This is a genomic window from Paenibacillus sp. EKM301P (genome assembly GCF_011800295.1).
Taxonomy (GTDB): domain Bacteria; phylum Bacillota; class Bacilli; order Paenibacillales; family Paenibacillaceae; genus Paenibacillus; species Paenibacillus polymyxa.
Map to the genome: position 1 here is coordinate 115,343 of NZ_JAALFM010000006.1, position 115,343 is coordinate 230,685.

A 115,343-nucleotide genomic window follows, 5' to 3' on the forward strand; every position below is an offset into this window, starting at 1 on the left:
GAAGTCTTCAACATTTATTCCGCAAAGCTCAGCCACAGGTCCTGGGAATGGTCGCATATAGCATTGTCCGCTCGTGTTCTTATAGCCGGTACGCGCGCCAAAGAATATGGTCCCGCCTTGTTCAACATATTTTGTGAGAAGGTCAGCTGTTTCATCAGTCATGATTGCTGGATGCGGATACACAATTACCTTATACTTGGTCAAATCCTCCATGATGGTCTCCTTGCGGAGTGTAATAAGATCCGCTGGAATATGACGGTATTGAAGCTGTTTATACCAAGATCGCTGACTCTGCCACTGAAGAGGTCCATGCCATTTGTCAAACTCTCCATCCCAGATATTATCATAATCCTGCATGATGGCGATTTCGGCTTGGTATGTTGTACCCGCGATCAAGGAGCCGATCTTGGCAAATTCCTCACCGACTTGAGCTACTTCACGCACTCTGCGATTTGGTTGATTGTGATAGTCGTTAATTCCATGCCAATAAATTTCGGTGCCCATTGTCGCTGTCCGCCAACGAAAGTAGACTAGTAAATCGGTTCCGTGCAATACCGACTGATACGACCACAGCCGGATTTGTCCCGGTCTAGGCGAACCCATCTCAATCCGATCAACCCATCCCCCCGGCCCAGCCTGCTGCTCCATGATGCAGAAATTCGACGAAATAGATCGGACGTTAGACAAGTTCATACTCCATGCACGGTCTGCAAGCGGGTCTTCGTCACCCCCAGGAAATATCGTCGAAAATTGAGGATAGGAATCGTATGAAAAGAAATCTAGAAGCTTATCCGTTAACTCGTGACTATCCAGATGTCCAAAAGTTCCGTTAGTAGTGATCCAATGGTGTGGCGCAAGTTTCCGAATGATTTCCGCTTGAATCTTAGCAAAAGAAATCGCATTTGCAGATATAAAACGTTTCTCGTCCAACGCAAGATGTGGATTAGGTGAACTGTTGACCATCGTCCGTGTTAGATATATCTGTTCCCAATCGGTATAAGTCTGGCTCCAAAATATTGTCCCCCAAGCCTTATTCAAATTGTCGAGTGAGCCATACCGTCCCTTTAACCACTCCCTGAACGCAATATGGTCTGCTTTGGAATAAAACACATTCATCTCGCAGTTCAGTTCATTATCAATCTGCCAACCAATGACTGCGGGGTGATCTTTGTAAGCTTCAACCATATTCCTCACGATGATTGAGCAGAAATCTCTGTACTTCTCACTACTGTAGTTGTAGTGCCGCCGCATACCGTGCCTATATAACACGCCATCCATGTTTGCGTTCAATACCTCAGGATACTTGTGTGTTAACCAAGCTGGCGGCGTGGCAGTCGGTGTCCCTAAAATAACCTTTAATCCATATTTATGTGCCAAGTCCATTACCCTGTGAAAAAAACTGAAATCAAATCGGCCTTCTTCAGGCTCAAGCATCGCCCAGGAGAATTCTGCCATGCGAATAACCGATATGTTCATCTCCCGCATTCGACGGAAGTCATCTGCCCATAACTTCTCCGGCCAATGCTCTGGATAATAACAAACGCCTAGTGTCAATTCATCCATTTGGATTGATTTCCTCATTTAATCTACCTCCTCTTATTTCTTCATTTAACTAACAATTGTTTTTTTTGGATTGCTCTTGAATGCGCATATCTTTAGTCTGCACTGAAACTTGGTATTGGTCCTCCTTTTTTTCGATAGGCTATATTCTCTTCAAAAACTAGTTTAACAGCCTCTAATTTTAATTTCTCCAAATAGTTTTGATCGATTCCCAGTTTTCTCTACAAAAAATCCCTCTCCGGCAATAGACACAAATTTTGACCTCGATTTGATCAAGAGTTTGTACCGTTAAAACAAAAAAAGCCACAAAATAGCGACTTTTAATGTTCTCGTTCCTCGATAGTATTAGAGGTTAAATAGCTAAATGTGCCCTCAGTGTAGAACCTGCGTATTCGCTTCTGAACAAACCTCTTTCAACCAACTGCGGCATCAGTTTTTCAAAGAATATTTTCATAGATTCTTCTGAACCGCCCGGAAGAGCTATAAATCCGTCAATAGCCCCAGCCTCAAACCGCTGAATAATCTCGTTCAATACGTCATCAACCGTTCCAACGGAGACCCAATGTGCAGAACCAACGACCTCAGGTCTTGCCAATACCTCTTCCACTGTAGGCTCATACTTCGTAATATACCGGCGCAAAAGCTCAGCATGTGTCCGGCTGCGGACTGGCTGATTTGGATCGGGAAGCATATCGGCAGTTACGCAATGATCCAACTCAAAGCTGCTTAAATCAAGGCCAAGTACTGACTTGAGCGATGCATGTCTGCGCTCCACACTCAAATGAGCATGTGCAGACTTATGCAATTCATGCGCTTCCTCGCGAGTTTCAGCCAAGAAAAAATACAATCCTGGCAAAACTTTGATGGCGTTCGGATCGCTTCCATGTTCCTTGGCTCTTCTTCTCAGATCGGTTCGTAATTCCACGCCGGACTCAAGATCCGGCATCGCCGCAAAGATAGCATCCGCTATTGAAGAGGCAAAATTTCGCCCTGTATCTGACGCGCCTGCTTGAAATAAAGGAATGGACCCCGATGTATGGGCAGGCAAAGTAAGCGGCCCCCGGACACTGAAAAAATCACCTGAATGATGGATTGAAGTAACCTTATCCTTATCAGAAAAAATGCCTGACTCCCGATCAATCACAATTGCTTCGTTCGGGAAACTTTCCCAGAGCTTGCGAAACGACGTCAGTAAATTCCATGGCTTTCGCATATCTTTCTTGCGGTGAAGGCATAGGCGAATCACCGAAACTTTCTGCCCCTTCAATCGAAGTCACGATATTCCAGCCAGCACGTCCGTTGCTGAGCCAGTGTAACGACTGAAGCTGCCTTGCGACAACATACGGCGGATTGAACGTAGTGGAAATTGTTGTCACTAATCCAATTCGCTCGGTTTCACGAGCAATCGCCGCAAACATCATTGTAGGGTCAGGACTACCAAAATTAGCGGAATCGCCCAGCATCTGTGGGCTAACATACAGATAATCCGCCTTGAAAAGAAAATCGAGCTTTGCCTTCTCCGCCATTTTCGCCAAATCAATGTAATAGTCAATGGCCCCCATCTTTTCCACACCGCTGTCTGAGCGCCGCCAACCGTCTCCTTTCATCCATGTTGCAGATAAGGATAACCCAATACATAATTGTCTATTTGCAGCCAATACTATCAACCTTTCTCTATAGAAAAATAATGTTGCCCCTAGGAAATGTTCCGATCAGTGTATGCTCAAGTAGGCAAAGCCAACCGAGTTAACATCCAGGACGAATGCCTCTCCATAGCAACAAGCGCTCGGTGATCATAAAGTGACCTTTCAATTAATCAATAATGATTCTCATTATCAATTACAGTGTATCAAGAACTACAAAAATTGCAAATATACAAATTATGAATGTTATATGTATAAAGACAAAAGCCCTCGAACCTAGAGGGCTTTTGGGATAAATCAGCTATTCATTTGAGTCTAGTTTTGTTTCACTCATCTGCACCGATATTCACGGCCTTCCCTTTCACGCGGGGCTCCCCGTCGATATCCTCGGTTCCGATGATGGTGTTATCCGTTGATCCTGAATCGATCGCTGGTGACGAGGGCTGCAAATGGAAGTCGCCATTCGTGGCATTCACGAATTTAGGATCGACAAACAGAGAATGCGCATCGTTACCCGTTCCCGATTTGTACGTGGCGAATCCCGTATATTCTTTATCTTTCCAGGTCCAGTTGGCCCCCGAACTGCCACCAGGTGCAAAATATAAATTATAATCAACAACATTTCCAGAATTTTGGGTATATCCATTGTAGATCAACACATCAGTCGAACTCGCTACGAAAATATTGTTCTTAATCACGTTGTTTCGTGTATCATACTGAACTAAAAGCTGGCCGCTTCCATCGTCCAATGTATCGTTCTTGTACAGCGTATTGTTCACGATCTTGCTGTTTACCGTTGAGCCACGTTCGTCATCATAGCCGCCCATAGCAATGCCGGTCAATCGGTTGTTATATATCACGTTACTGCGGACCGTAATATTGCTGGTGGCTTTGCCGGCATGCTCGGAGGCTATTTCGACACCGATGTCATTGTTATAGCTGTAGTTCTGCTCAATAATGTTGTCCTTGCCCCCATCTACATAAATGCCGCCGGCCGAGTTGTCATCGCTCTTGTAGGATGGGTTATTTCGAACCGAATTATTGTACACTCGGTTGCCCTTTACCAACCCGTTTCGCACTTGATCGTAAGCAGTATTCGGTGCGGTTCCTTCAAAGCCGATCAGATCGATTCCTATGTTGTCGTTATCGTGAATGAGGTTGCTGGTCACTGCAAAGCCGTTCACATTACCGTTTAAAACAAGCGATTCGCTGGAGCCGAGCACGAGATTGTATAGTTCATTGCCGCTGATTGTAAGGTTGTGAATCGATGCAGGAGCTTTCGTGCCATAAACAGCGATGCCGTGAGCGTCCCGTCCCAGCCGGTCCTTTCCGGTTGGGGTGGCCGTGTTTTTGATGTCGTGGATTTTGTTATCGGACAGATTGATGAAGCTCCCTGCACCGTGAACGTAAATGCCTGTAGGCACTGCGTTCTTGGAAGCTGTGGTAAAATTGCGGATTTCAAACCCCTGGATGGTAACGTAATTGACATCGGCCAATTCGATTAACCCCTCGTTCCCGCTGACCGATAGGCCTGTTCCGTCAACAATGGCGGTTTCGTTGCCATAGCTTGCGAACACGATGGGGCCTTGCGAGGCGGAGCCAGAGCGGGTGATTTTCAGTTTCTCCTTGTAAACACCGCCTCGGACATAGACCTTGCTGCCTGGAGAGACTGTGTCAGCCGCATGCTGGAGCGTTTTCCACGGCGCGTCGCTTGTTCCCGCGTTGGAATCGCTACCAATTGTCGACACATAATATTCGGTACTAGCGGCAGAGGCGGCAGGAGTCAGTAGATTACCGATTGCAAGGCCCAACCCCAAGCTTAAACCTACAAGCAAAAATTTACCGAGTTTCTTCAAGAATTTTCAACTCCCATCCTAATTTAGCTTTCGTCAAATTAACGTTATCATCAGTTTACGGCTTCTTGCAAGCGAAGAACGTCCTCTACCGTCCGTCGGTAAGCTTTCCGTAAAAGGGCCGACAGTACCCCACACGCATTGGTGAATTGCAGTAATTTTTCGCTTTGACAAAGAAAACCTAATAAAAACACCCCTGAAAATATATGTATATTTTCAGGGGTGAATAGCTAACTTAATGCCTCCAATAACACTGACCACTGAAATAAAACATATTGGATGCCGCCTGTATGAAGGGCCTTTATGATCACACACCATGGGAAGACTGCCGATAAATTCATCGACAGCCCTTCTTTTCCAAGTAGTATACTCCTCAATCCTGTTCGCTGGACAATTCCTTGAGCGATTTGATTTTACCATGGGGATGCTGTTCTTGCTTTCGTGACTTCCATGCAGCTTCTTTCCTTCTCTTCTGGTGAGCCATAACAGATATCCTCCTTTGGAAATTGTGAATGTATACTACTTCCTTAAGTTGTCATTTCTCGTCTCTATTCATTCATAAAATTAAATTCGTTGGGTTTTGTTTTTAGTTAGCGGGCATCTCGTTAAAGAATGTGATGTCGTCTATCGGCAGCCGAGTTGTCTGATGACCCGGTTGTGCCGCTTTACCGAGTGCAATCAGCATGATTGGAATGTAGCGGTCTCTAATACCGAACGCTTGCTTAAGCTCGGCCGCATTATAGCCACCCATCGCGACCGTATCGTAGCCGTGAGCACGTGCAACCAGCATGAGCTGCTGGGATACAATACCACCATCGATATGAATGACTTTGTGAAGGCTTTCCTCTGGTAACGAAGCATACGTATGAATCGATCTTTCTACGAACGATTTAGCGGTATCTTCCGCTATATAGCCATGTTTTACTGCTTCGCCGAAAACTTCATCGAGCTTCTTATATCCTTCCGTATCACCAAGCACAACGATCACCGCTGCAGCCTCAGTAACCTGGGATTGATTATAGGCGATTGGCTGCAGTTTTGCTTTCAATTCCTCTGTTTCAATAACCAAGAAGCGCCAGGGCTGAACATTACTCGAAGAAGGTGCAAGCGACGCTTCTTTCAGAATATCCTTAATTTCCTCGTGAGATAGACGAACCGATTTGTCGTAATGACGCACAGAGCGGCGCTCGCGGATGACATCGGCGAACAAGGCGGAGCTCTGGCCAGTATGAGTTGAAGTTGACATTATGAATCCTCCTTTTAAATAAATACTGTTTTTTATTCAGCACAGTTAAATTCAGACTTTGCGGCTAGTCAGAGCTTGAATTCCTACTAAAACGAAGTACCTTGAAAAATCCAAAATATTTACGCTTCTGCGCACAGACATAACTGTGTTCATTATCACACAGATAACCTTAAAAATTAACGCTGCGCGCGGCTTGCATTTAACTGTGGTTTATATTGCACAGTATAAAATCTAAGCAAGCCGCTGTCAACCGTCTTTTTCCAGGTCCATCTAAAGCTTGGCTTCCAGTTGGTTGGCGAGATCTGCAATTGTGTACTTGCTTAATACTCCGCGTATGCTGTCGTCCATTTCTTGAGTAATATCCTCAAGCGTAGATTTCATACATTTACCGAGCGGATGCGTGCCAGCTGTCTCGGTAATACCGAAGGAAAGCCTGCTGCCTGAACGAAATACATCGTATACATCAACCAGTTGTATAGATTCTGCCGGTTTCCTAAGGTGGTACCCGCCGTCACGGCCTTCCCGGGTCCCGATAAACCCTTCCTTTGCGAGAACGGAAAGTATGCGGCGCAGCAAAGAAGGCTCCGACTGAAGATATTTGGCGAGTTCAATACTTGGACAAGCTATGCTTTTGTCTTCCTGCGACAATATAACAAGTGCTTGAACAGCCAGTCCAAACCACTTTGGGTGCTGAGTCGGCGTACAATACTCCTGCTTCAACCTTTACTCTCTCCTTCCAGCTTACTCATAAGTAGTATGAGTAAATTCTACCGAATTCCCTAATATGCTGCAATAGACGAGCTTACATCCAATATATATTTAAATATGATATTGACCTTTAAATGCGAAAATCTCATTAACAGCTTGGTGATACTCCACCAGTTTTTTGAAAAGATTCTCTCATATGTGCAACAGCTTTTTTGAATGGGAGGCTTAACACATGATCTGCGGCTTCACGCAATTGATTTGCAGTCAAGCTTTCCATTTGTAACTTAATACCTGCTCCCATATTGGCGACTTGTCCTGCGATGATCGGTTGATCCGCGCTTTGCGGGATTATAATCAGCGGAACCCCGTAATATAGACCTTCGTGGGTACTGTTCATTCCACCATGTGTAATAAATAATTTAGTGTGTTGCAAGATATCCGTTTGTGGTACATCATTTTTTACGATGAAGTTTTCAGGAACTTCCCCTAAATCGGAAACTTGGGTTCTATTCCCAATCGACATGACAACCGTATGATCCGTGTTCCCAAATGCCTCAATACAAAGCTTATAGAAGTCAATTGCTCGGTTAAAGACTGTACCCAATGAGATGTAAATTGGTTTTTTTTCCTTGATTGCAGTAAAATCGAAGCTTTCTTGCGTTAATCGTGAAGAGATGGATGGACCTACAAATTTATAAGTTTGGTCGAATGCTTCTCCATAAGGTTGAAACTCTCTTGTTGTATATACGATTGTAAGTGGTGCAGGATTACAAAACACTTCGTAAGGTGAATGGATCTCCACTCCATATTTCTCCTTTACCATTGCCGTCAGGTTTTGAAATTTATCATTTATAGGTTTAACTATATCTTTAGGGACATTAATGGAGAATTGTTCCATAATATGATTGAATGATTCTTTTGTCTGGGCGAAAGAAGTACAAGAATTGATTGCAGGAAGCTTAAGAATTTGAGCAAGTATACGTCCACACCCAAACATGGAATCATGGATGATATAATCAAAATGCTCTCCTTTGATCTGTTCGAGAACGCTTGGAATGATGATATCTGCCGTAAGTAAAAGACCGTTAATTCTTTCCAGCAAATAATCTCTTCCACCTGAGATAAAAGCTTTTATAAATTTTTGATCGTCAAATGTTCGTACTGAAGCTCCCGTCCTCTCGATACGCTCCCGAAAGGCTTCTATAGAAAAGTACACTACCTCTTCTCCGCGCGAAATAAGCTCCTGTACAACTCCAATGGTTGGATTGATATGTCCCTCTGATCCACCATTAATAAATAAAACACGCGCCATTTCAACCGCTCCTTAGTTCATTTTCTTCAGTAAAATTATCCGTTTCTGATTCTAACATGTTCTCTGAATTTCAGGGTGCTGCTTCTCTAATGAACATTGTAGCTGCTTTCTCAAGTTAATATACTTTCAATCGTCTCCGTCTCCATAACTTGTTTATTATTCTTTTAAGTTAGTAGGTTGTAAGACGACATTTGAATTGATTCGATGTATATTCTTACTCTGCAACAAAAAAAGCCGCCAAGTTGGCGGCTTTGCATACAGCAAAGACTTGTTTTCATGCTGGACACTGTTGGATAACGTTAAATACTCATGGTTTACTGGATGACTATTTGTTGGCTGAATCGCTATAAACCGTGCTTAATCTTGATGTCGCCCTAATACCATTAGGGCCTTCAATGATAATACGACCTTGTTCCGTAAGGCTGGATCCTTGCCAGTCAGTGGCCATATCCAGATAATCAAGACCCGGGCTGTTTCCTTTCCAAGACCATGCAAGATAACCTACGCCCTTTTGCTCAGCGTAACTCATAATGGTAGCCTCATCCACATCACCGCTTGTATGCTTAATACCAAATTCTCCAATCAGCAGAGCCAGGTTTTTATTCAGTACATTATCCATATTGCTCTTTACTGTGGCGGCATTTCCGCCGGCATATTCGTACATATGAATGGAGAACATCGTATTTTTAAGTGGATCTGCATCAAAGACTTCTGTTCCGTAGTCAAAAATAGATTGCGGGTACTGCCCCCATCCTGCACCGTCAACAATAATTGTATTTTTGATGCCAGCATTTCTGAGCTTAGGAATAACAGACTTATAACCTTGCGCCCAGCCTCCTCCATCCCAGGTTCCATACCATTCGTTCGCGATATTGAGGATGACGGTGCTTTCTTTCCCAATGAGTGCGCTTTTCATTTCAATCCAGTAATTAGCGATATTATCCAATACAGCAGCGCTGTCAGACCCTGTGCCATCATGGACTTCAAGAACAACGACCAATTTGTTTTGCTCTGATAATGTGATTAAATTTTGTATCGCTGACAGATCATCTTTCGTCCATTGCTGACCATCTGACAGTACGATTCTAATAGTATTCGCTTCCGTTTTCGCAATGGCAGGGATCGCTACAGACTCTTGTCCCTTATACCAGGTATAAGCGTGATTGATTCCCCTCATCACAAACGGATTTCCCTTGGCATCGTAGAGCGTTGTTCCGTTAATATAAAAACCTGTATTCTCAGTTGTAGAATTCGTCGTAACTTTTATGATATTACTTGCTGCTGAAATATTTCCTGCTGCATCCCTGGCTTTTACAGTGAAGCTGTATGCTGTATTAGCGGTAAGTCCCGTCACCGTATAACTTGTCGTGGTTGTTGAATCGACTAATGTTGTTCCATTATACACATCGTAGCTGGTAACATCTACATCGTCTGTTGATGCGGTCCATACAAGACTTACCGAAGTATTTGTTTTGGAGTAGCTTTTCAGATTTGTTGGTGCTGTTGGTGCCGTCGTATCAGGGGTTGAGTCAACAAGCGTAAACTTCCACTTCTGCTGATCATTTCCGTTATCCGTCCATTGCTGCACATTTGCCCCGTCATTAGTATAACCCCCGATTACATCCAGCGCTTTACCGCTAGATTGTACAAGCAGCTTATAATATCCATCGCCGACGTCAATCATTTTCCATTTTTGATTAGTTAAATCGCTGTCTGTCCATTGCTGTACACTAGCACCATCTTCTGAGGAGCCTCCGGCTACTGTTAATGCTTTACCGCTGGATTGTACAATCAATTTATAATATCCGTTGCCAACGTCAATGACTTTCCATCTCTGCCGAGCGCTGCCGCTGTCCGTCCACTGCTGCACCTTCGCTCCATCGGCAGTTGAGTCTCCTGCTTCCAGATTTTTGCCGCTATGCTGTGCCGTTAGTTTATATGTTTCACCTGAAACAATATTTGTGTTAGCTGTGGTGGTGGTAACATCAATCACATTGCTTGTATCTGACACGTTACCTGCGGCATCTCTAGCTTTCACGTAAAAGCTGTACGCCATGTTGGCTGTTAAGCCGGTAACGATGAAGGATGTCGACGCACTGGAACCTACGAGGTCTGATCCTTTGTAGATGTCGTAGCCTGAAACACCTACATTGTCTCTAGATTCCGTCCACTGCAAGCTTACTGTCGTATCCGATACAGAGGAACTAGCCAGGTTGGAGGGCGCTGTTGGAGGTGAGTTATCCTCCGGCTGGTCAGCTGAATGCACTTCAAATTCCCAAAGGGAATATCCGTAGCTGGTAGCTCTTTCAATGCCGCTCATTTTTACATATCTAGCGTCTGTTGCTTCGAAAGATATCTTATCGATTCCTCCATCTCCAGTCGTGGTGGAATAGACGGTAGTCCAATGATCATCATCCGTCGATGTCTGAACTTGGTAAGACTTCGCGTAAGCGGCTTCCCAGTTAAGCGTAACGCCATTGATTTTGGTGGTGCTACCGAGATCTACACTTATCCACTGCGGATTTGAATATTGTGAGGACCATCTAGTTAGCGGGTCACCGTCGATCGCAAAATCAGCCACTTTACTCGAATCTTCGACGGAGCTTGCGGTTGCCGATTGGGTAAGCCTAGTATTATCGGAAGCGCTCACATTTTTGATCGGCAACATACTCATAAGCAGTCCAAACAAAATCAAGCATGTTATGGTTTTTTTCATTCCCAAACCTCCTATTGAGCATAATAAACAGCTAATTGGTTACCCCTGCGTCTCATAGATTTCAATTCCAATCTCCATCCTTGAGGCATGGCAAAGTCTTCTCCTTTCCGTTCAAAATTGGGACAAAAACAAACGTGGAACAACCCTTAAGTAACCGCTTTCTTTTACAACTAAAAATTTATTCGCTTTAATAGATTTTCTGTATCATTCCCAGCGATGAAATTTTATCAAAGCGACCTAAAGCATATATATTTTTGTTTTCCAGTACTATGCCTTGATGATCAAAAAGTTTTAAAATCTGTTTTCCTAACTCCATGGTAGGGGTCCTAAAAATGCAAAACAAGACAACTTTCTCCCAATAGTTGTCTTGTTTAGTTTTGTTATATTTATATAGTTGTCGATTAAACTCGATATTCTCAGGGTGGTAATCTTGTTTACCAGAAATATAAATCGCTCCCCTTGAGCTTGAACATAGCTTCTATGAAAAAATAATCGCCATAAATGATGGATTGATGATGAGTAGTGGCATGGTATGAGGCAGAGCCGTTCTTGAGGATGCAGTCACAGCCAGTCGTCCAGTCGACATGTAGCGCCTGCAGCAGTTTTATCGCTGCTCGCAAATACATATCCTTCTCATGCAACCCTACCACTTTGGCAATCTCGATCAGACCACAGGCGGCAATGGCTGCAGCCGTCGAATCCTCAAGCGCCGGTTCTTTGGGCTGTCTGAAATCGACTGGAATAACCCCATTTTCAGGAATATTGGCGATAAAATAATGGGCAACCCTCTTGGCCGTATTCAGATACTCTTCTTTTTGCGTATGGTTATAGCTCATCATGAACCCATACAATGCCCAGCTTTGCCCCCGCGTCCATGAAGATCCTTCCTCGTACCCCTGTCCGCCATAGGTTTTTACCACTCCACCTACAAATGGATCCAATTCGACAATATGGTTGACGGACCCATCTGCTCTCACAAAAGTATTCATGGTCATGTCCGCATGCTTTACAGCAATCTGCCGAAAACGAGGATCGCCGGTTTCTTCGGAAGCCCAGTACAAGAGCGGAATGTTCAACATGCAGTCAATGATGGCCCAGCCTCTGGTATCTTCGCCTTCTAGGTCGTTCCAGGCTCGGATGAATTCCCCTGCCAGATTGTAGCGACCTGCAAGTAGGTTTGCCGCGTGCATTGCCCGTTTACGGGATACTGGATTCTGGGTGAGTTTAAAGTTAGCCACACTCGTGGGGAGCCACATGAAGCCTACATCATGATGCAGACCATAATAATTATGAAAGCAGGCATCCAGTTTCTGCTCAGAGATTTCAGCAACGTCCTTGTATCTCGGATTGCCTGTTGCATGATACATCTGCCACAGCATTCCCCCCCAGAATCCGTTGGTCCACCAATTTATTCCATCCGCTTCCGTATGGGTAGGATTGCAGACTGATCGGTCATCATGTTCACCATCGATTGTTGTATACGGGATTTTGTTTCTTGATTTTTCGCTGAGCCACTCCATTTTAGCGATGATTTGGTCTATGATCTCGTTAACCCAAACGGTTGTGCTATCTAAAGTAAGCATGAATTTCATCCCTTCTTTTTTCTCTAATATGAAGACAACCCCAGCCTGTCGCGAAAATAACCAAACGTGGGCTTAACCATTAATGAAAATAGACGTACCCCTCTATTTCTCTTTCTGCGGAGAAGTATGGTCTAAAAGACTTTCCAGAGGAAGATATTCAAAATAGTCAAACCAGGCCTCCTTGCTCTGCCTATCCAGATCTTGGACACAGATTCCGACAAAAGCTCCTGTAAATCCGAGTTTGCCTCCATATTCGTCTGACAGTGTGCCAAAGTCCTGTGGATTACATACGGCAGTCCACTCCTGCCCGTCAGGAGATGCATAGAATATCAAATCCCGTCCATGAATTACGGCTTTCAAATAGTATTGCTTCCAATCTACTACTGAAAGCTGCATTGTCGAAATCTCATCATATTTGCCTGCCTTAGATAGGATTACACCTAGCGTAACTCCACGGATTTCGTCGCCAGTCACTCGTAAATAGTAGTAATCTCCATCATCGTAGTAGCAAACCAAACCGGCCATTTCATAAAAGCTTTCCGGCTTAAATTCCATGCAGGTCTCCACCGAGCAATGGAAATGCTGGATTGGGCGGGCAACCATGCTTTGATCATGTAAAGACGCAAGCGATTCTCTTCCGCGTAAGCGCAAGAATCCGGGTCTGTCGGTCAGGCTTACCCATGAGGGATCGAATGGGACACGCAGACTTTGATACGCAAAGCCAATGTCCTCCCTGTCAAAGTGGTCTCTAGGTTCTTCTGCTGGAAAAGGATGGCTTGGCAGGTTCGGAGCTTCTGTCTCCAGAGCCGGTAATTTGCCGCCATGGCTCAGACGTAGCCAGCCATCTTCGGTCCATATACACTTCTGAATCGCTGTTTCCCTGCCGAGCGGATTCGTTAAAGAAGTGTCAGAAAAAGGCCTGGTACACAAATGGGCCATATACCACTCCCCGTGCTGCGTTTCGACCAGCGTCCCATGACCCGCCTGCTGCAATGGGTATGTTGGATCGTGCGCCGTGGTCATGAGCGGAAAATGGGGGTCAGTTTCATAAGGTCCGGTCAGATTGCGGCTGCGCGCAAGAGTTACCATGTGCTGAACCCCTGTTCCGCCCTCTGCGGTTAATAAATAATAGAACGCTCCCCGTTTATACAGCTGGGGTCCTTCTGTAACGCCTACTGGCGTGCCCTTATAAATTTCGTGTATTGGTCCAATCAGGGATTGAGACTTTGCATCATATTCCTGCATGATAATACCTGAAAAGTTGTTGTGATTTTTTCTGAAGTCCCAACGCATATTGAGCAGCCACTTGCGTCCGTCATCGTCATGGAACAGAAATGGATCAAAACCGCTGCCATTCAGTCTTACCGGTTGGCTCCAAGGACCCTCAATGCTTTTCGAACAAATGATATAGTTATGCAGATCCTTATACACTCTGCTGCGCGATTTTACATCCGTAAATAACAAATAAAATAAACCATCATCATAGGAAATTGCAGGCGCCCAGATTGATCCGGATGCGACATTGCCTCTTAAATTAACTTGAGAGGATTCTGTAAGAGCTCTGACTGTCAGCCTCCAATGAATCAAGTCCCGAGAATGGTGGATTTCCACACCAGGAAACCACTCAAAAGTAGAAGTAGCCATATAGTAGTCATCCCCGACTCGGATCAGAGAGGGGTCAGGATGAAAGCCAACCAGAACAGGGTTAACAATTTTGTTCATGTCTAAGGAGAACCTCCTGTAGAGTAATTTGTTAAATGGAAGGAAGAAGGATTTTTCATCCTTTTGTGGCCCCTGACGAAATTCCTTTAATGAAGAACTTTTGCATAAAAACGAATGCAATAAGCACAGGAACAACGGACAAGGCGGTTCCGGCGAAAATCATATCCCATCTTGACGAAAACTCCCCGATATATCGATAAATTTCTACAACCATCGTTTTGGGTTCACCGGATGGAAGTACTAGCATTGGCAAGAGAAAATCGTTCCAGATGCCAAGCCCGTTCAATACGACCATACTAGCCGTAACCGGACCTAACAACGGAAATACAATTCTCCAGAAAATAGTGTACCTGCTACAGCCGTCAATCTCTGCTGCTTCTTCAATTTCCTTAGGAATCCCTTTTACAAAGCTTGTGTAGAGCAAACATCCGAAGCCCACAGCGCCTGCGATATAAATAAAAATCGGTCCTGCTAGACTTCCGTAAAGACCAAGGATTTTAAGCTCTTTGAATAACGGAATCATGTAAGCCTGAAAAGGAATCATCATCCCGGCAAGAAAATAAAGGAACACGAAATGGGTCCATTTGGCGTTTCTTCTTTCAATCGCATACCCTGCCATCGGAATAATCAAGATTTGCATAACGATTGAAACAACGGTCAAGATGAAACTATTGACAATTGCTTTTGGGAACTCAGTCTCAGTCAACAAATATTTGAAATTGCCTAGATACAGTGAGGTCGGAAATGACAGAGCATCGCGCATAATTTCACCATTGCTTTTGAAGGCAGACATTAGGTTAAATAGAATCGGAAAAAAGAATACGACCGCTACTAGCAGAGTAACCACGAACAGGATCACTTCGCCTATTTTTTGGCGTGCTTGCATGCTCATATCAATACTGCACCTCCCTTTTTCGGAGAATTTTCACTTGAATAATGGTAATGATCAATATAATGACAAACAATACTATAGCAAGCGCAGTGCCGAAGCCCTGTCTCAATTCGCCAAAGCCTACCTTGTAAATAATGTAGGTCAACGTTTCAGTCGCAAAGCCTGGTCCCCCATCCGTCATAACAGCAATTTGATCGAATATTTTTAGTGCACTGATCATGGAAAGCACCATACATACGGTCATAGAGCCAGCAAGCAGCGGAAAGGTAATATAACGGAACTGCTGCCAGCCATTCGCTCCATCAATGCTTGCGGCTTCGGACAGGTCTGCTGGGATTCCCTGTAGCCCTGCCAGATAGATGATCATGTAATAACCAGCACCTTTCCAGACCGTGGACAGAATGATGGACAGCATTGCGTATTTGGGGTCTCCCAACCAATCGACAGCCCAGCTTCCAAGTCCGACTGTGTCTAGGATTTTATTTACAACGCCAAAATTATAATTAAGGATCATCGCCCATACGAAGCCCATAACGATCCCGCTAAGCAAAGTGGGAAAGTAAAAAATACTGCGAAATAAATTTTTGAACCACCTTATCCTATCAACCATCAGGGCCATGGCAATCGCTGCTATGTTTTCCAGAATGACTAGACTTATGGTCATGATGAGTGTGTTCTTAAGCGCATTATGAACCCGGGGACTATTCCATATCTCAACAAAATTTGCGAAGCCAATAAATCGGATATCCTCGCTTATTCCATTCCAAGAGGTAAAGCTGAGATAAACACTGCCAAGGGTAGGAACGATAACAAACAAGGTGTACAGTATCAATGATGGAAGTATAAATATTATGGCAAAGGGGTGCTGCTTTTTCTTTTTTAGGTGAGCTGTCGCTGTAGCAATGCGCCCTCCTGTTGATGCTGTGGGTGCTCTCATACAATCCATTCCTTCCTATAAAGAGGAACCACTTAGGAGCTGATTCCTCCAAAGGTTTTATTTCACATCGAATTCGCCTTCACCTGATTGTCATATTCTGTGTCCACCTGCTGCATATAAGTCTTGACATCTCCGTCGTTCACGACCATCTCCTGCAGCTTTTTGTAGAACCAGTTGCGGAACTGAGGCTGTATCAAGTTTTCTCCCCACCAGTTATTAATAGCCAAAGACTTTGTAACATTCGGGTCGTTCATCAGATCAAGAGCCACCTGCATGGCTTCCCCGGTCTTATACTTGACTTTCTCTTTCGTAGACGGAATTCCGTTAATGCTCGCAAGATACTGCGAATATTGCTCTGGCTCGAAGAAAAAACGAATAAATTTTTTGATCGCTTCTGTTTTCTCAGGGTCCTTGGCTACTTCAGCGGACAAGGACCATCCGGCAGGCGATGGAAGCCCTATAATATTCACTTTGCCGTTGCGGTCAGGCACCGCATAGAAGCCGTATTCAAAGTTCGGGTCAGCTTCTTCGATTTGTGAAAACATCCAGGTCCCAGAGTATAGTTGAGCGGCTTTGCCTGTAATCAGAAAGGAAGCCGTTTGATTGTCAGGAGTACTAAGCCAACCTTTATCCACATAATTTTTGAACAGTTCTTTATAATCCGTCATCGCCTGTACGACATTTTCATCCGTAAAGCTGACTTTCTTGGCTGTTTTCTTGGAATTCCAGTTTGGATCTTTTGAATACACATCATCAATAAGAAACTTGTTTACCCAAAATCCCATATGAAAAATGTCTTTTCCACCAACCACAAGCGGAGTCATTCCGGAAGCCTTCAATTTTTCTTGGATGGAAATGAACTCGTCATACGTTTTAGGAAGCTCAGTGATCCCTGCTTCCGCATATGCTTTTTTGCTGTAAATAATGCCTTGGGGTGCATTCATTGATAAAGGTGCATTCCACACTTTACCTTCTACTGCCGGAGGTGAATCTAGCAACTGCACTAAGTCTGAAGGCAGCTCAACGATTTTGCCCGCATCAGCAAAAACTTCTGTATCCCGCATCTCTACCAGATCAGGAAACTCGCCAACCGCATCCTTCGTTTTCAGCCAATCGAGGTAGGAGCTGCTGGAGTTTTCACTGTAATCCTTTACTTTAATATCAGGATTGGCCTTCATGAATCTTTGGATGGTATCGGCTATCGCTTTTTTAGCAGCCGGATCTCCTGAGGCATATCCAATGGTAAAGCTCACTTTATCTCCCTCATGATCAGACCTCGTTCCATTCGTATCGCTGTTGCTTCCACTACAAGCTCCCAAGAACATGGTCGTTGTAAGCACTAGTGCACTTAACGTAAATTTTGCCATTTTCAGCATAGCTACTGAAACCCCCTCTTTAATGTAATAAAAGCTGTTGAAAGCGGCTGTGTCACATAAGTAAGCGCTTTCGTTATTTAGAATAACATTGGCTGGTTTTTACTTGTATGAACTTTTTTAAGCCTCATATGGGGGGAATTTAAGAATGAAAAAAGAACGGACGAGTCATCCGCTCTTGATGCAGGCTTTACTTTTCAGGGATAGGGAAACAGAGCAGCACAGACGTTCCAATATTTTCATGACTGCTTACGGATAGCCCATATTGTTCTCCGTACATGGAACGTACTCGCTCGTGCACATTTTTTAAACCAACGGATCTGCTGAGAGCATCAGGCTTATTCAGGATTTCAGTTATACGCGCCAAAGTCGCTTTATCCATGCCTACACCATCATCGTAAATCGTTATCGCCAGATTTGTTTCCCACTTTTCCACAGTGATCGCGACAGTACCTCTTTTCTTCATTCGTAGCCCGTGCTGGATTGCGTTTTCTACGATTGGCTGCAAGGATAATTTTAAGATCGGCCAATCCATTTGAACATCCTGAGAAATATCACAGCGGAGTGTATATCTGTTCTCATAACGGACCGAAATAATATAGAAATAATCATGCAGGTGTTCAAGCTCTCTGGATAGAATTACACGGTCTTCACCGTAATCAATGACGTATTTCAATTGATTGGCCAAGGAGTGAATCATATCAGCGACCTCATCAGCCTCCTTATCCACTGCATTCATCCGTATAACTTCTAAAGTATTGTAGAGATAATGAGGTCTGATTTGGCTTTTTAGTGCATTCAGCTCAGTCTGTTTCTGCTTGATTTGAGCCACATAGGCCTCATCAATGTGTGCTTGAAGACGTTCGACCATCCGGTTAAAGCCTTGGGTCAATCTGCCCATTTCATCGTTGCTGTTCACTGGGAGGTTCATGTCCAATTTTCCAGATTCCACGACAGCCATTTGCTGTATCAGATTTTGGATGGGCGAAGCGAGACGGCGGGAGAACCAGGTACCCATAATAATCAGCACTAACGAGCAGATCAGAATCGCAATATACACGGTAGCCCTCGCGGAAAAAAGCTGATCAAACAACCCCTCGCGATGAATGCCAGCAATCAGCCTACCGTTTAGAAAGGGGATTTCCTCCTGCAACACAAGCATTTCATTTTTATTAGAATTCAATAATAATTTTTCATTCAACCTGGCATCTAAATGACCGAAGTAAATATCATCCTTGCCATCGATCAGTACCAGTTCATCTTGGTCTCCAAGGTAAAGCTCACTTAAAAACCGATTAAACATAGACTTATCGATATCCAGAAACAGCGTACCCACCACTTTATGTTCATGCTTGAGAGAGCCTGAAGTATCGATCAAATTTCGCGCTATAGTGAAAACGTCACGCCTTGCACCGGGAAAATATTGGTCCTGATGAGTTGGGAAGATAGCCACCTTCGAAGGCTGGCTGCTCATTTTCTCTCTCCACTGACGGAAAGGGAGGAATTCGCTTCTAAGCCCCCTATTCTCCCTTTCTTGGTAATAGATTTTCTCGTCGGCTTCCCGCACAAAATAAGCGCCTGTAATATAAGGGTCGCTATATAGTACGGTTTTCAAAAATGAGTCGATAGGAGTTGAATTAATCTGCTCTAGTTCATTGACATTATAGGTTTGGTTCCGACGTATATTTTCTGATAACCCTTCATAACGAACGTTATACATAAGCTTCGAAATATCATTGTACTGCTGGAAGGCAGAATTAATATTGTAGCTCATGTACATCACCATTTGCTGTAAGTTGCTGGTTGTATATCGCTCCACATAGCCTGAGAAAATCTGAACGGAAAAGAAACTAAGTGCGAATAAAGGAATAAGCCCAACCAAAATAAAAGAAGCAGAGAATTTAACGAATATACTTTTAGGTATCGGTATCCATGAACGCATGAAGGAGCACCTACTTCATTATGATTGTGGTTGGCGGAAGGATTGCCGATACTCTTGCGGCACCTTGCCGAACTTTTTCTTGAACATATCGCTGAAATGCCTCACATTGTTATATCCTACTTGCTCGGCAATTTCGTACACCATCAGATCACTCTCTATAAGCAGCTTGAGGGCATGTTTCATTCGCACATCAGTGACGTGGTTTTTAAAATTTTGGCCGGTATGCTTCTTGAAAAAGCTGCTAAAATAGTAAGAGTTCATATAAAAAAGAGCAGCCATGGACTCCAGCGTTATATTGCTTGCATAATGCTCTTCGATATAGGTCTTAATCTTGATAAGCAATGCACTTTCTTTTCTTGTCAGCTTGCTTGCAAGCTGCTGCAGCATTTCCGATAAAATCTCCTCAATAACATGAGCAACATCGGCGTAGGAAGGACAAGGCGCCAGTCTTTCCAGTAGGGCTCCTTGCTTGCTACTAATGTATTCCATTCCTCCCCCGATCTCTGTAAGCTCCTGATTGATGGTCAAGATAGAGTTGTAAACCCCCGAAATGGCCAAGTTCTTATTCTCCCCGGTTTGAATCCTGATCTGCTCAAGTAACTGCTCTATCAGTAGTTGAAGCTGTTCCTTCTGCTGGTTAATCAGCGCTTTGACCAAATCAGATTGAAGCTCTGTAATGGTTCTATTCTCTGGCTGGACCCTCGTGAGCTCGTCTCCATACCGAATGACTTGATTCATTCCTATAAAATAATTTATTTTAAGCGCTTTCAAAGCAGAGCGATAGGATTTCGTAGTTTCTTCAATCCTCGTTACACTGAGCCCTATGCCGCACGAAACGCTCAATTTTAAATAGCTGTTAATTTTATGGTGAAGGTCAGTGGCCAGTTGAAGGGGGTATTCTCTCTGTTCATGTTGGATTAGAAGTGCAAAGCCCCCTTCTTTCTGAACCAGCAATCCGTTGCCCGCGTTCAGTTCCTGATCTAATGTCTCTCTAATGATATTGGATAAGGCAAAGTTTACTAGATTGCGTTCCCGCTCCTCCCACTGTGAGCTGTTGGTATTCTCATCAATCTCCAGCACACACACGGTAGTCAATCGGCTTATCGCTATGGCTCCCATTTGTGTGAGTGCGGTGAGTGTCTTTTGTTCCCCATCCAACAACCCGTCAAGCAGCTGTTCTATTGTTGTCAAGCGATTCTTTTTTTCGTAATAAGTCAACATCTCTTTATTGCGCTCACCGTTGGATTCTTCCCGGAGGATTGAGGCTGCCTTTGCTATTACCTTTTCGAGCTGATTTTTATTTATAGGTTTTACCAGATAATCCAGCGCTCCTAACTGAATAGCTTGACGGGCATAGACGAATTCTTGAAAAGCGCTGATAAAAATAACTTTGGCATGGAATCCTTGTTCATTCAATTCTGAAATAATATCAATGCCGCTTCCACCTGGCATGCTAATATCGCTGATAATGAGGTGAGGTTCATGTATACGTATTAGATCGCGGAGTTCTTTCCCATCATTAGCTTCACCAACAATGGTAATCCCAAGCTCTTTCCAGGAAATCAGTTTTTTTAAGCCGCGTAATATGACAGGTTCATCGTCTGCAAGCAATAATTTAATAGTTTTCATGAATAAGTCCTCCTTGCTTGAGCTTATTACTTGTTTGTATGTTCTTAAACCCTATTTTTGTTTCATAAAATATCATGCGAATGAAAACATATAAATGAACTTATTGCATCTTTATGTGTGGTTTTTTTAACCAATTGTTTGAATATGCTGGCCTCTACTCCAGTTGTGGACTTCAGCCAATAGTTGCATGTGTTGTTGGAATTCACTAGTTTTTATGCATATTTCTCTAAAAAAAACAGCATACCTCTCCTTCTCCATTCTGCTATTGTGTTTCTTGAATAAACAGCAAAGGAGGAGATTTTCTGAACAGAATGTATAAACTATACCAAATGAGTATGTGGAGACGAATGACAGCCCTTTTTTCTGCCCTAATTTTTGCCGCCATATGTATACCTTGGTCGCCAGCATCTGCTTCGGTGTCTACAATGGAACTGCCGAAGGCAACCGATGCTGTAGAAATTATGGAAACAACCAACAACGGATTTCTGCATCCCGGGATCGGAGTAACCAAGGACATTCTTGAAAACATGCGGGCACAAATTATGGCGAAGCAGGAACCCTGGTATTCGTATTATAAGGCCATGTTGGTATCGTCAACCACCTCAAAGTCGATTACATCAAGCAACCAAAATCCTATGGAACCAACGAAACCGGCCAGTGATGCTTTTAACAGCCAGAGTTTTAACTCGCGATTTATATCCGATGGTTTGAAAGCGTATACACAAGCACTGCTATATTATATTTCAGGCGATGAAATCTACCGGGCTAATGCTATGCGCATTATTCGCATTTGGTCCCAAATGGACCCTGCGAAATACACCTATTTCACCGATGCTCACATTCATACTGGGATTCCGCTGAACCGGATGGTAACAGCCGCAGAGATATTGCGGTACTCCAGTTGCAAGACGGAATCCTTGAGGTGGACGGACCAGGATACGGCCAATTTCAGCAACAATCTCATTATTCCGGTTACGGAAACGTTTCTTCACGATAACAATCATTTCATGAACCAACACACTTATCCCCTGCTGGGAGCTATGGCAGGATATATTTTTACAGACAACACCGATAGATATGAAGAGGCTGTAGAATGGTTTACTGTGAACAAAACGGCAACAGATCAAGGAATTAACGGCTCAATTAAACAACTATTTCGTCTAGTTGACACCAATTCTGTAACGGGAGAGAAACTGGATAAACCGGTCATCCAGCACGTGGAAATGGGCAGGGACCAGGCTCACGGCGCGGGAGACATTACAAATGCAGCGATTATTTCCCGAATGCTTCTTGCCCAAGGTACAAAAATAGATCCGGTAAAAGGCACGGTCTCAAATGCTCCGAATGCGGTGGATATTTTTGATTTTCTGGATCACCGAATTCTGACGGCAGCCAATTATTTTTGGCAATACATGTTGGGATATGATACCCCTTGGACCCCAGTGGTTTATACCATGGATGCGAATGGTAACCCAATGGGCATCTATAGGACGATATCCGATTTTTATAGAGGTAGAATGAACACCGCCCAGTTTTGGGACATATACTACTATTATACTTACAGCAAAGGAGTCAATCTCTCAGAGAAGGCGCCGTACTTTTATGAAGCGTTTAGAAAACGTATCCCACCAAATTATTATTACAAAGGTACACTATCCAAAGCATGGGAGAGTCCAGACGGTGGCGGTGATTTCTGGTTGTATATTCCTCCGGCAGCCGTTTTGGAGGGGTCAAATAATGTCCCGAAGGAAATGACAAGTGATGCTGTAGTAGAAATTGAAGACCGATACACAGCTCTTGACAGCCGTTCGACAACCAAGCAGGAAGGTACAATTTCCTATGTGGAAATTACAGCAACGGACGAGGGCAGCACTATTGTACCTTTGAATCTTTCCTTCGGTCAGCGAACCTCCACCAAACTCATCGGCTTGAAAATCAGGACCCAAGGAATCGCAACTCTTGAACTAAGTAAAGAAAAAAACTCTGTTCCTTTCCATACGATTTCGCTGCCGGATACAAAAGGACAATGGAGATATGTCACCTTTGATATGTCCATCGACAGAGTTTCATATGCTCAGATGGATGAAAACTATAGTCTTATGTATATGAAGGTAAAGGGAAACGGTGCCCAGGTAGACCTGGATCACTTCCATGTCCTGGCGGGTAGCCAGTTGTCCGTTCCAGCGTTTGCCTCCGGATCATCCACACTGAACTTATTTATGTATACAGGCGGAACGATCAACGCAGATTTTTCGGCTACGGATTCGAGCGCTTCAGGTATCATTACCTATGAAATGGCAGATGGGCCTAAGGGCGCCATCTTGGATGCCCACACCGGCGCCTTCACTTGGACTCCTACGCAAATCGGAACAAGTTCTTTTACCATCGTGGCCAGCGACGGGACCTCATTAGCTACGAAACATGTAAAAATTGAGGTGACAGCTGACCGACCATCTGCTGTTACTGCAGCTACCACCGGATATAATTCGGCTGAGAATTATGTGTCAGCCTCCCTTGCGACTTACACAAATGCATATACAGACGTTATCAATCATATTGCAACGGATACAGATGCAGCGTTTTATGCCAAATTGCAAACCGTTCGTGAGGCAGTAGAAGGATTAGAGCTTCTAAATATCAATTTGCAGGATGGAAGCCTCAACTTTGTGAAGATGCTATCTACGTCTTCCTTCGGCAATTATTTATCAAGTCTCACGGATCATAATGACAACAGTTATGTCGCTTACGGATTGGCTTCGAATCAGTACCATACCCTTGACTTTGGAAGTAAGTTTAAAATCAATGCGCATGTTTTCGATGTCCAAGGCAGAAGAAGCTTTCCCGAGCGGATCTCCGGTCTTGCCGTGTTTGGCTCGAATGATGAGAAGAATTGGACCCGTTTGACGGATCAGCTCACTGTACGAACCGAAGAAAAGCAACGGCTTTACGTGAGGAATGAGTATAAAAACACCCCTTTCCGCTTTTTCAAGCTGGCGATAATCGAGCCGCAAAGTACGATGTTTGAGATCAGTGAATTGCGAATTTACGGTCAACGTCATGAATTTTAAGTAAAGTGCCCCACACCAAACAAACAATCCTCTACCTATTTGGTAGAGGATTGTTGCTTTCTTACGCTTCCTATTATGTATCTGTGCGCACATCATCCCAATCCTGTCCCATGTAACCAGTGAGCCATTTTAGCACACGATGACGTTCATACACTACACCATCATCCAGATTTCCAGGGGCTGGCTGTTTATGAATACGGCTATCCACACACATCCAGTCGTAACGACAGATTAAATCGGCTTCATCTAAAATTTCCTTGCTACTGCGCAGCCTTGAGCTTGACAGAAAAGCCTCAAATGAGTCAAATTGCTGCAACTTTGAAACAGACAATGGCACGTCGCAAATACCAGTTGGGTCACCTAGCTTCTCAAGATGGCCCAAAGCCCATAACAGAGTCCAAAAGCCTTCATAACGCCAGGAGAACTGGACACCCTCTGACTCATCGTCATACTCATTGGATAGGAACCTCTTCTCTTCTGGTGAAAAGAAACAGTCCGCGCCATACTGATCAGTCACTTGATTTATCATTCGATTCGTATCATCCATGCTTTCGCCCGCACCGATACACTCGCCTTTCAGGGCTACAATACACAAAGCAACGGCACGGCCAGCCACTTCCTTAAGGGAACGGATGCTGTCTGCGGCTTCATCTCCTAGCCTTCCTGGGATCGGCGGCATTTGCGTAAAGCCTTGATCGAGCAATATCTTTTCTGACTGCAGCTTTCGCTCCATCCCGGATTCGCTAATTTGATCCTCTCCGTACAAATAACTAACATGAGCAGTCACTGTATAATCTTCCACTTCCGAACGTCCATTCACATCTAGTAGCAGACTTCCGTCAGGTGCAAGCAAATCACCGCCACCCCGGAACATCAGTCCATCCAGCGAATTTATGATATCAAGTAATTCGGCAAAAAAGGCTTCAGATATATCCTCCTCAGTCTCCACACCAATCACCATATTCAGCGTACTCATTTTGATCAACAGCTTTTGCTGCAACTGTTCGTTTTCAGCAGGAATTTGACTAAAAAAGTTTATCATTCCGTTAAGCATGGAGGCAAACTCCTCCGGATTCGTTTTGCTGGTCATTATGTTAAATCCTTTGATCTTTCTACTAAACCAGCCCCGGCTTTTGACCTCAAACTTAGTTTTGCTTTCATTCACGTGTATCTTGTTGTTGGGATAAATCGACTTTAATAGTCTCTCAACCTGATCCAGATCAAAGGTTGAGCTGTAAAGCGCACAATTTCTCATGATGACCTCCTTATGAAAATACTACGAATAGCCGATGTTTGTTATGGGCACGATTCAACTAACTCTGCAAAATTCGATGCAGTAATGCCTCTCCCTCATTCTCAAACCTTCGGTGTTCCTTCAGAAATTCAGGAACATCTTGCAACCGGGAAGGTCTGTACCCAGGACCGCCACACCCACAGGAATGGTAAGAGTATCCGTTTCGATACAAAAGCTCTACCTTTTTCCACTGCTTGATATCCGTTTGCTTCGGAGCCTGAAAATCATGACCCATGTCATGCATGGGCGTCTGGCATTGCGGACAGACATGTACAAGCCGCTCATATTCATCCTTTGGCATCTCAAAGCGGGATGTTTGCTTATACACCTTCCTACAAGTAAAGCAGGCAAAGATATCTTTGTATGGACCGTACATTGCATATCTACACATATTTTCACCCTCTTCAAAAATTGAAATTGATCTGATATTTTTCTTGAATTATCAAGAATACATTCACAGCGCCACCGTATTAAGAATACAATGATGTCCAGCTGATGTTTCTTTTATATTAGAGCGAAATTACAGAACTAATCAAGCTATAAGGTCCGTTCTAGCGCATTACTCGCAGTAGTGATGTTATTTTTTATAGCATAAAAATCTTGTTCAAGGCTCGAAATGATTGTAGCATGATGTCTTGAAAGTTAACTAAGAAGACTCCTAAGCCGCAGTCAAATCGGGGCTGGAGCCTTCTTTTTTAAGTAATAAATAGTCAAAGCAGAATGTGCAAATCCCAGACCGACTTCTGGGACAGCCCTCCAGTCTTATAATTCTTGTATGCTGCAGGTCAGCTTCAGACTGATACTCGTTTACACATCTAATGTATACAAGGGCAGGTTTTCCGGTAAAGCCGACGGGCGCTGACAGGTGCTCTGCATCGTATAAAAGGTCTCTTGATCGGAAGAGTCATGGAACGCCCACATCGCTTCCAGCACATGGTAGGCCAGTTCCCCGCTAGCGCGGTGAGGCCGTCCGCTACGGAGAGCATAGGCCATATCGGCAACACCGATACCCCGTGTATTCTCCTTGTATCCCGGCAGCAGCGGTGCCTCTGTCCATTCTTGTTCGCCTAACAGTCTATAGCGAACTGGTCCTCCGAACGTGTTCGGGTCAGGCACCTGTAGCGTGCCATGCGTACCATACACCTCGATCGGTGGCAGAGTGCTTCCACCAAAGATGTCAAAGCTGGTAATCAGCGTACCGACAGCTCCTTGCTTGAAGCGCAACAATCCGGCTACATGGGTCGGAATATCGACCGGGATGGTCTGGCCTTTCTTTTTCTCGCTCGTAATCGTTCGCTGATCCATCGCCTTGCTGGTCATGCCCGAAATAGCAGTAATCGGTCCCAGCAGTTGTACCAGAGCCGTCAAGTAATAAGGGCCCATATCAAACATCGGCCCGCCGCCGACTGCATAATAAAATTCAGGATCGGGATGCCAATGTTCATGCCCACGGCTCATCATGAAAGCTGTAGCAGCTACTGGATTCCCAATGACACCGTCCTCAATCAGCTTCAATGATGTCTGTATACCGGAACCGAAGAAAGTTTCCGGTGCGCAGCCAACAAGTAGTCCTTTTTGACGAGCAAGATCCAAGACAGCCTGGCCCTGCTCACGGGTGACGGCAAGTGGCTTCTCCACATAGACATGCTTGCCAGCCGCAAGAGCTCTGAGACACACCTCGGCGTGAACGGCCGGTATGGTCAAATTAATGATAAGTTCGATCTGCGGGTCAGCTAAAATCTCATCTACTGTATATACGTTCGGAACGTTGAACGCTATCGCCTGCTCCTCTGCTCGACCTTGGTCCAGATCCGCTACTGCGAACAGCTCCAGAATGTCGAAACGATGGCAATTTTCCATGTAAATTCCGCTAATTTTACCACATCCGATAATGCCTACTTTCATTTTGTTCATGCTGGACTCCCTTCTCCTTGAGAAAAAATGGATAATGGCGTTCTTTTATTACATCGGATACCATCCTGTTCGCGCTACTGCTGCTGGTTGTCTGCCATACCCGTGTATGCCTCTGCCAGCAAGCTACCGTAGCTGGTCGCTGCCTGTTTGCCTGCCGCGGTCCACAGGAACCCGCTGCGCATCATCTCGGTCACTTGAGGTATATCTATAATATCTGCGTGATGACCTAGCGAATTGTAGAATACGCGTCCGCTTCCCCACCGCTTTGTCCATACAACAGGCATATCCACCGGCCCATTAGCCGAATGAGGTCCTGGTACGACCGGGAAGCGTGTGGTTGCCAGCACCTCAACTGCAGGGTCTACATGGAGGTAGTACTGCTCGCTTTTGACCTGAAAATCCTCAATATGGTCCAGCAGCGGGCTGGAGCCACGCTTTATGTTCACCATATACTCCACTCCATCATTACCGGGATGAGCAACCCATTGCCCGCCTGTCATGAACTGCCAGTCCACGTTGTTCCGAAAGGCATCACACATGCCACCGTGACAGCCTGCCAGACCTACACCGCTTTGAACCGCTGCTGAGACATTATTGACTAGTTCCTGCTCGATCTGGCCCATAGTCCACATTGGAATGATCAGGTCCAGGCCAAGCAGTTTCTCCGCATCCTGGTAGGCATCAAGGGTATTAGACACCTCCACCTCGAACTGTTCTTCCTTTAAAATGCGTTCAAAAATAGCCGCCACCTGCTCGGGCTCATGTCCGTTCCATCCACCCCATACAATCAGTGCCTTGCGCATCTATAATCCACTCACCTTTCGGAATGTGTTGTTATACTACATTTCTTCAATGGATACCCAGCGACGTTCCTTTATAGATCGTTCTACTGCTTCAAGCACAGCCTGACAAGCGACCCCGTCGTGGAAATTCGGCGAAGGTTGCCGTCCTTCGGAGATGGCACTCAACATCTCAAGCATCTCGTGGGTGAAGGTATGCTCAAATCCAATTGTATGTCCTGCAGGCCACCAGGCTTCGGAATATTTGTGTGCTGGATCGGTGGCGAGCACTCGGCGGAAGCCCTGAACGTCTTCCTCATCCTGTGTGAAATACACTTCCAGTTCATTCATCCGCTCAAAGTCAAACCGTACACTGCCTAGACTACCGTTGATTTCGAATGAATTTGTACTCCGATGTCCGGCAGCAAAGCGTGTGGCCTCGAAGCTGCCCAGCGCACCTCCAGCAAAGCGTGCTAGGAACAGCGTGGCATCATCGACCGTCACTTCTCTCATTGGTGCATTGGCCTCGGTACTCCTTTTGGAGCTCAATCCGCTCATCTCCATAGCCAGCGGACGCTGTTTGATGAACGTCTCGCTCATGCCGATAACTTCGTCGAACTCGCCGACCAGAAACCGAGCGAGATCAATCAGATGGGCGCCAAGGTCTCCATGAGAGCCAGAACCGGCCACTTCTTTTTGCAACCGCCATACCAGCGGAAAGGACGGGTCCATGATCCAGTCTTGAAGGAAAAACGCACGGAAATGATAGATTTTGCCTAGGCGACCGCTTTCGACGAGCTGCTTCGCCAGCTGGACAGCCGGAGAAAAGCGGTAGTTGAAGCCAATCATATGGTTGACTCCTGCTTTCTCTGCTGCCTGCAACATGTCACGGGAATCTGCCAGTGAAAGCGCAAGCGGCTTCTCACAAAACAGATGCTTGCCATGGAGGGCAGCCTCGATAACAATTTCCTTATGAGCATTACTCGGGGCGTTAATGTCAATGAGATCAATATCGTTACGTTTCACTAGATCACGCCAATCCGTAACACTCTCGGTCCAGCCGAACTGGCGGGCAGCCGCCTGAACCCCCTGCTCGTTACGTCCACAGATGACGGACATCTCTGGCTGCAGCGGGGCATCTGGGAAGAACATAGGTAGACTACGGTAAGCGTTGCTGTGAGCCTTGCCCATAAATTTGTAGCCAACCATTCCAATACGAAGACGATTAGACATGTCGTGATCCTCCTTATAGGTATGAGTTTCAACGAATTATTGATGAATGGTGTTATTGACGAATGGATGACGCCCTGATAATCAGCTCTGTGGACAGAAGTTCTCTTATTGAGTCGCACCCAGTCGCAGTCAGTTCCAGAGCCGGAATGTGGTCCTGAGAATCGGGTATAAGCTTCGAGGCTGCAAGCTCCCCCATCTCATAAAAAGGAACACGAACACTGCTTAGTGGGGGAACAGCCATCTCAGCCGCATCCGAATCGTCATAGCCCACAAATGCTGGGAACTGGTCAATTGCCAGTCCGCGCTCACGGAGACCCTGCATTACGCCGAGGGCCATCCGGTCGTTCGCCGCAAATACGGCATCAATATCATCTAATTTGTCTGCGATGGTAGCCGACGCTTCGAGCCCGCTTCGACGACTGTAATTGCCTTGCAGAATCAGCTCATAGTCATATTCAATACCGGCCTCCTGAAGCGCGATGAGATAACCCTTCAAGCGCTCCGTACTGTTGGAATAGATATCCGGACCGTTGAGAAAGGCTATCCGCTTGCACCCCTGCTCAATGAGATGACTAACGGCCGCTCGGCTTCCTTCTACATGGTCTGCATCCACTTCACAGAACGACTGCCCTTCGAAATGGTGATTCATGACACAGAACGGTCGCCCCTCTTGCTGAAGTCTCTTCAGAGCCTCCACCTCATCGTGGTCATCCCTTGCTCCAAGGATGATACAACTGTCGACCTTCTGCTGACGGAAAAGACTGCTGTAGTCCATCCGTTCCCCCGGTTTTCGGAATAATAGTAGTAGATCGAGCCCGCTGTCTCTGGCTTTATTGCCGATGCCGCTCAGCATCTCAGAGAAAAAATAAGCAGAGAACAGATGCGCCTTCGGGACATAAGGCATAACCACACCAAGATGGCCACTCTTGCTTCGGGCAAAGTTGCGGGCCAATGCACTGGGAACATATCCAAGTTGATTGGCAACGTCCAGGACCCTTTTCCGCGTATCTTCCTTAATAGGACCGGTCGCGTTCAATACTCGAGACACCGTCGCTTCAGACACGCCAGCGAGTTCTGCTACTTCCTTGCGCGAAACGATATTTCCCACCTCCAATCATTTTATGTACGCGCGTACATTTTCTCATGCTGCTATATCTCTGTCAATCCCGAAAAACGTGCCCTATGGATATATAAGCTTTTTTCTCCACAAATTCTCTCTAGGGCTTAAGCAGGCTGATCATTCCTACTCCTATCATCAGCACCGTAATTCCCACAAGTATAGCTATCCATTCCTGAGAACTTTTCTTTTCCTTAAATATTAAAATGCTACCGACACAAGCAATCGCAATGCTCGCTTGAGAGATCGGAAAACTAGCCGCCATGCCGATCAAACCGTTGGAAATAAATAGTGCTAGATTAGCAATGCTCCAAACCAATCCTGTAGACAAATTGCGAAGTACTGGAGAGAATCGCAGCCGATGTTTGCCTTTCAGATTCATGACTATGGCCGAGCATAACATCCCGAGCGATTGCGGCAGAATGATGGACAACCCAGATATATTAAAGTACTGATTGATAACTACATAACTGCTTAACGCTAACCCGGAGCAAAACAGCATCATGATAATTCCTAATCGCAAAGGCTTAGACAGCCCAGCAGACTTGCCCTGATAGCTGGTCAATAGAACTCCCGCCAAAATACATAGAAGAGAACCAACACCCATCCCATATTGGTAACCTGTTATCCATTCACCCAAGATAAGTGCAGCAAATAACGTCGTCCCTAACAACTGTAGACCGCAAATGACAGGAATGGCGATCGATACGCTTACTTTTTGGAAAGATCGAAACTGGAGCAATTGTCCAGCGGCCCAGAAAATACCGGATATAAAACTTATCCCAAAAGGAATCGGTGCTAATGAGGCTGGCTGAATGATATACAAGCACAGAGCAAACAACACAGCACCAATAACAGTACCTGTCAGCTGTTCTCGGGGACTGGCTTTAGTCATATACGCCAATATCGGCATGACTCCCCAGCCGACAGCTGGAATAAAAGCAGTTATAAAATCCACGTGCCGTTCTCCTCCCGCAAAAAGTATTTTTCCTACAATCGTTAAAAATACCATGCAGGAAAAAAACAACAATTTTACGATAGCAAAAAAAACCGCTTTCAAATACTAATAATATTTTTATAGATTTATATAGTAAAACCAAAGAAGTTGTTCCCTATATGTGCTTCTCCCACAATTATATAGAATCAGATCCAATATATTTTTAAGCTCTGAACTGGGATGTGTATCCAAATCCTGAAAATCATATTCTGGTCCATTCGCACCTTCCTCGTACTTTTCCCAACATAGAATCTATGTTTGTTAATTTATCACTATAGCATAAGTTAAGGATGACAAATAACAAGAAATAAGGTTGAACCTAACTATAAATCCCCTTTGGAAGATTCTTTGTTTTTCCCATAATACGCTTAAAAAAAGTAATGTATTTTCTATCCCTGGCTTTGTTATGCTGAGTTCAATAATAACGCTTTCAACAGGTCTGTTATATTTTGAAAGGAGCTATGTACATGGCTAGTATACAAGTTAACCCAAAGGAACGTACATTTCACTTAACGAACAAATACTGCAGTTATCTTTTCCGTGTCATGGAGAACGGGCAATTGGAGCATTTATATTATGGCAAAAAAATGGAGTACCTAGGTCAATATGACCGTTTTATTGAACGAAGCTACCGCTCTGTGTCTGTCGGTGAGTTTGATGGCGACTTGGTAACATCATTGGAAAGCATTAAGCAGGAATTTCCTTCTTCGGGAAGTGGAGACTTTAGAGAACCAGCAGTTGAGATCATGCAGGAGGATGGTTCTCATATAATGGAGTTCATATTTGACCGTTACGAGGTCATCACGGGGAAACCTAAAATCCCCCATCTCCCTGCTACGTTTTGTAAGGAAGCAGATGAAGCAGAGACACTCCTGATCACGCTGACCGATTCCCTTACAGGGGCGGTTGCCGTACTTGCTTACACCATCTTCAGTGAACTGCCTGTAATCACGAGATCCGTATCCATAACGAACTCCGGAAATAGTACTCTGAGAGTCAACCGTCTAATGAGCATGAGCCTCGATCTTCCTGACTCCGAATATGAATTTGTTCATTTGTCGGGGGCATGGGGTAGGGAACGACATGTGGAGCGTACACCACTCAGACCAGGTGTTCAGTCCATTGGGAGCACACGAGGAATTAGTAGTCATATTCACAATCCATTCATGGCGCTTGCCAAACCGGGGTCTCAGGAACACCAAGGAGAAGTATATGCAGTTAATCTCGTCTACAGTGGAAACTTTCTTGCCCAGGCGGAAGTGGACAGCTACTCAACTACCCGACTGAGCCTCGGTATTCATCCTGACAAATTCTGCTGGACTCTGAAGCCTGGAGAATGTTTTTATTCGCCCGAAGCAGTTATGGTCTACTCACAGAACGGTTTGAACGGAATGAGCCAGGCGTTCCATCGCCTATACAATAAACACTTAATTCGTAGTAGCTGGGCCGAACGGGAACGACCTGTATTAATCAATAACTGGGAGGGAACCTACTTTGATTTTACCGAGAAGAAAATAGTGGATATGGCTAAAAAAGCAAGTGAACTAGGGATTGAGCTCTTTGTCTTGGATGACGGTTGGTTCGGTCAAAGAAACAATGATACTTCCTCACTCGGTGACTGGTTTGAAAATCGTGAAAAGCTACCGAACGGAATCTCGAATTTGGCAAAGAAGATCAATGAGCTCGGTATGAAATTCGGTCTTTGGTTCGAGCCGGAAATGGTTAACTCCGACTCTCATATTATGAGGGAACATCCAGACTGGGTTGTGGGAACACCCGGGCGTAAACGCAAGCATGGACGGCATCAGTATGTTCTTGATTATTCCCAACCGCCTGTTGTGGATTACCTGTTTAAGTTAATGGATGACGTACTTTCTTCTGCTCACATCGAATATGTAAAATGGGATATGAATCGCTGCATTTCAGAAGCCTATTCATTATCTCTTGGCAAGGAAAGACAGGGCGAGTTTTTTCACCGTTACGTTCTAGGCGTATATGCTTTATATGAGAAGCTGATTACCAAATACCCTGAGATTTTGTTTGAGTCCTGTGCTTCCGGTGGGGGACGGTTTGATCCAGGGATGCTTTATTATGCTCCGCAAACATGGACGAGCGACGATAGCGAAGCTATTGAACGTCTTAAGATTCAGTATGGCACTTCCATGGCCTATCCGCTTAGCAGCATGGGTGCTCATGTGTCAACCATTCCGAACCACCAGGTAGGCAGAACTGCACCGCTACAAACCAGATCAAATGTCGCCTACTTCGGTGTATTCGGTTATGAACTTGATCCCTTGGCCTTGACCGAGGAAGAGTGCAGTATAATCAAAAAGCAAATACAATTGTATAAACGTCACCAACGATTAGTTACCCAGGGAACGTTTTATCGTCTGCTAAGTCCTTTTGAAAAAAATGAGACAGCTTGGATGACTATTGATGCAGAACGTGAGCATGCTCTCGTCGGCTGGTACCAGGTGCTCTCGCGCCCCAATGCAGCTTATTCAAGGCTAAAGCTCATCGGACTGGACGAAAAGGCAGTATATTTCGTGGAAGAACTGGACCGTCGTTTTACAGGCAGCGAGTTAATGAACATCGGACTTATACTCACCCCGCCTTATCAGGCTGACCAGGATTTTAATATTGCGGAGAAATGTGATTTTTCATCTCAATTATTCACTTTAACTAAAGAGACTTCCTCTTAAACATATCGTACCGGGTGAAATCATTTTCGTGTAAATTCGATGATTTTACCCGGTACAACTCTCTGAAAATAAGGGTTTCCTTCAATCCATACTGATAGCTACGAAAGACTTGAACAATTAAATCACAGACCTGTTCTTCTCTCCAACTCCTCTGTATATCTCGCGCCCATCAATGTGATTTGTGAAGCTGCGTTGCTAATGTTCCGCACATCTTCAGACGTAAGCTGAAGGGTCACGGCACCTAGATTTTCTTCCAAACGACTCAATTTCCGCGTGCCCGGAATCGGAACGATCCACGGCTTTTGGGCAAGCAGCCAGGCGAGTGCAACTTGGGCTGGTGTTGCCTTTAACTGCTCAGCCATCTCTTTAAGCAGGTCCACCAGCACCTGATTGGTCTCTAGCGCTTCTGAAGTAAAACGCGGAAGAATATTGCGCAAATCACCATGACTGAATGTCGTGTCTGCGTTAAAACTCCCCGTTAGGTAACCCTTGCCCAAAGGACTGAACGGAACGAAGCCAATGCCGAGCTCTTCAAGCGCAGGAAGGAGTTCCTCTTCTGGACGTCTCCACCACAGAGAATATTCACTCTGAATTGCAGTGAGCGACTGAACGGCGTGTGCTCGACGGATCGTCTGGACTCCTGCTTCAGATAATCCCCAGTGCTTCACCTTTCCTTCTCGGATCAGATCTTGCACGGCTCCCGCTACCTCTTCAATTGGCACATCTGGATCGACCCGGTGCTGATAATACAGATCGATGGCTTCAATCTTGAGACGTTTAAGCGATGCTTCGGCAACTTTCTTGATATGCTCAGGGCGACTGTTCATACCGAACTGCTTGCCATCCTGAATATGGAAGCCGAATTTCGTGGCAATCACGACTTGGTCGCGAACAGGAAGAAGCGCTTCGCCTAAAAGTTCCTCATTCGTATAAGGTCCGTATACTTCGGCGGTATCAAAGAAAGTTACGCCGCGCTCGACTGCTTCCCGAATGACTGAGATCATTTTCTTTGGATCAGAAGCTGGGCCATAACCGTAGCTCATTCCCATGCATCCAAGTCCCATCGCAGAAACTTCCAGACCGCTATTTCCCAATTTACGCTTTTGCATCATGAATTCCCCTTCCTTTAATACAATTTTATCTTTATCGAGCAAGTGAGTTGGTAATTATAGATGTTAATTATCTTTGTTTAGTTAATTGGCTTACGATTCTGTCAAGAGAACTATTATATAATTGTTTGAAACCTTCATGCTCTTCAAACTCTATTAATGTGATAAGCCTTTGAACCAATAAGTTCCTAAACCAACGATTCAAATGATTCATCTTCTCCCTCTGTTGAAAATTGTTCTTGTTAAATGCCGTTATCTTGAACCCACTTCCTATTCCGTTATCCACCTCCTTGCTTGATTCTGTGAGTTTAGTTTTATTATGCCAAACAGAAGAAGCAAAGCGTTATCTCATTTGTCTTAATTGATTGCCTGATCCTATCACCACTACTTTTGTTACAGGCAGTTGCGTTTTATAATGGAGCAAGACAAACTCGCAAGGAGGATTTGAATGTCGGCGAACATTCTTGAACAACAAAAAGAGCTCACCAGTTTGATCGAGCGTCACTCACTTCAAAATAGTTCGAGGGAAACAGCAATTCCTTCCCTTTTTTTCTATCAGCATTCCAGCAAAACCGAGCCTGTTTACCGGGTTTACAAACCTTCCTTTTGTTTTGTTGTTCAAGGTTTGAAAGAAATTTTGCTGGCACAGGAAAATTTCAAATATGGACCTTCCGATTATCTGATCGCGTCTATGCATCTGCCAGTGATCGGTCAAATTATAAAAGCTTCTCCAGGATCTCCTTACCTAAGTCTCAAGCTCGAATTTACCCATAATCAGATCCTTGAGGTACTGAACGATTCTAAAATCCAGGTCAAATTAAAAGAAAACGCCAAACGTGCCTTATTCGTCGGCCGAATGGAACCGTCTATTCAGGATGCTGTGCTTAGACTTGCCCGCCTGCTGGATACTCCAGAAGAAATCCCGTTTCTCGCCCCACTCTACACAAAAGAGATTCTGTACAGACTCCTTCAGGGCCCCTATGGAGCCGAATTGGCTCAGATTGCGGTCGAAGGAAGCAGCACCTATCGAATCCGGGAAGCTATCGACTATATTGTTCAACATTGGGATCAGTCTTTTCGGATCGAAGATCTTGCAGAGACCGCCAGTATGAGCATTTCCTCATTCCATCGGCATTTTAAAGAAGTAACCTCCATGAGCCCGATCCAGTTTCAGAAACAGCTGAGACTTCAGGAAGCCCGTCGTATCTTAATGGCTGAATCGGCGGATGCCGCGGATGTCGCTTACAGGATTGGTTACGAGAGTTCTTCCCAATTTAGCCGTGAATACTCTCGCATGTTCGGTGCTCCCCCAAGAGCGGACATCAAGCGATTGAGGGAAAAATACGACCAGGTCCTATGATTTGCTGGATAAGCTGATCGCCACACATATTGATGAACTCCGAAGATTGTGCAATGAATCGGCCCATTTGAGCTTTACAGAAGCCGAAATGATCTGGTTTGAATATTTTGAGGCTAATTATTTATTTTTCTCCACAATGCTGGTGAGTAAGGGCGCTCCTTACTTCCGCACTCAATTCCTTGAATTTATGATGGATGAACTTCGGGAAGAGGTCGACATGAATGAAGAGAGAAATCGAGGATTAAACAAAGAAGTAGTTGTCCGTTATGCAGCGTCCGCTGTAGTGGGGATCATGGAGTGGTGGTTTATGAACGAAAAACCTCTCCCACCGGACGAGATGGCCGAGCAAATTGGCATGCTTTTAGACCGGAAATTGTGAATCTGGGCGAAAAAAGAGTAGCAGACGTATCTATCTGCTACTCTCACATCCATGAGTCAGAAGCAGCTCAAGCGAGTTGCTTCTTCAATTTTAGGTACAAGTATTTTAAAGATTATGTTTATCAGGACCAAACACAAGATTCGCCGACTGTTTGGCCTCCTCAATGACATTCATAACCTTTTCGCTATGTTCAAGCATATCCGAGACCTTTTCCAAATCGTTGTCACGGATGATACGGTCGAATTCAACGAATTCGTCATACATACGATGCGAATGATCCTTCAGATCCACACGGATGGGCATTTCCTTATTAGGAGTGTATTCAAAATAATCGCATATATTAGCTGAACTCGCCATGTGTATATAGCCTTTATTGCCTTGAATGTTCACTGCATTGGGTGCCGTACTGTCTTTTGAACCTATGCAAACACACTTAAAATCGCCGTAATCAAGTAGCAGTATGCCTGAAGTATCAATTCCACGTTCCATGTTCGCCAAATATTCTACCTTCTTAGGGCTCCCGAAAAGGCCAACAACAAAATGAATATTGTATAAATTGATATCCATCAAGGCTCCGCCAGACATTTCTGGATTAAACGCAGGCTGGATTACTCCCGATTTAAAAGCCTCATACCGAGATGAATATTGAGAATAGTTGCATTCAACTATTTTAATCTCACCAAGCTTAGGCAGATACTCCTTCATGGAAAAATAATTTTTCAAATATTGATTCGTAATGGCTTCCACCAATACCAGTTTTCTTTGCTGAGCAATTTCTTTTAGCTCTAGAAATTCATGCAAATTGGATGTGAACGGCTTCTCACAAATGACATGTTTACCACTCAGTAATGCTTCTTTGGCATATGAATAATGAAGATGATTAGGCAACCCAATATAGACAGTATCAACGTCATTATTCATCAGGATTTTGCTGTAATCCGAATAAATCTGAGAGATTCCATATTTACGTTGCCAATCTAGTAATTTCTCCTCATGGCTAGGTCTAGAACAAATGGCCTTTAATAAGATAGTCGGGATTTCCTGAATAAAGCTCAATAGATCCCCTACAATCATTCCTGCTCCGACAATTCCCAATTTCATTCTAGTTACACTCCTCTATACCCTTCTCAAGTATTTCCATTGAAGTTATTGTTTCTTCATCTGTAATCGCTTTTTCTTTGCCGTGTATGATCGAATGATAGAGATCGTCATATACTCGGGCATAATCTCCTTTTTCAGAAACAACTTTTTCTTCATGGTACTCTCCATCGTCATCCAGGTACGTTAAAATGCCATAATGCTCAGGCTGGTCGATGCCGAAATCGGCGTGTCCCTTAGGCAGATAGTATAATTTAAGATGCTCCTCCTGACGATCCTTTGTCTGCTTTATAAAAACGCCTTTTTTGCCGTATACTACAAAACTCGGCCGCTCTTTTAAACGAAAAAAGCTGGATTTGATGGATACCTTGAGTGAAGAATAATAAAAATCCAGATCAAAATAATCATTCATTCTTCCAGAACCGAGCAATTGGCGCACATCGTAATGGATCGTGTCAGGCTTCCCAAAATAGGAAAGAACCTGGTCAATGGTATGAGCGCCATGTCCATAAAGGTAACTGTTATATTTGGAAAAATGAGAGGTGGAGTTGGGGGTTTCAGGGCGATAATAATCGAAATGCATTTCCACCTCCAGCAAATCACCGAGTTTTCCTGATTCAATAACCTTCTTTGTAGTGAGGAAATCCGAATCGTAACGTCTATTCTGATAGCACTGTATAATCAGATTTTTCTCCTTGGCATATTGGAAGATGGACACAGCTTCTTCTTTCGTTAACATAAAGGGTTTCTCGACAAGTACATTTTTTCCGTGGTCGAGTGCCATTTTCGCATAAGTGTAGTGAGATTCTACAGGTGTACAGACAACAATCAACTGAATTTCCTTATCGTTCATTAGAGAATCAAGATGATCCGTATACTGAACTCCTGGGGTTTTCTCCCACTCCCCTTTATCTGGATTACGCGCGTAGATCGTCTTTACGTTCAAATGATCTCTGGTCAATGAAAAAGGAAGATGATACCGATTGGTACTTTTGCCATTCCCAATATAACCGATAGTAAGCATATTAATTCCCCCTAGGCTCTTTTTCATTTATTATAGTAGAAGAAGGTCAATCGTAAAGAATTTGCCATCAAAATGGTACATTTAACCGAATATTTGTAAGCATGGCGGCTTGTTTTTAAACAAAATGTTTATTTGGTATCTTTTGTAAAACGTTAGTTCAATTGAACCGGGGGGAACCTGTTGAAAATACTGATGCAATTATCTGAAATGCAAAACTTTACACCAAACGAAAAAAGCATTGCTTCCTATATTTTGGTCCACAAGGAAGCGATTCTGCACTTAAATATTCAGGAGCTTGCCAAAGCTACGTATACTTCGCATTCCGCCATTAATCGATTAATTCACAAACTTGGGCTATCCGGCTTCAAGGAGTTTATAATAAAACTCGCTCGGGAATTTCAGCAAGATACCCAGAATATATCCAATGTTGACCCTAACTATCCATTCGGGATTGATGAAACCCCACTTCAAGTGGCGAAAGAAATTGCAGAATTAATGAAGGAAACGATTGAAAAAAACTTTACATTCATGGATGATAACTTGCTGTCACAAACGGCTCAGTTGCTGGATCAAGCGAACAGGATCTTTATATATGCGTTAGGCGATTCACAAATCCGAGCGAAAAGTTTTCAGAATAAATTAGTAAAAATCAACAAATACGTGGTTATAGCCACAGAGCTGTCTGAATGGGCTTATCATACGGCTAATCTAACTACAGAGGATTGCGCTATTTTCTTAACTTACCACGGTAAGTCACCGATTTTTTTAAAAGCAGCACGACATTTTACGCGTGAGAATATCCCTTTTATCACCATTACAGCTACCAATCAAAGTGAGTTGGCCAAACGAAGTAGTATATGTATCCAGGTGCCTAATGACGAAGTAAAGCATGCCAAGATTGGTACTTTTTCGTCGCAAATTGCCTTTGACTATGTATTAAACGTGATTTACTCCTGTATATATAAAATTGACTACTTGAAAAATATGCAAACCCTAACACAATCGTTGGAGAATTCGCATCTCAATGACATGATGAATGACGTGTAGAGGGATTAGCTTCTCTCTAACTGCAAAATAAGTGGCAACTTATAAGTATATATGGTTGTTTTTCGGCAAATAAGGTCTAGTTAGTATTATGCTAACTAGACCTTTGTTTTTTTATTGCTTGCTAGAATCTGCCATACTGGCGGCTTCTTATGCTTTTCAACTATTGTCCACATTAAAGGTCAATTTTCATCAATAGCGTTTCGAATATCGTAATCATCGATGTTAATATCCAAAGCCATCCCAAGTGCTAATCTTGCCAGTTGATCTCCAATGAAGGGACCCATGGTCAGCCCGGATGCTCCAAGCCCATTGGCAACGATAAGACCGTTCCAGCCAGGGACAGCTCCAAGTACCGGTAGAAAACCGGGGGTAAAAGGACGAAAACCGACTCTTACCTCCTGAAAAGTGCTATTTGCTAAATCAGGTGCTAACTCTAAACCTTTATTTAGGATTTCCTGCATCCCGCCTGCTGTTACTCTTGTATCGTAGCCTTCGATTTCATTCTCGTGAGTTGCCCCAATTACGATCTTCTGTTGATCAAACGCCAACAAGTATTGATCAGTAGGCGGCATGATTACAGGCCAGGTGCCGGTATCTTGTTTGACAGGAACCTGCAAATGCATAATCTGTGCCTTTTGAAAACTAACCTTAAAGCGAATGCCCAACGGCAGCATCAGTTGATTGGCCCATGCACCTGCACAAACAATGACTTCGTCAGATGAGAAGCTGCTTGCGCCGACCGTTACTCCGGTTACATGGTCGGAATCATACTGAAGCGCAGCATCCCCATGGATAAGGGTTGCCCCATTTCTTTGGGCTGATCGGATCAACGCATCACGCAGCGCTCGACCATCTATACGAGCGGCACCGCTAATATGAACAGAATGATAGTGATCTACTAATAAGGGAAAACGTTCATGGGTTTCCTTTTGATTTAGTTGCGTAATTTCGCCGATTTCTGGTGCATCTGTATGTCGTAAGCGTGCCCGTTCCTGCATTTTTTTAATTTTCTCCGAATCATCATGAATACTGAGAGCCCCGACTTGAGCATAGCCAGTTTCTGTTTCTCCCTCGCTTTTGAGTTCTTCAATCAACCCGGGGTAAAAACGTGCGCCTGCTTTGGCTAGCTGGTACCAAGCCTGATTGCGTCGCTGTGATAGCCAGGGACAGATAATGCCAGCAGCTGCATCTGTCGCCTGTCCTTTATCTTTGCGGTCTACAAGAATGACATCAGCGCCCATTTTTGCTAACTGGTATGCTGTCGATGCCCCCAGAATTCCTGCTCCGATTACGATAACCTTCTTCATGAATACATCCCTTTCCTAAATCACTGTATCCATTATAGCGAATACTGCATGAATGCATAAAGTTTGAAACATTAATATTTCAATCCTTATAAAGTTCTTAGAATTGATCTGTAAAGTAATTGTCAGAACGAATGAAAAGGATGAACTGATATGGATAACATTATTTTACAGACTAAAAATCTCTGCAAAACCTTCAGACGACAACAGGCGGTGAACAACGTCACATTGTCTATTCAGGAGAATTCCGTGTATGGTCTGCTCGGCCCGAATGGGGCAGGAAAATCAACTACTTTAAAAATGTTAACCGGTATGCTACGCCCCACGGCCGGTGAGATTTTATTTCAAGGAAAACCCTGGTCCCGAAAAGATCTGGCTCAGATCGGTGCACTGATCGAAGCTCCTCCCCTCTATGAGAATTTGACAGCTAGAGAGAACCTGAAGGTTCGCACAACGTTGCTTGGACTACCTGACTCGCGGATTGATGAAGTGCTGAACATTGTTGATTTGACCCATACCGGGAAAAAGCGCTCGGGCCAGTTCTCGATGGGCATGAAACAGCGGCTAGGCATTGCGATTGCTCTCCTCAATCATCCCAAGCTATTGATCTTAGATGAACCAACCAACGGACTAGACCCCATTGGTATTCAGGAGCAACGCGAGTTGATTCGCTCCTTCCCGAAGCAAGGAATTACCGTAATTCTTTCCAGTCATATCCTATCCGAAGTCGAACAAATCGTTGACCATGTTGGGATCATTGCTGGCGGCGTATTAGCTTATCAAGAGGCGGTCACTCCAGGACAAAACCTGGAATCGTTGTTCATGCAGATTGCACAGGAATACCGAAAGGGAGGTGAGTAGCATGCAGCAAAACATAGCAGCCGAACATTTAAAATTAAAGCGCACCTTCACGAAAAAGCTAGTCTGGCTGGCTCCCATCGTTACTCTTCTTCTATGTACCGGGCTCATGGGAGGACATATGTTCCAAAGCGCCAGCTACAACTGGTGGTATATCATGCTGCTACCAGGTGCTCTCACCTTAATGTGCTCAGGAGTCATCCAAAAGGATGGCAAGAAGCTGAAATACCGTGCTATCCTCGGCATGTCTGTGGATTTGGCCCAGGTATGGTACGGGAAAATCGGGGTTTGCGTAAGGCTCTTAATGGTTTCATCTATTATCCTATTTGTAGGGATAACTCTTGGCGGATTCGTATTCTCATCTTCCGTGACACTAGCAGGAAGCGTCGCTGCAACTCTGATACTTTTTGTTACCTTTTTGTGGCAAATTCCACTTTGCCTGTTCCTAACGGACCGAATAGGCATGTTTGCCACCCTAATCATCAACATGCTGGGCAATGTAGCCTGCACCATCTTGTTCGCAACGTCTTCTATATGGTGGGCGGTACCCTATGCTATTCCAGCTCGATTGATGTGCGCCGTCATTCAAGTGCTGCCTAATGGGCTTGCTATTCTTTCAGAAGATCCACTTTTGGATAGAGGCGTAATTGTGCCCGGCCTAGTGATCACCGTTGGTCTATTCATGATTCTGTCCGTCCTGACGGCCATGTCTTTCCGCAAGCGGGAGGCTAAGTAAGATGATATCCTTCTTCCGCAATCTGAAATCTGATGTGCTTAAACTTAGAAGGCAGCCCTTATTGCTGGTGCAGCTGCTTGTGCCACTCCTAGGCATAGCAATCTTTCTAGCCTATTATTCCTTTACTCCATACTCACCAATTTCGAAGGTAGACGGCTATTTGCAAGTCCTGGCTGTGGCTCTTCCTACCATGATTGGTATTGTATGCTCCATTGCTGTTGAGCAGGAGTCAGTCGCTGGAAATTTCCAACACCTCTTGACCTCGCCGGTGAAGCTGCTACCTTTTTTGAGCAAGCTTAGCCTGCTTCTGTGCTTGGGATTTGGTAGTGTGCTGCTTGCCTCAGGCGGCTTTGGAGCTGGTTATATATATCTGATGAAAGAGTCCCCGTATGGCTTGATGTTTTATGTGTTGGCTGCCTGCATTCTGTTTATGTCCAGTGTATTCCTTTATATTCTGCATTTTTTCATTAGCTTGAGATTCGGCAAAGGAGCTTCTATCGGTCTGGGCATCATGGAGAGTCTATTGTCTGCTTTGCTCCTTACAGGGCTGGGTGATCATAATTGGATATTCATCCCCCCTGCTTGGGCGGCCCGGTTCATCACGATCTGGGTACAATACGGCGTAAGCTCAGCAGATTCTATCCCTGAAACTATACAGCTTGATTTGGGAATCAGATATTGCGTAGTAGGGACCTTCGTCATCATGGTATTATTAGGGTTATGGATTGGTCGTTGGGAAGGACAAAACTCATCGGAGTAAAGATTAGAGTAAAGAAAGCAAAGGGAAGTGAATTAAGCATGGCAAACTTGTTGGCCGTTGATGATGAACCTGCCGTTTTGGCACTCCTTCAAAATATTTTGCAAAAAGATGGCCATGTTGTCACGGTGGTCTCCGCCTCCCCACAGGTTCTCACCATGCAGCTTGGAGCCTTTGACCTCATCCTGCTTGACGTAATGATGCCAAGCATGGACGGATTCACCCTCTGTCGGGAAATTCGCAGCAAGGTGGACTGTCCGATACTGTTCCTCACAGCAAAATCCATGGAGAACGATGTGATGTTGGGCCTTGGGGAAGGGGCTGACGATTATATTGTCAAGCCGTTTGGGGCTGGAGAGCTGCGCGCTCGAATCAACGCCCATCTCAGACGGGAGCATCGTGAACGACGAAATGTATTCTGCATCGGGGAAGTTCATTTTAATCTGTCTGGTAAGGAAATCACCGTTCAGAATGTTGTAATCCCGTTTACCAAAAGTGAATATGAAATATGTAAGTTTTTAGCTCTAAATTGGGGCCAGGTGTTCTCTAAAGAGCAGATTTATGAAGCCGTCTTTGGGTTTGATGGGGACAGCGATTCCGCTACCATTGTGGAGCATATCAAAAATATCCGGGCCAAGCTTGGCAAAGTAGAGGTTTCGCCAGTGGAGACAGTTTGGGGGATCGGGTACCGATGGAAGTAGCCAAAGTACAGCAAGCACGCAAGACAACCAAACTGCGAACCATTTTCCTGGGCTATTTAGTTATGTTCTGTATCGGGACAATTGCGCTCGCGCTGTTCCTGGTCCTCATCTTCTATGTCCTGATGTCTTGTGGAACCATTCTTCCCGCGAACTATGCTGAAAATCAAGTACGGGAGGATAAGGCAATCATTGAAGCTGGCAAGACCCTACAGCCGGATTCTCGGCAGAAACTATATAGATATGCGTTATTCACTTCGGAAGGCCGCCACATTGAGGGAAATCTTCCTGAAAAGCAGGCTCAAGCCGCTTGGAGTGTTACGCAGCAGAGCAATACTGCCTATCAATTTCCCTATAACTATGTAAAAGTTTCACATAATAATAAAGTTACTGTGATGCGCTACTCTGTCTCGGCACAGTTTGAACATCCTTTTCTACGTCAATATCTGCCGAACGCGGAATTGTCCTTTTTTGCCGTGTTTTGTATCGCCTTCCTGGGGGGAGGAGCCCTACTCGCTTCCTCCTTCGGACGAAAGCTGACACGCAAAATGAGTGGATTGCAGCAGGCTACAAAGCAAATTCAGGCACAGGATCTGGACTTCTCAATTCAGCTCAGTGGTGTGATGGAGATCGATCAGGTGCTCCATTCCATGGATAAAATGAAAGAAACGTTAAAGACTTCGCTTCAGAAGCAATGGAATCTCGAAAAATCACGCCGCGAGCAAATATCCGCGCTTGCGCACGATGTTAAAACACCGCTCACTATCGTTCGCGGAAACGTAGAGCTGCTGTCCGAAACCGATCAATCGGAAGAGCAAAAGAACTATACCGATTATATAGCGGAGAGCACCAGGCAAATGGAACAGTATATCAAAACTCTTATTGAAATTTCAAAAGCAGAAACAGTAGCCACCCTGCAGGCGGAAACGATAGATACGGACTACTATTTAACGAAGGTGAAAGATCAGGTAAAGGCCTTGGCTGCTGTCAAAAAAACATCCGTCGCATTTGCTGCATACAACCTCCCTAAGACGTTGTATGCAGACCCCGTTCTGCTTGAGCGAGCCATCATGAATGTTGCTTCTAATGCGGTAGATCAAGCACCAGAAAATAGCGAAATCCGGCTGACTGTAGAGTCTGTGGAAGAATGTATGCGGTTCAGCATCGTAGACGAAGGCCCGGGCTTCTCTCCTGAAGGCCTCAAACAAGCAGCGGAGCAATTTTATATGGGTGATTCGTCCAGAAGATTAAGTGGACATTACGGTATGGGCCTATATATAACAAAATCCATTGTGAACCTACATGGCGGACAGTTGATCATCGCCAACTCTACCCAGACAGGCGGCGGACAAGTAAGCATTGAGATACCATCGGTGCATTGATGACCTAATGTTAAAACCACCAAAATAAGTAGTAGCTATTAGGTTGGATCGATTTCCTAAGTTCCCCCCTCTTCCTCGTTTGTTATTGAAACGATATAAAACGCTACTGACATACGAAGGTCAGTAGCGTTTTATCATTTTGCCATCGGAATGAAAACACTCCTGGCACAGGCTATGGCGATTATTATAAGGTACGTGGTTATTGGATTACTGTATGTGTTGCTAAACGAATGTTGCTTTTTTACGGAAAACTGTAAAATAAAATATAGCAAATCCTATGATCCATATGCCCATAATCCAAAAAATAGAGCTGAACACACTTTGACTTTGTGCTTCTTGATCAAGTACGGATCCTAGAATAGACGTTCCGATAGCCCCCGCCATAAAGCTTCCCATCATATAGATACCCATACCAACTCCGGTTTGCTTGCCGCTTAATGTTCGAGAAATGGTGCTTGCCATTGTAATCTGAGCGAACGTTAACCCAGTATTCGCTAGAATTAAAATAATCGCAATAACTGCTGGAACCGCCTTTATAAAAATACCTAATATAAGATATGCTATCACTTGAAACAGGAAAGCCAACGAAAATACAAAGCGGTTGCCCTTTGCATCCGCGATTTTCCCACCTACCAGCCCAAGCAATGCAGCAATCAAAGCACCGGGAAACATTACGAGTCCTGTACTTACTGAAGATAAGTGATGCATTGAGCTTAGCACCTGCGGTATCAAATACGGAACACATAAATTAAGGGTAAGAACCATACAAGCGATAAACAACCCTATCGTATATCTTGTATTTTTAAAGAGTGTCGGTTCAATAAAGGGTTCACCTGTTTTGTTAATACGAATAATGAACAATACGAATATGAGGATTGTAGCCGCGAAATAGCTCCAGCTGTGACCAGTAATGGAGAGCAGCAGCAGCGTAATGGAAGCGGCAAGCAAAATACCTCCTATGAGATCAGCTTTTCCTTTTGAAGGTGCTTCATTGATTAAATACCTTCTAAAAAGAGGAATGGTAACAATTATTAAAAATGAGATTAAAAATAGGTAACGCCAGCTTGCAAATCCAATAACAAAACCAGCAATAATTGGACCTATTGCCGTCCCTAAAGCCATTCCGGCAGAAGTAATCCCCAAAGCTTTCCCACGATTTACGATTGATATATAGCGAATCGGGATCAACATGGATGAGGCCGGAACAACAGACGCCCCAATGGATTGGAATATTCTGCTCACAATAACCATCCAATAATTAGAAGAAAAAAAGCCGACTATAGATCCTAGCGCAAAGCAACATAATCCAAAGGTAATTAGGTTCTTCAACCTAAACATGTCCGCCAATTTTCCGTAAGCCACTGATCCAATAGCATAAATAATGATATATGCTGTTACAACCCAGCTTACTTGGGAAGAGGATAATTGAAATTCTTCGCGTAGTGAAGGTAGCGCGACATTAAACATGGTAGAATTCATCACTGAAATCACCATTGCAAATGCGAGTATCCAGATAATAGCATAGGACTCAGATTGTTTGGTGCGATTGTTAACTGACACTGCGTCCTCCCTACTTACGATCGAGCGGAGATTTAGCCACCACGTTCAGATCAAGTTCGTCGATAATAGCCATTACACGATCCATACGGAGCGGGCCTGGTTCTGTTGGAAAGGTGTATGTTTCGTGCGGTTCACCCAATGCCCGGAAGAAAGGTTCGAACAATCCAGACACCAACATACCTACGACTTTCGTATAATGAGAGTCCAGTCTATACGAATGAAGTGTTCCTGCAGGTACATGAAGAAAATCTCCAGGGAATAGTTTTACTTCTTCTCCGTTTGCCCACATCGTCATTTGTCCCTGCACACAGAAGAAAGTTTCTGTATGGTGGTTATGAAAATGTTCAACAATGGGGTCTCCTTTCGGGCCATCAGAAGCTACAAAAATGTATTCCCCGTTCGTATTTTCTTGAGTAGCTAGAATCCTGTGAAGCTGGTCTCCAGTGAGCAAACGGTCTCCCTCTCCATTTTCCAGAACATAAGGAGCTACGCGTCTTGGATTATGGCTTTCTTCAGGCGAGTTATACTCCCCCCATTGAACAGCATCTTGAAGGAATACAATGTCTGCTCTATTGGAAGCTTCCGTCAATTGATTCTCAGAATACGAATTCATCGCTGTGGTTGGATGTTCAAAGTAAGGATACGGCTCTCCTAAAAGCTCATATATTGCCGTGAGATTACCTTTAATCGAATAGGAAGCAAAGCGATTTCGATGCCCAGCCATTCGATACGCATGTGCGATTCCAGGAGGGATATGAACATAGTCTCCGGCAGTCAACAAATAGTTCACTCCATCGAGCATAAATTCAATTTTACCTTCCATTACATAGATAGATTCAAAAGCATCTTTATGTCTGTGTAGCGGAAAGGTCTCTCCTTTCCCACCTGAAATCGTCGTTAATTCGAGTACATCCCCAGTGCTTTTAAAATCGGCAATAACAGTAGCTACCTGTTGACCAAATACATACCTTCTTCCATCCCCGCTACGCAGCAAATATGGCTTTTTTTCTTCTGGAAGCTCTGTAGTTAAACTAACACTCATCATGTTATCCTCCTTTGTATTTATATTTAAAATTTTAATAGTTTCGATTTTTCACTTAAATGGTCATGAGCGACAGCTTATGGGCAATTACGACCTGTACCAATTGAATACATCTTAAAAATTGATATAATAAAATTTATGACTAAAAAATGGTGTGCTTTCTACCAACAAAGGAGGGGATCGCATTGGTTAGCGAAGAGGCATATTATCTAGACCATAATTTCACAAATGGGACTCCAATTTCTCTTTGTCCTATTCAAATAGAGGGAAATATTCAAAAACACGCTCATGATTTTTACGAAATATCTTATATCAAGGAAGGTATCGGCACACTAAAATTTTCTACACAAACGTTGCCCGTCTCCAAGGGAGATATTATTTTTATCCCTTATGGAAAAGAACATCTCTTTGTTCAGAGTAATACAACAGATCATACACCGCTTGAGGTTATGAACTGTCTTTTTGACAAGCAAATACTAACATTGCCCGGAGAGCCTGCTGATAGCCAAATTCAAGAGGATTTCTATCGTTTGGCTCTTCTTTTTCGGGAATGTACTGACTATATTCAAGTTCGAGAAAACGCAAAAGAATTTGCTAAAATTATGTACACTATTGAAATGGAGCAAAAATGTAAATCCACCGGATTTAGATATAAACTTTATTTATACTTAATCGATTTATTAGAACATATCAGCCATGCTATGCAACAAGTAGCTCATGTTTCCAAGCCAATCATAACCGATCCCATTCAGTATGCGATTGATGATATAACCAGAAATTATAAAAATCCGTTGTCTGTTGACCAAATTTGCAAGCAATTCTTAATTAGCTCACGGCAATTTCAACGCAAATTTAAACAAGCCAGCGGCATGACCTACACCAAAATGCTGCAGGATATTCGTATTCACGAGAGTTGTAGCTTACTATTAGATACTCATTGGAGCGTTCAAACGATCGCACTTGAAGTCGGTATTCATGATATGAAATATTTCTATCGAATCTTCAAGGAACGATGTGGATTAACCCCTCATGAATTTCGCTTTCATGCCTGTTCGAATATTCAGTAATGCGTAGATCTTATGGGCGTCTAAAAGCTCCCTTTTTCGCATGTTCATATACATTTCCTAACAAAAAGAGTTCTAAAGTTTTTACTTTAGAACTCTTTTTTCAGAAGTATTTATTTGGTAATCGTAATTTGTTTGGATGCAGTATTATAGTTTACCTGATAACCCGAAAGCTCGCTGATGACTCGTAATGGAACCAGCGTGTAGCCGTTAACAATAACTGGAGCAGTGATGCTCGTCGAATAATTTCGGGAGTTGTTTAACTCATATACAGCAAGTGTGGAATTCTTGACTTGAAGTACTATTTGTTTGCCGTCTGTAGGACGATTCAGAATGATCTTTTTGGTGCCTTTTTCATAATTTACATCGTAACCCACCCGTTCACTGATAAATCGTAACGGGACCATCGTTACGCCATTTATGATTTTCGGCGCCTGAGCTATCGTTGTAGCCCGACCATCCACATAAGCTGTTTTAGCTCCTGGTGTTAGGGTGAACGACGTTGAATAGGAAGCAACCGCACTGTTCGTGTAATTCGTCGTAGTGCCGGAAGTCGTTGTAGTTGAACTCGTCCCGGACGATGAACTGCCGGTACCTAATGCCCTATTACGAATAGCCTCTAATCGATCCAGCAGATCGCTTTTACGTGTACCGGTTGGCAGATCACTAATCGCATCTCTGGCAGAACGCCAGTCGGACGCATTTAGACTGTTCTCCGCAATCCGCATTAAATCTCTCGCTTTCTCATAGTTCGATGAACTAGAGGACGAAGAGTAGTAACCATCCGAATTCGTGCGTTCCGATATCTTTACACCACTAGATTCCCTTCCACTACTATTTACAGTTATGACCTTAATCTCATACCAGCGTCCTTCTCGTAAATCCGTAATTTTATAGGACTCTGAGGATGTAGTTCCCTTATAATCACCATCAACATAAATTTTCACCTTCTCTGCTCGACTCGGCATATCATAGGTGATTTTGATCCAGGTGTCGCTTTTACTATCGACTTCAAGATTGGACACTTCTGACGAATTGGAGGATGTACTGTCCGTTGTGGCAGTCAGTTTCACACCGGAAGACAACGCACCTGTGCTTCGCTTGGACTTTATTGTAAACGTGTATGTCTGGCTTGCCGATAGATTGTTAAATGTATAGGATGATCCTGTTGAATCAGTTACCAGCTGTCCATCCTTATACAGACTGACTGTACTAATTCCGCTAGGTCTTGTCCAGGAAACAGTAACGCTATAGTTATTAACTGATGTCACTGAAGCACCTGTCACTTCGGGCACAATATCGGTAGAAACTGAAGACGTTGTAACGGGAATACTAACTCCCTGAGATAAGTTTCCGGATTTGTCTATCGTTTTGACCGTTACATTGTAGGCTGTAGCAGCATTCAAGACATTAAACGTGTAAGACGTGCCTGTGGTTCTCTGAATTTCTGTACCATTTAAATAGATAATCGCTTGGCTTAAGTCAGTATCCTTAGGCAATATGTAATTGATGGTAAATCCATTATAACCTACATTCGTCGCTGTCAGCCCGCTTACTTCTCCTGGGGGTGTCTTATCTACAGGACCATCAACGGAAGCTGTTTTAGCCTGTATTGTTGTACCGAGAGATTCATTTCCACTCTTATTCACCGTTTTCACGCGAAAGGTATATGTCGTGTTCGGCTGTAAACCGCTCATCATATAAGAGTTACTTCGAATGTTATCTACATATACATCGTTAGTGACATTAACCACTTTTACATGATCAAAATTGATGTCCGACGGATTGATCCAAGACAAATTTACTTTTGTTGTTTCTGTAGGAACCGCAGTAAGACTGCTTACATCTGCTGGCGCAATATTCGAAGTAACCAGCTGGCTCGACATTACTTTTATCATTTGGTTAAGAGTGGTCTTCTGACCAGTTAACGAAGTCAATTTCGCGCCAGAAGTGAACGGCATTTGGCGCCCTTGAACGGTTGCTAATTTGGTATGTGATTGTGCACTATTCAAACCTGTCAGATTTGAGTTATGCCTTTCAGTCGGCAACGCGCTAGCCACTGCATCGGGTCCCAAAATGCCATATCCCGTATTCAAAATCAGTGTGGCCGTTGCGAACGGAGCCATCCATTGACGCAGACGTTTTTTATTCATATGCTATGCTCTCCTTGATACCAGTATGGAAATTTTATTTGTCAAAACGAATAAGTAAACGCACAAACCCTTCTGCTGCAATCCAGCTTTTAAAATATATACCATAACGTACAGACGTTCATTTAACTGTTATCGGAATTTCCATACCAAATGTTTAGACCTCATTTTTTTCTTACGTTAATCTAAACAACCCGGACGTTGTGACCCGAGTATCAAAGTAAATATTAAGAGTTAGCTGTAAATTTTCGATATATCGTAACTTTCTACCGTTTAATAACATTGCATTATAGGATATATTAAATTTTAAGTAACAGAAAAAGGAGGTCTATTATGTTCAAAAATGCTTTTAAAACGTTTGGTGCCATTGGTAATATTGAAGCGATTTCTTATTTGCTGCTTGTATGTATTGCCATGCCACTTAAATACGCAGCTGGAATGCCGCAAATGGTAAGCTGGGTGGGAATGATCCATGGGGTACTGTTTGTGGCTTATGTGGTTGCCACGTTAGTCATGTTGATATTGCGTAAAATTACGCTGCTGCAAGGGCTTGCAGCCTTGATTGCCTCGCTGTTGCCGTTCGGCCCCTTCATTTTCGATCGTAAGGTGCTTAAGAAAGCCGCAGCCCGCACCAATCATGCCAGCCCGATCAAAGCTACATAAACCTATACCAGGCCTAGGTCAACGCAGCCATGCGGTGTTCTCTTTACCACTTATATAGCAGAATATAAAAAAACAACCGATGGCTGTAAACCACTCGGTTGTTTTTTTATTCATGAATAATAATTATTAGTTCCTGACATTTTCCAAAAATTCATAATAGCCATCATTTGACGGATCATCCTGGTTATTACGTTTGAGATATCCTGCTATAGCTAGATAAGCAAAAAGTCCGAACATAGCAGCAGAAACAACTATATATACTTTAAAACCGAAAATCATTGAAAAGATGATCATAAAAATACCGATTGTAAGGGAGACGCCTAACTTTGACATTCTTTCATCCCTTTCTGTTATATTTATGTAATCACAACTAATCTCTCGGGTAATTTACACTCATGATATCCATAAAAGGAACTTTATCCGTTTCTCCATTGCTCTCTACATGAACCTTGCCTGTTCTCGGATCCATTTTAACGATTTGTCCGCGGGTTGCTTCTTCGCGTCCCCATACAGTCAATACAACTTCGGATTGCTCTTGTTGTGCTTCTACAAGCTGATTCCCGATTTCCTCAAGTACAAATTCATCCCGAGTAGGCCGTTTGGGTACCTTCGCTTTTGCCACTTGCATCACTCTTCCTTTCGCACAAAATCAAATTCATTCCATTTTACCATACTTTTCATCATTTGGTGCTGGTAATGTGAGTAAAATTACATCCCAGGATGCACCAAAAAGCCGAGTTCTCAAAAATGAAAACATCGACTCTCTAAAGTCGCTTGTTGGAGCTCATTAGGGGCGCTTGGAAACCGACCAGCTAAGTCATTTGACCAATTGTGGAATGTAATCCACGATGTTATAAATTGGAGCACTGCTCTGTTGCGTAACGGCCAAAATTAATGCACCTTCGAGCATTGAAATGATCAGTACCGCCAGGCTGTGTGCCTTTTCCTCATCCAAGCCCGATTCCTGAAGACGCTCCATATAAATGTGCTGCCAATCTGTAAACGTATTCACACAAGCATGACGTAGCGATTCGCTGATACAGGAAGTTTCCGCAGCAGCCCAGAAGCCAATCGGCATGAAGCTGTCAAAGCCGAGACGGTCTGCCTCCTCAGCTGTATGACGAATAAAATCCTGAATGGCTACTACAGGATTTTCGTTTCCGCTCAGTGCCTGTTTTAATTTTTGCTTAATAAACTCATTCCCTCTTCTTATGCACTCCAAAGCCAACTCTTCTTTACCATGTGGAAAATAATAATAAAGTGATCCCTTCGGCGATCCACTCTCCGCAAGAATCTGATTCAGTCCGGTCGCATGATACCCCTGGTGAAAAAAGAGTCTCGACGCCGTTTGTACGATATTCTCATATGATTCGGGTTTAGCAGCCATATACAGCATCCTTCATTATATAATATTTGAAACTTTTACTTTGACAAAAAAATAATAGCATGTTTATTATATATAGACCGATCGTTATAATTCAATACCCATTAATTTATTGGAGGAACAAAAACAACATGAGTACAATGAGTCAAACAAGTTCACCCTCTGAACCCAAGACGTTCAAGGTGCTACCTATTATGATTGCCCTGCTCCTTAGTGGCTTTATTGGAATGTTCAGTGAAACGGCACTTAACATTGCGTTGAATGATTTGATGCAGATTTTGCATATTACAACAGCAACAGCCCAATGGCTGACTACCGCTTATCTGCTGACACTTGGTATTTTGGTGCCTGTATCGGGATTGCTGCTTCAAACCTTTACTACAAGACAGCTGTTTGTGGCATCGTTGCTGTTCTCAATAGCTGGTTGTCTCGTTGCGGCGCTTGCCCCTACCTTTTCAGTGTTATTGATCGCACGCATTTTGCAGGCCATTGGTACAGCACTGTTATTGCCGTTAATGTTTAACACCATCTTAATTATCTTCCCTGCTGAAAAAAGAGGCGCGGCTATGGGAATTATCGGATTGGTTATTATGTTTGCACCTGCGGTAGGGCCTACTATTGCAGGGCTGGTGCTACAAAATTTATCTTGGCACTGGATCTTCTGGATCTCTCTTCCGTTCCTGGTACTCTCGCTGATCTGCGGTATTTTGTTTATGCAGAACGTCTCAGAACCGACCAAGCCCAAGATTGATCTTTTATCTATTATCCTATCTTCCATTGGTTTCGGCGGTGTCGTGTTTGGTTTCAGTAAATCCGGAGAAGGTGGCGAAGGCTGGACCAGCTTGGTTGTTTTGCTTCCTGTGATTGTCGGTGTGGTATCGTTGATTTTGTTCTCTGTACGACAGTTGAAAATGAAGGCACCTATGCTGAATTTGCGTGTATTTAAATATCCAATGTTTGTGATCGGCGTTATCATGGTGTTCTTATGTATGATGACGATCCTTTCTACGATGCTGATTCTTCCACTGTTCTTGCAAAAAGGGCTGGCCTTGTCCGCTCTAACAGCAGGTTTGGTGCTTCTGCCCGGTGGGATTATCAACGGTCTCTTGTCGCCTATTATGGGCTCCTTATTCGATAAATTCGGTCCCAAATGGCTTGTGATTCCAGGACTTGTAATCGTGGCTGCTGTGTTGTTTTTCCTGTCAGGCATTACAACGACATCCACGCTCGTACTCATTATTGTGCTTCATAGTTGCTTGATGATCGGTATTTCTATGATTATGATGCCAGCTCAAACAAACGGTCTAAACCAGCTCCCTATGGATCTATACCCAGACGGAACGGCTATTATGAGTACGCTCCAGCAAGTCGCTGGTGCAATCGGTACTGCCGTAGCGGTAAGTATTCTCTCCAAAGGCATGGACAGCTATTTGAGCCAATCCAGCATGCCTCAATCCGTAAATGAAATGGCTAAAGCCATGGTAGTCGGATCTCAGAATTCATTTTTCTTTGCAATGGTCATCAGCGTGATCGGTCTGATCCTTGCGTTTTTCATTCGCAGAGTTCATGTTGAACATGGCACTGCTAAAGCACCCATGCACTAATTAACCATTATTTTTATTCCAAACATAATACCTGAATAAATTTAAAGGCTGCTAACCATCTCATTTATGGTTAAGCAGCCTTTTATTACGAATCTAGATAGGTATTCATATAATTACATATTTACAAATCCTCCTCATTTGGTTACGATATGACTCACGGAGTAAAGCGTAAAAATTACGATTACTATTAAGGAGGACTCCCTGTTGTTTAAACGTTCATATTTCAAACTATTTATACCCGCGGTAATTGCGGTGATGATGACAGCCTGTGCTTCATCTCCATCAACTACATCCACATCCTCTACGGCACCACAAGATAAGAGTGTCACCTTATTGTTCAACGTGCAAAGCCCTTCTATTGATCCTCATACAGATATTAATTACACAGCCATTCGTGCTGGAGTAAATGAAACACTGATCAAAGTGAATAAGGATCTCAAGCTGGAAGCTTGGCTTGCAGAGAAATGGGATAGTAAGGACGGGCGACACTGGACCTTTAGCATCCGACCAGGCGTGAAATTCCATAGCGGGAAAGCCGTAGATGCCGCAGCTGTCAAAGCCTCTCTGGAAAGAGCGCTAAAGCTCAATCCATCGGTCAAAAATGCACTACATATCCGTGATATTCATGCAGAAGGGCAGATCTTGAGCATCACAACGGACAAGCCCTTCCCGGAATTTGTATCTGAGCTGGTTCATCCGAATACCGCAATTATGGACACCACAGCCACAGGTGACTTCCCATCGGGAACGGGGCCGTTCCAGGTTGCCAGTTTCCGTGCCGGAAGTGAACTGAATCTGGAGCACAACGAGCACTATTGGAACGGTGAAGTAAAGCTGAAACATGCCAAGTTCATGTTTAACGAAGACGCCAATGCACGTCAGCTTGCATTTCAAGCTAAAACAGCCGATATTGTGTACCGTCCGCCCATTGAAAGTCTGGAACTCTTGAAAGCTGATTCTACCGTTAAAGTTGACTCTCTCCCCAGCCTGCGGACGCACCAACTTATTTACAATATGAACAATCATGATCTGAAAAAAACAGCTGTGCGCAAAGCATTTGATCATCTGATCAACCGAGATGAGATTGCGAGCGGTATCATGTCTGGTCAGGGAACCCCTGCGCAAGGTCCGTTCTTGCCGGATTTTCCTTTTTCACCGGAATATATTACGAAAAAGTTTGATTTGAATGCGGCGCGAGAAGGCTTCAAAGAGGCTGGATATACAGTGCAGAACGGCAAAATTACGAATCCTGATGGCTCCCCCCTTCATTTTACATTGTTAACCTACCAGTCGAGAGCAGAACTCCCACTCATTTCGCAGCTAATTCAGGCTAACGCTAAGGAGCTTGGCATCACGATTGATATCCGTCAGGTTGATAATATTGATGAATATCTGGCCGCTCATCAGGATTGGGATTTGGCGACTTACAGTAACATTACAGCCCCGCGCGGCGATGCAAGCTACTTCCTGAATGCGGCCTATATGCCGGAGGGAGCATTGAATTACGGTCGTGTGCATATACCAGAACTCGAGCGTATGATTACACAACTGAACACAACTGTGAATGAGGAGCAGCGCAACAAGCTGGCGCTGAAGGCTGTCACGCTGATTGACCAAGAAAATCTGCAATCCTTTCTAGTTCATCCAAACAACGTAGTGGCCTATCGTAATTACGTACATAACTGGGTAACCAGCCAAAGTGAATACTATCTGCTGACCCAGGACTTGGATGTGAACTAGCATGTTTCAATCCATTGCCAAAAAGTTTCTGACGTTTATGTTGTTTTTTCTTATTCTTTCCTTTGTGAGCTTCTGTCTGCTTAAGCTTGTTCCGGGCGATCCCGTTCGGAGCATTCTTCGAGTAGATGATGTAGCTGTATCCAATCAGCAAATTGCAGATATGCGTAGCCAATTGGGGCTGGATCAGCCATTGCCTGTGCAATATGGTAAGTGGCTGGTTCAGTTGCTCCAGTTGGATTTTGGACAATCTTATTTAACCCATCGTCCAGTCTTGACAGAGTTTATAGAAAAGCTGCCTTATACACTCCTCCTGACTGGAGGCTCCCTGTTCATTATGCTGCTGATAGCTCTCCCGTTGGGCACATTGTCTGCGCTGTACCGTAACCGCTGGATTGACAGTGCCAGTCGTGTGTTTGCCTTAATTGGCTCCTCGATTCCCAGCTTTTGGTTAGGTCTTTTGTTTATCGAATGGTTTGCGGTTAAATTGCGTATTTTGCCGTCTATGGGAGACGGAACTATTTTCCATTTACTCCTCCCTTCTCTTACCCTCGGATTGGCAATGGCGGCTGTTTATGTACGAATGATTCGCGCAAGTCTGATTGAAAGCTCGGGGCAGGATTTTATCAAAGTAGCGCAAGCGCGTGGAATCAGTCCGGTTCGCATTTTTTTCAGACACATGTTCCGTCACAGCTTAGTTCCACTTATTACGGTGTTCAGCGAGAGCATTGGCAGCCTATTGGGAGGTACGGTGGTGATCGAAGTGCTATTCGCCTATCCGGGGCTTGGCAAATGGATTGTGGATGCAATTGCCGCGAGAGACTACCCCATTATACAGGGCTATACAATCTTTATGGCCGTATTCATTATATGTCTCAATATCTTGGTAGAGCTGTCCTACCGTTGGGTCAATCCTGAAATTGCTTTGAAGGAGAAACGTTTATCATGATAAAATCCGTACATGCGGAAAACAGGCAGTTCACCAGGGCACGATTGTCCAAAGCATGGATCGGATCACTTTCCATCCTGTTTATTCTTACAGCCATTACAGTCATACCCTTCTTAGCTCCGCAAGATCCGTATCATATCCAAATGGGAAGTCGACTTCAACCGATCAGCGCAATGCACTGGCTGGGAACCGATCATATGGGTAGAGATGTGCTGTCGAGAGTCATAGCAGGACTACGGACGACAGTCGGAACCAGTTTGTTGATTTTGATCGTTTCACTGGTTGTCGGGGTTCCCCTCGGTCTGCTGTCAGGATTTATTGGAGGCTGGGTGGATCGTGTATTTCAACGTGTAGTCGATGCCTTCATGACTTTGCCCGATTATATTTTTGCCATTGTGCTAAGCGGCCTGCTTGGACCAGGCTTAGGGAATCTTATATTTGCGGTGTCTGCAGTAAAATGGGTTGGTTATGCCCGCCTGGTGCGCAGTACCGTTCTGGCTGAAAAGCAAAAGGATTACATTTCGCTATCGATACTTGCGGGTACCTCCTCCCTGCGAATTGTCATGCGGCATATTCTCCCCCATGCCATTGGGAATGTACTGGTACTGGCTACGCTGGATATCGGCAAAATCATCTTAATGATCGCCTCTCTATCTTTTTTGGGCTTAGGTCCTCAGCCGCCCATTCCCGAATGGGGAACGATGTTGAATGAAGGGCGTGCATATTTTCAAATGGCACCCCATTTAATGCTTGGTCCCGGCATAGCTGTCGTACTCACCGTGCTACTGGCGAACGTGTTTGGAGACAAGCTACGCGACCGATATGATGTTAGAACCCGGTCAGAGGAGTGAACTATACATGCTGACTATTGAAGGCTTAACGATTCGGACAAAAGCAAAAACGATTGTAGAACAACTAGAACTTGCCATTCATCCGGGAGAATGGTGTGCTCTGGCAGGCGAAAGCGGCAGCGGTAAAAGCATGACTGCGTTCGCTATTGGCGGTCTCCTCCCCGCTTCTGTTAGCGCTGAAGGAATCATCATGTGGAATGACGAGAATTTGCTTGCCCTACCTGTTAAACAAAGACGTTCCTTGCTTGGCAGTGAAATATCTTACATTTTTCAAGATTATCACGGGGCTTTTACACCTTTTTTACGTGTGGGCAGCCAACTCGACGAGCTGATGTGTGCTCACGGCAAGCAAGACCGTAAAGCGCGTAAACAGCGTTGTATCGAGGTGCTTGAGCACGTACAGCTTCCCGCCGAACGTGTGTACCGCAGCTATCCATTCGAGCTCAGTGGCGGTCAATTGCAGCGAGCGGCTATTGCAGCTGCACTGCTTCTAAAGCCAAAGCTGCTTATTGCCGACGAGCCCACAACTGCGCTGGATACGCTGACTGCACACCGAGTACTCCAGCTCATTGATCAAATCCGGATGGAAACGGGAATTTCCGTCTTGTGGATTACTCACGATCTACGGCATGTACGGAAGTATGCGGATCGAATTGCAGTAATGCGTACAGGTGTTTTGGTTGAAGCTGGCCAAACGCAAGCGGTGCTAGACCATCCAGTCCATCCCTATACGCGTCGCTTGCTGGCGGCTATTCCGCCGCTGTCTCCAGGCGCTCCTTCGCGTTTGCCATGCAATAGCACTGATGAACAGCTTGCACCGGGAAGGAGCATATTACATGAATAATCAAGCCGCCTGCGCTCAGTGGCAAGACAGCTCTAATCCTGTTGTTACCGTCTCCGGTTTGACGAAGGCTTACACTGGGGGCAAAACTGTGCTGCACGATGTTACTCTGTCGGTCTTGCCCGGAGAATGTCTGGGTGTTGTCGGAGAAAGCGGCAGTGGGAAAAGCACACTCGCTCGCTGTATTTTGACATTGGACCCGTTTGAACAAGGTGAGCTTAGATTGGGCGGACAGTCCATTCGAGGATTAAAGCGAAGTGAATTAAAACGGATTCGCAGCAGACTGGGGGCGGTATTTCAACATCCATCCGCAGCTTTGAACCCCAGACTAACCATTCTGCAATCACTGCTGGAGCCATTGGATCAGCTCAAGTGCTATGTTCCTTCCTTTATGGCGGGTTTGCCCTCCGGACGTCGGAATATAGCAGAACAGCTGTTAGGTATGGTAAAGCTTCCGGCCAGCTATCTGGATAAGTTCCCACATCAGCTCAGTGGTGGGGAAAAGCAGCGTGTAACCATTGCACGTGCCATTAGCACAGAACCGGATTTTATCGTATTGGACGAGCCGACTGCAAGTTTGGATGTGACCACACAAGCCACGGTTTTGAATCTGCTTAAGGATTTGCAGGATGAGTTTGGACTGGCTTATCTGTTTATCTCGCATGATCTGGCGGCTGTGCACTTTATGAGTGATCGAATCATGGTTATGAAAGATGGCCGTGTGCTTGAGCATTTTTCCAAGGAATCATTATTTCATTCGGATCGGCATCCCTATACACAATCGTTACTGGAGGTTTTTTCAACATGCTGCCTTCCCACCGAGCCTATCTTGCTTTAGCAATCCCTTTAATTATTTCGACGATTACAACCCCGCTACTCGGTGCGGTGGATACAGCAGTAATCGGTCATTTAAGCCACTCTGCCTATTTAGGCGGCGTGGCAGTCGGTACTCTTATTTTCAATACTTTATATTGGCTGTTTGGCTTTCTGCGAGTCAGTACGTCAGCTTTCACAGCACAAGCCGCAGGGGCACAAAATAACGATCAAGGCATTGCTGCTCTCATGCGCCCACTTGCCATAGCTCTACTCATTAGTGCAGTATTTATTGTATTGCAAAAGCCCATTCTGCTAGCTTCTCTCCAGCTCATCCATCCAGCTCAGGATGTGGCAGAGCAAGCAGCAATTTATTTTAACATCCGTATTTGGGGAGCACCCCTTACATTAGTGAACTATGTGCTGCTCGGATGGCTGATGGGATTGTCCCGCGTGAAGGCTACACTATTTTTACAAATATCCATGAATGTGATTAATATGCTATTAGCTATTGTATTTACACAGATCATGCATTGGAATGTCGCTGGGGTTGCAAGCGCTACTCTGATTGCAGAAGCTCTTGCATGTGTATTGGGTCTTGTACTGGTGTTCCGTTCACCGATTTGGAGAGAATGGAAGCGCAGCGGACAGAGGAATTGGCGAGAATGGTTCGGTGCCTCAGAGTTAAAAAGTGTCATGGCGACGAACCTTGATCTCATGATTCGTACTGCCTGCCTGTTGACGATGTTTAATCTGTTTACGGCGCGCAGTGCGAGCTTTGGAACCGATCAATTGGCGGCAAATGCTATTTTGTTGCAGATCCATTACATTATGGCTTACTTTTTTGACGGGTTCGCCAACGCCAGTAGCATCATGACGGGACAGGCTCGTGGTGCCGGAGATCGTAAAATGCTGCAGAGAGTTATTCATTTATCCTGGTTCTGGACACTGGTTACCAGTGTAGTGACAGGAGGATTGTATCTTGCACTGAAAGAGCCGCTGATCTCGCTATTTACAGGGAATACTACAGTGATTAGCCTGACAGCTCCTTACAATGGGTGGCTGGTGGTCTTTCCCCTAGCAGCCGGGCTGGGACTGGTATTCTACGGTGTGTTTACAGGGATGACGGTAACGTATCCGATCCGTAATTCGATGCTGATTTCACTGGTCTGCTTTTTGATTGCTCTCTTCTGGTGCGTTCCTCATTATGGGAATCATGGACTTTGGTTATCCTTTATCATCTTTGCCCTGGGACGGTCACTGTTTCTGGTGGTTTACTTACCTCGGTTGAAGAGAATTTAGTAGCCCCTGCTTTACATGACTCTCAAAAACAAAGGATGTCCCCTCCACCATATATGTGGTGTGGGGACATCCTTTTATTATTTATTCATACGGCTTTCAGGTTAGGCGTTTGCCAATCCTTCTACTCGCCTTGTGGTACGGTCAAGCTCAGACCATCCGCTACACGACGCCCGTATTCAGGATCAGCTTTATAGAAATGACCGATCTGACGCAGTTTGATTTCATCACTTTCTACAGGCTTCATGGCATTTACAATGTTTCGGACCAGACGTGAGCGCTCCTCTTCACTCAGCAAGCGGTACAGGTCCCCTGGTTGTGTGTAGTGATCGTGATGATCGTAGGCTACACTTTGTGCCTCGCCAGACACTTCAAAAGGAGCAATTTTGTGAGCAGATGATTCTTTCGGTCCGCCGAGACTATTCGGCTCGTAATAGACAGATCCCCCGCCATTACCGTCACTGCGCAATGCACCATCGCGTTGATAGTTGTGAACTTCCGCATGCGGCCGGTTGATTGGCAACGCATTATGGTTTGCACCTACACGGTAGCGATGTGCGTCACCATAGGCAAACAGGCGTCCTTGCAGCATCTTATCCGGGGAAGCCTCAATACCAGGAACAAATGAACCTGGCGAGAATGTCGCCTGCTCTACCTCAGCAAAGTAGTTCTCAGGATTACGATTCAGCACCATGCGCCCTACCTCGATCAGCGGGTAATCCTTTTGAGACCATACTTTGGTCACATCAAATGGATCAAAACGGTACGTATCCGCATCTTCTATGGGCATAATCTGCACATAAAGTTTCCATGCTGGGAAATCGCCCTTTTTAATCGCATTAAACAAATCTTGTATATGATAATCCGGGTTTTCACCGGCAATTTTCGCAGCTAAATCCACATCGAGATTTTGTATACCTTGTTCTGTTTTAAAATGATATTTCACCCATACGGCCTGTCCCTCGGCGTTCACCCACTTGAACGTGTGGCTGCCAAAACCATGCATATGTCTAAGTGTAGCGGGAATACCGCGATCAGACATGAGAATACTTACCTGATGCAGCGATTCAGGAGACAAGGACCAGAAATCCCAGACCGCATTCGGGTTTTTCAAATGCGTTTGGGGGTGACGTTTTTGCGTATGAATAAAGTCAGGAAATTTAATGGCATCCCGAATAAAAAAGACAGGTGTATTATTGCCCACGAGATCATAGTTTCCTTCTTCTGTATAAAACTTTACCGCAAATCCACGTGGATCGCGTACAGTATCGGACGAGCCTAGCTCACCTGCCACAGTAGAAAAACGGATAAACATCGGTGTACGCTTACCCACTTCGGACAAAAAGCTTGCTTTTGTATATGAAGACAAATCATTAGTGACTTCAAAATATCCGTGTGCCCCCGCACCTTTGGCATGAACAACCCGTTCCGGCACACGCTCCCGGTTAAAATGCGCCAATTTTTCCAGCAGATGCACATCCTGAATTAGTACAGGCCCCCGTGAGCCTGCTGTAATCGAATTCTGATTATCTCCAACAGGAGCGCCCCAGCTTGTAGTCAGGTTCGTTGGTTGGTTACTCATAATTGAAATCACCTCTTGATTGAATTGGTTGACCTTGTGCCTTTCACTATAAATTGTGCACAAACAAAAATCAATACTTTTTTATAATAATTATAATTTAGGATTTAGAATTAGTTTAAAATCACAAATAAAAAAGCAAGCCCCTTAAGGCTTGCCGTAATATAGTGCTGTATTTATTTACAATAAAGTGACTTCAATTTCTATATTCTGAAATGATCGCATTGATCACTTCTTTAGGTTTTGCTATAGAGACTTTCAGACAATATTCATATAGAATTCATCATAAAATCATAATAAGAGCTGCTTTCTATCGAGAAAATCCAAAATATCCTGTACCGACTGCTTTACCTCCCGGCCTTCCGTAGATACGATTAAATCAGGTTCCAGCGGTACTTCATATGGAGCATCAATCCCTGTAAAATGTTGGATTTCTCCAGCTCTTGCTTTCTTGTACATGCCTTTTGGATCACGACGCTCGCATTCCTCTAGACTGCATCGGATATAAATCTCGTAACAGCCCTCCTGCTGTAAAATGTCCTTTACCATTTCACGATCCTCACGATAAGGCGAAATGGTGGCGCAAATCGTTAGAACACCCGCATGGGCCATTAGCTTGGACACTTCGGCTATACGACGAATATTTTCTTTGCGGTCAGCGGGCAGGAAACCCAAATTGCGATTCAAACCATGCCGAACATTATCCCCATCCAAAATAAATGTACGTATACCTCTTGCATATAACGCTTTTTCGAGTGTGGAGGATACCGTTGACTTTCCCGAGCCAGACAGCCCCGTAAACCAAAGCACCGGACTCTTATGTCCATTCAGAAGCTGTCGAGCTTGCTTATCCACTTCTGATACATGCCAGGTAATGTTGGAAGATGGGTTCATTCAGCACTCTCCTATTTCATCAGTATTAATGTTTAATCTGTCTCTAACATCAGGATAGAGCATTTTTAAAACTGTTTAAAGTACGCTGCTCTGTTTTGTGGTCCAATACCGCAAAGACAACCCGTTTAAACAGGAATCCATATCCTTCAGTTACAAGTACTTGCTTAAACCAACTGGCTACCTCCTCCGGCTTATTGCGGAATACTCCACAACCATAAGCACCAAGCACAAGATGTTCTACACCGTTTTGCATGGCCATTCCCAAAATGTAACGAATGCGCTCCAACATAACTTCTCCAATCCGATTGACCTGCTCTGGCTCCCGTTCATGCACGACTCCAGCATTCACAGCAGGCGCGGTCAGGAAATCGACTAGATACGGCTCTTCCAGCAATGTTCCCTGATCATCCCGAAATACAGGAACTTGAGGAGAATAAATCATATAATCTGAATAAAAACAGCTCCGCAGCTTCCGATTATGTTGGTACATTTCCTCCATTTGTGAAATACAAGGATACAGTGCTGACGAACGAGCCAAGCTTTCCTCTTGAGCCTGACTGCCTCCAAGGAATCCGCCCCCGGGGTTTTTGGCTGATGCAAAATTCAAACAAGCTACGTGTTCCCGCTTCTCCTCGACCTGGAGTCTATGTGCGGCCTGCAACGTACTTTCTCCCGTTACTTCCATCTTTTTAATGATCGCCTGTTCGACTACATCGGAAGAAGCTCCTAATATACTTTTTATTCTTTGCTCTGCATCTTGCTTTATCGCTACCAGTTGAGAAGGTCTATATAGCTTCGAGCCTGTGACCGCATTCCCTACCTCTTTTGCTATATTTACTTGTACCTGTTTGGTATTTGTATAATGCCCATTCTCTAAAATGGATAATGTTTCATGCGCCATATGTGACCTGGCATCCCGCTTACTTCGGGAATTCATTGTGTTTTTCATGGTGACTAATCCTCCTTTTGCAATAGATCTTCACGTAAATTCGTCAATATTTCCCCCAGCCAGTTCGTACCCCGCCATAGCTTCCGGTGCCGTATACGAGCATCATTTTCAGCTAAACCTACACCCCAAATGGTATCCGTAGGACTAGCCTCAACCAGAGTAGTTCCCTTCGTTTTAAGCAGGTGCTTGAGCAAATTCGTATTTTGGGTGAACTTGGCATAATTTCCGTCATACACAAATTGCTGGCAATTTGCTTCCCATAAGGATTGGTCAAATCCGCGCACACTGCGACCACGGGCTTTTTGCTCCCTTGGGGTAGGGGCTTGCATAATTTTCAGAGCTGCCTCTTCATCTCCGAAAAGCTGCGCTTTTTTTAGCATCATATATTGCTCAGCACAGTTAAACTCCAATCCATCTACGACAAATTCACAAGGGTACCATTGCGAAAATGGTGAATGACTGCGATAAAAAAATGTAAACTTCTCCATGACTAATCCTCATTTCTTCTTCCTTTTATGCTATATAAAACGTGACCGTGGCTTAAATCGGTATAGCTTGGACGGACGATGTCCGGCCGCCTTCCTGTATTCATTGGTTTCTTCCACGAGATCTGCTATTTTACGACGAAAAGCCGCGGCTAACAGCTCTTTACCTAAAATAATTTCATACACCTGTTGGAGTTCACTCAGTGTAAACAGAGCTGGCATCAGGTGAAACGCAATATCTGTGTATTCAATTTTGCTGCGTAGACGCTCAATACCGTACGCAATAATTTTGGCATGATCAAAAGCAATTCCCTGTGTCTCCAGCACTTCTCGCTTGATTTCTATGGTTTTCCCTTTAAGAATTTCAGTTACTTTCACTTTGGCTGTTAAAAGGATGTCCGCATGCTTCAATGTAATGTCAATGTTTTGCTCCCACGTATAACCTTCAGGTTGATTCGTCCGCGTCTCCTGAGCCACACTGTAATCCAGCTCAAACCATTGAGCATCTGCGGCATCATCTCCTGCCTGTACCTCCAAGGATTCATGGTCTACTAACGCCATGTAAGCGCAGCTGATCACCCGCATACGCGGATCACGTGCTACATCTCCCCAAGTGTACAGCTGCTCCATATAAATCTGATCCACATTGGTTTCAGTTTTAAGCTCACGGCGTGCAGCCTCTTCCAGGCTTTCATTCATGCCTACAAAACCGCCGGGCAACGCCCATTGCCCTATAAAAGGATGCTCTCCTCTTTGGATCAAGAGGAGCTGAAGTGTTTTCTCCGGTAGCTTACGGTAATTCTGCTGGAGCTGATCCATTACAGTAAATAGCAGCATATCTACCGTTACGGATGGACGCTCATATTGATTAGCATCATAAAGGGCCAAAAATTGCTCCTCCGTCAAGCCACTGTCGTTGTATTTCGATCTATCTGTCACTTGTGTCACCTACCTGCTCATATTTGGGACATCATCGCTTTTCCTTCAAAAGCAACGAATGCTCTATGTAAATTTTAATTTAAATCATTTGATAAAAACAAAATGTTAATATCAATACATTAATATATAATTAGCACTTCGTCAATAGGGTGTATAGACCTATTTTTGGTCATGTGATAGTACTATTAGACTGTTTACTGAATTTTACTTGTTGCTTATTGTCATATCATGTATGATGTTTTGGACAATATAGGAAACACAACATACTAAACACGTAAGGAGAAGATCCAATTGTCTAACCCGTCTAACCCGTTTAATCCGCAATACAATCAACAAGGAGCACCGTCCAGACCTGCCCCTGTTTACCCGCCACCTGTTTCATTCAAGGAGTGGATGATCAGCTTACTCCTGATGGCAATACCAGTAGTTGGAATTGTTATGCTGTTTGTGTGGGCTTTTAGCGGCTCGACAAATCCGAGCAAAGCGAACTACGCTAAAGCAGGCCTGCTATGGGCCGCTATTGTAATTGTTATCTATATCATTATGGCTGTTGCTCTATTGCCTGCGATCATAAGCTCATTAAATTCCAGCAGCTATTATTGATTTCTAGTACATAGCAAAATAACCTTCTGATGAATCCAATTGAATCATCAGAAGGTCTTTAAACTAAAACTGTCGACCCTGTCGGCAGTTTTTTTACTTCACCTTACTTCACTTTACTTGTACCAAAGGTCATCGGTTTCAAGCTCTTGTAGACTGTGCAAAAACGATCTTGAGTTATCGACATAAAGTTCGGTATCGATATAGTCAATGAGCATTCGACCATGATCCCGACGGGCTCGTCCTTATCTACACCTTTGACCCGCAAAGCATGTGCAAGCTGATTGGCCTGTTTGTTCAGATCAGCATATGTCAAGTGCTTGTCCCCAAGTACAACCGCCACATGGTCCGGTGTGCGCTCAACCTGCTCCTCAAACAACTGATGAATCGTTTTCTCCCGTGGGTAATCCGCTAACATACCATGTAACATGCTCAACTTCATCTCCTTCTCCTGTCAGCCATAATCCAGATATTACAATAGTTTGGGGATTTAACTGGAGAAAAAGAAATGACATCAGAGCTTGTTTTTCGACTGAACATTTCTTTAAAATAAGTATATAGCTACTTCTTGCTCTACAATAAATACCACAGATTGGTTACTCGACTGGAGGAAAAGAAATGACATCGGAGTGGCAGAGACTACAGACCAAACTGCCGGAATGGGTAGAACAAAGCCGTCATGAGTATATTCATGGCAAGGTAGCAGCGTATATTCCCGAACTGTCCAAGGCCCCGGCCGACGCGCTGGGTATTGTGGTCATGAACGGTGCGGGTGAGACCGTGGTAGCCGGAAATACGGAAATCCAGTTTACGATGCAAAGCATCTCAAAGGTATTTACGCTCATTCTGGCCTTGATGGATAATGGAGAGGACGTTGTCTTCTCTAAGGTAGGTATGGAGCCTACCGGAGACCGTTTTAATTCCATGCTAAAGCTAGAACTAGTCGAGCCGGGGATTCCATTTAACCCACTGATTAATGCCGGAGCAATCGCGGTCTCCTCTCTGATTCGCGGAAACAGTCCAGAAGAGAGATTTGCCCGTGTTCTTCAATTTTTCCGTCTGCTTACTCATAATGACACATTGGAATATGATCAGGATGTCTACGATTCAGAATCAGCCACAGGCCATTTGAACCGTTCCCTTGCTTATTTTCTAATGGAAAAGGGGATTTTAAGAGGTCATGTGGAGGATGTGCTTGACGTCTATTTCAGACATTGTGCTGTCAAATTAAACTGTACAGATTTAGCACGTATGGGACTCATACTAGCCTACAACGGCCGTGATCCGGTCACAGGTATACCTTTAATCCCCCGTCGCTATGTACAGATCGCCAAAACATTTATGACAACATGCGGTATGTATGACGCCTCTGGTGAATTTGCCATTCAAGTCGGACTCCCTGCCAAAAGCGGCGTATCTGGCAGTATAATGACGATGGTACCTGGACGATACGGCATCGGGTTAGTGGGGCCTTCATTGAATCGTATGGGCAACAGTACAGCGGGGGTACACTTGCTGGAGACAATGTCCCGCGATTTGGATTGGAGTTTGTTTTAGGATATAAAAAAGGGTATTCCCAGCCAGTACGGCTCATAGGAATACCCTTTTCTGTTACGTTCTTGCTATGTTAAATGGTTTGACCCTGAACCAATTTGATTTGAATACGGAACGGGTCAGCCACATACAAGGCCCCATCACGTTCTTGTAATCGATAACCTGCCGCAGTCAAACGAGCAGTAATGGCATCCAATTCTTGTTGGTCTGGAACATTCAGTTCAAAATAATCCAATCCAGCAGCCTGCTCGGGAGCTGGTGGCGCTCCTTCACCTGCCCATATATTTAAGCCCATATGGTGGTGGTAACCACCTGCGGAAACGAACAAGGCTGAAGATCCATATCGGCATGTAATGTCAAAGCCAAGCACATCGCAATAAAATTGCTGTGCTGTGAGCAAATTAGACACATGGAAGTGAACATGCCCAATTACCGTTCCCTGTGGCAGTCCCTGCCAAGGTAAGTTTTCAGAAATGGCAATCAGGTCTTCTGCATCCACAGGTCCAGTTCCCATCATGTAAAATCCATTTGCATCTTTTTTCCATTGATTACGAGGACGATCCGCATAGATTTCAATTCCGTTATTATCGGGATCATGGATGTATAATGCTTCACTTACATCATGGTCTCCCTGTCCGATTTCAATCTCATGAGCCAGCAGATTACGCAAAGACAAACCCAGAGCTATACGATCTGGTAGAAGAATAGCAAAGTGATACAATCCGGCTGCAGACTGGCGCGGCAGAATAACTGCATTTTCAATATAGTTAAGAATCAGTAGCGCATGCTTTCCGTCAACAGTCAATTCAGCGGTATCCGCTGTTTGACGTAGAAGCTGTAAACCAATGACCTCAGTGTAAAATTGAATAGAGCGCTCCAAGTTACTAACTTTTAATGAAACCTGCCCGATTTTAGTGTTGTCATGAATATGTGCTGTCATGAGATTTCCCTCTTTCTACATGGATTGGAGGACTAAGGCTTAATCAAATTTATTGTTCTGTTGACCCACGACGGCTGAACAAAGAATCCAGAGACCAGCGAGTTGTCGGCGCAAATACGAGATGAAGAGCTACCAGAATAAAAGCAATATCCAGCTCATAGCCAGCGCCTTGACCATTCCCCATCAACCCGCCGGACAATTTGGCCGTGAAAATAGCGCCGATCAATACAATAACTAAAAGTCCGGATACATAGCGAGTAAGCAATCCAAGAATTAATGCAATCCCGCCGACCAACTCAATCACCGCAACGACATAACCTAAAAATCCTGGGACACCAATGCTGGAAAACCAGCCTGCAACATTACCCAATCCCATTTGGAATTTAGCAATTCCGTGCGCCAAAAACAAAATTCCGAGCGCCACCCGCATAATTGTAGAAACATTTCTGCTTGCTGAACTCATCTTTATCTCTCCATTCTGTTTGTTTTAATACACTCATACAAGCGTATATGAATAATTAATTTATATTACTAATAATTTAGCCAAAAAAATAATGACGTCCGAATCTATACTGCAACACATAAGTATGAATTACACTCAAATTATTAGTAATAGTAATAATTATTTTGTAATGTGAATTTAGCATAAGAAACTATAGTCTGTCAACAAATTATTTGGTATGATGAATAATAAATTAGTATATATTATATTTCCCTAAAAGGAGGAACGCTCTATGGGTATAGGATGCAACATTCGTGCGGCTCGTAAACGTAAAAATTTATCCATCCAGCAAATCTGCGAACGAACCGGTCTATCTCAAGGATTTATGAGTCAAGTCGAAAATAATAAAACCTCCCCTTCCATCGCTACATTGGACAGCATCGCTAATGCGCTGAACGTACCTCTCGCTTTTCTGCTTCTTAAAGAAGAGGAACGGATGCAAGTGATTCGTAAGGACGAGCGTCGTAAAACATTGTATGGTAAAAACAAACTCCAGGTCGATCATTTGGGTGGTCAGGGTAATGTCAAAATGATGCTGGTGGACATGCCGCCAGGCTCATCTACAGAAGAAGAACATGCTCATGCAGGGGATGAGATTCATTTTATTTTGGAGGGTACGGTATACGTGGAGCAGGGTGAGGATTCAGCTACTCTGGAAGCAGGAGATTCCTTTAGCTGGAGAGCAGCCATCCCCCACTATGCCAAAAATGTTGGAGAAAACAACGCGCGTATTCTGATCTCCGTGTTTCTCGAAGCAGAAAATGACGCCTAAACAAGATTTGAGCATATCACAATATTCATTACCCATTTCATTGTAAAAAGCGTGTACCGGGAAGTTAAATTAACTTCAACGATACACGCTTTTTTGTAGTAGCTACTCTGCTAAACTTATCCCATCGCCTGCTGGGCATCTGTACGTGATTCCCACGGCAGCTTAAAGGTTTTCATGATCTGCTTGGCATTGGCTGGGAGCCCGCTTACCGGATCACCCGTCGTACCCAACAACTCTTCTTTTTTATCCGTAGTAATACGCCCATAATAAGTAGAGCTGCTGTCCCCCCATCCTGTAGTATACTCGTAGATCAGCGGCTTATTTAATTTCGGATAGGTTCCCCACTGATCTTTGGCTTTATTAGCCAAAAACAGCTCCAGTGGATCGTATTCCATCGTAAAGGTTTTATCAAAGGGAGCTCCCACATACCCTTGATAGGTAACAATCGGAAAACCGTCCTTCACTTCAACCAGACTCAGCACATCCCCGTTCACTGTAAAATACCGCAATGCTTCGCCTTGGGGGAACATATAGACACTGGACAGCAGCTCAGTGTTAGGACGATGTTCTTCTATATAAGGATGGACAGAACGTCTTTCTAAGTGGATTAATGCTTCACGTGCTGCCACGAGATCTCCCTCATATATTTGTTCTTTTAGTTTACCGTGAATCGGTGGCTGGATCTGAATCTGTGTATTTGTCTTCTCTAACGTATAACCTAAATCAAGCGATACATCTCTAAGAGGCACATATACGTCTTTACCTACAACCTCAAATGTAAGCTGCTGCTTGCTCTTACGTAATCGCTCCTTAAGAACTAAGGGTTCTGCCCACTTTTGCAGCGTGACCTGCTTTTTTTTAGCATCCCAATGGTAGCTTGCACCTACAGCTTCAGCCAAAGGTTTAAGCGGTACCATGAGCTTACCGTCAATCAATAGAGATTTGGTCTTGTTGTTTAAGGGTTGACCGGCTATAACAATATCTGTTAGTTGTGTTGATTGAGGTGCTGTGGTTCCCTGTTCAGCCGCTTCGACTTCTCCTTGGTGCATTGTTGTCAAGAGCAATGGTAGCATCAGCAAGGCGACAAACAATCGCTGAAATCCTGTTCGATCTAGCTTCATTATGAGTCTCCGTTCACTTAATAGACTTGTTCATTCCGGCTCTATTTCTTTTTGGCTGCGTCAATGTCTCCAGGTCTCATCCCTGCCCAGATGTTCGGAATACTGACGGTCTCTGGATGCTCAAATACGAGAAACGCAGTCGGCAAATATCGTTCTCCGTATTCAGAGGAAGGCTTGTTGACAATGGTGTTATCCTTGACGAGCACCGTTGATGAACCTCCATCCAAATTAGCACCGATAACCGCTCCATGCTTAAGTAAAATATTTTGCATATCATACAAGTTGGCACCTATGCTGTACCCAGGCTGGCGACCGTCGACGGTTACGAAAAGGATTGCCCCGTCTGCTCTCTGTCCCATCGCGGTACGGGGAGCAATGCCCCATCCCTCGCTTGCATTGCGAATCAGACCTTTTCCATTCACAATTAGGCGTGGTTGGAAAGTAACCGCTTCTTGCACATTCATTTTGGACAACTCGGACAACGAATAGTGACCGGCTATCATTTTTCCCTGTTTATCAATACCTACGATTTGAACAGAGGCATTTTTACCCATATCGTTGTAGTATATCTGGCCCTGAGAAATGACAACACCAATCGGTTTAAAGCCATTTCCGTTCCAGTTGGGATCAGCGAATCCACCGCCGTTTACACCAGCAACGGCCCCCAAACGCTCGACCATACTAGATACATGTTCTCCCCGGCCGACTTTAGCAGGAACCCCGAGCCTAATTTTAGTGGGGTCATGCACCGTCATAACATAGCCATGATAGTTACGACCCGATACCTCTTCCACTTCAACCAACGGCGTCTGTTGTACTTTAGTAGGTATCAGATCAGGCAGATTGATTGTATGTCTATCCTTTTCCTCTCCCATCTCTTCGAACCGGGCCGAATATTCAGCCACGCGCTTCTTCGCCTCTGCTTCGCCGATAAAATATTTCGCCCAGTGACGATGCTGAGTCGTAATCAGCGTATCCGCAGCCAAATAGCGCATCTCCTTGCCAGAAGGGGTTAAAAACAACCATGCACCGCCCCCAATTCCTGCTAACAGGAATACAATAAAAAGTCGCAACATAAAGCGACCAAATTTTCCTTTTCGTTTCTTTTTCTTATTTTTCTGCCTGCGAGCTGCTGCACGCTGTGGCAAGACTTCCGGTTTCATTCATCATCTCTCCTGTTTGGTGACTTCTATCGTATTTCTTCACTATTGCCCATCAAATGATCAGTAGCGATAGGCTGCGACATCTAACGACAATATCATAAACTAATTTTGTAGAATGATAGTGTCAATTTTTTAACAGATTCATCCACTCTTAAAAAGAATACAGCAAAAAGCCCTTCACATAAATGTGAAGGGCTGTAAATAGGGGGATATCCTATTTACGGAGCAGCCTCCGGTTCGAGTAGCATGAACAGCTCTTTCATCTGCTGGCGCTTAAGTTTGGGACTAAGCACATACAAAGTATCGCCCGGTTCAATCACAGTTGTACCTCTCGGGGCAATAATTTGCTCGTTCCGAATAATGGCTGTGAATAAGATGTCTTCAGGCAGCTGTATATCCTGAATCGCCTTGCCGGCTATCGACATCCCCTTTTGTACCTGAATGTGGTTGATTTCCGAAGTGGTTTTTCCCAAAGAAACTAATTCCAACAGTGAAGGCGACGATGTCTCGTTAGGGTCCATCAAGCCAAGCTTCACCGCTAGCCACGAGATCGTGGTACCTTGAATAATCGCAGAGGTGAGCACAACGAAAAATACGACATTAAAAAACAAAGGTCCTACATCCATTTCGTCCAGTAATGGATAAGTTGCTAGTACAATGGGTACCGCTCCCCGCAGTCCTGCCCAGGATAACAGTGTCTTCTCGCGAACAGAGTACCTGGAAAAAAGCAAGCTTAGGAACACACCTATTGGACGAGCCACCAGCATGAGGATGAAGGAGAGCGCCAAACTTTGCCACGCAATGCCCAGCAATTGATCGGGAAAGACCAATAGGCCGAGCAAGACAAACATCATAATTTGCACCATCCAGGCGAAGCCATTGTTAAAATGAATAATGGATCGCTTGTAGGTCAAGTCGGAATTTCCCAATACAATGGCCATGACATATACCGCCAGCAATCCGCTCGCCTCCAGTAACGATGCCGCCGCATACGTCAAGACTGCAAATGCCAATGCCATTACAGGATACAAACCGGATGAATCAAAATTCATTTTATTAATCGCATATACACCTAAGCGTCCGAGTACAAAACCAACGGCTAGACCAAAACCCATTTCCCATAAAAACAACAAGATATGTATCCAAATGGATTGCTCAGGGTGATGTATCAGTTCGATCAATGTTACTGTGAGAAATACAGCCATCGGGTCATTACTGCCGGATTCCGCTTCAAGCGTCGAGGTAATTCGCTTTTTGATGTTTTTACCTCCTAAAACGGAAAACACAGCTGCCGCATCTGTCGATCCGACAATAGCGCCAAACAGCATGGATTCCATCCAGCTTACGCCTAAAATAAACTTGGCGCACACGCCAATGACTACAGTCGTGATGATGACCCCTAACGTTGATAATGACAACGCAGGTCGAATTACTGGCTTAACATCTGTAAACTTTGTCTGCATCCCGCCTTCAAACAAGATTACAATGAGCGCGAGAATGCCCACCAGCTGTGTGATAAAGGCATTATCAAAATAAATAAACTGACTGAGCACCATGCCTACAGCAATAAACAAAACGAGCGCAGGCATACCGAAACGGCTGGAAAATTTGGTAGTCAGCACACCGACCAGCAGCAAGCCGGACAGCAAAAGCACAATCAAATTAATCACGGTTGTCTGTTCCATACGGCTTCTCCTATCTTGAAAATAAATGTTCATTTTTTCGCCTTCTAACTATATACCCTCAAATCACACAGAATACTAATCATAAGTAAAAAAATATATGAGAAAATCAAAAAATCCAGCTCATGGTCTGTGCTAAATTCCGCACTCCACAAGCTGGTTTGTACATTTTTTTAAAATTTCTCAAGCTGTACCCGTTCGTCGTGCTTAGGCTTTGGGCTGAATCATATGTGCTGGTACAACATATTGGTCGAACTGCTCTTCCGTCAGCAGTCCACTGCGGAGTGCCGCTTCCTTTAGAGACAGCCCTTCTGCATGTGCAAGTTTAGCGATTTTAGCAGCATTTTCATATCCAATATGTGGATTCAATGCTGTCACCAACATTAGTGAATTATTCAAATTGTGCTCAATCTTGGCGAGATCGGGCTCGATGCCAACGGCACAGTTGTCATTAAAAGCAATGATGGAATCGGCCAGTAGATGAACTGATTGCAAAAAGTTGTATATGATTACTGGCTTAAACACATTCAGTTCAAAATTACCTTGACTTGCTGCAAAGCCGATAGCTGCATCATTACCCATGACTTGCGTAACGACCATCGTCAGTGCTTCACTCTGGGTCGGATTTACCTTACCTGGCATAATGGAGCTACCCGGCTCGTTAGCAGGAATCGTGATTTCCCCCAAGCCGCTTCGCGGACCACTAGCCAGCCAGCGAACATCATTGGCGATTTTCATCAAATCCGCAGCTAGCGCTTTGATTGCTCCATGTACAGCCACCACTTCATCGTGACTGGTCAGCGCATGAAATTTATTAGGTGCAGAAGTGAACGTTTTGCCAGTGAAGCCGGAAATTTCCGCAGAGGTTCGGGAACCAAACTCTGGATGAGCATTAATTCCTGTGCCCACTGCTGTTCCGCCAATCGCCAGCTCCTTCATATATTGAACCATGTCGACGATCATCCGCTTGCTTTTATCCAGCATGGCATACCAGCCGCTAATTTCCTGACCCAGTGTAAGTGGTGTAGCATCCTGCAAATGGGTTCGACCAATTTTGATAATATCCTTGAACTGTTCTGACTTCTGTTGAAAAGTCTCTTTCAGCTTATCAATGGCAGGCAACAAACGGTCCTCGACGGCAATGACACCCGCTACATGAAGCGCTGTAGGAAACGTATCATTTGAGCTTTGCGACATATTCACATCGTCATTCGGATGCAGCTTCGCATCTTTTCCCTGTTTTTGTAACCATTCACTGCCCAGATGAGCAATCACTTCATTGACATTCATATTGGACTGCGTACCGCTCCCTGTCTGCCATACAACCAATGGGAAATGGTCATCCACTCGTCCAGCTAGAATTTCATCCGCTGCATAAATAATGGCATCCTGTTTTTCCTGAGATAGCTTACCCAACTTATAATTGCTGATCGCCGCACTTTTTTTGAGTACCGCGAACGCCTGAATGACCTCTAATGGCATTTTCTCCGAGCCAATCGGGAAATTTTCCTTACTGCGCTGTGTTTGCGCTCCCCACAAACGATCTGCCGGTACTTTGATTTCGCCCAACGTATCCTTTTCAATGCGGTAGTTCAACTCATTTCCTCCTCTTGGCCTATGTAATTCAGACAAAATATGGTGATCTTCTTTGCCTATTATACATTAAATTTCAAATGTTATCATATATTTTGCAAGCGCTTTTTTACGATAAGGTTAAGAGGAGATAGAAGAAAAAATTCAGCTATGAGCTTGATTACCAGCCTCAGCTAATCGTGATGTTGCTTTTGGCATGCACTTCTTTTCTGCCCAGTAGCTTGTTTAGTGCGTCGATATAAGCTTTAGCGCTAGCTTCCAAAATATCTGTACTAGTGCCTCTTCCCAGTGCTGTGTACTCACCTTGCCTCAAAATAGCGTGAACTTCCCCCAACGCATCTTTGCCATACGTTACAGACTGGATGGAGTAATCCTCCAACTCCACCACTTCACCACTAGCCTTGTCAATCGCATGAAAAATCGCATCTACAGAACCATTACCCATCGCAACTTCATCAATTGATGTGCCATCTTGCTTATTCAACCGTATAGAGGCGACTGGAACCGACTGATTACCATAGGACACCTGAATAGAATTTAGTGTGTAAATTTGAGGTGAGCCATTGCGGCTTTCATCCATCAGGACAAGTAAATCCTCATCCAACACCTGTTTTTTCTTATCTGCCAAGGCTTTGAATTTGCGAAATGCAGCCTGAAGTTGTTCCTCTGTCAAAACATCAAACCCCATGTCCGCCAGTTTTTCCTTAAACGCATGACTTCCCGAATGCTTGCCTAATACAAGTTTACTGGTCTTCAAACCAATGCGCTCAGGAGACACGATCTCATATGTTGTACGCTCCTTTAGCATTCCGTCCTGGTGTATACCGGACTCATGTGCAAATGCGTTGGCCCCAACAATGGCCTTGTTCCCCGGTACCGACATTCCAGTACGTTTGCTTACCAGTCGACTGGTAGCATATAGTTCCTCCAAAACCAGACTCGTTTGTGCACCATAGAGATCGGTTCTCGTGTCAAGGGCCAGTGCGACCTCCTCGATAGGTGTATTTCCGGCTCGCTCGCCAATACCATTAATGGTACCTTCAAATTGATCTACACCGTTACGGATAGCTGCCAGCGTATTAGCTGTTGCCATCCCAAGATCATCATGACAGTGTGTGCTAAGCTGTATTTTTTCAATACCTGGTACTTGTTGTTTTACGATTCTAAACATTTCTCCAAACTGATCTGGCGAGGCATAACCTACGGTATCCGGTAAATTGACGACGGTCGCTCCAGCGCGAATTGCCATATCTACAACTTCACAAATAAAGTCCAACTCGGTACGACTGGCATCCTCTGCCGAAAATTCTACCTTGCTGAAATACTTACGTCCATAACGAATGGCAGCAGCAGCGGTCTCTAATACCTTCGCTTTATCCATTCGTAGCTTATGCTGACGATGAATAGGTGAGGTAGCCAGGAACAAGTGAAGACAAGCGTCCTCCGCTCCCCGTAGAGCTTCTCTGACCGCATCTATATCCTGCTCTTTCGAGCGTGCAAAACCAACCAGTGTTGCTTGGGTGACCTGTTTGGCAATCTCCTGCATGCTGATGATCTCACCAGGTGAGGTTGCCGGAAAGCCGGTCTCAATCCGATCTACGCCTAATTTTTGAAGCTGAAGAGCGATTTCCACCTTTTCTGTGCTGGTTAAGCTAACTCCTGGTGATTGTTCTCCATCTCTTAACGTTGTGTCCAACACCCATATTTTGCGCATACAGATACCACCTTTGGTTTGATTTTAGGAGATGCTCAAAGTAGAAGGTTTATACATCGTTTTATTCATCCGATCATCTGATGTTTAGGATTAAAAAAATTAGGAACTTCCCATATGCTTTTGCAGCTCCAGCTTGGTGCCGTCCAAATGCTGAATACTATATAGCTCTGCAGCCTTACCATCCTGATCCAAAATCGCTTCATAAATTTTTTCATGCTGAAGTGTAAAATGATTTGGCATCGCCGGATCGGTAATCAGATTGCTCAGCGCCTTGCGAATAGCCTCTACAAAGCTGCGGTATACGTCCGTAAGCACCTTATTGCCTGTAGCTGCTGCAACAGCCAAGTGAAAAGTGATATCCGCATCCAAGTACCCATTCATATCTCCAGCGGTCAATGTCGCAGCTCGACGGTCCAGTGCCTCTCGCATCAAGCGTAAATCTTCGTCATTACGACGTAACGCAGCTAATCTGGCAATCTCCAGTTCCAGCACGCTCCGCACTTCATAAACTTCAATAATTTCAGCACGGCTTAGTCGGTAATCCAATGGTTCTTGAGAAGTCGTCGGTTGGCAGACAAAGGTCCCGTGTCCTTGCTTTTTCTCTAATAGACCGGCATGCACCAGTACGCTAACCGCCTCCCGAACTGTAGATCGCCCGACTCCAAATAGCTTCATAAGCTCGGGCTCGGTTGGAATCTTAGTGCCTACATTCCATTCACCAGCAGCAATTTTTCGTTGCAACTGCTCAGCCACTTCATCTGCAATTTGCTTGCGTTTAACAGCTTGAAAAGGCATCATTCCATGATTCATCTGATCATCTCCTGTTTAGTATCATACTATGACACATTGCTTTTCTGCAACCTTTTTCATAATCTTTCTTAGTGGTCTTGTAACTGCAGCCTTAGCAATCGAAAAAGCCTGCACCGTTCACCACGATGCAAGCTTATTTGGATAAAGAACATATTAAGATTTCGTTTTATTCGGAGTAACACAATACAGACGGCTGGTTGTTTCAAAAATATGTCCCGGAGCCAGTGCAATTAACCCGATGTCTTCCGCAGGCAAGTCTGATCGATTCGGTGCATTGATCATGTTCATTTGCGGTTCAGGACAGATGAATTCCTGGTTCGCTTTGTTGTTCCAGATCATCCAGTGCTTATAAGCAGTGCCTACATCGTATACAAGGGTAGCACCTGTCTTACTGTGTGTGAGTTCCATATAGTTACGTCCATTTTGCGGAGCCGCCGTATAATGATTATCCATAGAGGCAAAATAAGGGCTAACTCCTGTTGTCTTCATCAGTTCCTCTTCCGGGGATAAAGGTTGGAACTGTCCAGTGGCCAACAACCGATCTGTCAGCTCACGCCGCTCACCGATCGTAACCTTAATCTTGTAATCCTCAGGCGAGCTATCAGGTACAAACGGTACCCGAATGGCTGTGTGAAAGGCAAACAAGTTGGGAATCGGCTGATCCCCCTCGTTATGGATCACATAACGCTGATGCAGGCCAAATTCGTCAAGGCTGTACGTCAGCTTCATCGTAAAAGTGAAGGGTAGATAACGGAACATAGGATGCCCTTCCCTTACATGCTGATTCATTACCACATAACTACCTTGCTCCCCGGAACCGTAATCCTCAACCTCCCACCGAACGGTGTGTAAAAAGCCGTGCAAATGGTTATGGGTAGCCTCTTCATTAATTGGCAGCTCATATGTAACACCATTCCACAGGAATTTTCCATCCTCATATCGATTCGGAGGGTACAAGAAAGGAATTCCGTAAACGGATGGGCTTTGCTTAAAAACCTCTATGCTCTCAGCATCCGGCTCACGTAAAAAAGAATATCCCGTCTCATTGTCACGAAAAGAAATCAGATTTGCGCCGTTTCCTGGCAGGGCAACCGCTTCATATCGTCCAAATTTAAGACGAATCGCCGGTATTCCATAATAAAGATCACCAATTGCAGTATGCTGTTGTGTCATCAAAAATCCTCCTTGATGAAATGACGATGTTTAATGAAAGCGTTTAGCTTTTGGCTTGACTATACCATGTCCAGCAAAAAAATTCCACGTCCACGCAAAAAAACGATGCCCCGTAAGGCATCGTCCTTCACACATATTACACATAACGTCCCTGTTTGGGTACTGCCATGTGTTCAAAATTTCCAGCCAGCTTTTCCAACTGATCAGTCAGCTCGGTACCTTGCATGAAATGTCCATGCCCTGTAACTGCAATTGCAGGCTTTAAGCCGGCTAACATCTTCACTGACCGCTGTGCAGCTTGCCAATCTGTTGTAAAATACGCAGGCGGTCCGTGGATTTCTTTTTCCTGTAAAAGCACAGCCAAGGCCGATTCCTGCTTTACCGTGATAAAAGCGTCACCAGCCACCATTAAGCGTCTCCGCTCATGAAAAAGCGATACATGACCAGGCGTATGTCCTGGTGTATGCAGCCACTTCCAACCAGGGGCGCCGGGGACACTACCATCTTGGGGCAAGGAGGTGATGCGATCATCGAGATCTATAGCATCATTGGGGTACAAGAAGGAAATTCCCGACATCAAGCCTCCCCCCACACTAGGGTCAGGTTTTTGATAATCTTTCATTCCCGTTAAATAAGGTAATTCCAAAGGGTGTGCATAAACAGGTGTACCCCAATGCTGAACCAACTCAATAACCGAACCTACATGGTCAAAATGACCGTGAGTAAGCACAATAGCAACCGGAGGACCCGTAAACCGTTCCTCAGCTAGGCGTATAATCGAGTCTGTGAATCCTGCCATCCCCGTATCCACCAGCACCCAGGATCGGCTTCCCGGCTCTCCGATAAAACACACATTTACAAACAGCGTCCGTAAGCTCAGGAGATCGGGAGCAGCCTCTTCATTTGCCGTCATTCCTTCGGTGAACAGATGATTTGCCAAAGCTTCACCCTCCTATTCACATGGAATTTCCTGTTATACTCGACCTTTAGGCTTCCCCCATGTCAGCAGATTATGCGGACACTGCTAAATATAATCCGCTTGTCACGAAAATAGACCATGTTTACATTACTCGGGTAATTTACTCCATGCCGCATCCAGCAAATAGTCGAAAAGATCATCGTTCTCTTCAATCCAGCTATCCATCTGTAGCATCTCTTCCTCCAAGCGTGGCTCTCCTGCAAAATGGAGACTATAATCCCACTCCTTTCCCTTTTTACTGTGGAAGGTGATTTCATATATAGAACTCTGTCCGTCTACTCCGAATACCACTTGGCCTAAATAGGCACCGTTCTCATCTCTTGTCATTTGTGCCTGCTGAATATGTACTTCTTTCAATTCCTGAGAAGAATTTTGCTCTGTCATTTATTTATCCGCCCTTTCATTTTTCACTAAAAAGTACCAAAACTGATTTGTGAACCTTTTCGTTACATTGTACAATATATAAGCTATGTGTGGAATTTGCAAAAAAACTGTGCGAATTACCCTATTCTTATTTGAGGCTTTTTCGTGAAATGGAGGAAAGTTACATGTCAGATTTTCAACAAAAATTGCAGAAATATGCGGAATTAGCCGTTCGAGTGGGCGCCAATGTCCAACCAGGGCAGACACTTATCGTTCATGCGCCAATCTTGTCCGCCGAACTCGTACGACTTATCGTTAAATCAGCGTATACTGTCGGAGCCAAACTGGTAAAAGTAAAATGGAGTGATGAAACGGTTACCCGATTACAGTATGAACTAGCTCCTGATGAAACTTTTAATATCGCTCCCAAATGGTACGCAGCCGAAATGACTGAAGAAGTCGAAAATGGCGCTGCAGTGCTCCATGTCATTGCCGAGAATCCTGATTTGCTTCAAGGGATTCCGTCCAGCAGAATTACCGCTGCCCAGCGCGTGCGATCACATGAATTACGGCAATATCGTGAATACCAAATGGCTGACAAGTTCAGCTGGTCTCTGATTGCTTATCCTTCAGCAGAATGGGCAGCCAAAGTGTTCCCTGATCTGCCAGCTTCCGAGCAAATGGATAAACTGTGGGAAGCCATTTTCAGCACTGTACGTGTGGATCTGGACAACCCTGTGGAGGCGTGGAATGAGCATTTGAAAACCCTCTCTAGCAAAGCTGACATTTTAAACTCCAAACGCTATAAAAAGCTGCATTATCTGGCGCCAGGTACAGACCTCACTATCGAACTGGCAAAAGACCATCTATGGGTAGCAGCCGAAAGCGTCAACCAACAGGGGCATACTTTTGTAGCCAACATGCCTACTGAGGAAGTATTTACTGCCCCACTCAAAACGGGAGTAAACGGTAAAGTCAGCAGCACCAAGCCACTCAGCTACAGTGGTAATATCATCGACAACTTCTCATTGACCTTTGAAAATGGACGTATTGTCGACGTACAGGCCGAAACCGGTTTGGAGACTCTCCAGCATCTCGTAGAAATGGACGAAGGTTCACACTACCTGGGCGAGGTTGCGCTCGTGCCTCATAAGTCACCAATCTCTGATAAAAATATTTTATTCTACAATACATTGTTTGATGAAAATGCCTCTAACCATCTGGCTATCGGCAATGCTTATGCATTCAACCTTAAAGGTGGTAAGGATATGACTCAAGAGCAGTTGGCTGCCAACGGTCTGAACTCCAGTCTGACTCACGTCGACTTTATGATTGGTTCAGGTGAAATGGACATCAACGGCGTTACCGAAGACGGTACTGAGGAACCGATCTTCCGCAAAGGAAATTGGGCGATCTAACACGGCAAAAAAGGCTCTCAACGCTTCATGCGGGAGAGCCTTCTTGCTTCATCCTTTAGGCTGTATTACGTATATTTACAGTGTATTAATCCAATAATTCGCTGCAAGTCCAAATACGATTTGTACTACGCTGATGATGAAAAAGACAATAAAGCAGCTTACAACTCTTCGATTAATGGTTTGATGTAAGGATAAAGATGATTTCACATAAAACATGCTGCCTAATATCCCCAAGCACAGACCAAAGATGCCTGCAAATAGCCACCCTATAACCAAGCTGACCACGACAAAAGCCCAGCTCCAGCCCGGAACCTTACTTACTGGAACATAAGGTTGATTGGACCCAAGATATACACCGTCCACAGCTAAATCTGCTCTGTTGCCAATAACCACAACATTCACAGCTTTCTCCTTCAGTCTAATTGGAAAATCAATCAAGTTCAAAAATGCGTTCTGGCTTTTCACCTTCTGCTCGCTACCATTCACAATGATTTTTCCTCCGGTAAAGCCACGCTTGTACTCAATACTATATTGAATACCTTGGTCTTCTACATTCCATTTGGCCATCGCTAAACCCCTCTCAAATTTTAGATAATTTTCTAATTATGTACCATGAAAATCATACCATAAGCTGCAAGTTAAATAATGGAAAAAGGCCGCTTATCAGCGACCTTTGAATCTACTTATTTCGTATGCGATTAGTTTCTATGTCCAATTTTAGTCTTGTAGGCAACTGAATACTGATCAGCCGCTAAAATCGCATCCAGCACATCATCCGCTGTAACAGCAAATGGTAAATTGTGAGCGGTTTCGCCTTCTTTGGTAGCAGCCTGAGCTACTCGGTACAAATCCTCTCGGGAAGCTTCCTGCAGCTTAATGTCTTCCAGCGTAACCGGCAGATCGAGTTTTAGGTAAAAATCAATATACCGCTCCACCTCAGTTAAAGGTCTTTTTTCCAAGGCAAGCTGTACTAAGGTGCCAAAAGCTACTTTTTGGCCATGCGTCAGGTGATGAATGTCTCCTTCGAGTACGGTAAAACCATTGTGAATGGCATGTGCACCTGCCAAGCCGCCGCTTTCAAAGCCCAAACCGCTTAGCAATGTATTGGCTTCTACCACCGCTTCAAGCGCTGGTGTAACGACTTTGCGCTTCACAGATTCATAAGCTTGCAGTCCGTAATCGAAAAGAACCTCCTCGCACTTAGACGCAATGGCTTCTGCCGCCAAGGTTGGCAAGCCGCCAGCCATAGTTGTAGCACGAGCTTCAATGACTGCACGGGCTTCAATCCACGTTGCCATGGCATCCGCAATACCTGAGGAGAGGAACAAAGGCGGTGCCTGAGATATGACCTTCGTGTCAACCAGGATTAAGCTCGGATTTTTACTGAAAAAGGTATACGTATCAAATGCACCCTCATCCGTGTACAAAACAGATAGAGCACTGGTAGGGGCATCTGTAGAGGCGGTTGTTGGAACAATCACCACCGAGGAACCGAGTAGCTCATTAACGGCTTTGGCGGTATCCAGTGTTTTACCGCCACCTACACCAATGACAATATCGACCTGGCCGCTTCGTCCCTCATCAGCAATACGGTTTACTTCATTTTTGGATGCTTCTCCTTGAAACTCAACCTTTATAGCAGTGATATCAGCCTGCTCCAGACTTTTGACCACTCGATCGGCTGCAATCTCCCAAACCAGCTTGTCCGCAATAACCAAAGCCGTATGGCCTAAAGGCTTAACATATTCACCTGTTTTATCAATCACATTTTTTCCTTGCACATATTTACCTGGACTAATAAATACTTTTTCGCTCATCATTCAACTCTCCCTTCCATGTTTGTACAATCTCTATTATACGGCTGAAAGGGCACACATCTCAATTTCAAAGCCAAAATCTTCTATCATTTGATGATCAGCGGTAACTTCTTGGCCTGCTGTCGTTAAATAATCTCCTACAAAAATCGAATTTGCTGCATAAAGGGCTAGCGGTTGTAATGAGCGTAAATTCAATTCCCTTCCGCCTGCGACGCGTATTTCTTTGGATGGACAGATGAACCGAAACAGTGCCAACACCTTTAAAGCTTGGATCGGCGAGATCCGCTGTGCTTCTCCCAAAGGGGTTCCGGGAATTGGATTCAGGAAATTAATCGGAATAGAGTCGGCATCCAACTCTCGTAAGGCATAAGCCATTTGAACGATTTCCTCATTCGTCTCCCCCATACCGATAATAACGCCAGAGCATGGAGACATTCCGTGTGATTGAGCCATTTTCACAGTTTCGATGCGTTGGTCATATGTATGTGTGGTCGTAATCGAGGGATAGTTGGCTTTGCTTGTATTTAAATTATGATTGTAACGGTGTACCCCAGCATCTGCCAATCGCTGTGCTTGATCTCCCTTGAGAATCCCCAAGCAAGCGCAAATTTTGAGCGGCATGGTACGACTAATTTCTTGTACAGCATCAATCACCTGATCCAGCTCCCGATCTGTCGGACCTTTGCCGGAAGCTACAATGCAATATGTCCCCGCTTTTCGTGCTAGGGCTTCCCTTGCCCCAGCCAACAATGATTCCTTATCCAGCATACTATACTTGCTGACAGGTGCCGTAGAAACGATGGATTGTGAGCAATAACCACAATCCTCCGGGCACAGACCACTTTTGGCGTTCATGATCATATTGAGCTTTACTTTTTTTCCGTAAAAATGATGCCTTACCTGAAATGCAGCTTGCATAATCGGTAATATTTCCACATCGTCCGCTTCCAGTACCGCCGTGCCTTCTTCCAGCGTCAGATTGCTGAAATGTATCGCTTTTTCAGCTAATGAGTCCCAATTTAAAGCCTTATTGAATAAATTCATACTTCATCCTCCCTCATTTAGATGGTTATGTAAGCAGATGAGATTTTTACCGTAAGGAAATCCGCTTTATTGTCAACTTAATAATTATATATTAGGTTGACAATAACACAGATATCATATCAATTCACATCCTTTATGTAAAGAAGACAAATTAAAAAGCGACCCCACATCATTAAAGGTCGCTTTCCATATTTATTCCATTATGAGACTCCTGCTTCCTCCACGATGATAGGCTGTTTGATTAGCCGAATACGTGAAATCCGCTTGTTTTCAACTTCTTCTACAATGAACATACATCCTTCAAACACTACAGACTGACCTGGCTGTGGAGGGATAACCTCTACATGTGAGTAGAGCCAGCCCCCTACTGTATCATAATCCTCATGATCAAGATCTAGCCCGAAACGATCGTTCACTTCATCAATTAATAACATACCGTCAATGGAAAATTCCTCGTCATTAATCTGCTCACAACTCGGACGTTCTTGGTCGAACTCATCCTGAATTTCACCGACGATTTCTTCCATAATATCTTCCAATGTTACCATACCCGATGTGCCACCGTATTCATCAATCAAAATTGCAATTTGCGTCTTGCTACGCTGCATGCGTTTGAGCAGATCACTAATTTGCGTTGATTCAGGAACAGCAAGAATCGGGCGAATCATCGTACGGGTATCCAGCGTGTTCGCACGTAGAAGATCTTTAATATGGATAAAGCCGATAATATGGTCCTTATCTTCGGCGCAGATTGGATAACGGGTTCTCATGCTTTCCGTTGCAATCGCGAGATTTTCTTCTGTGGACTCATTACTGTATAAACAGATCATCTCCGTGCGCGGAATCATGATTTCCCTGGCGGTCGTGTCGGCAAAATCAAATATATTATCAACAAGCGCCAATTCCGTATTATCAATTAGTCCGCTCTTATTGCTTTCTTTCATCAGAATGCGTATTTCATCCCCCGTATGCGCGGAATCATCATACTCGGATACCGGCTCCAGACGGAACAAACGCAACAGGCTGTTCGCCATTCCATTCAACGCCCATATGAATGGATACATCAACTTGTAAAACCAAGTCATCAGCATGGCCGAATACAGGGTAATAGTCTCAGATTTACGAATAGCTATCGTTTTGGGTGCCAATTCACCCAACACAATATGCAGAATCGTAATGACAATAAATGCAATCACCACGGCAGTACCGTGTACGTATACCGCTCCCAAGCCAGCGGCAGTAAATATAGGCTCAATCAAATGTGCGATGGCCGGCTCTCCGATCCATCCCAGTCCCAACGATGCTAAGGTGATACCCAATTGGCAGGCAGACAAATAAGCGTCCAAATTGTGTATCATATTGGCGGCGTATACGGCCTTTTTATTGCCCGCCTCCACCAAGGTTTCGATACGGCTGCCCCTGACCTTCACCATGGCAAATTCCGCAGATACAAAAAATCCATTCAATAATACTAATGCAAAAACAATAATTAAGTTAAACATACTCGGTAAAGGGTCACTCAATATGCTCCCCATCAGCCGTCATTACGGCAGACAGGCGCACCTCCTTCGGATATTTTCATCATAGACAGAACGATAACACATCATAAGCAGCGTCAACTTCCCAACACATTCACCCCTTCCGGCTTCCATAAGCCATATTCCGCATAAATGTTTAAATCATTCATCAGCTTATATTTAATTATATAACTATACTCTATACAGTCAAACTACAAGCAATGTCAGAAAAATCAATCCCTCTATCATTTAGGTCGAAAAGCTCTCATTTTCGCCTCTTACCACCAAGAAAGCAACTATATTTGAGAAAGAATATAAACAAAATACATCCCCTGCCGTCTGGCAGAGGATGTAAACTCATATATATGAAGGCATCAGCGAACCGGAGATCCGCCCGGGTTCCCGATGACGCCGGGATATTGGTACAACAATGGCTCATCAAAAGTTGCATAATCCAGGTTTAACATCAGCAGAATGGTCCGTTTGCCTGTCGCCGGATCACTAATAATAATGTGGTCCCGACCTGCTGCTTCCAGAATGCCTTTGAATATTTTAGCATTCCATTCTCGGTTATTTTCATAGGTCATATAAAAAGTTCCCGTTTTGCCCAAGTTCAAGCGTAAAATATTCTCGATGTATGATTGCTCGTATTGAGGAGTCTGAACCTGCACTACCGTACCCGTTGGTGTCATAGGGCTGCCACTACTTACTTGAGGTGGAAAGCCAGTCATAGGTTGCATGGTTCCGGCTGGAGCCATTCCTCTTGGCCATTCGGGATATCCATTGCCGGAAGCATAAGATACGGGACGGTAAGCTTGCTGTGAAATCATTTAAATTCCTCCTAAAATGGTTTTAATTTTTAAATTCTTCAAGCCATCCTGAAAGGTGTCTAATATACATTAGGACAGTCCTGTGCAGTCGGGCTAAAAAAGCAATGGGCTTTAAAGCGTCCGGTATTGGTCTGGTTATACCAGGTACCCGGGCAGTCTCCAGCCGGTCTGAAAAACCATAATGCATTGGATGCTGGACGTATTTTTTCACCATTGATTACACGCTGGGCAAGTCGAATGTCCCGATCACGGGCCCTCTGATAAAAATACCCCTTCTGAGTAGCCTCAAAACCTCCGGGGCTTTGAAACACCATGTCATTCATGAGGCGTATCCCTTGGAAATCTAGGCAATTGGCTAAAATTCGGTTCACACCGACATTGCCAACCATGAGCATTCCCGACTCGCCTTCACCTTCAGCCTCAGCCCGCATCAGCCGGGCCAGGGTCCTCACATCCTCTGAGTTGGTCTTGATTACAGCCACCGCGTCCCCTCCTTGCTTCTCCTTCACATACCCTATCCTATGGTACAAATGCCCAATAGGTGACAGTCCAGAAAATAAAAAAATAGCCCCAAGAATGGGACTACTCATTTAGGCTTTTATCATGGCTCGTAGATCATCTTACGCGTCATGCCACCATCGACCACTAGATTCGTGCCTGTTATAAAATCATTGCCGGGTTGTGTTAAATACAGACAGGCCCGTGCGATGTCTTTAGGGGTCCCTACTCGCCCAGCCGGATGCTGTTGATGGTCTTCCGCACGCAATTGCTCGTAATCCCCGGTTTCAATCCATCCTGGACTAATACAATTGACCTGAATCCTATCCTTTCCTAGCGATATGGCCATCGCGTGTGTAAGGGCGGCTATGGCTCCTTTGGATGCTGCGTAGGCTTCTGTGTCCGGCTCTGACATGAAAGCTCGTGTAGAGGTCATATTAACCACTGAGCCCCCTTCTGCGTTTCGCTTCATTACCTTAGCCGCTTCTCTGGTTGCAATAAAACAACTGCGTACGTTTGTATTCAGAATGTCATCCCATTCTGCTACGGTTAACTCATATGGAGATTTCCATCTGGATACGCCTGCATTGTTAATCAACGTATGAATTGTACCGTATTCTTCTTCCGTGGCACGGATCAGCGCTACAATATCTGCTTCCTTACGCACATCACAAGGAATAAAAATAGCCTGATGACCCTCGTTCCGGGCTGCTGCAGCGGCTGCGGCGCCCTCTTCCTCATTGTAGTCAGCAAATACAACTTTGGCACCCTGAGCAGCATAGGCAAAAGCGACCTCTTTCCCGATGCCATGCGCCGCTCCTGTTACAATAACAACTTGTCCTTCAAATGACACGACTTATTCCTCCTCTGAACTACTCTGTTTTAGTATATATGTACCAAAATGTGCTGTACAAGAAACATTCACAGCCCCCTACCCTGGCTCCTCGCAGAAGGCTGTAAATGAGCATGAATGTTTTTGACTGAATCCTACATTTTAACCTGCTCCAAGCTATAACGATTAAGACGCTGAAACCCGATATACCTTGTACCTTGAAAAGTAAGCCGTCCCTCATCCCCTTCAGCACATTGACCATATTCTTCCCCTGATACCTTGAACTCCATCCGGTCGCCACTCTCCACTTCAAAGGTTACATAATAGAAAGTATAGGTACGACTCCCTTGTTCCTCTTGGCGCCTCTGTTGGAGATGTGTCCTTCTGGCCGTAATGCGGGAACCCACCGTCAACACAGGCTGCCGCTTGTTCCGGCTCCATTCCATGACTTCCCTGCCCGCAGACAACACGACAATACCCAACACAACTACGAAAAATACGGGCAATACCGTACCCAGCCAATCGAACATCCATAATGACTCAAATCCCATGCACCGCACTCCTCTCCGCCAGGCATTCCACAGGGAAACCACTGGGCATCCTGACCTGCCTCAAGCCTTCTATAACAGTATATGTATGTTGCTGCCCAAATTTGATAGCAACCCTCAAGAACGCCAAGAGCCTCCACGGATTAATCCGGGAGGCTCAAGATATGGCGATATCAGAATGGCTCATCGATTTACACATGTACAAGCTGGAGATAACGTTGTGTTTCATCCAGAACTTCATGATCTTCTTCTTCGGCGTAACGCTCTGCGCATTGCTTGCAGTCCTCTTCCGTCGTGCAACCGTAGGCATCCTGACAAGTGTAGCAAAATTGAAGGTAGTATTGGGTTAACATATGATCCTGATTCGCTCTCATGATTATCACTCCTATCGTTGTTTACAGGTTTAGTATAACAGTGGCTCATTTGTTAGTTTGTGATTTTTTTCACATGTTGTCGTATAAAATTTAAATTTTTTAAAAATAAAACGCCCTGGGAAGACATCCCAGGGCAATCACCTTTATCGTGATTATAAAATTCTCCAGTTTGCACCACCATCTGTTGTTTTTAACAGCAGTGATTTCTTGTCGTCGAGTCGTTCCAAAAGCAGCCAACCTACCGATGAAGAAGCAAAACGCAGCTTGACTGATCGTGGGTAGTCTTTTAGCTTCGAAGGCAGCACCTTGTTGCCTTTGAGACTTGTCCACGTCTTGCCTCCATCTATTGTACGGCTCATTCCGTTTACGGTTATAACCCATCCTTCTTTATCGCTTAGAAAGGTACGCCCAGGAGTTATAGAATTATTATTGCTACTCAGACCCAATGGCACATCATTCCATTGTGTTCCTGTATTATTCGTAAACAGCCCGTTATATTTGGTACCGTTATCCCCATAGCAGAAAACCGGAATCCAGTATGAGGAACTGTTACCTTTAAGAGACTGCTGAGCTTCTGCCTTAGCCTGAGGGCACCCTTGCATGCTGTTAGCGACTGGAGTCCACGTTTTCCCTTGATTCGAAGTTTTATACAATTTCACGCTATTGTCCACGTTAATCGCCACAAAACCCTGATTGTTGGAAGAAAAGCTCATTCCCGCCATACTGCCTTGATCGGGTAAACCTGAGCCTGATTTGTTGGAAGTCATACCAGAACTTTGCGCAACTTTATTCCACGTGGCTCCTCCGTCCGTGGTGTGATACAACATTTTTTGTTGATCCTGCTCATTCAGTTTTGTATAAGCCATGATCCAGCCTGTGGTTGGATTTACATATTGAATCGAGCTTACATGGTCTCCGCTAGGTAGCGCTGAAACATCCCAGCTCTGCCCTCCATCTGCCGTTCTTAGAATGACTGTTGCTGTCTGGTCCAGATTTTGGCGGACGACCCAACCGTGACGTGAATCTGTGAAACTGATATCCTTGCCATATTCAAGCTTGTCTTGAAATTGGACGTTTTCAGAAGGAGAAATATTATTCCATGTTTTCCCACCATCATGGGTATCATAAAGTCGAAGCTCATTATGGGTAACTCCCCAAACCAACCCTTTATTGTTATCGATTAAATGAAAATCAGCGATTCGTGTCTGTACTACATATTTGGCGTTTGGATCGCCAGCCTTTGGGGTTACCGGCGGATTAATAGTTATCGTTTGTCCCTGGTCATCTGGTTCCTCAATCGGAGGTTTAGTTACAGTTTTTGGGGGTTCAGCAGAACAGGCAGTTAGCAGGATGCCCGTCAATAGCATTACTCCTCCCAAGAGCGCACGCCAGCGCAGTTTCATATCAAAATCCTCCCTCGATGGCATGCGGTAATCACGTGCCAAAAGCTTATCTGAATCAGAATTATACCATAAACACCCCTATGTGACACTTTTCGCGTAATGACAAAAAAAACCGGCTCCTTCACAAATTGAAGAATGCCGGCTTTTTTCATACTAATATTGTTTAGGATTTATGATTCAACAAACTTTTGTGATATCCATAGAAGAAATAAATCAGTAATCCAAGCAGTAGCCACACGATAAATCCGATCCAGGTGCTGATATGAAGCTGAAGCATCAGACCGATGCAAACCAAAGCACTCAATAGCGGAAGTAACGGAACCCATGGTACGGTAAACCCTCTTTTTAAATCTGGTCGTGTCTTCCGCAAAACGATGACCCCAACCGAAACTACAGCAAAAGCGAACAGAGTTCCAATACTCGTCAGATTGGTCAGTGCATGCAACGGGAACAAGCCGCTAGCCAATGCGATAATGCTACCCACCAGCCATGTGCTTCGAATCGGTGTTTGAGTTTTGGCATTTATCTTAGAAAGAAAAACGGGTAAAAGACCATCTCGTGACATAGAAAAAATTAATCGTGTCTGGCCGTACAACAGCACCAGCAAAACGGTCGTCATCCCTGCAATCGCACCAACTGAAATTAATCCAGCTACAAAATCCTGATGAATAAAGCGGAGAGCAAACGCAACCGGATCACTAACGCCCAACTGCGTATAAGGTACCATTCCCGTTAACACAACTGAAACGGCAATATACAATATCGTGCAGATCGCTAAAGAGGAAATAATGCCGATGGGCATGTTCCGTTGCGGATTGCGTACCTCTTCAGCAGCAGTTGAGATAGCATCAAAGCCTAGATAAGCAAAAAATACGATTGCCGCAGCACTCAATACACCAGAAAATCCATAAGGCAAGAACGGTGTCCAGTTGGCAGGCTTAACATAAAAGATTCCAATTCCAATAAATAGCAGTACGACCCCGACTTTGACACAAACCATAATGAAATTGAATCGGACCGTTTCCTTGGCTCCGAGACTAAGCAACAGTGTGATGAGCATGATGATGCACACCGCTGGCAGATCAATAATGGTCCCCTTGGTCGAATCGAAGGCTGCGGTTAAAGCTAACGGTAGATGTATATCAAATCCGGCCAGCAAGCCTTGAAAGTAAGCAGACCAGCCACTACTCACAGAGGCGGCCGCCACACCATATTCCAGAATCAAGTCCCAACCTAGTACCCAGGCCAGAACTTCTCCAAAAACAATATAACTATATGCATAAGCGCTCCCAGCCGCGGGAACTGTAGATGAAAGCTCTGCATAGCACAAGGCTGCCAATACGCAGGCAATCCCTGCAATAACAAAAGAAAGCATCAAGCCGGGACCTGCATTTTCTGCTGCTGCCTTGCCAGTAATAACAAAAATCCCTGTCCCGATGATGCATCCTACTCCTAGCATGGTGAGATCAAAAGGCCCCATTGTTCTCTTTAAGCGACCTGTAGATCCGCTTTCCTCGTGCGAGAGCAGTCCTGTTTTTTTTCGAAATAAGTCCATATTCCTAATCCTCTTTCCATAATTTCTTACGTCAATATCGGTGCTGCAACGCTTTAGTGCATGTTCCTATCGTTCGATTAATTATTAGCGAGCTCGCCTTTGAAGTCAAGGAAAAATGTCATAATTCTTTACGGTGGGTAAATATATACGGTACACTGAGTTAGAAACATAAATTTTAAAGAAATACCCCAAAATGAAAAGGTATACAACCCGAGAAGGAGATGAGGATTTAATGAGCTTAAAACCTTACAAACGAAGTAGAGTGGCTATTGTCGGCATGGGAGCGGTCGGTACAACAACTGGCTATACCCTACTGCTGCGCCAACGCATGTCAGAACTTGTCTTTATTGATGTTAACGTCAAGAAGGCGAAAGGGGAAATGCTCGATATGAATCATGGGCTTCCCTTTCTCGGCGGTGTAAAAGTGTGGGCGGGTGATTATGAAGACTGTCGTGATGCAGATATCATCATTGTTACAGCAGGCGCTTCACAAAAACCTGGAGAAACGCGCATTGATCTGCTTAAACGTAATGCCGAAATTTTTGAAAGTATTATTGATAATATAGTCAAGGTCAATACCCATGGCATTTTGCTGATCGCAACCAACCCGGTGGACATTCTCTCCTACATCTCTTGGAAACGCAGTGGTTGGCCTTCAAGCAGAGTTATTGGATCGGGTACATTACTAGACAGCGCACGTTTCCGCTATCTGATCGGGAAGCAAAAGGGTATCGACCCACGAAGCATCCACGCACATATTATTGGTGAACATGGTGACTCCGAATTACCTGTATGGAGCACAGCTAACGTTGCTGGAACACCTCTGGAACTGGGCGAAGAAACGAAAAATGAAATTTTTGAAAATACCAAAAATGCTGCCTATGAAATTATAGATGCCAAAGGCGCAACATCATATGCCATCGGACTGGCTCTCGACCGTATCGTAGCCGCTATTCTTGGAGATGAGGGGTCGGTACTTAATGTGTCCACCCTGCTGGAAGATTATAACGGTGTATCTGATGTTTATTTAGGTGTACCAAGTATCGTCGATCACAATGGAGTACGTGAAATTTTGGATCTTCCGCTCAATGACGAGGAACGTGCAAGGTTGATTCAATCTGCGGACAAGCTAAGAGATCAAATTAGTAAAGTGCATATGTAATTCAGTAAGTTAGGAACATAAAAGCTAAACAAAAACGGGCCTCCACAGTGGATACATCCGTTGTGAGGTCCGTTTTTTGATATAAAATTCAGTTTGTCGCCCTGCTATACGTTCCAAATTACCAAGGTGGTGTATCGCCATCCATACCCTCATTTTCATGTTGCCGTTTCTCTTTGAGTCGCTCAGCCACCGTTTCAAAGGATTCAGGTTGTAGCAGCTCAATCGGAGAAAATCCCTTTTCAAACGTAAATGCATCACCTTCAATAATAAGTGCATATCTATCATGAAGTTTCGTGATATGCAGCTTGGCACCAAAGTCGGATAATAACCCACGCACAGCCGTATCATCCAGTTTGAAACGAACTTCAATTTCCGGTTTTAGCTCGACAATATGCTGCGCAGCTTCTACGACCTGAAGAGGTTCCCATTTTCCTTGCAGATCCCGTTTTTCGCTGGCCGCCCACAGCTCCAGATCGCGCTCTTCCTGCTGTCTTTCCTCATTAGATGCATCCGGCCATTTGGTTTCTACATAGTTCTGAACAAAGCCCATGACATGTTCATTAACAATTTCCGGCATGGATTGCTCATAAGTGACGAATTTCAAAAAGTCTTCAAAATACCGCGCATGCGAAGACTGATGTATTTTAAGCTCCCACTCATCGTTAATACCCTCCTCCAGCATGTATGGATACATGATGGATTTCATATTACGGGCTGAAATGGCCATTTCGACCTCACTGACCAGGCTGCTTTCAGTAATTCGTGCAATTTTAGGTTCAAAATCACATTTGAGTACAAAAATAAACGGGTCGTCAGAGTGGGTATTTAATGTAGCCTGTACAATGATCAGTGCTCCACCTCGTACCGCGCTTGTATCCAGATACATCCGCACCAGGTCATCACATGCATTTTTAAAATCTTCCTTATCCTCTGCTGCTCGTAGTCGAGCGAACATATTGAAATTCGGATTACTGCTCAGCTCATGTTCCGGTTCAACGATAAAGCGGCCGATTTTAGTCGGTGCCTGCTCTGTGCTTGGATTTTTTTCAACCTTTCGCTTGCTAATGCGAGCAAATTCCCCGTCCAGGAATTTTTTGACATCACTCTCATCGTAATCATAGTCATCCATTGTAGCATAATGCTTGTAGGACTTACCGCCTTGTCCTTCTTTCCCGTCTACCTGAATCACAAAAAAAGATAAAAAGTCCACTTGAAAGTTCATTTACGTTCTATACGCTCCTTTTCAGGCATGTACGCGTAATTATATCACTATGATTTTAAAAGGTACATCGGATTCAGATTCTGATAGATAATAGACACGTAATAGTTAACATAATGTTTATTATGTAATTTTGTTTTTTTATTTGGATATCCCATCCAATTTGTAAATATGTAGTGCTCCACCCCTTTTCTATTCTAATCCGCTTTTTTTGCATGATTGACTATTTCCTTTTCTATTCTCTATTTTATTCAGGGATTACAAAAAACATTTGACTAAATAGCAGTATATTTATTATATTATCTATTATTATATAGACAAATTCTAATTTTGTTTATAAAAATATTCAAAGAAATACTCTGAAAATAAGAAAGGAGAGTTTGTTGTTGTTTAAAAATCCATATATAAGGACCATTATTGCCTCCAATGCGTTGCTAAATTTGGGCATCTGGGTGCGGAACTTTGCCATACTGTTGTATGTAACAGATCTGACCCATAATGATCCTGTATACGTATCGCTCATTTCGGTCGCTGAATTTGCGCCTATCTTTCTGTTTGCCATCATTGGAGGTACATTTGCAGATCGTTGGCGGCCTAAACGGACAATGGTTAGTTGCGATCTGCTGTCGGCCGCGTCTATTTTTATCGTGTTGCTCGCATTGTGGTACGGGTCATGGCAGGTGCTCTTGCTATCCACTTTCTTCTCGGCCATTCTATCTCAATTTTCTCAGCCATCTGCGATGAAAATATTAAAGCAGCATGTAGCACCAGAACAGCTTCAGGGAGTGATGGCTCTTTTTCAGTCTCTCATGGCATTATTTATGGTTATCGGTCCTGTCGTCGGTACATTTATTTATCAACACTTTGGAATTTTCTCTTCATTGTCTATAACCGGAATGTTGTTTCTTATCTCTGCGCTTGTTCTAACTCGTATCCCACAAGATGAGCAAGTAATTGAGATAGATCGACCAACACATTTCATTGAAGAGCTTAAAGAAGGAATACGTTATGTATGGAATAACCGTACACTTCGCACGCTTGGAGGAACATTTACCATAATTGGGCTGGCAGTCGGACTTATTCAACCATTAATGGTTTTTGTAGCTATCGAGAACCTTGGGCAAAACAAGGAATTTCTTCAATGGCCATTAATGGCGAACGGAGCGGCTATGCTGTTGGGCGGCGGTCTGATTATGGGGGTTGCCAAAGAAGTCCAGCCGCAATTGCTGCTGGCGACTGGACTTCTGGTCAGCACACTGACAACCTTTGGAGTCGGATGGTCGCACAATATTGTGCTGACAATGGCATTGCAAGTACTCAGCGGTCTATTTTATCCTTGCATTCATATTGGTATCAACACGATGATGATGAAAAATGCCGAAGCTGCTTTTATCGGCCGCGTCGGTGGTGCCCTCTCTCCCCTTTTCTCGGGGATGATGGTCGTGGGTATGAGCATCGGCGGTACACTCAAACGCGAATCCTCCCTGAACACCGTATATACCGTGAGTGCCGGTTTATTTTTACTGGGAGCGATGCTGTTGTTACCATTGCTACGTGACAGGCAGCCTGTACAAGCTGTCATAGCCGATGATTCTGAATAACACCACAAGAAACCGCCCTTGGTAGATATGACATCTCCCGGGGCGGTTTCTTAATGTTTGTATCCTGAGTTCATACAGACTATTACTCTCTTACCTCATGCTGTCTGTTCCACAATCGTGCATATAGGCCGTTGTTATCCAACAGTTCATCATGTCTTCCCTGCTCCACGACCCTTCCTTTGTCCAACACTACAATACGGTCTGCGTTTCGAATCGTTTTGAGCCGATGAGCAATCGCAATAACTGTTCGACCTTGTACAAGACGATTAATAGCCTGCTGAATATCCCTTTCATTCTCAGGGTCCAGCGAAGACGTAGCTTCATCTAGCAAAACAATCGGCGAATTTTTAAGTATAGCGCGGGCAATGGATATCCTCTGTTTCTCGCCGCCCGATAACGTACTGCCTCCCTCACCTACCCGGGTATCATATCCCTTGGGTAGCCTGGATATAAAATCATGGCAACAAGCTTGGCGAGCAGCAGCTTCGATTTCTTCCTGTGTAGCATCGCTTTTGCCAAATCGAATATTGTTCGCAATGGTATCTTGAAACAGATATACATCCTGGAACACCATAGATATCTTGCGCAATAGCGCTTCCGTATTCATCTGTTGTATGTTGTTTCCACCTAATAGCACGCTGCCCTGATCCGGGTCGTAAAAGCGGGCAATCATCCGCAATACCGTACTTTTTCCGCTGCCGGAGGGTCCTACTAGTGCTGTGAAAGAACGAAACGGCATAGACATACTCACATTCCGCAATACTGGCTGATCACCATATCCAAAACTTACGTTTCTTAGTTCAATATCGTGTCTCTCCGAAGGCAACTGGTCACCCGGCATCACTGGCTCGTTCAGCAATTGGACGATACGTTCACCTGCCTGCTCGTGGTATCTAAATTCAGCGAAGTTTACAAGTGCAGTGGTTAGGGGATCATAAATACGTGTTCCTACAATCAGAAAAGAAACAAACACAATAACATCCATCTGACCCGCCAGCAGTAGATATACACCGATCATAACCATCCACGTCAAGCCAGACCGCATGAAAGCAATAGCAGCCAATACAATCGGTCCTAACAACCCTTCAATACGGATGCTGTGCCGCATCAGTTCTCTAAACGCAAGCTCCAGCCGGACAAAACGCTCACCAGTTAGCTGGTAGGCTTTAATCACCCGAATACCATTTAAATACTCCTGTAGACGATTCGCAGCATTGATTTTGGCACGCATATGATTGGCCCCCAGCCGCCGCTGGATACGGGAAGTAAGCAATACCAAGCAAATAGCCACCGGAAAAGCAGCAAACAATGCCAGCGCCATCCGCCAATCTAAAAAGGATAATCCAATTAATGCCAGCAGTGGCATCGTCACCGCCCCGATCATCTGTGGCACCAAATGGGAAATTCCATGTTCCACCATTGTAAAATCACCCATCATCATATTGGCTAGGTCACCGGGATCGCGTTTGTTCAGAAATCCCAGAGATAGTCTTCGCAAATGCTCAGCTAGACGCGACCTCCCGGTTACCGAGGCATCATAGGCTCCACGGTATTGGGAACGATAGGCCGGAATCTCACACAGAAACAGCAGAAGTAGCGACAGGAGCAGACCTCCACTAATCCACCATAAGCCAGCAGATTGGAGCGAAGCTCCCGGATGGATGAAAGGCTCGAAAATCAGACGGGCCGCCCCTACCAGCAAGGCAAAAGGAACCAACCCTGCGATATTGGCTAAGGTTGTGTATAATACCGGTTTTAACAGTACCCTTGGATTTCCAGCCGTGATACTTTGCAACATTCTCATCATTGAGCCGCCTCCTCTTCCCGTGCCCCAATCTGCCATTGTCCGACATCCGTATAGGCCTGCCATAAGTGGGCATACAGGCCGTTTACTTCCAGCAACTCACTGTGCTGACCCCGTTCAGCAATACGTCCTTCCTGAAGCACCAGAATCTGATCCGCATGCTGAATAGTAGACAAACGGTGTGCAATAACAATAACCGTCTTGTTTTTCATTAGTTCTTTTAATGCCAGCTGCATTTCATATTCATTTTCAGGATCAGCAAATGCCGTAGCTTCATCCAATACGAGAATAGGTGCATTTTTGAGAATGGCACGTGCTACCGCAAGTCGCTGCTCTTCTCCGCCCGATAGGTATACCCCTCCAGCTCCGATGAGCGTATCATAGCCGTTCGGCAGCTTACAAATGAACTCATGACACTGTGCTGCCTTTGCAGCCGCTATAACCTGCTCCATAGAAGCCTTCGCATCACCTACGGCAATATTGTTAAATACGGAGTCATAAAACAAAAAAGTTTCCTGAAATACAAAAGCAACCGTATCCATCAGGTTAGATGTGCTCATCAGGCGGATATCGGTCCCACCAATGCGGACTGCACCTTTCTGTACATCCCAAAAACGCGGCACCAAATTGGCGATCGTCGATTTACCGGAACCAGACGGGCCGACTAAAGCGGTCATTTTCCCTTGTCTTGCCGTAAAAGTGATACTAGACAGCACATAGGTCGATTGATTGTCATCTCCGTCCTCATGCTTGTTAACCTCTTCTGTGTTTCCATAGGAAAAGAAAACTTGCTCGAACTGCACATCATAAGTAGTCGGCTTTTGCGGATGTGCTGGCTCTTGTATTGCAGGTTCTTTAAAAATACGGTCAATCCGATCAACGCCTTCATTAATATCACGCATTGAAGACATGAGATGCATAATTTTAAACATGGGTGCTGACACCCCGGGGGCCATTACCAGAAAAAATAGTAACACCGAGGCAAATGCAACATTCTGCGGGTTACCACTCAACAGGTATACACCGACAGGAAGTACAAAAGCAGCGAATGAGCCAATAATTACCTTAAAGACGAGAAAACCAGTTTCAAATTGGTCAGTGAATCTCATGCAATATTCACGATAATGCACCATATCGGAATAAAACTTACGAAACGAATGCACCGTCTGTCCAAACACCTTGATTGCGGGTATACCACGGACATACTGCACAGCCGATCCGTTTAGACGTTCCAGTGAGTTGTAATATTCCTTGATGTTATCCTGTGTTTTGGAGCCACCAATCAGCCTCATTTGAACGGTGAAAGCAAGCAGAATCGGCACGATACAAGCAAACGCCAACCATATATTCAAGCTAAACATGGTGACAATCATCACTACTGCTGTCACGATAACCTGCACCAGATCCGGTAATTGGTGAGCGACAAACGTCTCTACTTTTTCCACATTTTGCTCCAAAGTCTTTTTGACAGCCCCCGTGGAAGTGCCATTAAGCCATCCTAAGGGGAGCTTACCGATGTGCGCAGACAGCTTGACGCGTAAGCCGTATAAAATACGGAAAGCCGCAATATGTGAGATAAGCCCGCCGATGTACATTGTAATAAGGCTGGCTAATAAACCTGCTAAAGCAATCAGTCCCCATTGAATCATCAATGGCCCGTCTGCTGTTGTAGGTTGTGCAGCGTGCTCAAGTAGCTCCTTGAGTACAAAATAAACTGAAGCATAAGGCACCAACATGAAAATGGCACTTAAACCGGAAAATAAAGCGGAAACAGCAAGTAATCCGCGTTTTTCCCCAGCGATTTGAAGTAATCGGGCAATTCCCGTTTTTGGTTGCATGAATCATTTCTCCTTTCCAAATACGGCAGTTGCAGAATGCATGAGCCTGTGTCTATTGTAGGCCCACATTCTGCTTCCTACCGCCAATTCCGGGAGAAACATCACCACTGGAAGGAGAGTTTTATAAAGATGAAGGTTTTATAAGGAGCATAAATTCTTATTTTTTCGGTAGGCACTTGGATTGTAGCCATATGTTTTACGGAATAGTGCGGCAAAATGACTAAAGTTACTATAGCCGACCATCGCTGACGCTTCACTGACTGAAATCTGCTCCTGTTCTAGCAGTTGCTTGGCTTTTTCCAGTCTCTGCTGGCGCACAAAGCCAAATACTGTTGTGCCGAATAGCTCTTTAAAGCCATTTTTCAGTTTCTGCTCATTAATATGTACCATCTGTGCCAACCGAATCAGACTGGGAGGCTGAACCAGTGTACGGAGTAAAATGTCTCGCGCTTCGCGAATACATTGCACATCAGTGGGTTTAATTGTCATAGTAAGTTTAGGTGGAGAAGTGCGTGTTTCTTGCAAAAACAGAGCCATCAATTCCAGCGTCTTGCTCTCCAAGAAAAGCTGACGGGTTATGCCCTCATAAGAATGAGACGACAATTCCTGAGCAATAGCCCGCATATCAGGAGTAATCAACGCTTCCATGCAAGCAAAAGACTGCTCCAAACGAATACCCAGTTCCTGTAGTAACTCTCGCCATAGCAATGGATTAAAACGCAGCTCTAGATGATTCATCACATTACTAGCTGCTATCTCTGCGTGAATCTTCACATCATTCATGTAGACGAGCTGTACATGTCCCCCGTGCTCACGATCTGAACGAAAATCATCCACAGACCAAGTGGCGGAATAATCGATGTTTAGTGCCAACTCCAGATAAGGCTTATCAATTCTTCTTGATATCTGGACTGGCTCATGAAATAACATTTTGCTTTGTGATAGCTCAAGGCCATTGCGTAAAAAATGTGTTCGATGTATTCCGTCTCCCCACTTTTCGGGTATCTGATAAAAATGTTCGTGCTGTATTCCTGCTGGAGTGGAGCTATTTTCATGAATCATTAAGTTGGAATCGATTATCTGATTAAAATATTCATTAAAAGTAGACGGTGAAGTTTGTGTCTTCAACTTGTCATCACTTCCTTCTTATAGCTGGATTCGCAGTACATACGAGTTTCATTCACCATTACAATTATAATGATTATCATTCTCAATTAAAAGATGGTAATCATTCATTGAGTAATCGGTTTACATAATATATATTACATAAACCCCTTATCCTCATGGTCACTTTTACATCGAATTGAAGAAGTCGCCCTTGACTTCATTACCTGTCTGATCGTATATTATGGATAGATCTTCAATTAAGGGAGAGATTTTAATGTCGGTGAACGTTCTTAACTAAGCAATTGCATATTCAGGGAAGACCATCAGGCGCTTGTACCCTTTAGGGACAGGTTTGTTTCTTGCTGAGTTTTTACCCTGGTATTAGTTAAGAACATGCGGATATCATAAATCGCCTTAGGGATTATTTTCATCTAGGCCTTATTCCGTGCTGTGTTCAGCACGGTTTTTTTGTTTCCAACTTTTGTGAACTCCTTTTACACGTTTTTCTATTCATAAGCCAATGAACTGATATGTTGGTTGGCCTGTGGATTAAAACGCAGAATTGATGAGAGCACATGCTGGATTATAGGCTTATTTGATGATACACTCCCTCTCCCTTAAAGGGCGGAGAATGAACGTTTTGTTCATTCTCCGCCCTTTTTTTGTTTTTCAGAAAGGTTTTAAAAAATCCTGTCAATACACAACTAAAGGAGAGATTTATCCATGAATGAAACTACAATGTTGCGTTTGGAATATGATCAGATTAAAACAAGAGTGTCTGAATGTGCTTTTTCGTACCTAGGTAAGCAGCATGCCGCTTCCATGCAGCCAATTACAGATATCCGTACAATCAAAATTCGTCTTAACGAAACGAGCGAAGCTTTACAGCTCATTCGCCACGGAGCTAGCGTACCTGTTCCTTCATTGGAAGGAATGGAGCACATTCTGCACCTCTTGGGAACTGGCTATATGTTCAGCGAGCGTGATTTTTCTCATTTGGCCCAATTCATCAGAAGCTGCATGCAGCTGATGAAATATATGCATGCCAAGGCGGATTCAGCTCCAACCGTCAGTGCTTATGCCTCTTCCATGTATGACATGGAGTCACTCCTATCCGAAATCGAGAGATGCATTTATTCGGGTCGAGTAACGGATAATGCCAGTAAAGAACTAGCTAAAATTCGCAAAAAAATTGCAGTTACTGAAGAACGTATCAAGAGGAAACTAGATTCTCTTATCAGCCGTCACCGATCCATCATGCAGGAAAATATGATCAGTCAGCGCAATGGCCGTTACGTCCTTCCGATCAAAAAAGAATTCCGCAAACAGGTGAAAGGCAATGTACTGGATGAGTCAGGTAGCGGTCAGACCGTCTATGTGGAACCTGCCGAGATCATAAATCTGCAATTCGAACAGAGCGCAAATATGGCAGAAGAATCAAAAGAGGAAATGAAAGTGCTAGGAGACCTGACCGCAATGGCTGAGTCATACAACCGTGAACTAAGCATTAATACAGAGACGGTAGGCATACTGGATTTTTTATTAGCTAAAGCCAAATACGCTATGACTCTGGATGCTGTCTCTGTCGAGCTTAACGATGATGGGATAATAGATATCTATGGTGCCCGTCACCCATTGATGGCCCATACTATGGTGCCGCTTGATTTCTCAATTGGTGAAGGTTATTCTTCACTTATTATTACCGGGCCAAATACAGGCGGAAAAACAATGGCTCTCAAAAGCGTAGGTTTGTTAACACTCATGGTGCAATCCGGCCTGCTGGTACCTGTTTTGCAAGGTAGCCGAATGGCTGTATTCGAGGACATTGTGGTAGACATCGGGGATGGCCAAAGCATTGAACATGCTTTGAGCACCTTTTCTGCTCATATTCGCAATATGATTGGCATTTTGGAAACGGCAGGCAGCTCTACTCTGATCCTGATCGACGAAATGGCCTCTGGTACTGATCCGGGAGAAGGCGTAGGCCTATCTATCGCGTTGCTGGAAGAATTTCATCGTCGCCGTGCGACAGTAGTGGCTACCACGCACTTTAGCGAAATCAAGCATTTTGCTGAAAACACACCGGGGTTCCAAAATGCTCGCATGGAGTTTGATACCGAAACATTGCAACCCTTGTACCGACTTCGCATTGGCGAGGCCGGGGAAAGCTACGCATACGCAATTGCTTTGAAGCTAGGCATGTGGACTCGCATTATCGAGCGTTCTGAGGCCATTTCTGCTGGAAGAACGTCTCAGGATGCACAGGAGTTTTTGGTTATTCCCCCTTCTTTTGATGATAAAAAGTCTGACGGTGTATATAAACCTGCCTCTAAAAAAGCATCTACAGACCGCACAGTCGCAAAACAGGGAAAACAAGAGCACCCGCTCATAACCAAGCCATTTGCTCTTGGAGATAGTGTTTATGCCAGCTACCTAGATCGAACCGGTATTGTTTACAAAACCGAGGATGAACGAGGCAATGTTGGAATTTTGATTCAAGGACAAAAGCTGATCATAAACAAAAAGAGGCTCACTCTTCACATCGCTGCAACAGAATTGTATCCTGACGACTATGATTTGGATATTGTGTTAGAAACAAAGGAAAACCGCAAAAAACGGAAGCTTCTAACGCGTAAGCATGTTCAGGGGCTGATAATTGAATCTCCCCCGGAAAATGAAAAATAAGTTACTTTGGAATTTTGTACGTATCAAACAAATAAACATAATATATATTATGTAAACTAACAAAAGAAAAAAGGCGTGTCTTAAGTTCAAGGCACGCTCTTTTGCTTTTATTTTATCTTATACCTCAAGATGGTGTGACTGCATGTAGTTGTATATAGCACCTAGCAAATTCGCTTCATTGCCTAACTTACTTTGTTCAATATCTGCACGCACAAAATTTAAGATCGAATGCAGGTAAAGTTTCTCTAATTCTTCTTTAATGGTAGCAACCAGCAAAGGATTGGCAGATATGCCTCCCCCGATCACAAACTTTTGAGGGTCAAGAATTGTTTGTAAATTAATAATTTGTGTTGCGATGTTCCTACAGTATTCTTGAAAAATCTTTTGTACCGTGTGATCACCTTCTTCAATAAGCTTGAATACTTTTTCACCTGTTATAGCATCTTCAGGAAGTCCTTTAGCCTTGGCAACAGTTTTAGCTAAAACAGAACTACTCCCTTGCATACCAAGCAGATAATCAACATTGTCTGCATGCTCATTGTTAGTTCTGATGAAGGAGAATTCCCCAGCCGATAAATGATGGCCTTTCAGCAATTTCCCTTGAGAGATGATTCCACCGCCCATTCCTGTTCCAACTACCAAAACAACACCATCAGCGATCCCCTGTAGTGAGCCGCGCCATACTTCTCCAAGAGCTGCACACTTCCCATCATTTTCAATAGCTACAGGCAAATGAAACGCTTTCTTGAAAACTTCGATCATATTGATATCGTTTATATACCTTAACGAACCACCATGCACCATATGACCAGTGACCGAGTCCACAATACCTGGCATGCTGACGGCTACTCCTTCACATTCATCTATAAACTGATTATGAATTTGCTTCAAGACTATAAGCAGATTCTCTAGTGAATCTAATGGTGTAGCAACTTTACCTTTCGTCATAAATTTATCTTGAAAATATAAACTGAATTTAATAAAAGAGCCACCAATATCAAAAACCAGTATTTTATTTTTCATGGTGCTTATAGTCCTCTCATTGGGTAGTGTGAAATCTGGAGTGTATCTCTTAATAACGATAATTAATATTAATGCTTTTGTAAATCCATCATTTTCTTTATCGTTAATAACACACCGTTCTCTTCATTGGATTTGGTGATAAAACTTGCTGCATTTTTAGTATTCTCACAAGCATTTTTTACAGCAAAACTGTATTTGGCAATACTCATAAGCTCCACGTCATTTTCACCATCTCCAAAAGACATGGTTTCGTCCATAGTAACACCCAATATCTCTTGGAGTTTTCTTACCGTCTCCCCTTTATGGGTATGAAGGGCTGTAATATCCAGCCAATTTGCTTCAGAATCTACAATATAAATTTGGTCTAGCAGCGTCTTTTCAACATGTTTTCTTAAAATGGAACTTCTCCCTGATGGATCGTAAACAGTTATTTTAAGAAAGTTGCTATTTATTTGATCAAACGAATCAATCTTCAGCACTTCCTTGTAGGAGCCCTTCACAATCTTGTAATATTCCTCTTGAATTTGAGAGTGGACATAGGCTGCTTCAGTTGTACATGCGATGATAATAAAATCCTTAGCGAAAGCTTCAATTTGACTGATCGCTTGTAATGCCAAATTACGTTCAATTGTAAACTCTTTTACAACAACTCCATCCCTTTTAATACGAGTAGCACTGTCTCCCAAAATCCAGATTCCTTTTCCGTGCTCATCAAACAACTCTTCTACTCTTTCACATTGCTTACCTGTACAAGCAACAAAGGCGATATTATTTTCTTTCATCTCTCCGTACACCTGATTAAATAATTCAACATCAAAAGTACCACTATTGTTCAGAAAAGTACCATCCAAATCACTTACTACCAGTTTAAACATAAATAAGCCTCCCTTAATTGTTAGAGTTTCCTACCTGTCAGTTCATACTTACGGTTTTTTATGTTCTTTCCAGGGATCAATATCAAAGTCTCTATTAACCTAAGACATTTTCAATCCCCACATTGTCCCACTCCCTTGTATTCGTATCTCGACCTTTAGCAAAGCCTATCCAATGTAATGGGCTCGAAACAGATTCGATTCACTTCATAAATCACTTAATTAAACATGTTAATAAAGTGAGTAAAAAAAGCACCTTTATTAAGTGGATACAAAGCTACTCGAAAAAATCATCGATGGAGCGGTAAGGCTTTACTTCTATAGGATCTCTTGATAACACTAAACAACAATACGTTCCCCCCCATATAACTAAACATAATAAAATGAGTGAGATCATAGGGTACTCTCCTTTCTCTTTTAGGTTATATATTTACTTTAGCCGATGAAACGCGTTTCAGGTCAAGTTGTAATTTGTCTTAACTCTTCAAAATTTTCTTCTTCAGTATCCGATTCACTTGTTCTGAACTGAGCAGCATAAAAAGAAGGAACACAACGACTGCAACTGGAAAAAAATGAATACTTACCTGTGAAGCTATAATCCCATAAATGGGCGGGAGCAAAGTCGTTCCTGTATAAGCAACTGCCATTTGATACCCCATGAGTTTAGCGGAATTTTCCTTACCAAACCGTGTTGGTGTTTCATGAAGAAGTCCAGGGTAAATCGGCGCAAGCCCTAAACCAATAAGAATAAAACCGGGTAATAAAAAGGCAACAGGCAAAGGAAGCAACAAAATGAGTCCTCCTGCAACAGCAGTAAGTTGGCCAATTCGGATTAGCATACCATTATTTATTTTTATAGTTACAAACCCCGTAATAAGCCTGCCAACCGTGATTCCACCATAGTATAAAGATATCCAACCAGCAGCAGTGTCGGCTGTGATGTTCCTTGCGCTTACCAAATAGCTGGCTCCCCATAAGCCCACCGTGGCTTCCACACCACAATAAAACAAAAAAGCAATGAGCGTGTTCTTAACTCCTTTCATTCGAATTGGATTTTGTTTGGGTATGTTCTCAACTTGTACGATATTGTCATCCATCTGTGAGTAGTCTGATGGGGATTCAGAAATAATGGGATTTTGTATCGCGGTAACACGTTTCCATAATGGCAGTGTAATGAGCAAAATAATAACAAGGCCCCACTGAATCATGGATACGGCTGTGTAACCACTTCTCCATGAATTGTAGTTCGAAATGTAGAAAGACATAATTATCGGCCCCATGGTAGCTCCAACTCCCCAAAAGCAATGCAGCCAACTCATATGATGTGCCTTATAATGAGTAGCCACATACTGATTGAGTGCTGCATCAACAGCTCCCCCGCCAAGTCCAAGAGGGATTGCTAATAGTACAAGCCAAAATAATGAAGGCGCAAAAGAAAATCCAAGTAACGCTCCTGCAGTCAAAAAGCAGCTCATTAGAGTAATCTTACCTGTGCCTATTTTTTCAATGATACTTCCGCTAGCTAGACTTGATACAATGGTTCCGCCTGCAACGACCATGGATACTATTCCAGCTGACCCAAAAGCTGCCCCAAGTTCCGGCCACATCACAGGCCATGCTGCCCCAAACAGGGAATCCGGGATTCCCAAGCTAATAAACGCTAGATAAATAATAATCAGAAACCAGGTTGCCAACATTCCTCTCCTCCTCTGCTCAATACGATGATGTCATTATTTAAAGACAATAATAGGACGTTCTAATTCTTTTAGAGTTAACCCTCTCAACCCTGTTTTAAAATCTTCATAAAATAAATCTGAGAGAACAATGTCAGGATACAAAGGCATCTCATGCTTAGCTTTGTAGGCTTCCAAAAAATGATAGAAAGCCTCTTCTTCTATATTCTCTCTATAGACCACAATTTGATTAGGATCGAATACAGACTGTAATATTTGAATAATTTCACATACACTTTTGAAAAAAACTTCTCTTCCCTTGCTTTCATCCCAAACTATAGACGGAAGGAATTTGATTTCACCAGCCAATCCATGCTTGCCCTTTAAAACCCCATTACGCAAATAAATTCCCATCCCCGGTGGTGAATTTTCAGGAAAATAGACAGCCAGCACACATTGATCTTCATCGATCTGTTCTCTGTAAACGTATCCACATACAGCCGCATTTACATCATTCTCCACAATAACTGGTAAACCAAATTGGCTCTGCACATCCTCTGCCAGCCGAATTCCATTCAACCTTTCATGACTGCTGACTGTAATCTCTCCATCTACAGATTGTCCTGGGATTCCAATACCAATAACTTTAATGGAGGGATAAAGAGAAATGATATCTTGAATTATGGAATAAAATTGTGTAGCATCAAAAATTCGGAAGGGATGTTCTTCTTTCATGAGGAAGTCCTCGTTTAAATTAACTACCGTGGTCGATACTACATCCATTCCTTGTTTTTCATTAATGTGTATAATCAGTGCCAGACTATACTCATAATTAAAACGATAGGTTAACGCATGTCTACCACCATTTGAAGGAACGATTTCATCTTCAAAAATTTCTCCATTATTAAGCAATTCCTGCATAAGAGTGTTGATAGTCACCACGCTTAAATCAGTCAATGCGGCCAGTTGGGGCTTTGTGGCCTTGCTAACCTGCTTCAATACTTTGCGAACCAGATTCAAGTTTATTTCTTTAATTAAATTTGTATTGGCTTTTTCCATACAGTGCTCCTTTGTTTACAAAATTAGTGAGACCACTTCATAAACCATATTTATAAAGTGATCTCACTAATTTTGTAGCAAAATATTACCTTTGTCAAGACCATAGGATACTGGCTATTAAATAAGAACGTAAAATCATGGTTACAATTTACAATTCAAGTTTTAATTCTTTTAATTGAGTTTACATAATAATATTTATGTAAACTCAATTTATTTCAATATACAATACACTCGTGGAACATACTTACAATCCCGTTATTGGGATCTGAATATCCAGCTTATTCATCGCTTTTTCTTTTTCTCGATCTGTAACATGAGTATATACCGTGGTCGTTTGGATGGATGAGTGCCCTAGTAGCTCCTGTACGGTACGTAGATCTGCTCCCTTACGTAATAGCATCGTCGCAAATGTATGTCGCAGCTTGTGACTGGAATAAGCCTCTCGACGTTCTATACCCTTTTCTTGCTGGAATCGTTTAAACGTTTCTGTAGCAATCTGTTGAATAGAACGCACTGCCAGACGTCGGCCTTTTTGGGATACGAACATCGCGTCTTCTTTACCTCTCCACGGCGTCAATCTTTCCTCCAACGCTTGCTCTATAAAATCACATACAGCCGTTGGTACTGGCAGGGTACGCCACTTACGCCCTTTACCGAATACATCTAATGTGCGTCTTTCTCGGCTGTAATCCGAGACATTCAAAGAATGAACCTCCCCCACCCGCAATCCCATGTAGACCATGAGCAGAAAAATAGCCATATTACGATTTGCATATTTCCCTTCCACCGCAAGCAAAAATGGCTGAATGTCTTTCTCATCCAGATAAACGGGCATACGATTCTTTTCAGTCTTTGCTTTTTTGATTCCCGCTGCCGGATTGGTGCTGCATAATTCAAATTCCTGTAGCGCTCTAAAAAAACTATTCACCGCAGCATGCTTCCGGTTCCGCGTACTATCTCCGGCGCCTCCCTCCCGCGCTTTAGATAAATATGACATCACATGAATCTTTTTCACCTGGTCGAGTGGTTTATCACGCAATGTACGTAAAAACTGTTTTACATCCCCTGTGTAATTCTTTTGCGTATGTATCGTATATCCGGCATCCTTCATCCAGATCAAAAATGCTTCCAGCTCCTCATTATACACTTCATCAATTTCGTCTATAGTATCCAGATCCATATGACGCAGTTCTTTTTTCATCGTGCTTGCCTCCATTCAGTTCAAAATCCAAAAAATGCTGTAAAACGATCATTTTCGTCTGATTTTTATCGACAATCCAATCGACATCTTATGCAGGAGAGCATCTAAAAGTCGTTTTAAACCTAAACTGCGTATAATTTATATTATACGCAGTTTTTTGAGCCCTTTTTAAGTATAAATAAAGCGTGTCTCTCTTGTCCAGTCTATGTACTTACCCTTTTTTGTTCATCCGATTATACGTCAACACATACTGCCTGTCTGACGGCAGATTCCTGCTGGACGCCTACATGTCTTATCATTTAAACTATTAAAAATTAATTTTTGAAAGAGCGGCATTACAGCGAAAACATGGGCCTCCATCGCCCCATCTTACAAACAAAAATACAAACATCACTTTCCACCAGCTGTAATCCTGCTTATTACTACATAATAATTATTATGTAAACTAAAACTGGAGGATGATTGTATGATTAACAAATTGCACTGGTTGCCGGTCGGTCAGCTTGATATTGATCGCTCCTCACTCAACCATCATGCACAGCCCGGTGAACTGGTGCGTCTGCAAATCTGGTCGTATCTGCTGGAGACAGATCACGGTCCGATTCTCATTGATACCGGTATGCCAGATTCGTTTATCGACAACCCGGATTATTTTAAAAGTACACCGTTTGAAAGACGCTTCATCCCCCGTATGACAGCCAATGATAGTATCGTGGCAGTATTGGATCGGATCGGCTATCAACCAGACGATATTCATGCCATCGTTATCTCCCATATGCATATGGATCATGCCGGAGGCAATCCGCATTTTCCGAATACACCGATTTATGTGCAGCAGACCGAAGCAGACGCTGCGATCGGTAATCTAGAGTATGCGCCGCCGGAATGCGTGCAGACGAACTTGAATTACCGACTGCTCCAAGGGGACCATGAGCTGGTTCCGGGCTTGCAACTGCTCTATACTCCGGGTCATTCGCCGGGTCATCAGTCCGCGCTGATCACAACAAAGGAATCGGGTCCGATCATGCTGACGATTGATGTTGCCTATACTCAGGAGAATTACGCAAACGACGTGCCATTTGACGGCTTTGACCGTGAACAGACGCGCCAGTCAATTGCCCGTATTCAGCAGATTGTGCAGGAGGTCAAGCCGAGTCTGTTGTTCTTCGGTCATGATCCTGAGCAAGTAGCTGTTCAGCCAGTATATCCACAATATAAATAATGATAAATGTTATAGCCTCTTATTCTTTTCTTCTCATTAGGTAGTTGTAACCTTTGCAGTTTTGGTTGGCTCCTCACCACAGCTTCCAGCAAATTGATAAGTGATTCCATATATGTGAAGCTAATTGTCCCTAATCTCCTGTTATCGCCAGCATAAGGAAGTATATCTAAGAACTCATGGGGTGAGTAGCTGTCGACACGGTATGGATGATGAGGATAAGTATTTTGCTGTCTCGTTCCGTTTTCCCTTGATCATCCAGCACGATATACTTAAAGAAGTCGAAAGGCAACCTTATATTCAGTCTATGCTTATTTCTAAAATGTAGATTTATTCATGACAAAGGGAGTGTTCATTTATTTATGAGTACCGAAATGCTGGAACGTCGAAGTGAGATTTTAAAACGAAACATTCATCAGCTGCTGGTTCAGGAAAATCAACACGGTGTGACACGGCAGGAAAATTACACGTTGCATAAAATGATCAGAGAGTTACATCAAACCTCTCATGCCTTGAATACTTCCCGTTGAGATGAAAGGCTGCTACAAAAAATAAAAAAATAACCTTCAGTTCCACATGCCTAGTGGTGTTGAAGGTTATTTTTTATTTTTTATCCTTTTGAGCGACTCAGCAGATATAAGAAGTATGGCGCACCTATGATGGCAACAATTAATCCTGTCGGAATTTCTTTCTGTAAAGGTAAGGCTCGTGTGATCGTATCCGCTACGAGTACCAGAAGTGCTCCGACTAAAGCACACGTTACAAGCAACATTTTATGCTTCGGACCCACCAGCTTTCTTGCCAAATGTGGAGCTACCAAACCGACAAAACCGATCCCACCACTAACCGACACACTTGAACTAGCCAGTCCGACCGCAGCCGCGAGGAGAAGAATACGTTCCTTTTCGATAGGTGTACCTAACCCGGATGCCGTCTGATCCCCCAAATTAAGCACATTCATAACATTTGCTTTATAGTATGCGAAAGGAAGCAATACAATTAGCCAAGGCAGCAGAGCCATTACGAATTTCCAATTTGAACCCCATATGCTTCCTGCTAACCAATTAGCTACAAACGTGTAGCTTTCAGGTGTTAACTTTAGAGTCATAATGATCATGGCAGCACTGATACCCGCCGCTACCCCAATTCCGCTCAGCAATAGCCTCGTCGGAGAAATACCTTCGCCTTTTTTGTAAGAAAGAGCATAAATCAGAATAGCAGCCGCTCCCGATCCAATGAGTGCAAGAGCGGGAAGTAAAAATAATGAATTCATCGTTTGCATCGATGGGAAAAGCAGTACAAACAGCATAACCATCAGCCCGGCACCTGCATTAATCCCCAGAATACCAGGGTCCGCTAGGCTGTTACGCGATACCCCCTGCATGATGCAACCGGAAACAGCCAAACCTGCGCCGATCAGAATGGAAATAACCATTCGCGGCAACCGGAATTCAAACAGAATTAATTCCTGCTGTGGAGTCCCTTGTCCGAACAAGGTTCTAAAAAGCTCCATTGGCGAAAGCCGAATCGTTCCTGTATTCGCACTTATGGTGAATGCAGTAATGAGCAATACAAGCAAAATGATAACAACGACCCAATCATGGATTTTTTTACGGTGACTTGCTTTGGCAATAGCGCCATTCGTAACGTTACTCATCTTACAGTGCCCTCCTTTCTTTACGTGCCAGATAAAGGAAGAATGGAACACCAATTAAGGCAATAAGTACGCCCACTGGTGTTTCCTCAGGTGCGTTAATCATACGGGCCGCCAGATCGGCAAAAACGATAAGTAAAGCTCCCATAATAGCCGAACAAGGAATAATCCAGCGATAATCGACCCCAACCAGTTTGCGCGTGATGTGGGGAATAATCAACCCTACGAACCCTATAGAACCAACCAACGATACCGCGGCACCCGCCAGGATCAATACGAGAATCATACCGGCGACCTTTACCATCCCAGTTCGCTGACCAAGACTCAATGCAATTTCGTCTCCTAGGCTAAGTAACGTAATGGAGCGTGATAACATGAGAGCACCGATAAAAGCTGCCACAACCCATGGAACAACAATGCCTAGCTGAACCCACTTGGTCCCACTAAGTCCTCCAGCATACCAAAAGGCCAAATCCTGTCCAACATTAAAATATAAACTGATCGTATCACCTAAGGCAGACAGCAACGCCGTGACAGCTGCACCCGCCAATACAAGACGAACTGGCGTAATACCTGATTTGGAAATAGCGCTTGTACCATAGACCATCACAACTGCCAAGGCTGCACCTACAAAAGAATACAACATTAACTGCAAAAAGGAAGTACCCGGAAAAAGAGCAAAGCAAATCGCCATCGTCAAGCTGGCGCCCGAATTCAGCCCAAGCAAGCCAGAGTCCGCAAGCGGATTGCGGGTCATTCCCTGCATAATGGCTCCTGCTACGGCAAAACAAACTCCGATTAACACACCACCCAGAATCCGAGGTAGTCGGATTTCCCATATAATTTGATGGTTTTGCAGCTCTGGATTAAAATGAAAGACGGCGTTCCAGACTTCCTCCAGTCTGATTGAGGCTGCACCAAATGATAAGGACAGAGCGATACCGAACGCTAACAGTGCTAATCCGGCTGTCAGGATAAGCGAAGCCGCCCATGGCCGCGAGTGGAATTGAGTCGGCGGCTGATTGTGATTACTTTGAGCAGGACTATCCGAAGATTCTGATAATTTCATAACTATGGTTCACCCTTACTGTTGAATAGTATGTAGGTATCACGAAAACCTGTAGTGGAGATAATGTCTGATAATGAGAATTATTATCATGCAATCTTTACTATTGTAAATTAATGTGGCAACGGCTTCAATAGCAAAATTTCGACGATTCTCTAATGCCCTGCTATTTTGTGAAAAAACAAAGCCCTCCGGCAAAAATACCAAAGGGCTGCCAACATTACCGAAACCATTACTTCTGTGAGACGTTTTCATTATTCCGCTGGACGATCATATCTGCCAATTCTTCAGCTTGCCCCATAATAGCGATAGGATCGAAGTACCAGTATCGATCCTCCTGAAGCTCAAAAACCTTCCCATTACGGACCGCACTCAGTGATTTCCATATGCTGTCTCCTTCATAACCACTCAAATCCTTGTTAACCGTCAGAAAAATGTAAGAGCCAGCATATTGATTAATAACTTCCTTGGAAATTGACTTCCATTGAGTCTCGCCTAATAGTTCTTTTTGGACAAGTGGTGGAGGTGTCAAATTCAATCCTCTATAAACCGCCTGTCCTCCTCTGCCAAAATTATCACCGTA

General features: G+C 44.1%; 98 protein-coding genes and 2 pseudogenes (2 of these 100 running past the window's edge). 28 read left to right on the forward strand and 72 right to left on the reverse strand.

The features are described from left to right. The 15 genes and pseudogenes from HFD99_RS16140 to HFD99_RS16205 all read right to left on the reverse strand — a co-directional run. Positions 1-1,581, reverse strand: partial view of a beta-galactosidase gene (locus tag HFD99_RS16140; protein ID WP_123797240.1) — the 5' portion only. 480 nt of this gene lie to the left of the window's left edge; the window shows 1,581 of its 2,061 coding nt (coding positions 1-1,581); it begins with the start codon at positions 1,579-1,581; the stop codon falls past the left edge of the window. Between the two features lie 331 nt (positions 1,582-1,912). Then, positions 1,913-3,218, reverse strand: a pseudogene (locus tag HFD99_RS16145) (NtaA/DmoA family FMN-dependent monooxygenase). Positions 3,219-3,529: 311 nt separating this feature from the next. Next, on the reverse strand, positions 3,530-5,059 hold the full coding sequence (locus HFD99_RS16150) for a right-handed parallel beta-helix repeat-containing protein (RefSeq protein ID WP_123797241.1): 1,530 nt from the start codon (positions 5,057-5,059) through the stop codon (positions 3,530-3,532). Positions 5,060-5,429: 370 nt separating this feature from the next. Next, positions 5,430-5,540 carry a DUF6254 family protein gene (locus HFD99_RS25735; RefSeq protein ID WP_014599788.1) on the reverse strand — a complete coding sequence of 37 codons (111 nt, stop codon included), beginning with the start codon at positions 5,538-5,540 and terminating at the stop codon, positions 5,430-5,432. Between the two features lie 102 nt (positions 5,541-5,642). Then, entirely contained in the window at positions 5,643-6,302 is a 660-nt protein-coding gene (locus HFD99_RS16155) for a nitroreductase family protein (protein ID WP_016820849.1), read from the reverse strand. 270 nt (positions 6,303-6,572) lie between these two features. Beyond that, positions 6,573-7,022, reverse strand: a complete 450-nt coding sequence (locus HFD99_RS16160) for an RrF2 family transcriptional regulator (RefSeq protein WP_016820848.1) — start codon at positions 7,020-7,022, stop codon at positions 6,573-6,575. Between the two features lie 99 nt (positions 7,023-7,121). After that, positions 7,122-8,322, reverse strand: a pseudogene (locus HFD99_RS16165) (macrolide family glycosyltransferase). Between the two features lie 325 nt (positions 8,323-8,647). Further along, positions 8,648-11,038, reverse strand: a complete 2,391-nt coding sequence (locus HFD99_RS16170; RefSeq protein ID WP_123797242.1) for a cellulase family glycosylhydrolase — start codon at positions 11,036-11,038, stop codon at positions 8,648-8,650. Between the two features lie 434 nt (positions 11,039-11,472). Continuing rightward, positions 11,473-12,621 carry a glycoside hydrolase family 88 protein gene (locus HFD99_RS16175; protein WP_016820845.1) on the reverse strand — a complete coding sequence of 383 codons (1,149 nt, stop codon included), beginning with the start codon at positions 12,619-12,621 and terminating at the stop codon, positions 11,473-11,475. 102 nt (positions 12,622-12,723) lie between these two features. Next, on the reverse strand, positions 12,724-14,343 hold the full coding sequence (locus HFD99_RS16180) for a glycoside hydrolase family 43 protein (protein ID WP_123797243.1): 1,620 nt from the start codon (positions 14,341-14,343) through the stop codon (positions 12,724-12,726). A gap of 55 nt (positions 14,344-14,398) precedes the next feature. Beyond that, positions 14,399-15,235, reverse strand: a complete 837-nt coding sequence (locus HFD99_RS16185) for a carbohydrate ABC transporter permease (RefSeq protein WP_185094019.1) — start codon at positions 15,233-15,235, stop codon at positions 14,399-14,401. A 1-nt stretch (position 15,236) separates the two neighbouring features. Beyond that, positions 15,237-16,172, reverse strand: a complete 936-nt coding sequence (locus HFD99_RS16190) for a carbohydrate ABC transporter permease (protein ID WP_090890632.1) — start codon at positions 16,170-16,172, stop codon at positions 15,237-15,239. Positions 16,173-16,234: 62 nt separating this feature from the next. After that, entirely contained in the window at positions 16,235-17,548 is a 1,314-nt protein-coding gene (locus HFD99_RS16195; RefSeq protein WP_123797244.1) for an ABC transporter substrate-binding protein, read from the reverse strand. 187 nt (positions 17,549-17,735) lie between these two features. Beyond that, complete coding sequence (locus HFD99_RS16200; RefSeq protein ID WP_123797245.1) at positions 17,736-19,487, reverse strand: cache domain-containing sensor histidine kinase; 1,752 nt, start codon at positions 19,485-19,487, stop codon at positions 17,736-17,738. An 18-nt stretch (positions 19,488-19,505) separates the two neighbouring features. After that, positions 19,506-21,116 (reverse strand): response regulator, encoded by a 1,611-nt coding sequence (locus tag HFD99_RS16205; protein WP_167440952.1) that lies wholly within the window; start codon positions 21,114-21,116, stop codon positions 19,506-19,508. A gap of 311 nt (positions 21,117-21,427) precedes the next feature. Between HFD99_RS16205 and HFD99_RS16210 the strand changes: the two genes are divergently transcribed. Next, a complete protein-coding gene (locus HFD99_RS16210) occupies positions 21,428-24,184 on the forward strand; it encodes an Ig domain-containing protein (RefSeq protein WP_225164759.1) in 2,757 nt (918 codons plus the stop codon). A gap of 73 nt (positions 24,185-24,257) precedes the next feature. Here HFD99_RS16210 and HFD99_RS16215 read toward each other — a convergent pair whose 3' ends face one another. From HFD99_RS16215 to HFD99_RS16250, 7 genes are all read right to left on the reverse strand, one after another. After that, on the reverse strand, positions 24,258-25,439 hold the full coding sequence (locus HFD99_RS16215; protein ID WP_031461506.1) for a DUF4272 domain-containing protein: 1,182 nt from the start codon (positions 25,437-25,439) through the stop codon (positions 24,258-24,260). Between the two features lie 58 nt (positions 25,440-25,497). Further along, the gene (locus HFD99_RS16220) at positions 25,498-25,869 is read right to left on the reverse strand and encodes a hypothetical protein (RefSeq protein WP_025364944.1); all 372 of its coding nucleotides are present in this window, start codon (positions 25,867-25,869) and stop codon (positions 25,498-25,500) included. 416 nt (positions 25,870-26,285) lie between these two features. Continuing rightward, entirely contained in the window at positions 26,286-27,392 is a 1,107-nt protein-coding gene (locus HFD99_RS16230) for a Gfo/Idh/MocA family protein (protein ID WP_031461507.1), read from the reverse strand. 74 nt (positions 27,393-27,466) lie between these two features. Continuing rightward, a complete protein-coding gene (locus HFD99_RS16235) occupies positions 27,467-28,195 on the reverse strand; it encodes a ThuA domain-containing protein (protein WP_017426987.1) in 729 nt (242 codons plus the stop codon). A 36-nt stretch (positions 28,196-28,231) separates the two neighbouring features. Beyond that, positions 28,232-29,404, reverse strand: a complete 1,173-nt coding sequence (locus HFD99_RS16240; protein ID WP_031461508.1) for a Gfo/Idh/MocA family protein — start codon at positions 29,402-29,404, stop codon at positions 28,232-28,234. A 52-nt stretch (positions 29,405-29,456) separates the two neighbouring features. Beyond that, positions 29,457-30,518 carry a LacI family DNA-binding transcriptional regulator gene (locus tag HFD99_RS16245; RefSeq protein ID WP_031461509.1) on the reverse strand — a complete coding sequence of 354 codons (1,062 nt, stop codon included), beginning with the start codon at positions 30,516-30,518 and terminating at the stop codon, positions 29,457-29,459. A 103-nt stretch (positions 30,519-30,621) separates the two neighbouring features. Further along, positions 30,622-31,479, reverse strand: coding sequence for a GRP family sugar transporter (locus HFD99_RS16250; RefSeq protein WP_123797251.1), 858 nt, complete (start codon positions 31,477-31,479; stop codon positions 30,622-30,624). Positions 31,480-31,985: 506 nt separating this feature from the next. Here HFD99_RS16250 and HFD99_RS16255 point away from each other — a divergent pair. Beyond that, positions 31,986-34,220, forward strand: coding sequence for an alpha-galactosidase (locus HFD99_RS16255; RefSeq protein ID WP_123797252.1), 2,235 nt, complete (start codon positions 31,986-31,988; stop codon positions 34,218-34,220). A gap of 122 nt (positions 34,221-34,342) precedes the next feature. Here the strand turns inward: HFD99_RS16255 and HFD99_RS16260 are convergent, their stop codons facing one another. Beyond that, positions 34,343-35,329 carry an aldo/keto reductase gene (locus tag HFD99_RS16260; RefSeq protein WP_045244610.1) on the reverse strand — a complete coding sequence of 329 codons (987 nt, stop codon included), beginning with the start codon at positions 35,327-35,329 and terminating at the stop codon, positions 34,343-34,345. A 448-nt stretch (positions 35,330-35,777) separates the two neighbouring features. Between HFD99_RS16260 and HFD99_RS16265 the strand changes: the two genes are divergently transcribed. Continuing rightward, complete coding sequence (locus HFD99_RS16265) at positions 35,778-36,689, forward strand: AraC family transcriptional regulator (RefSeq protein ID WP_123797253.1); 912 nt, start codon at positions 35,778-35,780, stop codon at positions 36,687-36,689. Position 36,690: 1 nt separating this feature from the next. Next, positions 36,691-37,068, forward strand: coding sequence for a TetR-like C-terminal domain-containing protein (locus HFD99_RS16270; protein ID WP_019687336.1), 378 nt, complete (start codon positions 36,691-36,693; stop codon positions 37,066-37,068). A 105-nt stretch (positions 37,069-37,173) separates the two neighbouring features. Here HFD99_RS16270 and HFD99_RS16275 read toward each other — a convergent pair whose 3' ends face one another. Continuing rightward, on the reverse strand, positions 37,174-38,169 hold the full coding sequence (locus HFD99_RS16275) for a Gfo/Idh/MocA family protein (RefSeq protein WP_123797254.1): 996 nt from the start codon (positions 38,167-38,169) through the stop codon (positions 37,174-37,176). A 1-nt stretch (position 38,170) separates the two neighbouring features. Continuing rightward, positions 38,171-39,190 carry a Gfo/Idh/MocA family oxidoreductase gene (locus HFD99_RS16280; protein WP_019687338.1) on the reverse strand — a complete coding sequence of 340 codons (1,020 nt, stop codon included), beginning with the start codon at positions 39,188-39,190 and terminating at the stop codon, positions 38,171-38,173. Between the two features lie 180 nt (positions 39,191-39,370). On the opposite strand from HFD99_RS16280, the gene HFD99_RS16285 reads away from it, so the two are divergent. Next, on the forward strand, positions 39,371-40,237 hold the full coding sequence (locus HFD99_RS16285; protein ID WP_016820820.1) for a MurR/RpiR family transcriptional regulator: 867 nt from the start codon (positions 39,371-39,373) through the stop codon (positions 40,235-40,237). Between the two features lie 179 nt (positions 40,238-40,416). Here HFD99_RS16285 and HFD99_RS16290 read toward each other — a convergent pair whose 3' ends face one another. After that, positions 40,417-41,544, reverse strand: coding sequence for an NAD(P)/FAD-dependent oxidoreductase (locus HFD99_RS16290; RefSeq protein WP_016820819.1), 1,128 nt, complete (start codon positions 41,542-41,544; stop codon positions 40,417-40,419). Between the two features lie 150 nt (positions 41,545-41,694). On the opposite strand from HFD99_RS16290, the gene HFD99_RS16295 reads away from it, so the two are divergent. Genes HFD99_RS16295 through HFD99_RS16315 form a run of 5 tightly spaced genes read left to right on the forward strand, consistent with a single transcriptional unit; the run spans position 41,695 to position 45,972 of the window. After that, a complete protein-coding gene (locus tag HFD99_RS16295) occupies positions 41,695-42,402 on the forward strand; it encodes a lantibiotic protection ABC transporter ATP-binding protein (RefSeq protein ID WP_019687342.1) in 708 nt (235 codons plus the stop codon). A 1-nt stretch (position 42,403) separates the two neighbouring features. Beyond that, positions 42,404-43,135, forward strand: coding sequence for a lantibiotic immunity ABC transporter MutE/EpiE family permease subunit (locus tag HFD99_RS16300; protein WP_025364955.1), 732 nt, complete (start codon positions 42,404-42,406; stop codon positions 43,133-43,135). 1 nt (position 43,136) lies between these two features. Next, entirely contained in the window at positions 43,137-43,895 is a 759-nt protein-coding gene (locus tag HFD99_RS16305; protein WP_025364956.1) for a lantibiotic immunity ABC transporter MutG family permease subunit, read from the forward strand. A gap of 38 nt (positions 43,896-43,933) precedes the next feature. After that, positions 43,934-44,593, forward strand: coding sequence for a response regulator transcription factor (locus HFD99_RS16310; RefSeq protein ID WP_019687345.1), 660 nt, complete (start codon positions 43,934-43,936; stop codon positions 44,591-44,593). Continuing rightward, complete coding sequence (locus tag HFD99_RS16315) at positions 44,584-45,972, forward strand: HAMP domain-containing sensor histidine kinase (protein ID WP_017427001.1); 1,389 nt, start codon at positions 44,584-44,586, stop codon at positions 45,970-45,972. The genes HFD99_RS16310 and HFD99_RS16315 overlap by 10 nt, the downstream gene beginning before the upstream one ends. Before the next feature lie 222 nt (positions 45,973-46,194). Here HFD99_RS16315 and HFD99_RS16320 read toward each other — a convergent pair whose 3' ends face one another. Beyond that, positions 46,195-47,532 (reverse strand): MFS transporter, encoded by a 1,338-nt coding sequence (locus HFD99_RS16320; RefSeq protein WP_038978018.1) that lies wholly within the window; start codon positions 47,530-47,532, stop codon positions 46,195-46,197. Between the two features lie 10 nt (positions 47,533-47,542). After that, on the reverse strand, positions 47,543-48,574 hold the full coding sequence (locus tag HFD99_RS16325) for a quercetin 2,3-dioxygenase (protein WP_017427002.1): 1,032 nt from the start codon (positions 48,572-48,574) through the stop codon (positions 47,543-47,545). 185 nt (positions 48,575-48,759) lie between these two features. On the opposite strand from HFD99_RS16325, the gene HFD99_RS16330 reads away from it, so the two are divergent. Continuing rightward, the gene (locus tag HFD99_RS16330; RefSeq protein WP_017427003.1) at positions 48,760-49,641 is read left to right on the forward strand and encodes a helix-turn-helix domain-containing protein; all 882 of its coding nucleotides are present in this window, start codon (positions 48,760-48,762) and stop codon (positions 49,639-49,641) included. A gap of 110 nt (positions 49,642-49,751) precedes the next feature. Here the strand turns inward: HFD99_RS16330 and HFD99_RS16335 are convergent, their stop codons facing one another. Further along, on the reverse strand, positions 49,752-51,791 hold the full coding sequence (locus tag HFD99_RS16335) for a fibronectin type III domain-containing protein (protein ID WP_103042454.1): 2,040 nt from the start codon (positions 51,789-51,791) through the stop codon (positions 49,752-49,754). Positions 51,792-52,121: 330 nt separating this feature from the next. Here HFD99_RS16335 and HFD99_RS16340 point away from each other — a divergent pair, with 330 nt between their 5' ends. Next, on the forward strand, positions 52,122-52,451 hold the full coding sequence (locus tag HFD99_RS16340; protein ID WP_016820809.1) for a DUF3817 domain-containing protein: 330 nt from the start codon (positions 52,122-52,124) through the stop codon (positions 52,449-52,451). A 126-nt stretch (positions 52,452-52,577) separates the two neighbouring features. On the opposite strand, the gene HFD99_RS16345 is transcribed toward HFD99_RS16340, so the two are convergent. The 3 genes from HFD99_RS16345 to HFD99_RS16355 form a co-directional block, all read right to left on the reverse strand. Beyond that, the gene (locus tag HFD99_RS16345) at positions 52,578-52,784 is read right to left on the reverse strand and encodes a hypothetical protein (RefSeq protein WP_017427005.1); all 207 of its coding nucleotides are present in this window, start codon (positions 52,782-52,784) and stop codon (positions 52,578-52,580) included. Between the two features lie 37 nt (positions 52,785-52,821). Further along, positions 52,822-53,073, reverse strand: a complete 252-nt coding sequence (locus HFD99_RS16350) for a YolD-like family protein (RefSeq protein WP_025364962.1) — start codon at positions 53,071-53,073, stop codon at positions 52,822-52,824. A 195-nt stretch (positions 53,074-53,268) separates the two neighbouring features. Next, complete coding sequence (locus tag HFD99_RS16355; RefSeq protein ID WP_025364963.1) at positions 53,269-53,838, reverse strand: TetR/AcrR family transcriptional regulator; 570 nt, start codon at positions 53,836-53,838, stop codon at positions 53,269-53,271. A gap of 137 nt (positions 53,839-53,975) precedes the next feature. Here HFD99_RS16355 and HFD99_RS16360 point away from each other — a divergent pair, with 137 nt between their 5' ends. The 7 genes from HFD99_RS16360 (at position 53,976) to HFD99_RS16390 (ending at position 61,932) form a co-directional block, all read left to right on the forward strand. Further along, the gene (locus HFD99_RS16360) at positions 53,976-55,439 is read left to right on the forward strand and encodes a DHA2 family efflux MFS transporter permease subunit (protein WP_177189517.1); all 1,464 of its coding nucleotides are present in this window, start codon (positions 53,976-53,978) and stop codon (positions 55,437-55,439) included. 204 nt (positions 55,440-55,643) lie between these two features. Next, positions 55,644-57,179: a nickel ABC transporter substrate-binding protein gene (nikA, locus tag HFD99_RS16365; protein ID WP_123797255.1), complete on the forward strand. Its 1,536-nt coding sequence runs from the start codon at positions 55,644-55,646 to the stop codon at positions 57,177-57,179. Position 57,180: 1 nt separating this feature from the next. Continuing rightward, a complete protein-coding gene (gene nikB, locus HFD99_RS16370) occupies positions 57,181-58,125 on the forward strand; it encodes a nickel ABC transporter permease (protein ID WP_031461523.1) in 945 nt (314 codons plus the stop codon). Beyond that, positions 58,122-58,976 (forward strand): nickel transporter permease, encoded by an 855-nt coding sequence (gene nikC / locus HFD99_RS16375; RefSeq protein ID WP_031461524.1) that lies wholly within the window; start codon positions 58,122-58,124, stop codon positions 58,974-58,976. The genes nikB and nikC overlap by 4 nt, the downstream gene beginning before the upstream one ends. A 7-nt stretch (positions 58,977-58,983) precedes the next feature. Continuing rightward, a complete protein-coding gene (locus tag HFD99_RS16380) occupies positions 58,984-59,820 on the forward strand; it encodes an ATP-binding cassette domain-containing protein (protein WP_025364968.1) in 837 nt (278 codons plus the stop codon). Then, the gene (locus tag HFD99_RS16385; protein WP_031461525.1) at positions 59,813-60,655 is read left to right on the forward strand and encodes an ABC transporter ATP-binding protein; all 843 of its coding nucleotides are present in this window, start codon (positions 59,813-59,815) and stop codon (positions 60,653-60,655) included. Before HFD99_RS16380 ends, HFD99_RS16385 begins: the two co-directional genes overlap by 8 nt. Next, a complete protein-coding gene (locus HFD99_RS16390; RefSeq protein ID WP_025364970.1) occupies positions 60,622-61,932 on the forward strand; it encodes an MATE family efflux transporter in 1,311 nt (436 codons plus the stop codon). The genes HFD99_RS16385 and HFD99_RS16390 overlap by 34 nt, the downstream gene beginning before the upstream one ends. A gap of 121 nt (positions 61,933-62,053) precedes the next feature. On the opposite strand, the gene katA is transcribed toward HFD99_RS16390, so the two are convergent. From katA to HFD99_RS16415, 5 genes are all read right to left on the reverse strand, one after another. Continuing rightward, entirely contained in the window at positions 62,054-63,511 is a 1,458-nt protein-coding gene (katA, locus tag HFD99_RS16395) for a catalase KatA (RefSeq protein ID WP_016820798.1), read from the reverse strand. Positions 63,512-63,799: 288 nt separating this feature from the next. Then, positions 63,800-64,402: an adenylyl-sulfate kinase gene (gene cysC / locus HFD99_RS16400; RefSeq protein WP_017427014.1), complete on the reverse strand. Its 603-nt coding sequence runs from the start codon at positions 64,400-64,402 to the stop codon at positions 63,800-63,802. 49 nt (positions 64,403-64,451) lie between these two features. Next, positions 64,452-65,351: a TIGR02452 family protein gene (locus HFD99_RS16405; protein ID WP_123797257.1), complete on the reverse strand. Its 900-nt coding sequence runs from the start codon at positions 65,349-65,351 to the stop codon at positions 64,452-64,454. A 5-nt stretch (positions 65,352-65,356) separates the two neighbouring features. Beyond that, positions 65,357-65,839 (reverse strand): NADAR family protein, encoded by a 483-nt coding sequence (locus HFD99_RS16410; RefSeq protein ID WP_016820795.1) that lies wholly within the window; start codon positions 65,837-65,839, stop codon positions 65,357-65,359. A gap of 30 nt (positions 65,840-65,869) precedes the next feature. After that, positions 65,870-66,775 carry an NUDIX hydrolase gene (locus HFD99_RS16415; RefSeq protein ID WP_123797258.1) on the reverse strand — a complete coding sequence of 302 codons (906 nt, stop codon included), beginning with the start codon at positions 66,773-66,775 and terminating at the stop codon, positions 65,870-65,872. A gap of 291 nt (positions 66,776-67,066) precedes the next feature. On the opposite strand from HFD99_RS16415, the gene HFD99_RS16420 reads away from it, so the two are divergent. Next, complete coding sequence (locus tag HFD99_RS16420) at positions 67,067-67,378, forward strand: hypothetical protein (RefSeq protein ID WP_017427018.1); 312 nt, start codon at positions 67,067-67,069, stop codon at positions 67,376-67,378. 103 nt (positions 67,379-67,481) lie between these two features. On the opposite strand, the gene HFD99_RS16425 is transcribed toward HFD99_RS16420, so the two are convergent. After that, on the reverse strand, positions 67,482-67,817 hold the full coding sequence (locus tag HFD99_RS16425) for an AMP-binding protein (RefSeq protein WP_123797259.1): 336 nt from the start codon (positions 67,815-67,817) through the stop codon (positions 67,482-67,484). A gap of 176 nt (positions 67,818-67,993) precedes the next feature. On the opposite strand from HFD99_RS16425, the gene glsA reads away from it, so the two are divergent. Beyond that, complete coding sequence (gene glsA, locus HFD99_RS16430; RefSeq protein ID WP_017427020.1) at positions 67,994-68,932, forward strand: glutaminase A; 939 nt, start codon at positions 67,994-67,996, stop codon at positions 68,930-68,932. A 70-nt stretch (positions 68,933-69,002) separates the two neighbouring features. Here glsA and HFD99_RS16435 read toward each other — a convergent pair whose 3' ends face one another. Next, entirely contained in the window at positions 69,003-69,869 is an 867-nt protein-coding gene (locus HFD99_RS16435; protein WP_016820791.1) for a VOC family protein, read from the reverse strand. A 49-nt stretch (positions 69,870-69,918) separates the two neighbouring features. Continuing rightward, positions 69,919-70,332 carry a DoxX family protein gene (locus HFD99_RS16440; RefSeq protein ID WP_016820790.1) on the reverse strand — a complete coding sequence of 138 codons (414 nt, stop codon included), beginning with the start codon at positions 70,330-70,332 and terminating at the stop codon, positions 69,919-69,921. A gap of 271 nt (positions 70,333-70,603) precedes the next feature. On the opposite strand from HFD99_RS16440, the gene HFD99_RS16445 reads away from it, so the two are divergent. Beyond that, positions 70,604-71,143: a helix-turn-helix domain-containing protein gene (locus HFD99_RS16445; protein WP_016820789.1), complete on the forward strand. Its 540-nt coding sequence runs from the start codon at positions 70,604-70,606 to the stop codon at positions 71,141-71,143. Positions 71,144-71,259: 116 nt separating this feature from the next. Here HFD99_RS16445 and HFD99_RS16450 read toward each other — a convergent pair whose 3' ends face one another. The 9 genes from HFD99_RS16450 to HFD99_RS16490 form a co-directional block, all read right to left on the reverse strand. Beyond that, positions 71,260-72,264 carry a stalk domain-containing protein gene (locus tag HFD99_RS16450; RefSeq protein ID WP_044786030.1) on the reverse strand — a complete coding sequence of 335 codons (1,005 nt, stop codon included), beginning with the start codon at positions 72,262-72,264 and terminating at the stop codon, positions 71,260-71,262. Between the two features lie 41 nt (positions 72,265-72,305). Continuing rightward, on the reverse strand, positions 72,306-73,427 hold the full coding sequence (locus HFD99_RS16455) for a phosphodiester glycosidase family protein (RefSeq protein ID WP_016820787.1): 1,122 nt from the start codon (positions 73,425-73,427) through the stop codon (positions 72,306-72,308). A 218-nt stretch (positions 73,428-73,645) separates the two neighbouring features. After that, a complete protein-coding gene (locus tag HFD99_RS16460) occupies positions 73,646-75,112 on the reverse strand; it encodes a potassium/proton antiporter (protein ID WP_016820786.1) in 1,467 nt (488 codons plus the stop codon). 204 nt (positions 75,113-75,316) lie between these two features. Then, on the reverse strand, positions 75,317-76,705 hold the full coding sequence (gene fumC / locus HFD99_RS16465) for a class II fumarate hydratase (protein WP_019687365.1): 1,389 nt from the start codon (positions 76,703-76,705) through the stop codon (positions 75,317-75,319). A gap of 166 nt (positions 76,706-76,871) precedes the next feature. Continuing rightward, a complete protein-coding gene (locus tag HFD99_RS16470; RefSeq protein WP_031461534.1) occupies positions 76,872-78,416 on the reverse strand; it encodes a 2-isopropylmalate synthase in 1,545 nt (514 codons plus the stop codon). A 99-nt stretch (positions 78,417-78,515) separates the two neighbouring features. Beyond that, positions 78,516-79,226, reverse strand: a complete 711-nt coding sequence (locus HFD99_RS16475) for a FadR/GntR family transcriptional regulator (protein ID WP_117290242.1) — start codon at positions 79,224-79,226, stop codon at positions 78,516-78,518. Positions 79,227-79,379: 153 nt separating this feature from the next. Next, a complete protein-coding gene (locus tag HFD99_RS16480; protein ID WP_117290240.1) occupies positions 79,380-80,399 on the reverse strand; it encodes an aldose 1-epimerase in 1,020 nt (339 codons plus the stop codon). 136 nt (positions 80,400-80,535) lie between these two features. Next, positions 80,536-81,339, reverse strand: a complete 804-nt coding sequence (locus HFD99_RS16485) for an MBL fold metallo-hydrolase (protein WP_045244529.1) — start codon at positions 81,337-81,339, stop codon at positions 80,536-80,538. A gap of 126 nt (positions 81,340-81,465) precedes the next feature. Continuing rightward, a complete protein-coding gene (locus HFD99_RS16490; RefSeq protein WP_013371376.1) occupies positions 81,466-81,762 on the reverse strand; it encodes a hypothetical protein in 297 nt (98 codons plus the stop codon). A 164-nt stretch (positions 81,763-81,926) separates the two neighbouring features. On the opposite strand from HFD99_RS16490, the gene HFD99_RS16495 reads away from it, so the two are divergent. Then, complete coding sequence (locus tag HFD99_RS16495; RefSeq protein WP_123797260.1) at positions 81,927-83,159, forward strand: aminopeptidase; 1,233 nt, start codon at positions 81,927-81,929, stop codon at positions 83,157-83,159. 75 nt (positions 83,160-83,234) lie between these two features. Here the strand turns inward: HFD99_RS16495 and HFD99_RS16500 are convergent, their stop codons facing one another. The 11 genes from HFD99_RS16500 to HFD99_RS16550 form a co-directional block, all read right to left on the reverse strand. Then, positions 83,235-83,726: a hypothetical protein gene (locus HFD99_RS16500; RefSeq protein ID WP_123797261.1), complete on the reverse strand. Its 492-nt coding sequence runs from the start codon at positions 83,724-83,726 to the stop codon at positions 83,235-83,237. A 131-nt stretch (positions 83,727-83,857) separates the two neighbouring features. Further along, a complete protein-coding gene (locus tag HFD99_RS16505; RefSeq protein ID WP_019687369.1) occupies positions 83,858-84,976 on the reverse strand; it encodes a glycerol dehydrogenase in 1,119 nt (372 codons plus the stop codon). 36 nt (positions 84,977-85,012) lie between these two features. Continuing rightward, the gene (bioB, locus tag HFD99_RS16510) at positions 85,013-86,020 is read right to left on the reverse strand and encodes a biotin synthase BioB (RefSeq protein WP_123797262.1); all 1,008 of its coding nucleotides are present in this window, start codon (positions 86,018-86,020) and stop codon (positions 85,013-85,015) included. 200 nt (positions 86,021-86,220) lie between these two features. After that, positions 86,221-87,522, reverse strand: a complete 1,302-nt coding sequence (locus HFD99_RS16515; RefSeq protein ID WP_181969119.1) for a hemolysin family protein — start codon at positions 87,520-87,522, stop codon at positions 86,221-86,223. 389 nt (positions 87,523-87,911) lie between these two features. Beyond that, a complete protein-coding gene (gerQ, locus tag HFD99_RS16520; protein WP_017427029.1) occupies positions 87,912-88,367 on the reverse strand; it encodes a spore coat protein GerQ in 456 nt (151 codons plus the stop codon). Between the two features lie 59 nt (positions 88,368-88,426). Then, the gene (locus HFD99_RS16525) at positions 88,427-88,849 is read right to left on the reverse strand and encodes a cell wall hydrolase (RefSeq protein WP_016820774.1); all 423 of its coding nucleotides are present in this window, start codon (positions 88,847-88,849) and stop codon (positions 88,427-88,429) included. A 119-nt stretch (positions 88,850-88,968) separates the two neighbouring features. Next, complete coding sequence (locus HFD99_RS16530; RefSeq protein ID WP_045244527.1) at positions 88,969-89,718, reverse strand: SDR family NAD(P)-dependent oxidoreductase; 750 nt, start codon at positions 89,716-89,718, stop codon at positions 88,969-88,971. A 134-nt stretch (positions 89,719-89,852) separates the two neighbouring features. After that, a complete protein-coding gene (locus HFD99_RS16535) occupies positions 89,853-90,248 on the reverse strand; it encodes a DUF2500 domain-containing protein (RefSeq protein WP_016820772.1) in 396 nt (131 codons plus the stop codon). A gap of 188 nt (positions 90,249-90,436) precedes the next feature. Beyond that, positions 90,437-90,619, reverse strand: a complete 183-nt coding sequence (locus HFD99_RS16540) for a hypothetical protein (RefSeq protein ID WP_013371387.1) — start codon at positions 90,617-90,619, stop codon at positions 90,437-90,439. Positions 90,620-90,771: 152 nt separating this feature from the next. Further along, positions 90,772-92,022, reverse strand: a complete 1,251-nt coding sequence (locus HFD99_RS16545) for a YCF48-related protein (protein WP_025364982.1) — start codon at positions 92,020-92,022, stop codon at positions 90,772-90,774. Positions 92,023-92,185: 163 nt separating this feature from the next. Continuing rightward, positions 92,186-93,577: an amino acid permease gene (locus tag HFD99_RS16550; protein WP_016820769.1), complete on the reverse strand. Its 1,392-nt coding sequence runs from the start codon at positions 93,575-93,577 to the stop codon at positions 92,186-92,188. 232 nt (positions 93,578-93,809) lie between these two features. Between HFD99_RS16550 and HFD99_RS16555 the strand changes: the two genes are divergently transcribed. Further along, positions 93,810-94,739: an L-lactate dehydrogenase gene (locus HFD99_RS16555; RefSeq protein WP_016820768.1), complete on the forward strand. Its 930-nt coding sequence runs from the start codon at positions 93,810-93,812 to the stop codon at positions 94,737-94,739. A gap of 118 nt (positions 94,740-94,857) precedes the next feature. On the opposite strand, the gene HFD99_RS16560 is transcribed toward HFD99_RS16555, so the two are convergent. After that, positions 94,858-95,961, reverse strand: a complete 1,104-nt coding sequence (locus HFD99_RS16560) for a DUF3900 domain-containing protein (RefSeq protein ID WP_045244526.1) — start codon at positions 95,959-95,961, stop codon at positions 94,858-94,860. 383 nt (positions 95,962-96,344) lie between these two features. Here HFD99_RS16560 and HFD99_RS16565 point away from each other — a divergent pair, with 383 nt between their 5' ends. Continuing rightward, on the forward strand, positions 96,345-97,559 hold the full coding sequence (locus HFD99_RS16565) for an MFS transporter (RefSeq protein ID WP_045244525.1): 1,215 nt from the start codon (positions 96,345-96,347) through the stop codon (positions 97,557-97,559). Between the two features lie 82 nt (positions 97,560-97,641). Here HFD99_RS16565 and HFD99_RS16570 read toward each other — a convergent pair whose 3' ends face one another. The 3 genes from HFD99_RS16570 to HFD99_RS16580 all read right to left on the reverse strand — a co-directional run bounded on the left by HFD99_RS16570 (position 97,642) and on the right by HFD99_RS16580 (position 102,329). Further along, the gene (locus tag HFD99_RS16570; RefSeq protein WP_026065428.1) at positions 97,642-99,363 is read right to left on the reverse strand and encodes an ABC transporter ATP-binding protein; all 1,722 of its coding nucleotides are present in this window, start codon (positions 99,361-99,363) and stop codon (positions 97,642-97,644) included. Next, positions 99,363-101,201, reverse strand: a complete 1,839-nt coding sequence (locus HFD99_RS16575) for an ABC transporter ATP-binding protein (RefSeq protein ID WP_045244524.1) — start codon at positions 101,199-101,201, stop codon at positions 99,363-99,365. The genes HFD99_RS16570 and HFD99_RS16575 overlap by 1 nt, the downstream gene beginning before the upstream one ends. Before the next feature lie 138 nt (positions 101,202-101,339). Next, the gene (locus HFD99_RS16580) at positions 101,340-102,329 is read right to left on the reverse strand and encodes a helix-turn-helix transcriptional regulator (protein WP_123797264.1); all 990 of its coding nucleotides are present in this window, start codon (positions 102,327-102,329) and stop codon (positions 101,340-101,342) included. 702 nt (positions 102,330-103,031) lie between these two features. Between HFD99_RS16580 and HFD99_RS16585 the strand changes: the two genes are divergently transcribed. Then, positions 103,032-104,993: an endonuclease MutS2 gene (locus tag HFD99_RS16585; protein WP_045244522.1), complete on the forward strand. Its 1,962-nt coding sequence runs from the start codon at positions 103,032-103,034 to the stop codon at positions 104,991-104,993. A 117-nt stretch (positions 104,994-105,110) separates the two neighbouring features. Here HFD99_RS16585 and HFD99_RS16590 read toward each other — a convergent pair whose 3' ends face one another. The 5 genes from HFD99_RS16590 to HFD99_RS16610 form a co-directional block, all read right to left on the reverse strand. Further along, entirely contained in the window at positions 105,111-106,016 is a 906-nt protein-coding gene (locus HFD99_RS16590) for an ROK family protein (RefSeq protein ID WP_045244521.1), read from the reverse strand. A 68-nt stretch (positions 106,017-106,084) separates the two neighbouring features. Then, the gene (locus HFD99_RS16595) at positions 106,085-106,891 is read right to left on the reverse strand and encodes an HAD-IIB family hydrolase (RefSeq protein ID WP_025364990.1); all 807 of its coding nucleotides are present in this window, start codon (positions 106,889-106,891) and stop codon (positions 106,085-106,087) included. A gap of 473 nt (positions 106,892-107,364) precedes the next feature. After that, complete coding sequence (locus tag HFD99_RS16600) at positions 107,365-108,585, reverse strand: MFS transporter (RefSeq protein ID WP_045244520.1); 1,221 nt, start codon at positions 108,583-108,585, stop codon at positions 107,365-107,367. 33 nt (positions 108,586-108,618) lie between these two features. Next, positions 108,619-109,620, reverse strand: coding sequence for an ROK family protein (locus HFD99_RS16605; RefSeq protein ID WP_123797265.1), 1,002 nt, complete (start codon positions 109,618-109,620; stop codon positions 108,619-108,621). Positions 109,621-109,864: 244 nt separating this feature from the next. Continuing rightward, positions 109,865-110,821, reverse strand: a complete 957-nt coding sequence (locus tag HFD99_RS16610; protein WP_123797266.1) for a tyrosine-type recombinase/integrase — start codon at positions 110,819-110,821, stop codon at positions 109,865-109,867. Between the two features lie 466 nt (positions 110,822-111,287). Between HFD99_RS16610 and aiiA the strand changes: the two genes are divergently transcribed. Continuing rightward, complete coding sequence (gene aiiA, locus HFD99_RS16615; protein ID WP_090890554.1) at positions 111,288-112,043, forward strand: quorum-quenching N-acyl homoserine lactonase AiiA; 756 nt, start codon at positions 111,288-111,290, stop codon at positions 112,041-112,043. A gap of 359 nt (positions 112,044-112,402) precedes the next feature. Continuing rightward, positions 112,403-112,570 (forward strand): hypothetical protein, encoded by a 168-nt coding sequence (locus HFD99_RS16620; RefSeq protein ID WP_007432475.1) that lies wholly within the window; start codon positions 112,403-112,405, stop codon positions 112,568-112,570. 80 nt (positions 112,571-112,650) lie between these two features. Here the strand turns inward: HFD99_RS16620 and HFD99_RS16625 are convergent, their stop codons facing one another. The 3 genes from HFD99_RS16625 to HFD99_RS16635 form a co-directional block, all read right to left on the reverse strand. Beyond that, positions 112,651-113,697, reverse strand: coding sequence for a FecCD family ABC transporter permease (locus HFD99_RS16625; RefSeq protein ID WP_016820754.1), 1,047 nt, complete (start codon positions 113,695-113,697; stop codon positions 112,651-112,653). 1 nt (position 113,698) lies between these two features. Beyond that, complete coding sequence (locus tag HFD99_RS16630) at positions 113,699-114,763, reverse strand: FecCD family ABC transporter permease (protein ID WP_016820753.1); 1,065 nt, start codon at positions 114,761-114,763, stop codon at positions 113,699-113,701. A 229-nt stretch (positions 114,764-114,992) separates the two neighbouring features. Next, on the reverse strand, positions 114,993-115,343 hold the 3' portion of the coding sequence (locus HFD99_RS16635) for an ABC transporter substrate-binding protein (protein ID WP_167440953.1). It continues 630 nt past the right edge of the window; 351 of the gene's 981 nt are visible here — the last part of the coding sequence; its start codon lies beyond the right edge, outside the window — the gene reads right to left on this strand; its stop codon occupies positions 114,993-114,995.

Coding starts and splice junctions, on each gene's coding strand:
- HFD99_RS25735 (WP_014599788.1), bottom strand. CDS start 5,540: ATGGCTCACCAGAAGAGAAGGAAAGAAGCTGCATGGAAGTCACGAAAG.
- HFD99_RS16155 (WP_016820849.1), bottom strand. CDS start 6,302: ATGTCAACTTCAACTCATACTGGCCAGAGCTCCGCCTTGTTCGCCGAT.
- HFD99_RS16170 (WP_123797242.1), bottom strand. CDS start 11,038: ATGAAAAAAACCATAACATGCTTGATTTTGTTTGGACTGCTTATGAGT.
- HFD99_RS16175 (WP_016820845.1), bottom strand. CDS start 12,621: ATGCTTACTTTAGATAGCACAACCGTTTGGGTTAACGAGATCATAGAC.
- HFD99_RS16180 (WP_123797243.1), bottom strand. CDS start 14,343: ATGAACAAAATTGTTAACCCTGTTCTGGTTGGCTTTCATCCTGACCCC.
- HFD99_RS16185 (WP_185094019.1), bottom strand. CDS start 15,235: ATGAGCATGCAAGCACGCCAAAAAATAGGCGAAGTGATCCTGTTCGTG.
- HFD99_RS16190 (WP_090890632.1), bottom strand. CDS start 16,172: ATGAGAGCACCCACAGCATCAACAGGAGGGCGCATTGCTACAGCGACA.
- HFD99_RS16195 (WP_123797244.1), bottom strand. CDS start 17,548: ATGCTGAAAATGGCAAAATTTACGTTAAGTGCACTAGTGCTTACAACG.
- HFD99_RS16200 (WP_123797245.1), bottom strand. CDS start 19,487: ATGCGTTCATGGATACCGATACCTAAAAGTATATTCGTTAAATTCTCT.
- HFD99_RS16205 (WP_167440952.1), bottom strand. CDS start 21,116: ATGAAAACTATTAAATTATTGCTTGCAGACGATGAACCTGTCATATTA.
- HFD99_RS16210 (WP_225164759.1), top strand. CDS start 21,428: ATGTATAAACTATACCAAATGAGTATGTGGAGACGAATGACAGCCCTT.
- HFD99_RS16215 (WP_031461506.1), bottom strand. CDS start 25,439: ATGAGAAATTGTGCGCTTTACAGCTCAACCTTTGATCTGGATCAGGTT.
- HFD99_RS16220 (WP_025364944.1), bottom strand. CDS start 25,869: ATGTGTAGATATGCAATGTACGGTCCATACAAAGATATCTTTGCCTGC.
- HFD99_RS16230 (WP_031461507.1), bottom strand. CDS start 27,392: ATGAACAAAATGAAAGTAGGCATTATCGGATGTGGTAAAATTAGCGGA.
- HFD99_RS16235 (WP_017426987.1), bottom strand. CDS start 28,195: ATGCGCAAGGCACTGATTGTATGGGGTGGATGGAACGGACATGAGCCC.
- HFD99_RS16240 (WP_031461508.1), bottom strand. CDS start 29,404: ATGTCTAATCGTCTTCGTATTGGAATGGTTGGCTACAAATTTATGGGC.
- HFD99_RS16255 (WP_123797252.1), top strand. CDS start 31,986: ATGGCTAGTATACAAGTTAACCCAAAGGAACGTACATTTCACTTAACG.
- HFD99_RS16260 (WP_045244610.1), bottom strand. CDS start 35,329: ATGCAAAAGCGTAAATTGGGAAATAGCGGTCTGGAAGTTTCTGCGATG.
- HFD99_RS16265 (WP_123797253.1), top strand. CDS start 35,778: ATGTCGGCGAACATTCTTGAACAACAAAAAGAGCTCACCAGTTTGATC.
- HFD99_RS16275 (WP_123797254.1), bottom strand. CDS start 38,169: ATGAAATTGGGAATTGTCGGAGCAGGAATGATTGTAGGGGATCTATTG.
- HFD99_RS16280 (WP_019687338.1), bottom strand. CDS start 39,190: ATGCTTACTATCGGTTATATTGGGAATGGCAAAAGTACCAATCGGTAT.
- HFD99_RS16290 (WP_016820819.1), bottom strand. CDS start 41,544: ATGAAGAAGGTTATCGTAATCGGAGCAGGAATTCTGGGGGCATCGACA.
- HFD99_RS16295 (WP_019687342.1), top strand. CDS start 41,695: ATGGATAACATTATTTTACAGACTAAAAATCTCTGCAAAACCTTCAGA.
- HFD99_RS16300 (WP_025364955.1), top strand. CDS start 42,404: ATGCAGCAAAACATAGCAGCCGAACATTTAAAATTAAAGCGCACCTTC.
- HFD99_RS16305 (WP_025364956.1), top strand. CDS start 43,137: ATGATATCCTTCTTCCGCAATCTGAAATCTGATGTGCTTAAACTTAGA.
- HFD99_RS16310 (WP_019687345.1), top strand. CDS start 43,934: ATGGCAAACTTGTTGGCCGTTGATGATGAACCTGCCGTTTTGGCACTC.
- HFD99_RS16315 (WP_017427001.1), top strand. CDS start 44,584: ATGGAAGTAGCCAAAGTACAGCAAGCACGCAAGACAACCAAACTGCGA.
- HFD99_RS16325 (WP_017427002.1), bottom strand. CDS start 48,574: ATGAGTGTTAGTTTAACTACAGAGCTTCCAGAAGAAAAAAAGCCATAT.
- HFD99_RS16335 (WP_103042454.1), bottom strand. CDS start 51,791: ATGAATAAAAAACGTCTGCGTCAATGGATGGCTCCGTTCGCAACGGCC.
- HFD99_RS16340 (WP_016820809.1), top strand. CDS start 52,122: ATGTTCAAAAATGCTTTTAAAACGTTTGGTGCCATTGGTAATATTGAA.
- HFD99_RS16345 (WP_017427005.1), bottom strand. CDS start 52,784: ATGTCAAAGTTAGGCGTCTCCCTTACAATCGGTATTTTTATGATCATC.
- HFD99_RS16355 (WP_025364963.1), bottom strand. CDS start 53,838: ATGGCTGCTAAACCCGAATCATATGAGAATATCGTACAAACGGCGTCG.
- HFD99_RS16360 (WP_177189517.1), top strand. CDS start 53,976: ATGAGTCAAACAAGTTCACCCTCTGAACCCAAGACGTTCAAGGTGCTA.
- nikB (WP_031461523.1), top strand. CDS start 57,181: ATGTTTCAATCCATTGCCAAAAAGTTTCTGACGTTTATGTTGTTTTTT.
- nikC (WP_031461524.1), top strand. CDS start 58,122: ATGATAAAATCCGTACATGCGGAAAACAGGCAGTTCACCAGGGCACGA.
- HFD99_RS16380 (WP_025364968.1), top strand. CDS start 58,984: ATGCTGACTATTGAAGGCTTAACGATTCGGACAAAAGCAAAAACGATT.
- HFD99_RS16385 (WP_031461525.1), top strand. CDS start 59,813: ATGAATAATCAAGCCGCCTGCGCTCAGTGGCAAGACAGCTCTAATCCT.
- HFD99_RS16390 (WP_025364970.1), top strand. CDS start 60,622: ATGCTGCCTTCCCACCGAGCCTATCTTGCTTTAGCAATCCCTTTAATT.
- katA (WP_016820798.1), bottom strand. CDS start 63,511: ATGAGTAACCAACCAACGAACCTGACTACAAGCTGGGGCGCTCCTGTT.
- cysC (WP_017427014.1), bottom strand. CDS start 64,402: ATGAACCCATCTTCCAACATTACCTGGCATGTATCAGAAGTGGATAAG.
- HFD99_RS16405 (WP_123797257.1), bottom strand. CDS start 65,351: ATGAAAAACACAATGAATTCCCGAAGTAAGCGGGATGCCAGGTCACAT.
- HFD99_RS16410 (WP_016820795.1), bottom strand. CDS start 65,839: ATGGAGAAGTTTACATTTTTTTATCGCAGTCATTCACCATTTTCGCAA.
- HFD99_RS16425 (WP_123797259.1), bottom strand. CDS start 67,817: ATGAAGTTGAGCATGTTACATGGTATGTTAGCGGATTACCCACGGGAG.
- glsA (WP_017427020.1), top strand. CDS start 67,994: ATGACATCGGAGTGGCAGAGACTACAGACCAAACTGCCGGAATGGGTA.
- HFD99_RS16435 (WP_016820791.1), bottom strand. CDS start 69,869: ATGACAGCACATATTCATGACAACACTAAAATCGGGCAGGTTTCATTA.
- HFD99_RS16440 (WP_016820790.1), bottom strand. CDS start 70,332: ATGAGTTCAGCAAGCAGAAATGTTTCTACAATTATGCGGGTGGCGCTC.
- HFD99_RS16445 (WP_016820789.1), top strand. CDS start 70,604: ATGGGTATAGGATGCAACATTCGTGCGGCTCGTAAACGTAAAAATTTA.
- HFD99_RS16450 (WP_044786030.1), bottom strand. CDS start 72,264: ATGAAGCTAGATCGAACAGGATTTCAGCGATTGTTTGTCGCCTTGCTG.
- HFD99_RS16455 (WP_016820787.1), bottom strand. CDS start 73,427: ATGAAACCGGAAGTCTTGCCACAGCGTGCAGCAGCTCGCAGGCAGAAA.
- HFD99_RS16460 (WP_016820786.1), bottom strand. CDS start 75,112: ATGGAACAGACAACCGTGATTAATTTGATTGTGCTTTTGCTGTCCGGC.
- HFD99_RS16470 (WP_031461534.1), bottom strand. CDS start 78,416: ATGCGCAAAATATGGGTGTTGGACACAACGTTAAGAGATGGAGAACAA.
- HFD99_RS16475 (WP_117290242.1), bottom strand. CDS start 79,226: ATGAATCATGGAATGATGCCTTTTCAAGCTGTTAAACGCAAGCAAATT.
- HFD99_RS16480 (WP_117290240.1), bottom strand. CDS start 80,399: ATGACACAACAGCATACTGCAATTGGTGATCTTTATTATGGAATACCG.
- HFD99_RS16490 (WP_013371376.1), bottom strand. CDS start 81,762: ATGACAGAGCAAAATTCTTCTCAGGAATTGAAAGAAGTACATATTCAG.
- HFD99_RS16495 (WP_123797260.1), top strand. CDS start 81,927: ATGTCAGATTTTCAACAAAAATTGCAGAAATATGCGGAATTAGCCGTT.
- HFD99_RS16500 (WP_123797261.1), bottom strand. CDS start 83,726: ATGGCCAAATGGAATGTAGAAGACCAAGGTATTCAATATAGTATTGAG.
- HFD99_RS16505 (WP_019687369.1), bottom strand. CDS start 84,976: ATGAGCGAAAAAGTATTTATTAGTCCAGGTAAATATGTGCAAGGAAAA.
- bioB (WP_123797262.1), bottom strand. CDS start 86,020: ATGAATTTATTCAATAAGGCTTTAAATTGGGACTCATTAGCTGAAAAA.
- HFD99_RS16515 (WP_181969119.1), bottom strand. CDS start 87,522: ATGTTTAACTTAATTATTGTTTTTGCATTAGTATTATTGAATGGATTT.
- gerQ (WP_017427029.1), bottom strand. CDS start 88,367: ATGATTTCACAGCAAGCTTACCGTCCCGTATCTTATGCTTCCGGCAAT.
- HFD99_RS16535 (WP_016820772.1), bottom strand. CDS start 90,248: ATGGGATTTGAGTCATTATGGATGTTCGATTGGCTGGGTACGGTATTG.
- HFD99_RS16540 (WP_013371387.1), bottom strand. CDS start 90,619: ATGAGAGCGAATCAGGATCATATGTTAACCCAATACTACCTTCAATTT.
- HFD99_RS16545 (WP_025364982.1), bottom strand. CDS start 92,022: ATGAAACTGCGCTGGCGTGCGCTCTTGGGAGGAGTAATGCTATTGACG.
- HFD99_RS16550 (WP_016820769.1), bottom strand. CDS start 93,577: ATGGACTTATTTCGAAAAAAAACAGGACTGCTCTCGCACGAGGAAAGC.
- HFD99_RS16555 (WP_016820768.1), top strand. CDS start 93,810: ATGAGCTTAAAACCTTACAAACGAAGTAGAGTGGCTATTGTCGGCATG.
- HFD99_RS16560 (WP_045244526.1), bottom strand. CDS start 95,961: ATGAACTTTCAAGTGGACTTTTTATCTTTTTTTGTGATTCAGGTAGAC.
- HFD99_RS16570 (WP_026065428.1), bottom strand. CDS start 99,363: ATGAGAATGTTGCAAAGTATCACGGCTGGAAATCCAAGGGTACTGTTA.
- HFD99_RS16575 (WP_045244524.1), bottom strand. CDS start 101,201: ATGCAACCAAAAACGGGAATTGCCCGATTACTTCAAATCGCTGGGGAA.
- HFD99_RS16585 (WP_045244522.1), top strand. CDS start 103,032: ATGAATGAAACTACAATGTTGCGTTTGGAATATGATCAGATTAAAACA.
- HFD99_RS16590 (WP_045244521.1), bottom strand. CDS start 106,016: ATGAAAAATAAAATACTGGTTTTTGATATTGGTGGCTCTTTTATTAAA.
- HFD99_RS16595 (WP_025364990.1), bottom strand. CDS start 106,891: ATGTTTAAACTGGTAGTAAGTGATTTGGATGGTACTTTTCTGAACAAT.
- HFD99_RS16600 (WP_045244520.1), bottom strand. CDS start 108,585: ATGTTGGCAACCTGGTTTCTGATTATTATTTATCTAGCGTTTATTAGC.
- HFD99_RS16605 (WP_123797265.1), bottom strand. CDS start 109,620: ATGGAAAAAGCCAATACAAATTTAATTAAAGAAATAAACTTGAATCTG.
- HFD99_RS16610 (WP_123797266.1), bottom strand. CDS start 110,821: ATGAAAAAAGAACTGCGTCATATGGATCTGGATACTATAGACGAAATT.
- aiiA (WP_090890554.1), top strand. CDS start 111,288: ATGATTAACAAATTGCACTGGTTGCCGGTCGGTCAGCTTGATATTGAT.
- HFD99_RS16620 (WP_007432475.1), top strand. CDS start 112,403: ATGAGTACCGAAATGCTGGAACGTCGAAGTGAGATTTTAAAACGAAAC.
- HFD99_RS16625 (WP_016820754.1), bottom strand. CDS start 113,697: ATGAGTAACGTTACGAATGGCGCTATTGCCAAAGCAAGTCACCGTAAA.
- HFD99_RS16630 (WP_016820753.1), bottom strand. CDS start 114,763: ATGAAATTATCAGAATCTTCGGATAGTCCTGCTCAAAGTAATCACAAT.